This is a genomic window from Pseudomonas sp. W5-01, assembly GCF_046540435.1.
GTDB lineage: Bacteria > Pseudomonadota > Gammaproteobacteria > Pseudomonadales > Pseudomonadaceae > Aquipseudomonas > Aquipseudomonas graminis_B.
The window spans coordinates 230,686-346,028 of record NZ_JAXCIP010000001.1 but is presented as its reverse complement, the minus strand read 5'-3'; the positions used below and the strand labels follow the sequence as shown (position 1 = coordinate 346,028).

The window sequence follows — 115,343 nt, the reverse complement described above, 5'->3', positions numbered from 1 at the left end:
AGCATTCCACCATGATCAAGATCTTATCCGTCATTGCTGTACTGGCCTTGACCGGTTGCGCGACTGCGCAGAACACCTACCTCAAAGACGGCAAACAGGCGTTGAGCATCGACTGCTCCGGCGAAGCCATGTCCTGGGCCGCTTGCTACGAAAAGGCTGACGCTTCCTGCGCGGGCACCGGCTACAACATCGTCAGCACTAATGGCACGCCGCAACCCAAGGAAGATGACAAGACCCTGGGTGTCGATGTCGGCAACTATAAAAACCGCACGGTGCTGGTGGTCTGCAAATAACGTCGCTGGCCGTTTACCGCTGTACCCACGTCACTTCCTGATGCTGTCTCAACCGCGTCATTCGCCCGAGATACAGGCCGTCACGGCATGCTGCACGTCTTTGGGTCGCAGCGGGTTGTTCGACATGCGCTCGAACAGCTTGATCGAGCTGCCGCCGGAGCGGGTCTCGATGTCGACGATGGCAGCAGGATCACTGCTCAGCAGTTTCTGTGGAACGATGATGCGCAGGCCCTCTTTATGCGGCTCGATCTGCGGCGGCTTGCGGCTGTCGGAGATGCGTCCGACAAAGCACGCGGCATAATCCTTCGGCGACTTGCCGGACATCACACTCATGGTCGCCGGGGTGTGTTCAATGTCTGTAACTGTGGCGCAGCCGGTCATCGCCAGGGCCAGAATAACAACCGCCAATTTCATACAATCCCTCCAGTAAAGGTCCTTACGACAAGCCTGACCCGGATTAAATCCCGCACGCCTGCTTTTTTAACTGCCAGCCTTGCTGTGAGCGCTGCGCTGATTCGGGCTGAGGGCAGCGCAATAAAACCCGCCGGGATGATCAATGCCCAGGCTCGCCGTGCTATCGTTTCGGGTTTTCGAGAACGCTGTCTCCGGAGACACCCATGAAATTCGTTCACCAGCGCGAGCACCTCAACGAAGACGACATGGTCGTCATCGAGTGCTCCCAGCTTTGCAACATACGCCTGATGAGTGATGCCAACTTCCGCAGCTTCAAGAACGGCGGCCGTCACACCTACCACGGTGGCGCATTCGACCGTTTCCCTGCCAAGATCGCGGTGCCCAGCACCGGCTTCTGGAACATCACCATCGACACCGCTGGCCGCAAACTGGACAGCCATGGCGGGCGCAAAACCGCTTTTACCCATTCGATCAAGATCGTCCGCCGCTCGTCCTCGCGTCTGAGCTAAGGCGCCATTGAACACCGGACGACGTGAAATCTTTGTGGTTTTTTTGCGAACATCCGGTCAGCGTTTCCAAGGAGTCAAATGTGAGCACCCCTGCCCCCGTCTTCAAATACGCGATCAGCTACAAGCTCAACGGTGAGCGTCGTTTCGAATTTGCCCTGTTGCAGTCGCCTTCCACCGAGGAAGCCCTGGCAGCCCTGCAGAAAATGCACGCCGACGGTGATGATGTCATCAGCGATGTGAAGGTCAGCAAAGCGCTGTAGGCGAAATCTGGATCGGGGACGCCCATGGTGATGCAGCGCAAAGGCACGACGCCGGCGACGTTTGATCTGTTCGCGGAGGACACGCCGCAGTTGCCTTCCCGGGAGCAGATCGGGCCGGAGTCGTTTGTGTTCCGTGGCTTCGCCCTGCCCTTTATCGAGTCATTGCTGCCTGCGCTGGAGTCGGTTCTTGCGCAGGCGCCGTTCCGCAACATGGTCACGCCCGGTGGTAACACGATGTCGGTGGCGCTGAGCAGTTGCGGGGAGTTCGGCTGGACGACAGACCGAAGTGGCTATGCCTATTCTCCGGTCGATCCCATGACGGGTCAGCCGTGGCCGGCGATGCCCGAGGTTTTGATGGAGCTGGCGGTGGCGGCGGCCTCGGCGGCGGGGTTTGAGGGGTTTGTGCCGGATGCGTGCCTGATCAATCGTTATATTCCCGGGGCGAAGATGTCGCTTCATCAGGATAAGGATGAGCGCGGTTTGGAGTGGCCGGTGGTGTCGGTGTCGCTGGGGTTGCCGGCGATGTTTTTGTTCGGTGGTCATGGGCGCGGCGATCCGACTCAGCGGGTGCCGTTGTTTCATGGGGATGTGGTGGTGTGGGGCGGGGTTGATCGGTTGCGCTTTCATGGGGTGCTGCCGATTCGGCAGGCGGAGCATCCGGAGCTGGGGGAGCAGCGGATCAATTTTACGTTCCGTAAGGCGCGGTGAGGGGACTGGTGAGGGGACTGATTTATTTACAGCGCTTCATCGTAAATTAATCTGTCCCCGAGTGCGCTGTCCCCGAGTGCGCGGTGCGGCTGAGAGGGGTCTGCCTAACGGCAGACATTTCGCCTCCGGCGAGTTACTTGATAAAGCCCCAAGTAACCAAGGGCTTGCGCTCCTGGTTGGGCTCCTCCTTCGTCGGAGTACCCTCACTCCGGTCTCGCTCCGTGGGCCCGCGCCGAACGGACATCCATGTCCTGACGGCGCTCTCGCCGCATCCATGCGGCTCGGCCCACTCCGCGAAACCTGCGTTCAGCCTGCACCCAAGTCGCGTTCTGCGGTGTCTGGGCTTTTTGCGTATGAAGATCAAAATCAACAGCAAAAGCTTCCCGGCTTTAGCCGGTCCCGCTGATCGGCACGATCGCCTGGACCTGTTCCACTAGGGCTGTGTGGCCGCGCGGGTTTTTACGGGGCAGATGACGCGGTGCAGGTTGAGGGCGGTGTTGATGATGCCGATGTGGCTGAAAGCCTGGGGGAAGTTGCCGAGCATGCGGTTTTGCTGGGGGTCGTATTGTTCGGCGAGGAGGCCGACGTCGTTGCACAGACCGCACAGGCGTTCGAAGAGGAGTTGGGCTTCTTCGTCGCGGCCTTGGAGCACGTATACATCCGCGAGCCAGAACGAGCACACCAGGAACGTCCCTTCGCTGCCCGACACGCCATCGGTGCTGCGTTCGCTGTCGTAGCGCAATAGCAGGCCGTCTTTCATCAGCGATTGTTCTATCCGCGTGACGGTGCCGGTGACGCGGGGGTCGTCGACGGGGAGGAAGCCGGTGAGCGCGATCTGCAGCAGACTGGCGTCCATTTCCTGGCCGCCGTAGGTCTGCACGAAGCTGCCCAGTGCGGTGTCGTAACCGTTGGCGCAGACGTCGGCGTGAATCTGATCGGCAACCTGCCGATAGTGCCGTCCCCGCTCGCGGTCTTCCGGGTCATCGCTCTTGGCCAACACCCCGGCATTGCGGTCGAACGACACCCAGGCCATGACTTTGGAATGGGTGAAGTGCCGCGGCGCCGAACGGATTTCCCAAATGCCGGCGTCCGGTTGATGCCAGACTTTTTCCAGAAACGGCATGATCACTTTCTGGATTTCCGTGCCGCGCGGCAGCGCCGGCAATCCGTTTTTAAGGGCTTGGGTCATGGCGTCGGCGACTTCGCCGTAGACGTCCAACTGCACCTGACTGGCCGCGCCGTTGCCCACCCGCACCGGACGCGATTGCGCGTAACCGGCCAGCCAAGGCAATTCATACTCCAGCAAACGTCGCTCGCCTGCCAGGCCGTACATGATCTGGACTTGATCCGGGTTGCCGGCGATGGAGCGCAGCAGCCAGTTGCGCCACGCAGTCGCTTCTTCGAAGTAGCCCAGGTTCATGAACGCCAGCAGGGTCATGGTCGCATCGCGCAGCCAGCAGAAGCGGTAATCCCAGTTGCGCTCGCCGCCCAACTGTTCGGGCAGCGACGTGGTCACCGCTGCGACGATCCCGCCGGTGGGCGCGTAGGTCATGGCTTTGAGGGTGATCAGCGAACGTTTGACCTGGTCCGTCCAGGGACCGACATCCGGGCAGCGGTCAGAAAAACCCCGCCAGAACGTTTCGGTCTGCTGCAGCGCCGACTCCATATCGAAGCCCCCACGCACCGGCTCGTGGGAGACCTGCCAGGACAACGCGAAACCCAGCCGCTGGCCTGCTTCAACGCTAAACAGGCTCTCGGTGTGGTGGTCCATCGGGTGCAGTTCGGCAGGCGTGCGCAGCACCAGCATGTCCGGGCCGGCAACGGCGGTCATCGTGTGCGGCTCGCGCTTCTCGACCCACGGCACCGTGCTGCCGTAGTCAAAGCGAATCGCCAGGTCCATGGAGAAATCCACGCGCCCCTCCACGCCGACGACGATGCGCACCACGCTGCTGTCGATCTCCATGGGCATGAAATCGATGAGCAACGCCTGTCCGGTGTCGGTGGTGAAGAGGGTTTCGAGAATCAGTGTGCCGTCGCGATAGCTGCGGCGCGTCCGGGCGCGGCCGTCAACCGGGGCCAGCTTCCAGCGCCCGTTGTTGCTGTCACCCAGCAGCGCGGCGAAACAGGCTGGCGCATCAAAGCGCGGGAAACACAGCCAGTCCAGTGACCCGTCGCGGGCCACGAGCGCGGCGGTCCGGCAGTTGCCGAGCAGCGCGTAGTCTTCAATCAACACAGCCATCGGGCGGTTATCCCTCTCGGTGAGCACGTTATTGTTGTTGTGCGCCGTGCCCTTGAGTAGCTGAACCCATGAGTAGCAGCGCAATCGCCGCCCCGAATCAACGGGGGAGGATGTATCGCTCAATGGCCCTGGCCAGCCCGTCATCGGCATTGCTGTCGGTAACGTAGTTGGCTTGGGTCTTCACGCCCACTTCGGCCTGCCCCATGGCAATCGACAACCCGGCGCGTAGGAACATCGCCACGTCGTTGCCCGCATCGCCGATCGCGGCGGTGTGGGCCAGCGGGACGCCCAACGCATCGGCCAGCGTCTCAAGGGCAGTGCCCTTGTTGGCGTCCAGTGCGGTGACGTCGAGGTAATAGGATTGTGAACGGGCTGCCAACGCCGACTCGGCGATCAGCGGGTTGAGCTTGACCTCGAGGCGCTTGAGCAGCTCGAAGTCCTTGCTCGCCGCGACGATCTTGTCGATGCGGTCCAGGTAGTCGTCGAAGCTGGCGACGTGGACGAAGTCGTAGCCCAGCGTGTTGCGCTCGTGGTCGACGTAATCCCCCTCGGGATTGAGCAGCAGCCACTGGTCGTCGGCGAACACCCAGACCGCCACCGCCTCGCTGGCGAACAGCTCGAGGCTGGTGCGCGCCGCGGCGGCATTGATGCGGTGGGCCTTCAGCAGGCTGCCGTCAGGATTGATGATGTTGGCACCGTTGAACGCCACGGTCGGCAGCGTGATGCCCAAGGCTTCGATCTGCTGCCGCATGGCCCGAGGGGGCCGGCTGCTGGCGACCGAGAAATGAATCCCGGCCTCCTGCAGCTTGCGCACCGCATCGATGTTGGCCTGGCTCAGGCTGTGATCGGGGTGCAGCAGCGTGCCATCGATGTCGGACAACATGAACTGGATGAGGGACTGCGAAGCGTCACTCATCCCAGGCGCTGCCATGTGCGGCCGTCACGGGCCAGCAACTCATCGGCCTCCGAGGGCCCGTCCTCGCCCGCGTGGTAGAGGTCCACCTGCGGATCCTTGGCCCAGGCATCGATGAACGGCTGCACGGCACGCCAACCGTTTTCAATGTTGTCGGCACGCTGGAACAGGGTCTGGTCACCGGTCAGGCAGTCGTAGATCAGGGTTTCGTACCCGGTCGACGGCTGCATCTCGAAGAAGTCCTTGTAGGCGAAACCCAATTCAATGGTCTGCATGTCGAGGGTCGGGCCGGGCTTCTTCGCCTGCAGATCGAACCACATGCCTTCGTCAGGCTGGATCTGGATCTTGAGGAAATTCGGCGCGACGCTGTCGACATCGGTGTCGCGAAACTGGGCATACGGCGCAGGCTTGAAGCAGATGGCGATCTCGGTGTCGCGCACGCTCATACGCTTGCCAGTGCGCAGGTAGAACGGCACGCCCATCCAGCGCCAGTTATCGATCATGACCTTGAGTGCGACGTAGGTTTCGGTGTTGCTCTCGGGATCGACACGGTCTTCCTGGCGGTAACCGGTGACGGGCTTGCCGTCGATGTTGCTCTCGGCGTACTGACCGCGCACCGAATTGGCCAGCGCTTCCATTTCCGACCAGGGCCGGATCGCGCCGACGACCTTGGCCTTTTCGCCGCGCACGGCATCGGCACCGAATGCAGCCGGCGGCTCCATCGCTACCATCGCCAGCAGCTGGAACAGGTGATTGGGCACCATGTCCCGCAGGGCGCCGGTGGTTTCGTAGAAACTGCCGCGGGTTTCAACGCCCACGGTTTCGGCTGCGGTGATCTGCACGTGATCGATGTAGTGGTTGTTCCAGAACGACTCGAACAGGCCGTTGGAGAAACGGCTGACCAGAATGTTCTGCACCGTTTCCTTGCCCAGATAGTGGTCGATCCGGTAGATCTGCTTCTCGCTCATGACCTTCAGCAAGCAGTTGTTCAGAGCCACCGCACTGGGCAGATCGTGGCCGAACGGCTTCTCGATCACCACGCGACGGAAGCTTTCGTCGTCCTCGACCATCAGCCCGGAAGAGCCCAGACGCTGCGTCACCTCACTGAAGAAACGCGGCGCAGTCGCCAGGTAGAACACGGCGTTGCGGGTGCCCGTGCTCTTGATCTTCGCGTCGATGTCCGCGTACGTGGAATCGTCGAGAAAATCGCCGGTGATGTAAGTGATGCGCTTCGACAGGCTGCCCCACAACGCCGGGTCAAGCGGCTCTTCGCCGCCCTGGGCGATCTTGCTGGCCGCCTCCTGACGTATGAAGTCTTCGAGCTTTTTGGCGAAATCGGCATCGCTGACGGTGTTGTGGTCAACGCCGACGATGTGCAGGTCCTCCCCCACCAACCCGTCGCGAAACAGGTTGTAGAGGGCCGGCATCAACAGCCGTTTGACCAGGTCACCATGGGCGCCGAAGAGGAACAGCGTGGTCGCCGGAGCGACCGGCGCATTCTGCTTGCTGCGGGATAAACCCATTATTTTGGTTCCTTATGACCACCGAATCCAAAACGCATGGCGGACAGCATCTTGTCGCCGTACGTGCTTTGTTGACGGGAGCGGAAGCGGGCGAACAGCGAAGTGGACAGCACGGGAACCGGTACCGCCTGCTCCATGGCCGCTTCGATGGTCCAGCGGCCTTCACCGCTGTCGGCCACGGAGCCTGAATAGGCGTTGAGCTGCGGGTCGGTGGCCAGTGCGTCGGCGGTCAGGTCGAGCAGCCAGGAAGACACGACGCTGCCACGACGCCAGACTTCGGCGATGTCGCCCAGGTTCAGGTCGAAGCGCTGTTCAACCGGGAGGTTGTCCGAATTCTTGGTCTTGAGGATGTCGAAGCCTTCGGCGAAGGCCTGCATCATGCCGTACTCGATGCCGTTGTGGATCATCTTGACGAAGTGCCCGGCGCCCGGCGGACCGGCGTGGATGTAACCGTGTTCGGCACGCGGGTCGGCGTCCCTGGCACGGTCCCTGGTGCGCGGGATGTCGCCAATGCCCGGGGCCAGGGTCTTGAAGATCGGGTCAAGGCGCGTGACGACGTCGGTTTCGCCGCCGATCATCATGCAGTAGCCGCGTTCCAGACCCCAGACGCCGCCCGAGGTGCCGACATCGACGTAGTGCAGGTTCTTGTCTTTCAGGGCGAGGGAGCGACGCACGTCGTCCTTGTAGAAGGTGTTGCCGCCGTCGATGATCACGTCGTCGGCATCGAGCAAAGTGGCCAGCTCGTTGATGGTGTCTTCGGTTGGAGCGCCAGCAGGCAACATCACCCAGACGGCCCGCGGTTTTTCCAGCGCCGCAACCAGTGACGCGAGGTCATGGGCTGGCGTTGAACCTTCGTTGGCGAGCACGGTGCGAGACTTCTCATCGCGATCATAGACCACAGTCGTGTGGCCATTGAGCATCAGTCGACGTGCGATGTTGCCGCCCATGCGGCCTAGTCCAACAATCCCGAGTTGCATGTAGAGGTGCTCCTTAATCAAATTCAGAGGTGCCTCAGTTTATAGCCCAGTGCCGCATAGTGGGTTAGTCCGGGGAGGCAAACTATGGTTTCCCGGTGAAAAAAGTTTCATGTGCAGGGGCACAGAGGTCTGCAAGACTGCCCTATGACGCACGTTTTCGCGATCAAGAAACGTTCGCGACAATCAAAAATAAAAAAGTTCCTTTTTTACGCAAAAGAAATCAGAATCCCGGCCGATAGAGGTAGTGAGCAGGACATGCCAAGTAGCAGGCGTCCTTGCTTGAACCTTATGAAGTTGAATCCGCCATTTGCGAGGTGTGCAATGGGCACAGTAATGACAGCCAACGCTCCACAGACTCTTTACGTCACAATCCGTCGTGACGAGCTGCGCCAGCTCAGGGAAGAACGCGCCGTATTGCAGAAGAAAGTTGCCCAGCTGACTTCGATGCTGCAGCACGCCCAGCTCATCGGCAGCAGCAACGCCCTGCACGCCTGATCCGCGACACCCCTCCTCCCAAGGCAAGCCTGATCTGCAGGCTTGCCGGCGCATCCCTCGCCTCCCCTTGCCTGTACTCGCAATGCCGCGCGCTTGACGCCCCTTTCGACCCTCCGTCGGACCCGACACACGTTGTTACGTTCCCCGCCTGGACTGCGATTGAGGTCCATAGCCGGTTTCACCGTTTTCGCAACGCTCCGCGTGACAAAATTTTCACCCGTCTGAAAACATAATCCCGACCCTTAACAGGTTGGTTGCTGGCCAATTGCTGGCACTGGAATGAGTTCAGGCGGTGTTCTGCCGCCTGAAAAGGTCTATAGCGGAGCGCTTGATGACAACGATGAAACGGAGCACTGCGACTCCGAAAGGGTTCGACTGGGCGGGCATCATCTGGCTGTTCGTGTTTTTCTGGTACTTCTCGGGCATCACTCAGCTGCTTATTCAGCTGACCGGTATCACCGGTTTCGCCGGCTTCCGTCAGGCGTTCGTGATCAGTGGCATCTGGCTCGCGCCCATGCTGATGTTCCCGCAAAAGACCCGGGTCATGGCGGCCGTCATCGGGGTGGTTCTGTGGGCCTGCTCCATGGCGAGCCTGGGTTACTTCTTCATTTACCAGCAGGAGTTTTCCCAGAGCGTCATCTTCATCATGTTCGAATCGAACATCTCTGAAGCCGGCGAATACATGACCCAGTACTTCGCGTGGTGGATCGTGCTGGCGTTCATCGCCCACACCGCGTTCGCGATATTCCTGTGGACCCGCCTGCGCCCGGTGTACATGCCGCGTCCTCGCGCGTACGCCGTGGCCGCCGCACTGTTGATCGGCATCATCGGTTACCCGCTGGCCAAGCAGTTCGCCCGCCACGACGACACCGCCTCGGCCCTCGAAGCCTTCGAGTCGCGCATCGAGCCGGCGGTGCCATGGCAGATGATCGTTGCCTATCACCGTTACACCCAGCAGCTGGATGGCATGCAGGACATGCTGACCAGCAGCAGCAACATCGCTCCGCTGAAAAACCTCAAGGACGCCCAAGCCGACCTGCCCACCACCCTGGTGCTGGTGATTGGCGAGTCGACCAACCGCGGGCGCATGCATCTGTACGGCTACCCGCGCCAGACGACGCCGAACCTGGACGCCATGAAGGACCAGTTGCAGGTGTTCAACAACGTCATCACCCCACGGCCTTACACCATCGAGGCCCTGCAGCAGGTATTGACCTTCGCCGACGAGGAAAACCCGGACCTTTACCTGAAGACGCCGTCCATCGTCAGCGTGATGAAACAGGCAGGCTACAAGACCTTCTGGATCACCAACCAGCAGACGATGACCAAGCGCAACACGATGCTGACCACCTTCTCCGAGCAGGCTGACGAGCAGGTCTATCTGAACAACAACCGCAACCAGAACGCCCGCCAGTACGACGGCGACGTGCTCTCGCCGTTCGCCAAGGCACTGACCGATGCCGCGCCGCGCAAACTGATTGTGGTTCACCTGCTCGGCACGCACATGGCTTATCAGTACCGCTTCCCGGAAGAATTCGCGAAATTCAGCGGACGTGACGGCGTGCCGGCGGACATCGATGACAGCAAGCTGGAGTTCTACAACAGCTACGACAACGCCGTGCTGTACAACGATTTCGTGGTCTCCAGCCTGATCAAGGAATACGGCAAGGCCGACCCGAACGGCTTCCTGCTGTACCTCTCGGACCACGGCGAAGACGTTTATGACTCGCCAGGCCGCAATACCCTGGGCCGCAACGAGAACAAGCCGACGATCCCGATGTACACCGTGCCGTTCATTGCCTACGCCTCGCCGAAGTGGAAGCAGACCCATGACTGGAATTTCGAGAGCATCCACGACCGTCCTTACACCAGCTCCAACCTGATCCACACCTGGGCGCAACTGGCAGGGCTGAGCTTTGATGAACTCGATACCACCAAGAGCCTGGTCAGCCTGGACTTCAAGGCGCGCCCTCGACTGATCGGCGACCCCTATGCGCCGAAGGGCTTGAGTGACTTTGCCCACATGGAGAAGGCCGCCAGCCAGCCCGGCGCCATGCCTCAGGTGGTGAACAAGTAATAGAGGCGAAGTAAGGTTCGCTCCAAACGAAAAGGCCTGCGCAATGCAGGCCTTTTTTGTTTCCGCCGGGATGAGTAGGCGTCAGCGGAGGTTATGTTGACGGCGTCTGGCGCAACAGTACGCGGGTCACCCGCCGCTCCTGCACTTGCACGACCTTGATGTGCCAGCCTTCCCATTGCAGCTCATCACCTGTCACCGGCAAGCGATCCAGCAGGCTCACCACCAGCCCGGCAAGGGTCTGATAGTCCCCGGTCGCCCGCGCCTTGAAGCCGATGCGTTCGCGCAGGTGGCTCAGGTTCATGGCGGCGTTGACCAGCACGCCCTCGCCCTCTTCGATCAAGTCCGGGCCCTCGATTTCGCTGGCGTCCGGCAACTCGCCGGCGATGGATTCGAGGATGTCGGTCATGGTCAGGATGCCGGCGAAGTCGCCGAATTCGTTGATCACGAACGCAATGTGCGTGGACTGGGCGCGCATCTGTTCCAGGGCGTTGAGGATCGAGAAACTCTCCAGCAGATTGAGCGTCGGTCGAGCCAGGTGTTCGATGTTCGGCTCTGCACCGGACAGCCAGGCATTGAGCATTTCCTTCTTGTGCACAAAGCCCAGCGGCTCGTCGATACGGCCCCCGCGGATCAACGGCAGCCGTGAGTACGGTGAGTTGACCAGTCGCTGGCGAATGCCTTCCGGCGTGTCATCCAGATCGATTACATCGACGTCGTTGCGCACCGTCATCACACCGCGAATGGGGCGCTGGGCCAACTGCAGCACGCCGCTGATCATCACCCGCTCGCGGCGGTCGAACACCACCTCGTCGCTGTCGCCATCGAGCATGTCGGCGATCTCCTCACCGACCTCCTCGGCACTCGGCCTGCGGCCACCCAGCAGGCGCAACACGGCGTGGGCCGTGCGTTCGCGGCGCGGCAGGTCGCCTTTGACGCTGCGCTTGCGACGGGCACGGGCAATCTGGTTGAACACCTCGATCAGGATCGAGAAACCGATGGCCGCGTACAGATAGCCCTTGGGAATATGGAACCCCAGGCCGTCGGCGGTCAGGCTGAAGCCGATCATCATCAAAAAGCCCAGGCACAGCATGATCACCGTCGGGTGCGCGTTGACGAAGGCGGTCAGCGGCTTGCTGGCGATGATCATGATGGCGATCGAGAACACCACGGCGATCATCATGATCGACAGCTCATCGACCATGCCCACGGCGGTGATCACAGCGTCCAGGGAGAACACCGCATCGAGCACGACGATCTGCGCGACGATGGGCCAGAATAGCGCGTAGGTCGTACTGCCGGCCCGCTGGGTGACGTGACCTTCCAGCCGCTCGTGCAATTCCATGGTCGCCTTGAACAGCAGGAACACGCCGCCAAACAGCATGATCAGGTCGCGACCGGAAAAGCTCTTTTCGAAAATCTCGAACAGCGGCTCGGTCAGCGTGACCATCCACGAAATGCTCGCGAGCAGGCCCAGGCGCATGATCAACGCCAGAGACAGGCCCAGCACCCGCGCGCGGTCGCGCTGCTCAGGCGGCAACTTGTCGGCGAGGATGGCGATGAACACCAAGTTGTCGATGCCGAGCACCAGCTCAAGCACGATAAGGGTCAACAGGCCAAGCCACGCCGTGGGATCAGCAATCCATTCCATGGGTCAGCGCCCCTTCTCGATCAATGGGACAGACACGAAAAGGCCCGACACACGGCAAAGTGGGTCTAGCCAGATAGAAATCTTGTTTAAGGGTGATGACGCGGAATGAACGCCTGGAATCCTGTTCGAAAGGGACCAGCGACTGGGAGGTTCCAGAGAGAGCGACATGTGAGTCCTGAAAGCAATACGGGAGGCGATCCTATCGCGCTCTCGGAATCGCCTTACAGGACAGAACTGTTACAAAGGATTTGCGCATTATTGCGTGCGTTTAGCGGGAGCGTGAGTGAATGCATTATTGCGTGCGTTTGCAGGAGCGTAAGTGAACGCCTTGGTAGGACTGGCTTTAGCCGGGAAGACTTATGGCGTCACACCGCAAAATTGAGGGTGTTCACACCGGCCTCTTCCCGGCTGAAGCCGGTCCCACTAACAGCGCTCAGCTACAGCGCTTTTTGCCAAAACAACGCTCGCCCCATCTGCGGGTCCAGCTGGTAGTCGGCGAAACCGAGCTTGCGGTAGGCGCCTTTGGCGGCTTCGTTGCCTTCCAGCACTTCGAGGGTGATTTTGCAGCAGCCGCGCTGGCGGGCGATTTCCTCGACCTTCGCCAGCATCTTCTGACTGATGCCCTGCCCTCTGGCCGAGGCGATCACTACCACATCATGGACGTTAACCAAGGGCCGGCAGGCGAAGGTCGAGAACCCTTCGAAACAGTTGACCAGGCCAACCGGCTCGCCGGCGATGAACGCCAGCACGCTGAACGCATGGGGGCGCTTGGCCAGTTCGATCGCCAACTGCTGACGGGTGTCCGTGGACAGCGACTTCCCGCCGCCCATCGCGTCCTCGGCGTATTGATTGAGCAGAAACCCGATGGCTTCAGCGTGAACCGAATTGCTATAGCTGGCTTGCAGTACCAGAACCTCAGGGGCTTGCATTGACTTCCTCTACCGCTGGAGAAACCTCAACAGGCGCTCGACTCAGTGTGCCGACGTGCCGCGTGGCGCCGATTCTAACGCCCTGGCCGCAAAAATATCCTTATACAGAAGTAGGAAATGTCTCTGATCGTTCAGGATTTGTTCCGGCACGCACCGAGAAAAGGCAGCGCTATCGAAATGTGCGTCCCGCGTCCCACAAAGGCGCAGGCCCTGCGCGGGAGTAGACCATCGGCACGATGATTGTCCAACAATCCGACCGGCGGCACCCCGTTATACCGGCCGACACCCCATGCTCCACAACGGCGCATTCAGGGGCTTGCAGATCGGCAGAACTCCCCGAATGACAGGATGCGCCGGATCGCAATCCCGCATGCCAGACACGGCCCGGAAAAATTGTCGAAACTTCTACACAGGCGCCGGGGTCATGTGAATAGAGCAACTATGCTGTTGAAAAATCGAAGCAGAGTACGCTTTCACCTTGTTCCTTTATCTGCAGTCGGTAAATGGGTATCGATCTTGCGTAGGTCTTGTGTGCCTGGCCATAGGAAATGGCCGCTTACAACTAAGTGCTGTACCAACACTGCATATCGAACTGGAGAAAACGATGATTAGTGCCGCTGTCAAAACCCAGAAGGGAGAGAGTTTTAATCAGCCGGCCAGCGAGCTGACCCATCTGCCGGTCTTCGCAACGACGAGCGCACCTGTGCTGCAACTGCCTCCTGTTCAACCAGTGGTTTCTTCGGTTACCCGCAAGAAAGTCCTGTTCGTGACTTCAGAGATGGCCGACCTGGTGAAAACCGGCGGCCTGGGCGATGTGTCTGCCGCACTGCCGCGCGCCATGCGCCACCTGCACGATGTACGCGTGCTGATTCCCGGCTATCCACAGGTCATCAATAGCGGCAATCCGATCCACATCATCAGCGAGCTGCCCGGCCACGCCGCGCTGCCTCCCTGCAAGATCGGCCGGATGGACATGAAAGACGGTCTGGTCATCTACGTCCTGATCTGTCCCGAGTTGTACGAGCGTGAAGGCACGCCCTACGGTGACAATGACGGCCGCGACTGGTCCGACAATCACATCCGTTTTGCCCGCCTGGGCCTGGCGGCCGCCGACTTCGCAGCCGGCGCGGTCAAGACCCAATGGTGCCCCGAGCTGGTTCACGCCCACGACTGGCCAGCAGGCCTGGCCCCGGCGTACATGAAATGGCGCGGCCAGACCACGCCGTCGATTTTCACCATTCACAACCTGGCGTATCAGGGCTTTGTGAGCATTGCCTCCAGCCGCGAGCTGGGCATTCCGGACTCGGCATTGAACCCGGAGGGCATGGAATTTTACGGCCAGCTGTCGTTCATCAAAGCGGGCATGGCCTACTCCAGCCACATCACCACCGTGAGCGCGACCTACGCCAAGGAAATCACCACGGCGGATTTCGGCTGCGGGCTGGAAGGTTTCCTGCAGAGCAAGGCCGACCGCGGTCAGCTCAGCGGCATCCCCAACGGCATCGACGAGAGCTGGGACGCTGCCACCGACGAACACCTGATTTGCCGCTTCGCCCCGAATGAGTGGACCCGCAAGGAAATCAACGCTGACTACGTGCGCGAGCTGTTCGAACTGGAGCCGTCCACTGGCCCACTGTTCGCCGTGGTCTCCCGTCTGGTTTACCAAAAGGGTCTGGACCTGACCATTGGCGTGGCCGAGTACATCGTCAACAACGGCGGCCAGATCGCGATCATCGGCCGTGGCGAGCCTGAAGAAGAAGACGCCATGCGCGACCTCGCCGCCCGTTTCCCGGGTCAGGTCAGCGTCCGGGTGGGCTTCAACGAAACCGACGCACGTCGCATGTTCGCCGGCAGTGACTTTCTGCTGATGCCTTCCCGTTATGAGCCTTGCGGCCTTAGCCAGATGTACGCACAGCGCTTTGGCTCGCTGCCGGTCGCACGTCGTACGGGCGGCCTGGCGGACACCATTGAAGACGGCTGCACCGGCTTTCTGTTCGACGAATCTACCGTCGAAAGCTACACCGACGCCCTGACCCGCGCCTTCAAGGTCTTCGAAAGTCCTCTGTTGCTCAACGCCATGCGCTGCCGCGCCATGGCCGCTCCGTTCGATTGGCACAAAGCGGTAGAACCCTACGCTGATCTGTACCAGGAGCTGCTGAAAAAGAATGCGGTCGCGGTACTGCACTACTGATAACTCAATGATCAAGGAATTACGGATGCCTTCGCGCACGGATCAAAACTGGCGCCACGGCGCCGTCATGCTGGATCAACAACACACCCGGTTTGCCCTCTGGGCACCGGATGCCAAAAACGTCAGCGTCGAATTCGAAAACGGGCCTGCCCAGGCCCTTCAGCCAGAGCAGGACGGCTGGTTCGTTCTCGACACCGAGTGTGTTGCCGGCACACGCTATCGCTACAACGTCACCCTCGATGCACAAAACAACCTCACTGTTCCTGACCCGGCTTCCCGGGCGCAGGACGGCGACGTGCATGGTTACAGCATCGTTGTCGACCAGGCCGCCTATCAGTGGGAAAACACTGAGTGGCAAGGCCGGCCCTGGCACGAGGCCGTCATCTACGAGCTGCACGTCGGTGCACTGGGTGGCTATGAGGGCATTGAAAAGCACCTCCAGCACTTGGTCGATACCGGCATCACCGCTATCGAGCTGATGCCTATCGCGCAGTTCCCGGGGAACCGTAACTGGGGCTACGACGGGGTGCTGCCTTATGCTGCCCAGTCCTCCTACGGCACGCCCGACCAGCTCAAGCACTTGATCGACACCGCCCACGGTCTGGGCCTGGCGGTCATTCTCGACGTGGTCTACAACCACTTCGGCCCGGACGGCAATTACCTCGGCGCCTACGCCAAGCACTTCTTCCGCAGCGACAAGAAGACCCCGTGGGGCGACGCGATCGATTTCCGCCGCCGTGAGGTGCACGACTTCTTCATCCACAACACCATGATGTGGCTGCAGGACTATCGGTTCGACGGCCTGCGCTTCGACGCTGTGCACGCCATCGAAGACCCGACCTTCCTGCAAGACCTGGCCAAACACGTACGCGATGCAATCCCGTCCGAACGTCACGTCTGGCTGACCCTGGAAAACGAGTTCAACGAAGCCGGGCGCATGGATCAGGGCTACGACGCCCAGTGGAACGATGACGGCCACAACACGCTGCACGTCCTGCTGACCGGCGAGACGGACGCGTACTACACCGACTTCGCCGAGAAGCCTACGCAGAAGCTCGCCCGTCTGCTGGGTGAAGGCTTCGTTTATCAAGGCGAATCCACCCGCCATGGTCACGCCCGGGGCGAACCCAGCGGCCACCTGCCGCCGACCTCCTTCGTGCTGTTCTTGCAGAACCACGACCAGATCGGCAACCGTGCCTTCGGCGAGCGGCTGGTCCAGCTGAGCCCGCCGCAAGCATTGCAGGCGGCGACCGCACTGTTGCTGCTTTCACCAATGGTGCCGCTGATGTTCATGGGCGATGAATGGGGCGCGAGCGAACCGTTCCTGTTCTTCACCGACTTCCATGACGAGCTGGCAGACGCCGTGCGCGAAGGCCGTCGTGGCGAGTTCAAGGATTTTGCCGCGTTCAAGGACCCGGCCAAGCGCGAACAGATCCCCGATCCCAACGCGCTGAAGACCTTCGAAGCCTCGCGCCCGGCGTTCGATGCGCTGCTGCTGGAAACCGACAAGGGTCAGGACCATCGCAACTGGCTTGAGCTCTACAAAACGTTGCTGCACATTCGCAAGACCGAGCTGTTCCCTCGCCTGCACGGCGCCAGCTCCCTTGGCGTGAAAGAGCTGGGCGACAAAGCCGTCAGCGCACGCTGGACACTGGGCGACGGCAGCGAGCTGCGCATCGACCTGAACCTCGGCACCGAGGCGGTCGACACCGATGATTACAGCGGCTACAGAGTGCTTCATCAGTCCCACGCCAAGTCCGCAGAACTTTCCCCATCCGCCACCCTCAATCCATACACGGCCATTGTCAGCCTGAAATCGAGTGATGTTGTGGAGGAACAGGATGAGCAATGAGCAACTGGAAAGACTGGCGGCCCAGGCGGGCCTGTCGGTTGACTGGAAGGACGCCAACGCCAAACCGCAACACGTGAGCCCCGAGGTCCTGCGCAAGGTCCTGGGCGGTCTGGGTTATCCCGCCGAGACAGAAGAAGACGTCGAAGCCAGCCTCAAACGCCTGAACGAAGAAAGCCAGCCGGCCACCCCGCCACCGTTGATGACCGTCGACCATGGCAAGGATCTGGACCTGTCGAGCTGGTTCGCGCCAGCCACCGCGTTCAAGCTGACGCTGGAGGACGGCTCGCTGCTCGAAGCGAAGCTGACCGACAAGGCCGCCCTGCCAGGGTTGGCCGCCGTCGGCTATCACGAGCTGGAAGTGGATGGTCAGCAGTTGACCATCGCCGTTGCGCCGAAGACCTGCTACAGCCTGACCATGGCCAGCAACGACTCCATCGCCCGCGACTGGGGCCTGACCACGCAGCTGTACTACCTGCGTCGCGACGGTGATGGCGGTATCGGCGACACGCAGGGGCTGGAAGCTTTCGTTCGCGATGCCGGCGCACGTGGCGCCTCGGCCGTGGCCATCAGCCCGGTTCACGCGATGTTTTCCAACGACAGCGAGCGCTACAGCCCCTATTCGCCGTCCAGCCGGTTGTTCCTCAACGCGCTGTACGCAGCGCCCGGGACCATTCTGGGTGACCGTGCGGTTGAAGTCGCGATCGAGAAGGCTGGCCTGGCCGAGGAATTCAAGCGCCTCGAAGGGCTTAAGCTGATCGACTGGCCGGCCGCGGCAAAGGCCAAATGGACACTGTTCCGCGAGCTGTATGCCGGCTTCACGGGCAGCGATCACCCTTTCCACGAGGATTTCAAGAGCTTCCGCCGCGCAGGCGGTGAAGCGCTGGAAAACCACTGCCGCTTTGAGGCCTTGCGTGATGCCGGCGATGAACTGGGCATCGGCGGCAACTGGCATGAATGGCCGGAGCAGTACAAAGATCCGAAGAACCCCGCCCTCGACGCCTTCGCCGCCAGGCATGAGAAAGAGATCGGCTTCCACGCGTTCGCCCAGTGGCTGATCGCTCGCGGCCTTGAGCGCGCGCAGACCGCGGCGCGTTCGAGCGGCATGAGCGTCGGCTTGATCGGCGACTTGGCGGTGGGTGCCGACGGTGCCGGCAGTCAGGCCTGGAGCCGTCAGGACGAGCTGCTTTCCGCGCTGACCGTCGGCGCGCCGCCGGACATTCTCAATCGCTCGGGCCAGAGCTGGGGCATCTCGGCGTTCTCCCCGACGGGCCTTAAGCGCAACGGCTTCCAGGCGTTTATTGAAATGCTCAGGGCCAATTTCGCCCACGTCGGCGGCCTGCGCATTGACCACGTGATGGGTCTGCAGCGCCTGTGGGTCGTGCCGATGGGGTCGCCTGCCAGTGAAGGTGCTTACCTGAACTACCCGCTGGACGACATGCTGCGTTTGTTGAGCCTGGAATCCTGGCGGCACGAAGCGATCGTTCTCGGCGAAGACCTCGGCACCGTGCCTGAAGGCCTGCACGAAAAACTGTCCGAGCGTGAAATCCTCGGCATGCGCGTGCTGTTGTTCGAACAGGATGATGCGACGTTCAAGCCGATCACCAAATGGTCCAGAGACGCACTGGCGACCACCAGCACCCATGACCTCCCTACCCTCACCGGTTGGCTGAGCGAGCTGGACATCCAGTGGAACAAGACCCTCGGGTTTGTCGACGACGAAGCCGAGCAGAAGATGCGTGACAGCCGCGAGCGTGAACGCCAGGGGCTGGTCAAGGCACTCAAGCAGAACTACACGCTGCCAAGCGGCGGTGACGACATCAGCGCCGCCGACATCATCGACCACAGCATCGCTTACCTCGGCCACACCCCGGCACCGTTGGTGTTGCTCCCGATCGAGGACGCCCTCGGTATCGAGGAGCAGGCGAATTTCCCCGGCACTATCGACAGTCATCCCAATTGGCGACGTCGGCTCAACGGCGACAGCGGTTCACTGCTGGACAACGCCGATGCAGCGCGACGCCTTGAAATTCTGGCAGCGGCACGTAAACAAGCCGCGGAGCGTGATCAAAAATGAGTACCCCTCTTAAATCCCTGCGCGCCACCCAGCGTTTGCAGTTCCACAAAGACTTCACGCTGGACGACGCCACTAAGCTGGTGCCGTACTTCGCCAGCCTGGGCATCAGCCACATTTATGCCTCGCCGTTGCTGAAAGCCCGCGCCGGTTCCATGCACGGCTACGACGTGGTCGATCCACGGGTGATCAACCCCGAGCTGGGCGGTGAGCCGGCCTTGCTGCGCTTCGTCGCGGCGCTGCGCGAGAACGGCATGGGCCTGATTCTCGACATCGTGTCCAACCACATGGCGGTCGGTGGCAATGACAACCCGTGGTGGCTGGACCTGCTGGAATGGGGTCAACGCAGCCCGTATGCCAAGTTCTTCGACATCCAGTGGAATTCCCCTGACCCGCTGCTCAAGGGCCAACTGCTGCTGCCGTTCCTCAGCACCGACTACGGCACCGTGTTGCAGAACGGCGAAGTGCCGCTGCGGTTTGATGCAGAAAACGGCAGCTTCCACGCCGAGCACTACCAGCATCTCTTCCCGATCAACCCGGCTACGTATGCGCCGCTGTTGAAGGCTGCGAAACGTCCCGAACTGGACGAACTGGCCCAGCGCTTTGCCGACCTCGACCACTATCCGCAGGCCTATGAGCGTGCGCGCCAGGCCAAGGCGGAACTGGCCGAGGCGGTCAAGGCCAAGCCCGAGTTGGTCAAGGCCGTTGAAGAAGGCCTGGCGCAGTTCGACTCCAGCACGCCGGAGGGCTTTGATCGCCTGCACCGTTTGCTTGAGCAGCAGGACTATCGTCTGGCCAGCTGGCGCACCGCAGGCGACGACATCAACTGGCGGCGTTTCTTCGACATCAACGAGCTGGGCGGCCTGAAGGTCGAGCGCTCGCAGGTATTCGAGGCGACCCACGGCAAGATCTTCGAACTGATCGTTGAAGGCCTTGTAGACGGTCTGCGCATCGACCACATCGATGGCCTGGCCGACCCGCGCGGCTACTGCCGCAAGCTGCGCCGTCGCGTCGACAGCCTGATGAAACGGCGCCCGGCAGGCACCGAGCTGGACCGTCTGCCGATTTTCGTCGAGAAGATCCTCGGTTCCGACGAGCAACTGCGCACCGACTGGAATACCGATGGCACCACCGGTTATGAATTCATGAACCAGGTGTCGCTGCTGCAGCATGATCCCAAGGGTGAAGCGGTATTGGGCGAGCTGTGGAGCCGCCTCAGCGGACGCACGGCCGACTTCAACAAGGAAGTCCTGGAAGCTCGCGACCTGGTCCTTCACGGCACACTGGCCGGTGATTTCGAGAACCTGGCCCAGGCGTTGCTGCAGGTGTCGCGCAGTGACGTGATGACCCGCGACATGACCCTTGGCGCCATCCGCCGCGCGCTGCTGGCGCTGGTCAGTAACTTCCCGGTCTACCGCACTTACCTCACCGCTTGCGGCCGTTCTGCCGAAGACGAGCGTTTCTTCCAGCAGGCCATGGATGGCGCGCGCGAGATGCTCAGCGAGGGCGACTGGCCAGTGCTGGACTCGCTCAAGTTGTGGCTGGGTGGCGAGAAGCTGCGTGACTACCCGACGGGCCCGTTGCGCGAAATGCGCCGCAAGGCCGGCAACCGTTTCCAGCAGCTGACCTCGCCAGTGGCCGCCAAGTCGGTGGAAGACACCTCTTTCTACCGCTCCGCCGTGCTGCTGTCGCGCAACGACGTGGGCTTCCACCCGCAACATTTCAGTGCGCCGGTGGAGGCGTTTCATCAGGTCTCGATCGAGCGTCACAAGAGCTTTCCGAACAACCTGCTGACCACCGCGACCCACGACCACAAGCGCGGCGAAGACACTCGCACCCGCCTGGCCGTGCTCAGTGAACTGGCGCCCTGGTACGCCGAGCAGGTCGAACGCTGGCAGCAGCTGTCGGCACCGCTCAAGACCGGCGACACCCACATCAGCCCCGGTGACGAGCTGATGCTGTATCAAGCGATCATCGGCAGCTGGCCGCTGGATCTCGAAGGTGAGCCGGCCTTCGAAGCCTACGCAAAGCGCCTGACTCAGTGGCAGGAAAAGGCCCTGCGTGAAGCCAAACTGCACAGCAGCTGGAGCGCTCCCAACGAAGCCTACGAGACCGCTTGCCGCGAGTTTCTGGAGCACGTGCTGCTCAGCGCCGACGGTCTGGCACTGCGCCAATCCATCGGTGCCACGGCCAATCGCATCGCGACCGCCGGCGCGCTCAACAGTCTGGCGCAAACTTTGCTGCGAATGACAGCGCCCGGTGTGCCTGATCTGTATCAGGGCACCGAGTTCTGGGACTTCAGCCTGGTGGATCCGGACAACCGCCGTCCGGTGGATTACCCCGCTCGCGAACAAGCGTTGCAGGCGTCCGTGCCGGTCACCGAGCTGTTGAACCAGTGGCACGACGGCCGGATCAAGCAGGCGTTGATTGCTCAGGTGCTTAGCCTGCGCAACCAGTACCCCGCTCTGTTCAGTGAAGGCGAATATCAACCGCTGGAAGTGGTAGGGGAAAAAGCCGATCACGTCGTGGCTTTTGCCCGGGTAACGAAGGAGATGCGGGCTATTGTTGTGGTTCCGCGCTTGCCGGCTGAACTATTGGGCACTGCGCAAACTCCATTCATCAGTGCAGCAAATTGGGGCGATACACGAATCAACCTGCCGTTCGCTGATTCACATCCAAATTGGAAGGGACTTTTTTCACAGGCTACAGTCACATCCAGCAAGGAACTGTTGCTCAGCGCAGCGCTCAAGGAAATTTCTGTAAACCTGCTTATACAAACCTTGTGATACCGGGAGTGTCGAGATGAGTGCCGACGATAAAAGAATCAGCGAGCTTGCCCACCAGATCTGGGAAACGGAAGGCAAGCCACATGGGCAAGACGCCCGCCACTGGGAAATGGCCAGCAAGTTGGCCGCCGCCGAGGCGAAGTCGCCTAGAAAACCGGCTGCTGCGAAGACGGCGAAGTCCAAGCTTGACGGCAAAGCGGAGCCCAAGGCTGCCGCCGCCAAACCCGCTGCTAAAGCTGCGGCCAAACCTGCTGCGAAGTCTGCATCCAAACCTGCAGACAAGCCGGCCAGTGCTGATGCAAAGGCAGACGCCAAGCCTGCACCGAAGCCAGCGGCAAAAGCGCCGGCCAAGCCTGCTGCCAAGCCAAAAGCTCCAGCAAGCGCTGCTGACGCTTCCGCCAAACCGGCCAAACCTGCCGCCAAGTCTTCTGCGAAGAAGCCCGCCGCAGCGAAGCCACCTACGCCCTGATTCCCAGGCGTAACGCGTCATCGTCGCAAAGCCAGTACCCCTGCCGCAGGGATCGTCGCAAAACGGTCGTGTCCCTGCGGTAGTTTTGATTCAGTCGCACCACCCTGTTGCACCCACCCTGTTGCATCGATGGCGCAGTCATGGACTGAGGCCACGGCTTTGTTCGCCTTCAGGAACTCATTCGAACGTCAGGAATACACATGAGCACGCAAGATAAGAACGCCGCTACACAGAATGAATCCGGCAACGCTGGCAGCCCCGAAGTCACGGCTTCGCGCATCCGTGAAGGCCTGCCCTTCCCGCTCGGCGCCAGCTGGGACGGCCTTGGCGTCAACTTCGCCATCTTTTCCGCCAACGCCACCAAGGTCGAGCTGTGCCTGTTCGACTCCGCCGGCGAAGTGGAGCTTGAGCGTATCGAGCTGCCGGAATACACCGACGAGATTTATCACGGTTACCTGCCCGACGCCCACCCGGGTCAGGTCTACGGTTACCGCGTCTACGGTCCGTACGATCCGAAGAACGGCCACCGTTTCAATCACAACAAACTGCTGATCGACCCGTACGCCAAGCAATTGGTCGGCGAGCTGAAGTGGTCCGAGGCACTGTTCGGTTACACCATCGGTCACCCGGACGACGACCTGAGCTTCGACGAGCGTGACAGCGCGCCCTTCGTGCCCAAGTGCAAGGTCATCGACCCTGCCTACACCTGGGGCCGCGAGCAGCGTGTCGACGTGCCGTGGGACAAGACGATTTTCTACGAGACCCACACCCGCGGTTTCACCATGCGTCACCCATCCGTGCCCGATGAAGTCAAAGGCACCTTCGCCGGCCTGATGGTCGATGACGTGATCAAGCACATCAAAGGTCTGGGCGTCACCTCGATCGAATTGCTGCCGATCCACGCCTTCGTCAACGACCAGCACTTGCTGGAAAAGGGCATGACCAACTACTGGGGTTACAACACCCTGGCGTTCTTCGCACCGGACCCGCGCTACCTGGCCCACGGCAAGATTTCCGAGTTCAAGGAAATGGTTGCGCACATGCACCATGCCAACCTGGAAGTGATTCTGGATGTGGTCTACAACCACACCGCTGAAGGCAACGAGCGCGGCCCGACCCTGTCCATGCGCGGCATCGACAACGCTTCCTACTACCGCCTGATGCCGGATGACAAGCGTTACTACATCAACGATTCCGGCACCGGCAACACCCTCGACCTGAGCCACCCGTGCGTTCTGCAGATGGTCACCGACTCGCTGCGTTACTGGGCGACCGAAATGCACGTCGACGGTTTCCGTTTCGACCTGGCTACCATCCTCGGCCGCTACCACGACGGTTTCAGCGAACGCCACAGCTTCCTCGTGGCCTGCCGCCAGGATCCGGTGCTGCGGTCGGTGAAACTGATCGCCGAGCCATGGGACTGCGGTCCAGGCGGCTACCAGGTCGGCAACTTCGCGCCGGGCTGGGCGGAGTGGAACGACAAATTCCGCGACAACATCCGTGCGTTCTGGAAAGGCGACGAAGGCCAGCTGGCAGACTTCGCCAACCGCATGACCGCGTCGGGCAACCTGTTCAACCAGCGTGGCCGCCGGCCGTACGCGTCGGTGAACTTCATCACCGCCCACGACGGCTTCACGCTGCACGACCTGGTGTCGTACAACGACAAGCACAACGAGGACAACGACGAGAACAACCAGGACGGCAGCAACGACAACCGTTCGTGGAACTGTGGCGTCGAAGGCCCGACCGACGATCCGGAAATCAACGCGCTGCGCCTGCGTCAGATGCGTAACTTCTTCTCGACGCTGCTGCTGGCTCAGGGCACACCGATGGTGGTCGCCGGTGACGAGTTCGCCCGCACCCAGCACGGCAACAACAACGCCTATTGCCAGGACAGCGAGATCGGCTGGGTCAACTGGGATCTGGACGAAGACGGCAAGGCCCTGCTGGCGTTCGTCAAGCGCCTGATCAAGCTGCGTCAGTCGTACCCGATCCTGCGTCGTAGCCGCTTCCTGGTAGGCGATTACAACGATGCACTGGGCGTCAAGGACGTGACCTGGCTGTCGCCAAGCGGCGAAGAGATGAGCATCGAGCAGTGGGAAGACCCAAATGGTCGCTGCCTGGGCATGCTGATGGATGGCCGCGCGCAGGAAACCGGTATCCGTCGTCGCGGCTCTGAAGCCACGCTGCTGTTGCTGGTCAACTCGCACCACGACGGCGTCAACTTCACGCTGCCGGAAGTGCCGGAAGGTCTCAACTGGACCAGCCTGATTGACACCAATCAGCCGGAGATCGATGGCAAGGATCAGTTCGAGTTCGGCAGCGAGTACACGGTCACACCGCGTTCGCTGTTGCTGTTTGAACTGCAAAAGGCTCCACAGGCGTAAGTACTCGCGTTTGGATTCATAGCGACACGCTTGCCCGCGACAGGGTCGGCCAGCTGGAAACAACGGCTGACTGACCCGGTCGCGGGCAAGTGTCGTTTCAGGCACCCAGTTTTGCGTTTTGCCTTCTGCGTTTTGCCTTCTGCGTTTTGCCCCTGCGCTGTGCCCCCCGGATTCATTGACTTTGTAGTCACGAATCGACCTTCGTGTTCTGAAACTACACATTTTGTAGTGCTCCAAAATAATCACTACAAAACCATTGACGAGGCCTTTTGCCGACTGCATAGTGCAGGCGTCTCCCCGATCGGGAGAGCTGGCAAAAGTATTCCGGGCCCGTTCGATACAGCCGTCGAACAACCTCTGGATGTGTGCTGCCCACAAGGCAGATTGATGAAGCCGAACCGGCAAGATCGACCCACCAGGCCGAGCGCCGGCGACACGTCCTCATGACACTTGTGGTCGACCACTCAGTCGCCAGTGTCCCCAAGGCGTGCGCCGTTTCTCCCCCGGGTCCGACCTTCCTCCTCTGCTCTCATCAATGCCCACACACGTGTGGCCCGGCACCGGCTCTGTGTACCGACGGACCCTGCTTGTCAGCGACCGGAAGGACTGCGAATCGACGGACGATTCGCCATTGCGTTTGAACTCACTCGATAGATTAACCAGTGGTCAAAAAGGGGTAACAACCATGAACCTGAACAACCAACCTACCATTGATCAATTGGCTCGACTGTTCGCCGCACGCAAGGATTCCCTTGATAGCCACATCCTCTGGGTGTGCGAGGAAGGCAACGTGCACATGGACGGCCTGGGTGCCTGCACCGAGGAAGAGCAATTCGAGAATCAGCACCCGCATATGCGTGCCCGGCTGAAGATGTACCGCAAAGGCCACGGCTATGTCGGCAAGAAGGCCGCCGCAGACAAGCAGTTCCTTGGCCAGGTGCTGGAAACCCTGAGCAGTGAATGGGGCGCCGTGCAGAAAGCGCCTGGCCTGCGCGTCATCGACAAGCTCTGCTGATTGCTGATGTCATGACTTCCGGCCGCTGCCTGCTGATGGTGTTGGCAGGTGGCGGCAGGTTTCCCGGTGCCGGCGCCCTCTCTTCTGTGCCGGCACTCTTCTGGAAAATCCCCGGCAACGCCTCCTCGTCCCCCTCCCCGTTTTTGCGTTGAACTTGGCACCGCCATCCCCTTCCAATACAGGCAGGCCGCTTCGACGGTTTCGCATCAATCCATGGAACAGACAACGCCCGCGGGCGACATTAAGGTGCCGTAATGGATCTGGACAAGCTCAGCAAACACGTCAAGGCCGGAGAAGTCACCGAGGTCAATCTGGTCTCGGTCGAAGGTGGCTCCTATGTCATTCATGCGCTCATGGACGGCAAGTCCAATGCGGTCACCAGCCCCGATGGCAAGGTGCTGCACGTGGCGTCGATCGACGAAGCGCGCAAATGCCTGTCGTCCACCCAGGAAGTGAAACTGTTTATCGTCCACCCGGTGGTCTACGACGAAATGGTCGGCCAGCCCCACACCACACCCGAAGCGCCACGCCAGCCGATTCCCTTTCACTCGGGTAATTGATCTAGCTGCGGGTGATGCTTGCGGGTTCTTGCTGGATGCATACGGTGCATGAGTAGGACCGGCTTCAGCCGGGAACAGTCCAGTGTGAGCATCCTCGATTTTGCGGCGTGCCCACTGACGCCTTCCCGGCTAAAGGCGGTCCTACGAGTCAGCGTCAACGCCAATCCCACTGACTGCATGCGATGCACCGTAGGACCGGCTTCAGCCGGGAAGAGGCCGGGTCGGTCACCCGCGAAAGTCGATCACGATCCTGGATTTCACTTCGCCGTCTTCAAGCTCCCTGAACACCTGATTGATCTCGGCCAACGGCCGCAGGTCGCTGTCGGCCTTGACCTTGCCTTCGGCGGCGAACGCCAGTGCTTCAGCCATGTCCTGCCGAGTGCCGACGAACGAGCCGCGCACGGTGATGCAGTTGGCGACCACCTCAAACAGCGACAGTGGAAACTCGCCCGGTGGCAGTCCTACCAGCACACACGTGCCACATTTGCGCGTCATGCCTACCCCTTGCTTGAAGGCCGCCAGCGAAGGCGCGGTGATCAGCACGCCATGGGCCCCGCCATCGGTGACGTCCCTGACGGCTTGCACCGGATCGCCGTGGCGGACATTCACCGCCGCGTCCGCGCCCAACTGAGTGGCATGGGCCAGTTTGCCGTCGTCGACGTCCACCGCACACACGCGCAGGCCCATGGCTTTGGCGTACTGCACGGCCAAGTGCCCTAGACCGCCAATCCCTGAAATCACGATCCACTGACCCGGTCTGACATCGGCCTCCTTGATGCCCTTGTAAGTCGTCACCCCGGCGCAGATGATCGGCGCGGCTTCGTGGGGCGCAAGCCCGGCGGGAATGCGTGCGACGTATTCAGGGTCAGCGAGGATGTATTCGGCGAACCCGCCATTGCGGGTGTAACCACCGAACTCGGCGCTGGCGCACACGGTTTCCCATGCGCTCAGGCAATACTCGCAGTGGCCGCAGGCTGAATACAGCCACGGCACACCCACGCGATCCCCCTCGCCCACGCGGGTCACGCCCGCGCCCAAGGCGACGACGATGCCGATGCCTTCATGGCCGGGAATGAATGGCAACGACGGCTTGATCGGCCAGTCGCCCATTGCCGCGTGCAAGTCGGTGTGACAAACCCCGCACGCTTCGGTCTTGATCAGAATCTGCCCGGGGCCTGGCGTGGGGATGTCCCACTCGCGGAGTACCAGCGGGCTGCCGAATGCTTCAACCACTGCCGCTTTCATTTTGCCTTTCATGGCGTCTTCCTCTGGTTGGGACCGGTTAAGTTCGGGGGACGGGAATCGCGGCGCTCACTGCTGGAGCACATGCCCGTAGGCACGGATGCGGCCGTCGTCTTCGGTGCGCAGGTACACACCCTGAAGCTCTGGATTGAAGCCCGGGAACTGGTTGATCGCGTCTTGCAGGGCGAGAAAATACGCCAGCACCGCGCCTTCCCAGACCTCGCCGGGCACCACGCACAAGACCCCCGGTGGATACGGCAATGCGCCTTCCGCTGCCACCCGGCCGCGGGCATCCTCCAGCGCAATCAGTTCGACCTTGCCCCGTACGAACGCCAGGTTGGCTTCACGGGGATCCATCGCCACCACGGGCATGCTCGCTTTGCGGAACATTGCCTTCTGCAGCTGCTTCACGTCGTGCCGGGCGTAGAGGGAATGCAGTTCCTGACACAGCTGGCGGATGCTGTAGTCGCGGTAGCGGACCTGATGGGCGTTGTAGAGCGCCGGCAGCACGTCGGCCAGGGGTGCGTCGTCTTTGATGAACCGCTCGAAGCGGCCGATTTGCGCCACCAGATGCTCCATCTTTGCCTTGCCTTCGGCCGGGGTCAGCAGAAACAGAATGGTGTTGAGGTCGTTCTTTTCAGGGACGATCTCGAACTGGCGCAGGAACGTCGCCAGCACGCCGGCATGGATGCCGAAGTCAGTGTATTGCCCGCTCACGGCATCAATTCCCGGGGTGGTGAACAACAGTTTGCACGGGTCGATGAAGTACTGGTTTTCCGTATACCCCTCGAACGCGTGCCAGCGTTCGTCCGGGTGAAAACGGAAAAACCGCAGGTCACGGGCAATCTCGTCCGTCGGATAGTCCTGCCAATAGCGACCGTCGATGGTCGGCGGCACAAAGGGTTTGATCAGCGTGCAATTGTCCATCATCAGCTTGCGCGCCTTGATGCCGGCCCGCACGCACTCGTCCCACAACCGATGGCCGCTGCGTCCGCTGTGCATGCGCGCGTTGACATCCAGACAGGCAAACAGCGGGTAGAAAGGGCTGGTCGAGGCCTGGGACATAAACGAATTGTTCAGGCGCAGGTGATTGCAGTAGCGCGCCTGCCCTTTGATGTGACGGTCCTTCTTGTGGATCTGCGAGGCCTGGGAAAACCCGGCCTGCTGCTTGTGGATGGACTGCGTGACGAAGATCCCCGGATCGTCAGGGCCCAGCTCCAGCAACAAGGGCGAGCAGTCCTTCATCATCGGGATGAATTGCTCGTACCCCAGCCACGCCGAATCGAACAGGATGTAATCGCACAAGTGGCCGATGCGATCGACGATCTGCCGCGCATTGCACACCGTGCCGTCGTAGGTGCCCAGCTGAATGATTGCGAGGCGGAACGGCCTCGCCTCATCGGCCTTGGCAGGTGCGACGAGGCTCAGTTGCTCACGCAAATAGCCTTCTTCAAAACAGTGCGAATCAATGCCGCCGATCAAGCCATAGGGGTTGCGTGCCGTTTCAAGGTACAGCGGCGTCGCACCGGCCTGAAACAGCGCGCTCTGATGAATGGATTTGTGGTTATTGCGGTCGAACAGCACCACATCGCCAGGGGTCAGCAACGCCTGGGTCACCACCTTGTTGGACGTCGAGGTGCCATTGAGAACGAAGTAGGTTTTGTCAGCGTTGTAGACCTTCGCCGCGCGTTTCTGCGCTTCAAGGGGCGCGCCCTCGTGAATCAGCAGGTCGCCCATTTCGATGTCGGCGTTGCAGCGATCCGCGCGAAACAACGTCTCCCCGAAGAAATCGAAGAACTGCCGGCCCGACGGATGTTTGCGAAAGAACTGCCCGCCCTGATGACCCGGACAGGCGAAGGTGGTGTTGCCCCGCTCGACATAGTGTTTGAGCGCGCCGAAAAACGGCGGCAGCAATGCCTCCTCGTACTGCGTGGCCGCCCGCTCGAGCTTGTGGCCGTAGAACCCGGCGTTGTCGACGCCGAGGTCGAACACGCCGCTGATTTGCAGCAGCACCTTTTCTACGTCGAGAATGGCTTCCCGGGTCAGCTCGTCGTCTTTGGCCACGGCAAAAAACACCGGTATGTCGAACCCGGACCGGCAGACATCGTCGACCCGACCCTCGCGCCAGTCCAGGGCGGTGAGAACGACCGCCGCGACATCGGTCAGGTCGGTCGCGCCAAACTCCACCACCTCGCGGGAGGTGTTGAAGCAACGGCGTGCCTCGGGGCTGGCGACGATTTTGAGTCTGTTCATGTGCTCGGCCTTCCGTTGCAGTTAAAAGGTTGATGGATCACGCGTCCGTGAAGGTCTGCCCGCGGACATGCCCCTTGGCCAATGGCGGCGGTGCGTCGGAGTCACTGAAATCATCCGTCCAGCGCCAGTTCCTGATCTCCGGCATGTCCTCGAAGTGCTCCCGAATCCAGGCATCGTGTTTGCGCAACTGGCTCTCGAAGAAGTGCACGGCGTCGAGGCTGTGGGCGCGCAGATGCGGGACGTGGCTCAAGGCGTCGATCGCCAGGTGATAACGGCTCATGCGGTTGAGCACCACCATGTCAAAAGGCGTGGTGGTGGTGCCTCGGTCGCTGAAGCCGCGCACATGAAAACGGGCTTCGTTGGCGCGGCCGTGGACCATCGAGTGAATGACCCAGGTCGAGCCATGAAAGGCGAACATCACCGGTGCGTCCCGGGTGAACAGCGCTTCGAACGAGGCGTGATCCATGCCATGGGGCCGATCCTCGGGGGCGCTCAAAATCCCGAGGTCGACCACGTTCACCAGCCTCACGCGGATGCCGGGCACATGCTTTTGCAGCAACCAGGCGGCCGCCACTGCCTCGGTGGTAGGCACATCCCCCGCACAACCGAGCACCACGTCCGGCGCCCCGTCATCGCTGCTGGCAAAGGACCAGATCGACGCGCCTTGGGAGCAGTGCCTGAGCGCCGCATCGAAGTCCAGCCACTGGAAATCCGGCTGCTTGCCACAGGTCACGACGTTCACGTAGTTGCGACTGCGCAGGCAGTGGTCAAAGACGTTGACCAGGCAGTTGGAGTCCGGCGGGTAGTACACGCGAACCACATCCGAACGACGCTGCAGCACGTTGTCGACGAACCCCGTGGACTGATGGCTGAAGCCATTGTGGTCGTTGCGCCAGGCGTGACTGCTGATCAGGATGTTGAGCGAGGCCAGCGGCCGGCGCCAGGCAAACTCACGGCTCTGCTGCAACCACTTGGCGTGTTGCGTGACCATGGAATCGACCACCTGCGCGAACGCTTCGTAGGTTGACCACATGCCGTGGCGTCCGGTGAGCAGGTACCCTTCGAGCCAGCCCTCGCACAGGTGCTCGCTCAGCACTTCCATCACACGCCCGTCGGAGGCCAGATGGTCGTCAATGTCCAGACACGGCCCGGCGGCCGTCCGGTTGCTCGCTTCGAACACCGCATTGAGCCGGTTGGAGCTGGTCTCGTCCGGCCCGAATACGCGGAAGTTGCGCGGGTTGTTGCGCATCACGTCGCGCAGGTACTCGCCCAGCTTGCGCGGCGCTTCGGCGATGACCTGCCCCGGGCCAGGCACCTCAAGCCCGTACTCGGCAAAGTTCGGCAGGTCCAGCGCCACCAGCATGCGGCCACCGTTCACGTAAGGGATCGCACCCATGCGCAGCGCCGGTGGCGGTGTCAGGGCTTGAAGTCCTGGCGCCAGGCGCCCCTGTTCATCGAACAGCATCTGGGGTTCGTAGCTGCGCATCCAGTCTTCCAGTTGCTGGAGGTGCTCGGGGTTGCCGATGACGTTGGCGAGGGGAACCTGATGGGCGCGGAACGTGCCCTCGACCGGCAGCCCGTCGACGACCTTGGGGCCGGTCCAGCCTTTGGGGCTGCGCAGAATAATCATGGGCCATCGCGCGCGTACGGTTCCGCCGCCCTCTCTGGCCGCGGCCTGGATCTCACAGATGATGTCGTCACAGCGATTGAGCGCGGCGGCGAAGCGCTGGTGCATGCCCGGCAGGTCATTGCCCGCGACGATAATCGGCTGATACCCCCGGCCTCGGTAAAGCTCGAGCAGATCGTCGTCGGCAAGCCGTGCCTCGACCGTCGGCCCGGAAATCTTGTAGCCGTTGAGATGCAGAATCGGCAGCACCGCACCATCACGGCGGGGGTCGAGGAAGTGCACGCTTTTCCAGCTGCCTTCCAGCGGACAGGTTTCAGCCTCACCGTCGCCAATCACACAGGCCACCAGCAATGAAGGGTTGTCGAACACCGCGCCAAAGGCATGCATCAGCGAATAGCCCAGCTCGCCACCTTCATGGAGCGAGTTGGGGGTGTGCGGCCCGCAGTGGCTGGGCACGCCGCCGGGGGTGGAGAAACTGCTAAAGAAGCGCAGCATGCCGGCTTCGTCTGCGGTGATGTCCGGGTGCACTTCGCTGTAGCTGCCTTCGAGCCAGGCACAGGCGTTCATGGTCGGACCGCCATGGCCGGGCCCGGAAATAAAGAGGGTTTCTGTGCGACGCTCGCTGATCAGCCGGTTCAGGTGCACGTAGATAAAGTTTTGCCCGACCGAGGTCCCCCAGTGCCCCAGCAGCCTGGGCTTGATGTGCTCGGCCAGCAGCGGTTCACGCAGCAGTGGGTTGGCCTTGAGATAGATCTGGCCGACGCACAGGTAATTCGCGGCGTTCCAGTAGTGGTGCAAGCGCGTGAGCAACTCGGGGGCCAGAGGGCCTGACGAGGTGTCGGGCTCCATCCAGGACCCGCGGCTGACGTGGGTTTCATCGACGCTGGAGAGTGACGGGTTGAAGCTGTACATGGCGACTCCACTGGGTGCGATACGCAAAAGGTGTGGCGCGCAAATGCGCACTGGTCGATTCAGGCGCCGCTGTGCAACAGCTTGAGGGCGTGGCGGGCGATAACAGCGTTTTCGTCGGTCGGGAGGGTCCAGGCGCAAACCTTGCTGTCGGGCAGCGACAGGCAGGCGCCTTGTGGCGTGTTGGGTGAGGACGAGTGCTGCAGGCCAAGCCATGCGCAGCCGTCAAGAATCGCGTTGCGAACCGGCGCCGAGTTTTCGCCGATGCCGCCGGTCAGGATCAGCGCATCGAGGCCGCCAAGGACCGCCGTCATGGCGCCGATCTCTCGCACGACGCTGCGCACGAATAACGCGATTGCTTGTGTTGCCGCTGGTGCGGTGCTGTCACCCAGTTCGCGCATATCGCTGGCGATACCACCGGAAACGCCCAATAAACCGCACTGGTGATAAAGCAGGTCTTCGAGGGCTTCGGCGTCCATGCCGCGCTCGCGCATCAGGTACAGCAACACGCCGGGGTCGAGCCGACCGGGACGCGTGCCCATCAACAAACCGTCCAGCGTGCTGAAGCCCATCGTCGTGGCCCGACTGACCCGGTTATGCAGGGCGCACAGGCTGGCCCCGTTGCCCAGGTGCGCCACAATCGTGCGGCCCTTCGCTGCGCGCTCATCGTATTCGGGAAGGACACCGGCAATGTATTCGTAGGACAGGCCGTGAAAACCGTAGCGACGCAGGCCCTGTTCGGTCATCGCGCGGGGTAGCCCGAATGAGGTCTCCAGCGGATCGAGGGTGTGGTGGAAGGCCGTGTCGAAGCAGGCATATTGGGCCAGGCCGCCGTGCTCGCGCGCCAGATAGTGAATCGGCGCCAGGCACCGCGGCTGATGCAGGGGCGCCATGGGAATGAGCGCCTGCAGCTCGCCCATGAGGGCCGGATCCACCCGGGCGCCCGTGAGCGTGCGATCGCCGCCGTGAACCACCCGATGGGCCGCCGCACAGAGGTGCCCTTCCGTGTGTTGCTCTATCCAGCCCATCATGTTCCGCAACGTGCCGCTATCCGCCGGGCCGTCGGTGCGTGGCCATTGCGCGTTTTGTCGGGTTCCGTCGGCGTGGCGGAAGATCAGGCGCTCGGTGTCCCGGTGTACCTCAAAAGTGCCGTGACCCAGGCAGGGGTCTTGCGCAGGGGCATCGGTGGCGTCGTAAAGGGAAAACTTGACGCTGGAAGAACCTACGTTCAGCACCAGCAGTGACGGGCGCGAATGATCAGTCATGGGGCAGCCTCATGAGCCTCCCATGATCGCGATGGGTTGGGCGGTGGCTGAAGTGAATCAACCGACCACCAGTGTGCGCGCCTGAAGTGGCCCGGTATTGATCTGGATCAAGAAGGTCGGAGTCAGCCCTCCCCGCTCATCCACCTCAACAATGGCCGCTGTCACTGTGCAGCGCAGGCGCCTATGCTGGGTCACTCAAGGAGATGCACATGAGCGCCCATCTGGCTGCCGTTCCCGGCTCGTTCCTCAACGCAGAGTGCGCGTTCTTCAACGTCGGCGAGCTCTGCCTGTCCCTTGGGATGAGCGTGCATGACACCGATCGCTTGTCCACCATCATCCCGCAACGGCTGAAGATCAAAAAAGGCGCGGTGCTGTACCGCGCCGGCGATCCCCTGTGCTCACTCTATGCGGTGCGCTCGGGCTATTTCAAAACGACCATTACGTCCCGGGATGGGCGTGAGCGGCTGATCGGGTTCCCCATGTCCGGAGAGCTGCTGGGCTGCGATGCGATCAGCAATGATCGTCATGAATGCGACGCCATGGCCCTGGAGGACAGCGAAGTCTGTCCCATCCACTTCAGTCAGCTGGAGCGGCTGGCGCGCGAGTTGCCTTCGCTGCAGCGCAACCTCAACCGGGCGCTCAGCCTGGAGATCGTGCGGGACCACGAGATGCTGCTGATGATGGGTCAGCTCAATGCCGAGGAGCGCATGGCCGCCTTTTTGCTCGATCTTTCCTGCCGCATGGCGAACCGGGGCTACTCCGGCACTGCCTTTGTGTTGCGCATGAGCCGGGAGGACATCGGCGGTTATCTGGGCATGCGCCTGGAGACGATCTGCCGCGCCATCGGCTCGCTGCGCAGTCAGGGAATCGTCAGTGTCTCGGGGCGCGCGGTGGAAATCCTCGACCTCGAACGGCTGCGCACCCTCATCACCGGCGGCGAAGGCCCCATGACGCTTTGATTGGGGAGAGCGCCATGTTTGCGGTCACGCTCATCAACATCGTGATCATCACCACAGCGGTGATGGTGCATTACGAATGCCTGATTCGCCTCAACCAGCTCATGCCGAGGCTAGGACTGCAGCACCGTTTCCGGGTGGTCATCGGCGTGCTGGGCGCGCTGGTCGCTCACGCGGTGGAGGTGTGGATCTTTGCCTTGGGCTACTACCTGATGAACCGGTCTGATTCATTGGGAAGTCTGACCGGAAACTTCGACGGCAGCTTCATGGATTCGGTCTACTTCTCGTTCACCACCTACACCACCATCGGCTTTGGCGACATCACGCCCAACGGACACCTGAAATACCTGACGGGGCTGGAGGCGTTGACGGGGCTGGTGCTGATTACATGGACCGCGTCGTTTCTGTTCATCGAGATGCAGCGTTATTGGGGCGCAGAGAAGGAGTGAGCTCAGGCGTGGGGGCGCCGGCCTGGCGTGCAGCGAGCACATACCCTGTGGCAGTGAGCGTGCTCACGAAGACGGCATCCCGGCCGCTGAAGGGCTGGCGGATGTTCCCAATCCTTCGCGAGCAAGGTCGAGCGCCAACCCGGTCGCGTCCACACGTGGCAGCGCAGCAGGTACGTCTACCCCGCGTTCAGAACGCCAACTTGTAGCCGATCGCCAACAGCATCAGCGCCAGACACGGACGCAGGACGGCGTCGGGGATGCGACCGGTCAGGTGGCTGCCGATGTAGATGCCCGGCAGCGAGCCCATCAGCAGGTAACCCAACATTGACCAATTCATGTTGCCCATGCTGGCGTGACCGATGCCGGCGATGAGGGTCAGGGGGACGGCGTGGGCGATTTCGGTGCCGACCAGGCGACGGGTCTCGAGGAAGGGATAAAGCAGAAACAGCGCCACAGTGCCGAGCGCGCCAGCGCCAATGGACGTGAGCGCGACCATGGTGCCAAGGATGACGCCGGTCAGCACCGTCAGCCCGTTCAGGTTTCGGGTGCTGAGGCGGTAGCGATCACCCGCGTGGCGCTGGGCGAATGCCAGCAGACGCTTCTTGAAAAAGATCGCCAGGGCGGTCAATAGCAGCACCACGCCCAGCGCCTGTTTGATCACCGAATTCATCGCGTCCGGCGCCGTGTGCAGGCTGCTCAAAAACCACAGCGTCAGGCCGGCAGCCGGCACGCTGCCCAGGGTCAGCCAGCCGGTAATGCCCCAGTCGATGTTGTCGTTCTTTTTATGAACCAGCACGCCACCGCTTTTGGTGATGGCGGCGTACAGCAGGTCGGTGCCCACCGCCGTGGCGGGGTTGATGCCGAACCACAGCAGGATCGGGGTCATCAGCGATCCACCGCCCACCCCCGTCATGCCGACGATAAAACCGACCACCAGCCCTGCGACGACGAAACCTGCGTTGCCAAAATCCATTGCTCTGCCTGACTGCACATTTGAAAGCCGGCGGGCAGAATAGCGATTTTTGCTCTAAGCACCGCTGCTTTTCTTATATCCAGCCTAGATCGAGACGTTCTATGGTTATAACCGAATGAATCATGGGCGAATTTCCGAACCGTGAATCAAGGCTCGCCTTCCCAGTAATCCAGCGTGGCATCAGGTCGCTGCACGGCGGCGAACGCGCGTGCCCCATTGAGGGTGACCATCGCCTGATACTTGCCGGAGTCCGGGTATTCGCACACTTCGGGCGTCTCCCGCGTGCTGATGGACAAATACTTCAGCGGCGCATCGGAGGTGTTGATGATCTGATGGGGGTACTCCGGACCGGGCGGGATGAAGATCACATCGCCGCTGCGGATCGGCAGCATTTCACCCGCAACGCGCAAGGTGCCCTCCCCGTCCAGAATGACGAACATCTCTTCCTGAGCGTAGTGAAAGTGATAAGGGCACGAGCGCTTGCCCGGCGCGACAATGTCCACCGACGCACCCAGCTTTTGCGCGGCGGTGTCGGTGCCCAGGCGGGCGGCGTGGCTTTCGTACAGCGGGTCGCGGCGCTCGTGCTGCAGCGGCACGTCGTTGAAATTGCGAATCAGGCGCGCGGCCAGTTCGGCGGGGTCGTTGCTCATGCTCACTCCATCAGAAAACGGGGGTATCGATCACGGCTTGCAACACAGGGGCTTAACGCGAGCCGCACGCTTTAACGTGTCGCCACGATGAACAGGCGCGGGAACGGCAACAGCACCGTGCCGTCGTCCTGCGCCGGGTAGGCCTGACTGATCGCCTGCAGGTACGCATCGAGAAACGCCTGCTGACCCGCTTCGTCCAGCTTTTGCAGATAGGGCCGCAGCGCCGAGCCTTTGAACCACTCGACCACCGCCCCATGCCCACCGGCAAGGGGATGGTGATACGTGGTGCGCCAGACATCGACCTCGGCGCAATGCGCCCTCAGCAGCTCGAAGTAATAGGCGGCGGGGTGTCGATCGGGGTGCTTGACGTCGCCGATCCTGTCGGCCCACTGCGCACTCGCGGCGATCTCCCGGGCCAGACGATGGGCCGGCTCCTCAAGGTTGTCCGGCGTCTGCACCGCCAGCACACCGCCTGGATTGAGCAGGCTGACCAGCCGTGGATACAGCGACGCGTGGTCAGGCACCCATTGCAGCGAGGCGTTGGCGAGGATTACGTCGTAGGTGTGCGCCGGATTCCAGTTGCCGATGTCCGCCCGCTCGAATGCGATGTCCGGCAGCCGCTGACGGGCGTCGCGGAGCATGTCGTCGGAACTGTCGAGCCCGGTCACCGTGGCCTCCGGAAAGCGCTCGGCCAGCACTTCGGTTGAGTTGCCGGGACCGCAGCCGAGGTCGACGGCGGTGCGCGCCGAGGTCAGGGGAATGGCGGCGACGAGGTCGCGTACCGGTCGGGTGCGTTGCTGCTCGAACAGGGAGTACTGCGTGGCGGACCAGCTCATCGGGCTTTCCTTCTGAGTGTACGGAGTGGCCGAGAGTAGAACGCCCGCGCCGGGAGCACAAACGGGGTGAGGGGCAAGCGATAAGCTGCAAGTGGTTGGCAGCGAGCAGCGGCTGTTCAGATCATGACGCGTCGGGTGAGATGACCGCCTGAGACCGGGTAGGAGACGTACAGGCCTGAATCCACCTGGGCTCGGGAGGCGTGGGCTTGGGCGCGAACTGTGTGCGCGGCTGCAAGCAGGGTTTGCGCATCCAGCCCCCCGTTGATTACTGCATCGACGATGGCGCGCGAGATGTCATCAAGCCCCGCTTCCGCCGAGACGAGCAACAGGTGCGCGCCGGCGTTCAGCGCCGCTACGGCGGTGTCGGCGATGCTGTTGCCGCGCAGGATAGAAACGGCGTCGAGATCGTCGGACACGATCAGTCCTTCGAACCCCAGTGCATCGCGCAGCAGGCCGATCACCGACGCCGAGGTGCTGGCCGACCGGTGCGGGTCCAGCGCCGGGAACACGGCCGGCCCGGGCATGATCGCGCCGACGTCTGCCGCAATCACCTGCCGGAACACGTCCAGCCCGTCGCTGAGGGCAGCGGCGTCATCAGGGACGAAAGCCCGCTCCACCGCCGGGTCCTGCTCGACCTGGTAGTGACCGGGAAAATGCTTGGCCGTGGCAATCACGCCCGCGCGTTGCACACCGCGGATGAAGGCGCAGGCAATGCGCGCCACCTCAGCAGGGTCGGCGCCGAGGTGGCGCTGGTGCAGCCAGGGATTCGCCCCGGTGACCACGTCAACAATCGGCGCCAGGAACAGATTGACGCCCATGACCCGGGCCGAGCTGGCCATTTCATAGCAGCGCGACTCGATGTCTCTTGTACTCATGTGGGTCAGTTCGGCGGAAGCCGGCATACCGGGCACCAGACCGTGCAGGCGCTGGATGCCGCCCAGTTCCTGATCGACGGCGATCAGCACCGGCGCCGCCGCACACACCGCCGCCTCCCTGGCGATCGCGGAAAATTGCCCGTCGGTTTCTTCCCGGCGACGCTCGAAGCTCATGCTGCGCGCCAGGTATTCGTCGCGGGTCTCCCCCAGCAGCACCGACACGCCGCCGGCGTGCAGATGCCGGCGCACGGGTTCATCCAGCGCGAGTCCGGCGATCGCCGGCATCAAGACTGACCGTGCAGCCCGTTGCAGTTCATCGTGTGACATGTGCTCTCCGTCGATCAGGCACTAACGAACGAGCTCACGTTTTCTTAATGCTCGTTCCCGCTCACTCTATTCATAGAACGAGCAACATGCAAACATAACGAGCACAAAGCAGCGCACGGCTGAGTGAAGCCACTCATCAGAATGAATGACCCGCTGGCTCGACGGCGTCTGGGCAACGGAGGCTTGAGCAGGGGGTAAAAAATTTCAGGGCGTGCGCTTTTCATTTGCACGGTTGCTGGTCAACATAGGCGCCCATCGACCCTGCCGAATGGGTTCCGTTTTCTTATTCAGGATGAATTGATGCGCCGTTTATTTCCGTACTCGTTACTGGGTTGCACCCTGGCCGCGGTGCTGGCGGGTTGCAGTTCAACGCCGAACAACCCGTCGTTCAATTTCGACACCGCCAAGACGCCGTCTGACTACGCCAAGTGCATCTACCCCAAGTGGCAGCAGATCAAGCCCGGCACGACCATGACCGAGAGCAAGGGTCACTACAAACTGCTGATCTCCGGCAAGATCGCCTCCGATGAAATCCTCGAGGTCTACAAAGGCAATCCCAACACCCGGGTCTTCCTGTATCAGCGCGCGCCGTTGTCGTCGGCTTTCGGCCGCAATGCCCTGGAAACCGCAGTCCGCGATTGCCTGTGATGATGGAGGGGATCGTGGTGCGCCGTTTCGTCGCACGGCACTGCTCGCCGCACCCGAGATCCGGGTGCGCGGCCTGAAATACTGATAACCGCCCCGGTACCCTTCAGTGCAATCGGGCTGAACTTTTGCTTTTGCGCCTTCCTCTGAACGTGACACCGCTTGCAAATGGCAAGCGCCGTTTTCAACTTCAGCACTTATATTTCAGAGGAAAGCGAAAGCATGAGCAATCAACTGAACGGCAAGAAGGTTTTGATCATCACGTCCAACACCGGCATCGAGCGCGACGAGCTGCTAAAGCCGCTGGAAGCGTTGAAGGGTCAAGGTGCTGCGGTCACCCACGCCTCGATTGAAGGCGGCACTGCGCAACTGTTCTTGAACGACACTGACAAAGACGCCGTCGTCACCTCCGACGCCAAGCTGGCCGGCTTGTCTGCTGCTGACTTCGATGCGCTGGTCATTCCTGGCGGCACGGTCAACGCCGACACCCTGCGCCAGGACAGCGATGCACAGAAGCTGGTCAAAGCGTTCGCCGACGCCGGCAAGACCGTCGCGTCGATTTGCCACGGCCCTTGGCTGCTGATCGATGCCGGCGTGATCGAAGGCAAAACCCTGACCTCCTACCCAAGCGTGCGCACTGACTTGGTCAATGCTGGCGCGGCCAACTGGGTCGATGCCGAGGTCAAGGAATGCCCGGCCAATGGCTGGACCCTGATCACTTCCCGCACACCTGACGATCTGCCGGCGTTCAACGAGGCCATCGCCAATGCGCTGCTGGCGGGCTGAAGCCAGATGGGCAGGCTGTAAAGTCTCGCCGCACGTAGAGCCATCGACGCCGCTGATCAGCGGCGTCGCTGCGTCTGGGACATGCCCTAACCCCGTGATAAGCGAGGCGATGGTCCTGCTAAACGAAAATACTTGAAACCAAATTTCCATCACTTCGGTCGACATCGAAGGACGCCGCGATCAGCGCAGGTGCCGCGACGAGACACTTCGATGATTGGAATCATTGTCCCCGCACACAACGAAGAAGACTTCCTGGACGACTGCATCAAGTCCCTGATCGCTGCTTCTGTCCACGAAGACCTCCACGGCGAGTCCGTGGAAATCCTCATCATGCTGGATGACTGCTCCGATGCCTCGGCCCGCGTCGCGGCCGCACACGGCATCACCACCCACGTGTGCACCTACCGCAATGTCGGCATGACCCGCGCAGAAGGCGCACGGCTGATGCTCGAACGCGGCGCCCGCTGGCTGGCGTTCACCGATGCCGACAGCGTCGTGCCCTACGCCTGGCTGGCGCATCAGGTCAGCCTGGAGGTGGACGCGGTGTGCGGCATCGTCGAGGTCGACGACTGGTCCGGGCATCCCGAGCATGTGCGCCAGCGCTATGATTCGCTGTACCGGCCAGTGGATGACCATCGGCACATCCACGGCGCGAACCTGGGCGTCAGCGCGAGTGCCTATCAGCGGGCCGGCGGCTTCAAGGCGCTGGCCGCCCACGAAGACGTGCACCTGGTCGCCGATCTGCAACGCATCGGCGCGTCGATCGCGTGGATTTCCGCGAACAGCGTCACCACCAGCGCACGAAAAGACTACCGGTGCAAAGAAGGCTTTGGGGATTATCTAAACTCACTGGCAGCGACGTCGCTGTCCAGCTGAGTCCCTCCGTCGGGCAGCACCACGGCGGGCCTGCGGGCAGACGGTAACCACGCGCTGACACCGGGCGGCAGGGCCAGCGTTCCGCGCCTTTCCGACCCCTCTGATCATTCAATATTCAACGCCGGGACTTTCCATGCCGCCCATCGATCACCCTGCCCGCTCCGGCGACGACATGCTCGGCGGGGGCATGCCCAGCGCCAGTGTCGCGGTGCCCAAGACCGGCAACTGGTTCAAGCGGCTCCTCGCGTTCACCGGCCCCGGCTATATGGTCGCCGTGGGCTACATGGACCCGGGCAACTGGGCCACCGACATCGCCGGCGGGTCGAAATTTGGCTACCTGCTGCTGTCGGTCATTCTCCTGTCGAACCTGATGGCCATCGTCCTGCAAGCGCTGTCGGCACGGCTGGGCATCGTCACCGGATGGGACCTGGCGCGGGCCTGCCGCGAACGGTGCAGCCGACCGGTGTGCATCGGGCTGTGGATTGCCTGCGAGATCGCGATCATCGCCTGCGATCTGGCCGAGGTGATCGGCACTGCCATCGCGCTGAACCTGTTGTTCGGCATTCCGCTGATCTGGGGCGCGGTGATCTCGGCCGTCGACGTGTTTCTGATTTTTCTGCTGATGGGCCGCGGGTTCCGCGCGCTTGAGGCGTTCGTGATCGCGCTGCTGCTGGTCATCTTCGGCTGCTTCGCGATCCAGATGGTGCTGGCCCAGCCTGATCTGGCGGAGCTGTTTGCCGGCTTCATCCCCAAGGCCGAGGTGGTGACCAATCCCGAGGCGCTGTACCTGGCGATCGGCATCATTGGCGCCACGGTGATGCCGCACAACCTGTACCTGCACTCCTCCATCGTGCAGACCCGCGCCTACCCGCGCACGGATGAGGGCCGACGCATCGGCCTGCGATGGGCGGTGACCGACAGCACCATCGCGCTGACGCTGGCGCTGTTCGTCAATGCGGCGATTCTGATCACCGCGGCGACGGTGTTTCACAAGGCCGGCAAAACGGACGTGGTGGAAATCGAGCAGGCCTACCATTTGCTTTCGCCGATGCTGGGGGTGGGCATGGCGTCGATGCTGTTCGGTGTGGCGTTGCTGGCGTCGGGGATCAATTCCACCGTCACGGCGACCTTGGCCGGGCAAATCGTCATGGAGGGTTTTCTACGCCTGCGCCTGCCCGGCTGGATCCGTCGCCTGCTGACGCGGGGGCTGGCGATCATTCCGGTGATTGTGGTGACGAGTATTTACGGCGCCCAGGGCACCGCCAAATTGCTGGTGCTGAGTCAGGTCATCCTGTCGATGCAACTGCCCTTCGCCATCGTGCCACTGGTGCGCTTCGTGTCCGACCGCAAGCTGATGGGCGATTTCGTGACCGGGCCGATCCTGACCGCCCTGGCCTGGGCCATCGTGCTGTTGATCATCGTGCTGAACGGGGTGTTGCTGGTGGGGGCGTTCGGGGATTGATTCCTGTCCGCCAAGACAGCGCATTTAATTTGTGTGATCGGCTTTACCTTGGGATACGTCGGGTTGAACGACATCACTTCTGCGGTGTGGCTGCCGGCGCTTTCCCGGCTGAAGCCGGTCCTACGAAGGTACGTGGTGCCTTTGTGGGACTGGTTTTAGCAGGTCCCACAGTGAATACGCGGTGCCTTTGTGGGACTGGCTTTAGCCGGGAAGACGTCGGTTTGAACGACACCACTTCTCCGGTGTGCTCCCGACCTGAACACCATCAATTCTGCGGTATGGCCGCCGGCGCTTTCCCGGGTGAAGCCGGTCCTACCGGATACGCGATCCCACTTAATGGGTCATGCCGTGATCATGGCTCATGTCCATCGCGGAGCGGGCCGGGGCGCTTACGTTCAGCACTTCTGTCTCGCCTTTGGCGTTTTTCACGGTCAGGGTCAGCGGGACCTGATCGCCCTCTTTGATCTGGCCGTTCAGGCCCATGAGCATTACGTGGTAGCCATCCGGGTCCAGCGCCACGGTCTTGCCTGCCGGCAGCGGCACGGCGTCGACCGGGCCCATGCGCATGACATCGTTGGTCATGCTCATCTCGTGGATCTGCACGTCTTTGGCCACTGGCGAGGTGACGCTGAGCAGCGTGCTGTCGGTGTCCGCGGTGATGCGCATGAAGGCACCGGATGAAGGCTGCCCGGCCACCGTCGCACGCACCCACGGATCCTCAACCCGCGTCTGGGCAACCGCACTCAGACTGACCCCGGCCAACAGGGCGACCCCCAACGTGCGCGAAACCAACGAGCGCGAGACAGCAGCAAACACAGTATTCATCAGCAGACTTCCATGACAGTGAGCAGGTCTTCCGCGCATTGCTTGGCGGAAAGCGAGGGTGACAGCCCCAGGCGCAGGTTGCCCCGGGAGTCGAAAACGAAGCTGGTGGCGGTGTGGGACATGGTGTAGGTGTTGCCCGCCGGGACCTTTTCGTAGAACACGCCGAATTCTTTGGCGACGTGGGCGGTTTCTTCCAGCGTGCCGCGCAGGGCGACGAACGTCGGATCAAACTGTTTGACGTAGGCGTCGAGGACCTGCGGCGTGTCGCGCTCGGGGTCGACGGTGATGAAGATCACCTGCAGCGTCTTGCCGTCCTCGCCCATCATCTTTCTGATCTGCGCAGCACGGGCCAGCGCGGTCGGGCACACCGCCGGGCATTGGGTGAAACCAAAAAACACCATCGGCATCAACCCACGATAACTCGACAGGGTTTTGACCTCACCGTCGGTGTCGGTCAGCTTGAACGTGCGGCCCATGATCTTGTTGCTCAGATCTTTGCCGTACTTGAAATCCAGCGCAGTGGTCGAACCGTCACAGCCGGCCAGCAGGCCCAGCCCCAACAGGCCCATGCCGGTGACCACCTGACGGCGGGTCAGAAACTCATTCATCTGGCGAACTCTCGAAAGCAGCGGCTGGCGCCAACGCCAACCCTTTTTTCGTCCACCTCGCGGCACCGCAGGCGTTATTGGCAGCCGCACTGCAGCGGCGAGGGACGAAGCGAAAAAAAACAGGTGCCCGACAGTGTCGCGCAAAACCGGGCCGAATGCGTTACAAGCGGATTTTACCGACACCCCTCGACGGCGCTGCATGCCTTGACGCCCATGGGTTGAGAAACGCTCGCTGCGACAAAACCGCGCACCCGTTCACAAAACAGGGATCAGCGCGCTGGCGAAGCCGCCCGGCCGAACGCACGTGGCCCGGCTGGCCGAAGAAATGTTTGAACCCCTCCCCGCCTGCGCTGCCGAATTTCATCAGCAGGCCGCGCAACGGGCCAGGCAAACAGCCCGCGCAACTCGCGTCGGCGTCAACGGGACGGAGACAGTCATGCGGGACGATGCACAAGGACTTGAATCACTGCTGGCGGATTTCGCCCACCGTCACAACCCCCACGTGCCGGACGCACCCCTGCGTCACGCCATGCAACGCTGCCTCGACAGCGGGCTCGATCAATTGCCGTTGCCCGGCAGCGGTCGCACCCTCGAACGCTGGCGCCAATTGGCGACGGTGGCGGGCGTCGATCTGGCGCTGCTCAAACTCTACGAAGGCCACACCGACGCCCTCGCCATTCTTCATGAATTGAGCGCTGATGAACTTAATTCAGCGCCTTTCGATGCACCCGGCATCTGGGGCGTATGGGCCGCTGAACCGCCCGACGCCAGGGTAGGCGTCAGCCAACGCCATGGCGACAAGGTGCGCCTCCACGGCCGCAAGGCCTGGTGCTCTGGCGCACAACAGCTGGATTACGCCCTGCTCACCGCATGGGCCAGCGATGAAACGCCGCAGCTGGTAGCCGTTGATTTGAAGCAGTCCGGCGTGCGCTTCAACAGCGACACCTGGCAGGCCGTAGGCATGGCGGGCACCGCCAGCGGCGACGTGCACTTCGACGGCGCTGTCGGCATTTGCGTGGGCAACAGTGGCGACTACCTTTCCCGGCCAGGATTCTGGCAAGGCGGCGCCGGTATCGCCGCGGCCTGGTATGGCGCGGCGGTAGCGCTGGCGAAGACCTTGCGCGCGCACCGACACAACGGACGGCCGGAACCCCATGCTGACGCTCACCTGGGCAGCGTTGATGCGGCGCTGTGCGGCGCGGCGGCCGCCCTGCGCGAATGCGCCTCATGGATCGACGCACATCCGCAGCACGACGCGAGCCTGCCGGTGCAGCGCCTGCGGGCCCAGGTCGAGCTGGCGGTCGAACAGGTTTGCCGGCACGTCGGGCGGGCGCTGGGCGCAACGCCATTCTGCCGCGATCCGCACTTTGCCCGGCTGGCCGCCGACCTGCAGGTGTTTATCCGACAAAGCCACGCCGAACGCGACCTGGCGCATCTGGGCCAGCGAGTCGCCACGGGCGAAAACGAGGATTGGTCACTATGAATGAAGCGCAGCCTTTCGGCGTCACCGGCACCCCGTTGAGCGCCTGGCAGAACAGCGTGGCGTTGCGCAGTGTGCGCCCGATCACCCTGGAAGAACTGATTCCACCTGGCGCGCGCCTGATCGTGCTCGCGCCGCATCCCGACGACGAAGTACTGACCTGCGGCGGCGTGCTCGCGGCGATGGCCCAACGGCAGCACGATGTGCAACTGGTGGCTGTCACCGACGGCGAAGGCAGTCATCCGCACTCTCCGCTGTGGCCGGTACAGCGCCTGCGAACCGAGCGGCGCCGGGAAAGCGAACAGGCCGTCGCGCACCTGGGCCTCGACGTGTCGAGGCTGTCCTGGCAACGGCTCGGCATGGGCGATGGTCAAGTTGCCGGGCATGCCGAGTCGTTGATTGCCCTGCTCAGCGAAGACCTGCGTCCCTCGGATGTGTTGTTGACCACCTGGCGCCACGACGGCCACTGCGACCACGAAGCCGTCGGCCATTGCGCGGCCCAGGCGGTGGCCAACAGTGGCGCGACGCTGGTGGAGATGCCGGTGTGGGCCTGGCATTGGGCTGAACCGAACGACCCGCGCATCCCTTGGGAACAGGCCCGTAAATTCTGGCTCAGCGAGGAGCAACTGCGGCGCAAGCGCGAGGCCATCGGGGCGCATTTGAGCCAGCTGGAAAACGACCCGAGCACCGGCGCTCCTCCGGTGTTGACCCCTCAGACGCTTGAGCGTCTGCTGCAACCCTTCGAACTGGTGTTTCTGTGAGCATGACAGGTGAGTATTTTGAGACATTGTTCGCCAACAGCGACGACCCCTGGGCCTTCCGTACGCGCTGGTACGAACACCGCAAACGCGACCTGACCCTCGCCGCTCTGCCGCGCCAGCGCTATGGGCGCATCTTCGAGCCGGGATGCGCCAATGGCGAACTGAGCCTGCGCCTGGCCGAACGCTGCGACGCGCTGCTGTGCATGGACCTCAGCCCCCGGGCCGTCACTCTGGCCCGAGACCGCTTGAGCGAACATGCCCATGTTCAGGTGCTGGAAGGCTGTTTGCCCCAGGACTGGCCGGCGGGAGAATTCGATCTGGTGGTGATCAGCGAATGGGCCTATTACCTGACGCCGGATGCCTTCGGCGAGATCATCGAGCGCATTCGCGAAAGCCTGACGCCGGAGGGTGCGGTGCTGGCATGCCACTGGCTGCACCCCATCGAAGGCTGCCCGATGGAGGGCCGCGAGGTGCACCAGGTCCTGGCGCGGCACCTGGCCATGGAACGCACGCTGCATCACGCCGAGCGGGATTTCCTGCTGGAAATGTGGAGCAAGGACTCAGGCGGGATCGACCTCAACGAGGCCGTTCGCTGATCGCTGGATTAGACGAGCCGCGGGCCGATGAAGGCTTGCGCGCCTGACTCGCCCAACAGTCCGTTGACGAATAGCCGGGCCTGGCGGGTCAACTGATCGATGTGGCGATCGCGCTGTTTCTCCGCATCGGTCATGGCGCGCTTGCCGTGCTGCTTCAACAGATAGCTGTGGATCTGCCGCACTTCCAGCGAGTTGTAGATCGGCGCAATGTCCAGCACGGCCAACAAGCCCTCGGTCTGCCGCTCACGGGTGTTCATCACCACCTGCGGCCCGCGCGCACCCAACACCTGAAAACCCAGCGCCTCGAACACCGCAACTTTGGAGACGAAGCACGCCAGCTCCGCATCGGGATAGCGTTCGGTCATCTTTGTCAGCATGGCCCGCGCCACGCCCTGACGACGGCGTGCCGTTTGCACCGCCATGTACGCCACGGCGCACGCCTGCGGGTCCTGTTGAACCGGCAAATAGAGCAAAAAGCCGATGACGATCGACGGATCCTCGGCGTCCAGCGCCACGATCAATTCCACCGCAATCCCCCGCGAGCCATCCATCGCCTGCACGTACTGATGCACTTCATGGCCGACGCCGTATTGGTACAGCGGGTACAACGGATTGCTCGGGGCGATGGCGACCATGCTGAGGTCGGTGACGTAGTCGATCACCATTTGCATGATCTGGCTTTTGATCGATTCCGGGGGCGTGGCTTCGAGGCGCATGACGGTAAACGTGGGGCTGGGCATTGTGATCCTGAATACGGTCTGGGACGGTAGCGTGCTGAGTGGTGACGTGCAGAGCGCTGCATCATACCCGGCCCACCTCGCAAATCCCTCCTTTTCTGCCCTCCGGCGCTTCGTTATAAAGGCCCGCAACCAGAGCGCGACCACGACCCAAAAGCGGTTAAAGCACACGCTTACAACTGCATCTCCGCCAAGGCCCGGCGAAGCGGCTCATCAGAGATCTGGATGGGGCCGTGAAAGGGAATGTCCATGTCCAGGACCAGGTAGACCGACGCGGCAATCAGCAGTGCTGATACGGTGAACATGCCAATGACCATCGGATTGCGCGGCGCCCGGTAGCCGAAGGTGGCGAAAATCAGCGTCATCCACGCGATTAGCATGCCGATCAGCGGGCCGGGTATCGCCCCTTCGGACTGCTCGACGATTCGCCAGCGCTGTTCGATCAGGCCGTGGTACTGCTGGCGAATGTCCAGCATCAAGGTTTCATGGAAGCGATCCGCCGGGCGCACCCCGGCGAGGGATTTGCCAATGTCGTCCAGGTACTGCGCGGCCTGGCTTTTGCGATGCTGCAGCGCTTCATCACCGCGATACGGATTGGCAATGGCCCGCTCAAGGTACGTCACCAGCAGCCCGCGTGTCTGTTGCGCGGACTCGCCGTAAGTGCGCAGCGTTCGGTCGAAGATGATCAGATCAGTGGCGTAGGCATGGAAGCTCGCGTCGATGGATTCATAGGTGTTCTTGGCTGAATTGATCATCAGCCCGAACACGAGCGAGGTCATCACCACGAAGATGTTGGCCACCAGGCGGATGACCGTGTTGGTGTCCTCGTCTCGATGACGGCTCGAAAGCCTGGGATACCAGTGCATCATCAGCAACGATGCCGCCAGCAGGCAGGCGAAGGTAGCGGCTGCGATCCACACCGACTGCATTAACGCACCCCGCCGCTACTGCGCAGCCCAGTGGGAAAGTTTGCGCTGGACGTCATCGGCGCCTCCCTGGCACTCGCTGGCGGAGAGACTTGGCGCACCGCGTTCCAGCGTGGTCACCGGCCTTCCTGGGGGCGAATAAATAGTGATGCGCTGCGCACCCGCCGGCTGAAATTCAATACGGGTGCCGTCTTCCAGATACAACGCCTCGTCGGCATATTTTCCGTCCATCGCCCGGTAATAAGGCGGAGCGCTCAGGCAGGTGCGCAGGTCGCCGTCCTCGAAGATTTCCACGTAAAAAGTGCCGCCGGCGTGGGGACCGGCCCAAAGGCCGGTGAGTTTGTGTGGCGGTGAAGATGCGCTGACTGAGGTGTAATCGACCAATGACACACCGGTCGTGGCCTGGGTCGTGCACCCGGATACACACACAAAAACCGCCGCTGTGATCAGCAGCGTCGTGGCTCGCGTCCTGCTTAACCGATTGTGCATAGAAAACTTACACTTCCAGCGCGTTATGAGAGCGCAGACCAGAGGGAATCGATGGACTCCGTCTCATGCGCCTGCCGTAAGTTGAATGGCCTGTTGACGACTCTAGTCTGCGCCCACACCCCCCCGCAACTTTGAGCGATGGGATGCACCACAGCGGGCATTACCTTGCCGCCCCTGTAGCGCCATCTCGCCGGTCCTTTCAGCCCCTCTTCAGGCCCCGAACTCGCGTAAGGCCGGGCCGATTGCCCTCTGAATGCTTTTCCCCCGGGATCAGTTCGTGAACACGGCCTATGCTTGGAAAGAGCGTGTGGTCAGTGATGCCGAAAAAATTCATCCAACCGGCTGATCGGGGAGTTGAACCCCCTATGAGGCGCACAGTCCATGCACTACATCCCAAGGGGGAACATCGATGAATGACTTATCAAAAGCTTCAGGGCTGAGGCGTTTCACTTCCATCATTGCAGGCATCTTTGCCTTGTTTCTGCTGGTAGGCGGTATCTGGCTGCTCACATTGGGCGGCTCTTTTTATTATCTGTTCCTGGGCGTCGCGCTGCTGGTGTTCGCCGTCCTGTTGTGGCGACGTTCCGCGGCATCGCTCTGGCTGTATGGCGCGCTGATGCTGATCACCGTGGTCTGGGGTCTGTGGGAAGCAGGCACGGACTTCTGGGCGCTGGTGCCGCGATTCGACATCCTCGGGGTGTTGGGTCTGTGGCTGCTCATTCCGGCGGTGACCCGGGATATTCCGGAGCGCATCAAGCCCGGTAAAACCTTTTTATCCGCGACATTGGCGCTGGCCATCGTGGTGATGGTGTATGCCATCTTCAACGACCCGCAGGAAATCAACGGCAGCATGGCCACCGCGCAACCTGCGCAGCATGAGCCTGTCGAGGGCATCGCCAATGGCGACTGGCCTGCTTATGGGCGCACCCAGTCGGGCACGCGCTATTCCCCGCTGACCCAGATCAACGAAGGCAACGTCAAAGACCTGCAGGTGGCGTGGACCTTCAACAGCGGCGAATCGAAAACCGCGAATGACTCCGGCGAGACCACCAACGAGCTGACGCCGATCAAGGTTGGCGACAACATGTACATCTGCACCACCCACCAGATCCTGGTGGCGCTGGACCCGGCCACCGGCAAAGAGAAGTGGAGATTCGATCCCAAGCTCAAATCCGATCCGTCCTTCCAGCACTTGACCTGCCGTGGCGTCGCCTACTTCGATCAGGCCGACACCACGCAGTTTGCGAAAAGCCTGGAAGGCACTCAGCCGGTCGCCACCAGTTGCCCGCGCAAGGTATTCCTGCCGGTCAACGACGGTCGTCTGTTCGCCATCAACGCTGACACCGGCGCACCGTGTGCCGACTTCGCCAAAAACGGCGAGCTCGATCTGCTGCACTTGCAGCCCTACCCGTATCCGGGCGGCCTCGAACCCACCTCCCCGCCTGTGGTGACCGGCACCACTGTGATCATCGGCGGTTCGGTGACCGATAACCTGTCGGTGCACGAGCCATCCGGTGCGATCCGTGGCTACGACGTCAACACGGGTGCGCTGAAGTGGATCTTCGACACTGGCGCGGAAGACCCGAACGCGATTCCGGGCGACGGCAAGACCCTGGTCAATAACTCGCCGAACGCCTGGGCACCGCTGGCTTACGACGCGAAAACCGACGTGGTCTACGTGCCAACCGGCAATCCGACGCCCGACATCTGGGGCGGCAACCGCACCCCGGTGATGGAGCGTTATGCCAGCTCGATCGTCGCCATGAACGGCTCCACCGGCAAACTGGTGTGGAGCTTTCAAACCACTCACCACGACTTGTGGGACATGGACGTACCGGCTCAGCCAACCCTGGCTGACGTGAAAACCGGTAGCGGCGAAGCTGTCCCTGCGGTGTACGTGCCGACCAAGGCAGGCAACCTGTTCGTGCTCGACCGTCGCGACGGCAAGCCAATCGTGCCGGTCCATGAAATGCCGGTGCCTGCGGGTGAAGCGGCGCCAGGCGATCGGGTCAGCCCGACCCAGCCGCGCTCGAACCTGAACCTGACGTCGATTCAAACCCTGTCCGACAAGGAGATGTGGGGCGCGACCATGTTCGACCAACTGGTCTGCCGCGTGATCTTCAAGCAGCTGTCGTACAACGGCCAGTACACGCCGCCGTCCGAACAAGGCACGCTGGTGTTCCCGGGCAACCTGGGCGTTTTCGAATGGGGTGGCATCTCGGTCAACGCCGACCGTCAGGTTGCGCTGATGAACCCGATGGCGCTGCCGTTCGTGTCCAAACTGATCCCCCGAGGCCCGAACAACCCGTTGTGGCCTAAAGAAGGTGCCACCGGCAGCGGTACCGAAATGGGCATTCAGCCTCAGTACGGCGTGCCTTATGGCGTCGAAATCAACGCCTTCCTGTCGCCCTCGGGCCTGCCGTGCAAAGAGCCGGCCTGGGGTTATGTAGCGGGTGTCGACATGAAGACCCACGACGTGGTGTGGCGCAAGCGTATCGGCACCATCCGCGACAGCCTGAAAGGCATTCAACTGCCACCGCTGAAAATCGGTGTGCCGATGCTCGGTGGTCCCATCTCCACGGCTGGCAACCTGATGTTCATCGCCGGCACCCAGGACAACTACCTGCGTGCCTTCAACGTCACCAACGGCGATCTGCTCTGGGAAGCGCGGTTGCCGGCTGGCGGTCAAGCCACACCGATGACCTACGAGAGCAATGGCAAGCAGTACATCGTGATCATGGCCGGCGGGCATGGCTCGTTCGGTACCAAAATGGGCGATTCCCTGATTGCCTACGCCCTGCCGTCGAAGTAATCAGCGGCTGAGCGACAACAAAAAGCCCGAGTGATCGGGCTTTTTGTTGTGTGCGGTTTCACTACAGCAACCGCCAGTGAAGGTCGGACGCCGACCGCTCACTCAGTCTCGATAACACCCGTCATCGCCGTAAAGCGGCTCTGCGGGTTCTTGAGCTTGTCGAGCACCTCATCGGGTGTGGACTCACGGAACACAACCATGTGTCCCACCTCCTCGCCGCCTTCGGTGACCCGCTCGATGTCGTTGATCATCCAGGTTTTCAGCTCTTCCACGCTGATGCCCAGCTGCTCGGCGACCTGACCGTGGAAGCGCTCTGCGTCATATTGATTGAATTCGTCGTTGTTCATGGCCTTGGCCTCCTTTAGCGGGTGTAAGTCTGAGGCCGCAGGAGGCCGGCACAGTTCAGTCGGTTACGACCCACGGCGACTGGCCATCCCACTGATAGTGTCCAAACCGGCCCCTTCCCGGCTAAAGCCGGTCCCACGAACAGCGGTGCAGTCCCACTGGCACACCGCGTACTCATAGTGGGACCGGCTTCAGCCGGGAAGGCGTCATGGGTCACGCCACACCAATCCGAACCTTCACACCGCAAATCGGCAAACCGATCTCCGCCTTCAGCCGCCGGCATGCGACAATCACGCACCGAACAGCGTCGGCCTTTTCACGGTCTGACGTCGAGACACTTGCGTGGATGAGCCCGATGATCAATGCCCTCGTATTTTTCGCAACCGTGATCGGCATGGAGGGCTTTGCCGTGTTTGCGCACAAATACATCATGCACGGTTGGGGCTGGGGCTGGCATAAGTCGCACCACGAGCCGAGAACCGGCTGGTTCGAGAAGAACGATCTGTATGCCGTGGTGTTCGCCGGGTTCGCCATCGTGCTGATCGCGCTGGGCACTGCAGGGGCGCATCCGCTGGAGTGGATCGGCGCAGGGATGACCGCTTACGGCTTTCTGTATTTCGTCGCCCACGACGGCCTGGTGCACAAGCGCTGGCCGTTCAAGTACGTGCCGCGCAATGGCTACCTCAAGCGCCTGTATCAGGCGCATCTGATGCACCACGCGGTGTCGGGCAAGGAGCGCTGCGTGTCGTTCGGCTTTCTCTACGCGCCGAGCGTCACTCGGTTGCGCGCTCAGCTTCGACGCTTGCATGACGGCCCGTTGCACAAATCCGATCCGGACGTTGCCACAGGCTCGCAGGTCGCGCCGGCCACTGCCGACCACGAGTCACGCTAGCCTTCCACGCCCCCACCAACACCAGTCGCAGCTTGTCCAGCTTGCTGGTCGAGACCCGCGCATCCCAGGCCCGCACGCCGCGCTCCCTGACCTTCACCCCGATCTCGCGGTAGACGCACCCCGCCGTCGCCACTGCCCAGGCCGATCGCCATGGCAGTGCGGTCAAGCCGGCATTGGCACTCTCGTAGTACGGCTCGGCCATGTCCACCAGCCGCTTTGCCAATACGGCTACCGCTGGACGGTATTCCGGGGCTGCAAGGCGATCGTGGGGAATGCCCAACTCATCCAGCCATTCCCCCGGCAGGTAGCAACGTCCTACCGAGGCGTCTTCGACGATGTCCCGGGCGATGTTGGTCAGCTGAAACGCCAGCCCCAAATCACAGGCGCGGTCGAGGGTCGCCTCGTCACTCACGCCCATGATCTGCGCCATCATCAGGCCGACCACGCCGGCCACGTGATAGCAGTACTCCAGCGTGTCGTCGACGCGCCGGTATTCGCGCTGGCTGACGTCCATCGCGAAGCCATCGAGATGTTGCAGGGCGTAGCGCTGCTCGATGCCATGGCGCAGGACAACTTCCCGGAACGCTTCGAACGCCGGACTGTGGGTCGGCGTGCCGGCATACACGGCGTGGGTCTGGGCGATCAGCCGCTGCAGGCGCTCGGTGACTTCCTGCTGACTGACCACCGAAGCCGAGTGCCCCGCTTCCTGGCCGTCAATGACGTCGTCGCAATGCCGACACCACGCATAGAGCATCACCGCGCTGCGACGGGTCACGGGATCGAAGAGTCGCGACGCGGCGGCGAAGCTTTTCGAGCCGACTTCAATGCTCTGGGTGGCGTGGTCGAGCAGCGCCTGATCGGCGACGCTCATGAGTGCAGGTCCTCCAGCATCAGCCCGGCCGTGGCCTTGGCGGAACCGATGACACCCGGCACACCGGCGCCCGGGTGCGTGCCGGCGCCGACCAGGTACAGATTGCTCAGGCTTGCGTCGCGGTTGTGGGGGCGGAACCAGGCGCTTTGTCGCAGGATCGGCTCAAGGGAAAAGGCCGAACCGAGGTGCGCGTTGAGTTCGCCCTTGAAATCCTGGGGCGTGAAGATGCGGCTGGTGACCAGATCCTCCCGCAGGCCCGGCATGTAGTACTTCTCCAGGTACGCGAAGATGCGGTCGCGGTAGCGCGGCCCTTCCACTTCCCAGTCGATATCGGCGTTGCCCAGGTGCGGCACCGGTGACAGCACGTAATGGCTCGAACACCCCGGCGGCGCCAGGCTCGGGTCGGTGATGCACGGCGCGTGCAGGTACAGCGAGAAATCCTCGGCCAGCGCCGCGCCCTTGAAAATCTCCTGAATCAGTGCCTTGTAGCGCGGGCCGAAACACACGGTGTGGTGCTGCAACTGTGGCTGCGGACGCTTGAGCCCGAAGTGGATGACGAACAGTGAGTTGCTGAAGCGCTTGCCCTTCAGCCGTGCGCCTTCCTTGACCCCGCGCGGGTGGCCGCCGAGCAGTTCGGCGTAGGTGTGCATCACGTCGGCGTTGGAGGCCACGCAATCGGCGCTGATCTGCCGGCCGTCCTGGAGGCGCACGCCGGTCACTCTCTGGCCACTGGTGTCAATGCTGGCGACATCGGCGTTGAGCTCGAAACGCCCGCCGATGTCTTCGAACAGCTTGACCATGCCCTGCACCAGCGCGCCGGTCCCGCCCTTGGGAAACCACACGCCCCACTGGCGTTCGAGGGCGTGAATCAGCGTGTAAATGGAGGACGTTGCAAACGGATTGCCCCCCACCAGCAGCGAGTGAAACGAAAACGCCTGACGCAGTTTGTCGTCCTCGATGAACTCCGACACCATGGAATACACGCTGCGCCATGCCTGCAACTTCGCCAGCTGCGGCCCGGCCTGAACCATGTCGCGGAAGGACAGGAACGGCACGGCGCCGAGCTTCAGATAGCCTTCCTGAAACACCGCTTTGGAATACGCCAGAAAGCGCTGATAACCGGCGACGTCCTTGGGGTTCAGTGCCGCGATCTGGGTGTCGAGGGACTGCTGATCGTTGGCGTAATCGAACTTCGTGCCGTCTTCCCAGCACAGGCGATAGAACGGCGACACCGGCAGCAACTCGACGTAATCCTTGATGGATTTGCCGGCGGCGGTGAACAGCTCTTCGATGGCCGTCGGGTCGGTGATCACCGTCGGCCCCGCGTCGAAGGTAAAACCCCGATCTTCGTAGACGTAGGCGCGGCCACCGGGCTTGTCGCGTTTTTCCAGCAGCGTCGTCTGCACGCCCGCCGCCTGAAGCCGGATGGCCAACGCCAGGCCGCCGAAACCGGCACCAATCACAATTGCGGTTTTTGCTTGGGTCATTTCAATTCTCGTTGTGCTTAGGAGGGTGATGCCTGGCCTGGTAGTGCTTGGGCAGGTAACGAACAGCGGCCTTGACCGCCTCGTCGATCGGTACGGGCGGTTTGCCGGTGAGCACGCGCAGCTTGTCGGCCAGGCTACTGCGCCCTGCGTAGAAACGGCTGATCAGGCCTTCGGACAGCCCGTAAAACCGCTGCATCACCTGCCAGCGATTGGACGGACGTCCGGCCAGGAACAGCATGCGATTAAGCAGCCGATAGAAACCCTGGGAGTGCCACGCGTGCCGCGCGATAGCGCGAATGCCGGCGTCCAGCGACTCGGCATCCAGCCTGGACTGAACGGCGATCCACTCCGCCAGCCGCACGGCATGGGGCAGCGAATAGCCGGTGGTGCAATGAAACAGCCCGGCCCGCAAACCGGATCGTGGCTGGCCCGCCGCTTCGCGCCAGAACCCGGCGAAATCCCCGGCCAGGGTGATCGGCAACACGCCCTGCTCTTCGCGCAGGCACTCGGCAATCTCCCAGCCTTGGGCGGCGGCGTAGTCGGCGATGTGCTGACGAAGCTGGTCAGATGAAAACGAATGCTGGTCGACGTAATGGGTGTCCTCGATCAGCAGGGTGTCAGCTGAAAAAGGCAGCACGTAGACGAAGCGGTAGCCCTCCCCCTGCGCGACGCGGGCATCCATGATGATCGGCGCGGTCAGGCCATGGGGCGCCTGCAAACGCAGCAACTGACCCAGAAACGCCTGCTGCCCCAGCACCATGTGCGCCGTGGCCTGCACGCCACGGCCATCGATCACCGCGCGGGCGTGAAGCCGCTCGCCGCCTTCCAGCACCACGGCGTTGGGAGTGAGGTCGGTGATGCGTCGGCCGGTCAGGAGCGCATCGCCCAAAGCGGGCTCGATGACCTCGGCAAAGCGTTCCGACGTGATGCTGGCATAGCCACTGTTCAACCGTCGCGAGCGTTGCGGGAAGTGCACGTCATAGGTGGTCCAGCGCTGCACCACCAAGGGCTGCAGCCATTGATGCTGCTCGGCCGTGAGGTCGCCTTCGTGGTAGGACCAGGTGTGATTGCCGCCCAGGTGCGTCTGCTCTTCGATGCACAGCACCCGCAGCTCCGGCCGCAGCTGTTTGAGGCGCCAGGCGATCAGCCCGTTGGCGAGGCCGCCGCCGGCAAGAATCAAATCGTAGGTCATGGCATCAACCCCGCCAGCACTGGCTCACCCGTGCGCACCACGGCTTCGACAATGTCGGCAGCGCGGGACGTGCCGCCGGCGCGGGCCAGTTCCGTTGCGAGGCGATCAAAAGGCTCGGTGGGCAACCCGCGCAGCTGCGTCAGCCTCTCGCGAATCTGCCCGGCCCCGGCGCCGCGCCGCAATTGCAGGCCAATCCCGGCATGGGTAACGCGCGACGCAACGCCCGGCTGATCAAACGCGATGGGCATGACCAGCATCGGCGTGCGCGCCACGATAGCGTCCATCACGGTGTTCAAGCCGCCGTGGGTCACCACCGCATCGGCGTGTTGCAGCGCCCATTGTTGCGGCGCGAAATCGGTCACCCAGGTCGCGCCGGCCTTTATCAACCGCTGCTCTTGCCGGGCATCGAGCCCGCCACAATGGGCGACCAGCAACTGCGCGCCCAATTGCCGGCTGGCCGTGGCGATGCGCTTGAACATGTCATAGCGACTGCCCTGCAGCGTGCCGAGGCTGGCGAAGATAAATGGCCGGGCGGGGTCAATCGGCCATTCGCCCGGCTGTTCGGTCTGAGGCGCCCGCAGTGGCCCGACCGCGTGAAAATTGGCCGGTGGATGCTGACGGGGGAAATCGAATCCGGGAAGCGTCTGGCTGATCTGCGCGTACGGCGAGAGGCATTCATGCAGCCCGTCGCGGGGCTCGATGGCCAGACGCCGTGACGCATCACGCAGCACCTTGCTCAACGGACTCATCAGCCAGTCGTACACCTTGCGGCTGCCTTCGAACACATGCTGACTGCGTTCATCGGTGGCGTAGGCAAAGGGCATCACCGGCAGCGGCAACTGCGGCTCGCGGTTGACCGGCAAGGCGCAGGCCACCGAGACATACGGCAAGCCCAGCCCTTCGGCGACCATGCCGCCCGCCGCTTCCATCTGATCGCACAGCAGGGCCTCGATCTGCCGCACCGCCAGTGCAGAGGGCAGCTCGGCACACAGCATGCGCGTGGTGTCGCACAGGTCGCGGATCACCCGGCGCAGGCGCAACGGATTGTTCGAGCAGGCCGCACGGCGCAGCGCTGCTTCAAGACTGCCCGGCGGATGACTGAGGGCACCGAGGGCGTGAAAGCCGATGCGCGGATCGGTCAGCCAGCGGCGGGCATCGGCCTGCTGGAAAAAGGTCACCTGATGACCCCGGTCGATCAGCGTCCCGGCCAAGGCCTGAAACGCCTGAAAGTGGCTGTAGAATGCCGGTGCCACCACCGCAAAATGGGTCATGACAGCAACGACTGCAGGGTGTTGGGCGCCACCAGGCGAGCACTGCGCAACGCGCGCAGGTCCTCTGAACCGGTGCAGAAACAGGCGATACGCAGCTGGCGGATAACGATGTCGAAGTGTTCGATGACGGCGGCGGTGGACAGGGTCGCGTTACGCAGCACGCCTGCGGCCTGGCCGACGACATCCGCGCCCAGACGAATCGCCTTGGCCACGTCGATGCCATTGTGGATGCCGCCGGAGGCAATCAGTGGCGTGTCCGGCAAGGCCTGGCGAACCATGGCCAGGCTGACGGCGGTCGGGATGCCCCACTGCGCGAATGCCATGGCGACCTCGCGATCGGCGGGGCTCTGGGCGCGCTCGGCTTCCACCGCAGCCCAACTGGTGCCACCGAGCCCGGCAATGTCCAGCACCTGCACGCCGGCATTCACCAGCGCCAGTGCAACATCGGCAGACAGGCCAGCGCCCACTTCCTTGACCACCACCGGCACGCCGACATCGAGCACCACGCGGTGGATGGCGTCGAGAATGCCCTGCCAGCGCCGGTCGCCACCGACCTGCACCGCTTCCTGCAAGGGGTTCAGATGAATAATCAACGCGTTGGCCTGAAGCATGTCGACCGCACGGCGGGCCATGTCCAGGCCGTCAGGCTCGATCAGCTGCGCGGCGCCGATGTTGCCCAGCAGCGCGATGTCCGGCGCCAGACGCCGCAGTTCGCGGGTCAGCCCCTGATCTCCGCCGTTCTGCAAGGCCACCCGCTGCGAGCCGACGCCCATGGCGATGCCCAGTTCCTGAGCGGCTTCGGCCAGATGACGGTTGATCGCGGTGGCCCGCTCGGCCCCGCCGGTCATGGAGCTGATAAGCAACGGCGCGCGCAATGCGATGCCCAGCAGGGAGCCGCTCACGTCAATGTCGTCCAGATTCAATTCCGGCAGCGCACAGTGTTCGAAGCGGATGTCGTCCAGTCCGGAAAAGGAGGTACGCACGCTGGCGCGCCTGTCCAGCACGATATCGAGGTGATCGTCTTTGCGACGACCCATATCGCTGTGAGTCATACTCGCTCCATGCAGCTGAATTATTGAACGGGCCCTACGGTCTTCTGCAGATGCAATCTTGTACAAAACCGATTTTCCTGTACAACTTTGCCGTATCTTGAGGCATTTAGAAACAGCAGTCGTTCCGTGATGACCGGTCTCGCACGCCGAACCGCTCCGCGACGAACAGTTTTACCGCTAAAGCATAGGGAAAGACCGATGGCAGGTAACGTCGACACAACAATCAAATCGGGCTTTGCCGGGCGACTGGGAGACGTCCGGGCGGCAATCGAAACGCGCCTCTCCGAGCTGCTGCCCGAATCCGGCAACGAGCGCGATCTGGTGGCCCTGGCCATGCGTGAATCGACGTTGGCGCCGGGCAAGCGGATGCGCCCGGTGCTGTTGGTGCTGGCGGCCGAAGGGCTGGTCGAGGCCAGCCATGAGAACAGTCGCACGATCAGGCGACAGGCCGTGGACCTGGGCTGCGCCGTCGAGATGATTCACGCCGCATCCCTGGTGCTCGACGACATGCCGTGCATGGACAACGCGTCGCTGCGACGCGGCCAGCCCACGGTTCACCTGAAGTTCGGTGAAGACGTGGCCATTCTGACCGCCATTGCCCTGCTCAGCCGCGCCTTCGGCGTCGTCGCCAGCATCAGCGATCTGGCCGCCACCACCCGCACTGAACTGGTCGAGGTGCTGGCCAATACGGTAGGCATGCAAGGGCTGGTGCGCGGGCAGTTTCAGGATTTGCGCGACGGCCAGCGCAGCCGTGACGCGGACGAGATCGCCCTGACCAACAACCTGAAAACCGGCGTGTTGTTCGGCGCGATCATGGACATGGTCTGGCTCATCAGCGGCGCGCGGGACGATCAGCGGCCGCTGTTGCAGAACTTCGCCATGGAGCTGGGCCAGGCGTTCCAGATGTACGACGATTTGCGCGACCGCTGCGCCGACAGCGACAAGGATCAAGGCAAGGACGACGGCAAATCGACCTTCGTTTCGCTGTACGGCGAGGACAAGGTCAAGCGGCAACTGGCGCTGCACTTGTCCAGCGCCGAGCAGGCGCTGCGCGAGGTCTACGGCGATGCGTCGACCATCGCCGGCTACCTGCGGCTGATCTTCGAGAAGGCCGGGCTCAACGGCTAGCCGACTGCGAACCCAGCTTGGCAATGGCTTGCTTGAGCTGTTCGCCGTCCGAGAACCGTTCCTGACGGACGACCGCGCCGTTTTTCAGGGTCAGCCACTGCACGGTGTCGCGGTCGCCGTCGTAGGCCGAGGCGACCCGGGCTTCGCGGTCCAGCAGGATGCGGTACTTGGCCGAACGCATGGCAGGCACAGCCACCATCTTTACCAGGGACGGCATCTTCTCGATGTCCGCTACGTACACAACGTGACGCTGCTCCAGGTAACCCTCGGGATTGTCTTCCAGTGCGGCGTTGACCATCTTCGCCGCCGCCATGCTGCGGGCGATCAACAGCACCTGGGCCTGATCGTCCAGGGTATAGGCCTTGTCGAACTGGTCGAGCAGCGTCCATTTGGCGATCGGCTGGGGCGCGTCCTGGGCGAATGCATTGAGACTGAGAAACAGAGCGAGGGCCGCAAATTGCCGCATGGTTTAAATCCCTTCAGCAGGAAAGATTGAATAAAGATAAGCGTCGAGAACAGGGCTGGTCGACCCGCGCCTGTCCGCCATTCTGGAGCCAATGATGGCTCAACAAATGACGCGTGCGCCAATTTACCAGCAAGCGGTCCGCCCGGTTCGCCTGTTATGGGTTTTGCAGGTGATTTCCCGGCTGAAGCCGGTCCCACTAATCGACCGCGTACTCCCTGGGGTACAGGCAAACCTCGACTGTAGGACCGGCTTCAGCCGGGAAGGCGTTGGCGGTCACGCTGCAAAATTGATGGTGTTCACACTGGCCTCTTCCCGGCTGAAGCCGGTCCTACGAGACCGCGTGCACCCGTTGGGACTGGCAAACCTCGACTGTAGGACCGGCTTTAGCCGGGAAGGCATCGGCGGTCACGCTGCAGAATTGATGGTGTTCACACTGGCCTCTTCCCGGCTGAAGCCGGTCCTACGAGACCGCGTACACCCGCTGGGACTGGCAAACCTCGAATGTGGGACCGGCTTTAGCCGGGAAGGCGTTGGTGGTCACGCTGCAGAATTGATGGTGCTCACACTGGCCTCTTCCCGGCTGAAGCCGGTCCTACGAGACCGCGTACAGCCAGTGGCATTGGCAAACCTCGACTGTAGGACCGGCTTTAGCCGGGAAGGCGTCGGCGGTCACGCTGCAGAATTGATGGTGCTCACACTGGCCTCTTCCCGGCTGAAGCCGGTCCTACGAGACCGCGTGCACCCGTTGGGATTGGCAAACCTCGACTGTAGGACCGGCTTCAGCCGGGAAGGCGTCGGCAGTCACACTGCAGAATTTATGGTGTTCACACTGGCCCCTTCCCGGCTGAAGACGGTCCCACTAAAAACCAGTCAGTCTCTGGGCCTAAGCGCCGCCACTGCTTCGATCTCGATCAGCATTCCGTCCAGCGCCAGGCGTGGGACGGGGATGAGTGTGCACACCGGCTTCATGTTGTCCGCCCATGCGAGATCCGCCTGCTCGACCCACAAGCGCAACCGGTCTTCGGAGTGATCAACCATCAGCAGCGTCAGTTTGAAGATATGCCGAAGGTCGGCCCCACGCGATTGCAGGGCGATGCGGACGTTAGCTATGGCGTGGGCCGCCTGATCGGCAAAATCCGGGGACAGCTGGCCTTGAGCGTCCTCCCCGCCCTGGCCGGCGACGAACAGCCACTCGGCGCCAGGGCCAACTACGGCAAGGTGGGAATAGGCGTTGGGGGCGGGATCGTACAAGCCTTCCGGGTTGTACAAGGTGAACGGAGCAGCAGCGGAGGTTGGCGTCATGGCAGTGATCCTGAACATAAGGGCCCCCAGTCTCGAACCTCCACCTAAGTAGAGGTCAAGTGGGCCTCACCGTCCGAATCGAATCCTGAGCCGGTATCAATTCTCCAGCGCATACCGCCGGCAATGCTCGAGATAGCCCTGCTCATGGCTCCCCACCAGATGCACGACGTTGCTCCATAGCCACGACGGCGCATCCAGGGTGTGCGAACGGTTGAGTTGCAGTTCTCGCATCCACGACGAGCGCGTGGAGAGGTCCATCTGCCGGGCGTGGGCCAGTCCGACGACGCGGGCCAGATAACCGGCGGCTTTCATGGCTTCGCGTTCGCTCAGCTGATCGAGTTCAAGCTTCATGTCCTGGGGCAGCAGCTCGCGGACGAAGAAGCCATGATCCAGCATGCGCGTCGCGATCATCCGGTTGCCGAGCCCCGGCGAAAGATGCCGGGCCCCTTCCACCACGCGCTTGCCGTTGTCCCGGGGCATGCCCGCGCGCGGGGTGCGCGGCGCGGCGGCAGCGACCGCTTCCTTGACGTCGAGCAGGCAATATTCCTGATCCTCATCGTCGCCCACGCTCAGCAGGACCGCATAACGCAGCAGGCCCAGGGAGCTGCAACCCTTGACCCAGTAGGCACAATCGAGCATCTCGACGCGGTCATCCTTGGATCGGCCTTTCAACGAGGTGACCAGAGCATGAATCTCCGGCGTCGAGCACAGGTCTTTCAGGCCATGACGCTCATCCCGGGACAACGACCAGAAATGCTTGCCCAGCGGAATGGTCGGCCGGGTGTCTTCGATGCGCTCTTGAGCCAGGTGCTTCCAGGTCCTCTGAACCGCGCTGCGCATCCCCGCCTTGACCTGTGCCGGACGTGCGGGCTCCTCGTCGGCGCCGTCTTCGAACGCCAGCTCATAACCCTGCATCATCTCTTCGAGCATTCTGGCGGTGGCGACGCCGGGCAGATCGGAACCCCGGGCAGCGGTGGCCAGTGAAAGCGCCAGCCGCACCAGATCGTGGGCCGGGTTGCCGATCACGGTCTGATCCAGGTCGCGGATGTGGATGTCGATGCGCCCTTTCGAATCGCCGGTCGGGCCGAGGTTACCCGCGTGGCAGTCGCCGCAGATCCACACCGGCGGGCCACTGGGCAAACGTCGGCCAGACTGGCTGTGCAGCCATTCGTAAAACTGCACCGTGCTGCCGCGCACATAGGCGTGGGCAGAACGGGCCATCTTCAGATTACGTAATTCGTTGAGCGGCTTGAGACGTGCGGAGGGTCGAGGCGTTTTCATGAACAATTCTTTGCAGGGAGATGTAGCGTTGACTCGCCCCGGAGAGAAATGTTGCGGAATGTTTCACGATATCGCGACGGCCGACCTGAGTCATCTCTCCAGACCGGCCGCCCTGTGTTACAGCAACGCGCTCAAATCCAGCTTGTCCTGGGGCACCGGCATCGAGAAGTAGTAACCCTGCGCCTGACCCGCGCCCATTTCCCGCAGCAGATCGAGGGTCGCGGCGTCTTCCACGCCCTCCGCCACCACCGTCAGCCCGAGGGATTCGGCCATCCGCACAATGGCGCGAACGATGGCCCGGCTGCGGGAGCTGGTGGTCAGTTCCAGGGTGAACGACTTGTCGATCTTGAGCCCGCTGAAGTGGTACTGATGCACGTAACTGAGGGAGGAGAACCCGGCGCCGAAGTCATCAAGGACCACCGACACGCCGTTGTCCGCCAGGTGCTTCATGGCCTGGCGTGCCAGCTCGGGCTCGGCCACCAGCGCGCCTTCGGTGAGTTCCAGGCAGATGCGCGATGCCGCCACGCCATGCTGGTTGAGCAAACCCAGCACCTCGCTGGAAAATTCCGGACGGGTGATGCTGTAGCTGGAGCAGTTGACGTGCACCGTCGGCCAGTGCGTATGGTCGGGATGGGCAAGGATCGCCACCACTTGCTGCAGCATGTACAGGTCCAGCCGGCCGATCAGGCGCAGGCCTTCCAGCGCCGGCAGAAACTGACCCGGTGCGACGATCCGGCCATCGGCCTGACGCCAGCGAATAAGGGCTTCGAGGGCCAGAATCCGGCCGCTGGCGACATCGATGATTGGCTGGAAGTACGGCACCAGTTCGTCGGTGCGTTTGAGGGCATTGCGCAGCGCGGTCTCCTGCTCCATCTGGTCGGACACCTCGCGGCGCACTTCCTGGTTGAACACGGCGTAGCTGTCGCGCCCGGCATTCTTGACCCGGTACATGGCGGTGTCGGCGTCACGGAGCAAATCCGCCGGCTCGCTGTGAAACTGCAGGTCAGCGCCGACCACGCCGATGCTGCACGACGAAAACACCGCATGGCCGTCGATGTAGAACGGCACGTCGAAGGCCAGCAGAATGCGCTCGGCAATCGCCACGGTGATGTCCGGCGGCGCGGCGTAGGCCAGTACGGCGAATTCATCACCGCCCAGCCGGGCGAGCAAATCACTGTCGCGCATGCACTGGCGCAGCCGGTCAGCTGCCTGGATCAGCAGCAAGTCACCTGAATGATGGCCGAGGCTGTCGTTGACCATTTTGAAGCGGTCGAGGTCGATGAACATCACCGCCAGTTCCTCGCCCTTCTCACAGAATTTCTCCCACGCGTCCCTCAGGCGCTGCTGCAAATGGCTGCGGTTGGGCAGGCCGGTCAGCGCGTCGTGGGCGTTTTCGTGTTGCAGCTTGGCGTTGGCGTAGTCCAGCTCCCGGGTGCGGTCCTGAACCCGCGCTTCCAGACGCAGATTGGCGGTATGAATGGCCTCGGCAGCGCTGCGTCGGGACAAGGCCGTGTCGATGTGGCGTGACACGAAGGTCAGCAGCTCCTGATCGCGCAACGAGTAGCTGACATGGGAGGTGTAGCTCTGCACTGCCAGCACGCCACGCACCACGTCGCCGTCGAACAACGGAATGCCCAGCCACGAGCTCGACCGGTTGACCTCGTTCTGCAGGGTGATCTCGCCGATGCTTTCCAGCCAGCGCGCCTCGGCACCGTCGATCAGGCACGGCCGGCGCTGGCGGATGACGTACTCGGTAAAGCCCCGCTCGCCACGGCGCGGATCGGGGCGGCGGGTCAGGCGTTCGTCCACGTAGTAGGGAAACGTCACCTCGCCGGTGGCGTCGTCGAACAGCGCGATATAGAAGTTAAGGGCAAACAGCAGTTCGCCAACGATGCCGTGCAGGCTTTTGAACAGGTCGGTCATGTCGCCGGGTTGGCTGGACAGCTCTGTGATCTGGAACAGCGCGCTCTGCAAGTGCTCGGCGCGTTCGCGGTCGGCCACTTCGTTGCGCAGGGCGTCGTTTAGGCGCGACAGCTCGAGGGTGCGGCGGGCCACGGTTTCTTCCAGCTGCGCGCGGTGCAGGATGCGGTCCAGGGCCATCGCGACGTGGCGCGCCACCACCAGAAACAGCTCCTGATCCTCGACGCTGTAGACCCGGGCCACATCGTAGACCTGCATCGCCAGCATGCCGAACACGTCGTCGGAGGCGTTTTTCAGCGGCGCGCCCATCCAGAATTCGGGGCGATGGCCCACGCAGTGAAACCGATCCAGCACGCGTGCCCGCTCGATGGCGGCGGCGTCAACGAACAGCGCCTGCTCGGTGGTCAGCACATAACCGGTCATGGACAGCCGCTCGGGATCGAGAAACTCGTAGGTTTCCGCTTCGAGGGCGTCGAGGTCAGTGATGTCAATGTAATAAGGGTAGGTGATCTTCCCGCTGTGGCTTTCGTAGAGCGCGAGGTAAAAGTTTTCTGCGTCGATCAGGGTCGAGAGCTGCTGGTGCACGCCCTGCAAAAACGCCGAGCGGTCACGGGTGGAGCTGGCCAGGTAAGTGATTTCATAGAGCACCCGCTGGGTGGCCTGGGCCCGGGCCAGCGCATCGGTTTGCAGGCGCAGGCCGAGGCGGCCGGCCAGCTCGGCGAAGTACGGATCGTCGGAGTGCGCCTCCGGCATCAACAGCCAGCCCAGGGCGGACTCGCCATGGCCGGTCACCCAACGCTGCAGATGGTGCTGGCGGCAGTAGCCGTCGAATTCCTCCCGGGGGATCAACGTTGGCCAGTCCGTGGCGGAACAGCCCTGCCCCAGCAGGTGCATTTGCTGGCCGGCACGATAAGCGGCCCAGGTCAAGGTGGGTGCAGTCTGCCGGGCGGCGCGCAGCAAGGCGTCCAACGAACTTTCCCCGGACAACCCGACCGCGGTCAGGGCGTCGTTATCGACGGGCGCAGGCATACAATCGTCGGCAATGGACGTGTACCCGCAGGGGGTCGAAAGTGGGAAATTCATAGGCGCTCCATTGCCAGCGTCGGACTGCGCTATCTTCATGGGGTGTGACAGAAGGTTGCAAGCGGCATATTCGGATTTGCAGTCTATTCGCGACGAAAAAACCGGTTTCCACGACATTTATTGCAATTACCCGCCGCACGGCACGGTAGCGCCCTGCAAATTGAAAGATTTGACCCGGCACCCTGTTGACTCAGTGCGCTTCACACAGCTCGCCAAACAGCCCGGCGGCGACGGTTTCATGTTTCGGCATTGACCTTTGAGCGCCCTCGCCTGTCACTGATTGCTGTTACCCGTCTTTTTGCCTCACTGGAGATGATCACCCAATGATAAAGACTTACAGCTACGCCGCGCAAAAACCCACTGACAAACTGGCCCCGCTGCACATCGAGCGCCGCGAGCCGGGGGCCGACGATGTGCAGATCGACATCCTGTTCTGTGGCGTCTGCCACTCGGACCTGCACACCGCACGCAACGAATGGAACAACACCCTGTATCCGTCGGTGCCGGGCCACGAGATTGTCGGCAAGGTCACGGCCGTCGGCGCCAACGTCACCCACTTCAAGGTCGGCGACCTCGCCGGCGTCGGCTGCATGGTCGACAGCTGCCAGCACTGCGCGTCCTGCGCGGAAGGCGAAGAGCAATACTGCGAGAACGGCTTCACCGGCACATACAACGGCCCGGTGTTCGGCGGCGAGAACACCTTTGGCGGTTACTCCGACAAGATCGTGGTGAAAGAGAAGTTCGTCCTGAAGATTTCCCACAGCGACAATCTGGCCGCCGTCGCCCCGCTGCTCTGCGCCGGGATCACCACTTACTCGCCGCTGCACCACTGGAAAGTCGGCCCGGGCAAGAAGGTCGGCGTCGTCGGGCTGGGCGGTCTCGGTCACATGGCGGTGAAGATCGCCCATGCCATGGGCGCTCACGTGGTGCTGTTCACCACGTCGCCGAACAAGCGCGAAGACGGCCTGCGCCTGGGCGCCGATGAAGTCATCGTGTCGAAAAACGCCGATGAAATGGCGACCCAGACCAATCAGCTCGACTTCATCCTCAACACCGTGGCGGCGCCGCACAACCTTGATCCGTTCCTGAACCTGCTCAAGCGCGACGGCACCATGACCCTGGTGGGCGCGCCGGATCAGCCGCACCCGTCGCCAGGGGTGTTCAACCTGATCTTCAAACGCCGCAGCATCGCCGGCTCGCTCATCGGCGGGATTCAGGAAACCCAGGACATGCTGGACTTCTGTGCGAAGCACGGCATCGTCTCCGACATCGAGATGATCCACATGAAGGACATCAACGAAGCCTACGAACGCATGATCAAGGGTGACGTGAAGTACCGCTTTGTCATCGACATGGCGACATTGAAAGAAGAAGCGTCGGCCGCCTGACGCTGAACGTCCCCGGGCCGGATTCCGCGGCCCGGGCACTTGTAACATCCTGTGATTTTTCCGCTCGAGAAATATCCGCAACCATCCCCCGGTGCCTCGGTCACAACCCTTGAGCCATGGCCAGCACTGCCTGCTTTAACTGAGTCCGACAAGGCGCCAGCCCTCGTTGCTGACACAAACGCCACGGATTAGAAAGCACAGCTCACAAGTGCATGCACGGATTCAACGAAATGCCATGCCTGCGCATTGGTTATCGTTAACGCCTGCCGTCACTTTGAAAACTGCCGTTGCCCCAGCCCTACTGCATGCCGCTCCACCTGCCGTCCCTGCCCGCGCGTCCGCCCACCGTCGGCCGCCAGGTCTGACCCAACGCTGACGAGGAACCCTTTCATGACCGATCAGCCTGATCGCCCCAATAAAGAAGAACTGGCTTGTGACCTCAAGGCCTTCACTGTCCCTTCTCGCCGCAATTTCCTGAAATCCATCGGCGTGTCCAGCCTTGCTGCCGCGACGGCGCCGATCTGGACCCAGGCGCTGGAAGCCCAGGCCGCCGTCGCCGATGACCTCGACCCGCCCGCGGCCGACGAGCGGCGCATGACCCTGAAGGTCAACGGCCAGGCCCACACCCTGAACCTGCCGGCCAACGCTGCGTTGCTGGATGTACTGCGCGATCGCCTGCAACTCACCGGCACCAAGAAAGGCTGCGACCACGGCCAGTGCGGCGCCTGCACGGTTCACGTGAATGGCGTAGCGATCAATTCGTGCCTGTCCCTCGCAGCCATGCACGAAGGCGACGACATCACCACCATCGAAGGCCTGGCGCAAAACGGCAAGCTGCACCCGGTGCAGGAAGCTTTCTGGGAACACGATGCCTACCAGTGCGGCTATTGCACTTCCGGGCAGATCATGAGCGCCGCGGCCTTGCTCAAAGACAAGAACATCGGCACCGACGACCACAGCGTGCGCGAAGCCATGAGCGGCAACATTTGCCGCTGCGGCGCGTACAAGAACATCCTCGCGGCGATCCAGTCGGCGCGCATCAAAGTCCAGGAGGTGAGCTGATGAGAGCCTTTGATTACGTACGCGCCAGCAGCGTCGAACAGGCCGTGACGACCCACGCAAAAAGCCCGACGACCTTCTTCCTCGCCGGTGGCACGACGCTCCTTGACCTGGTCAAGCTCGACATCATGCCGGCCGATCAGGTGATCGACGTCAACCACCTGTCCCTCAAGCAGATCGAGGTGCAGAAGGACGGCAGCGTGCGCATCGGTGCGCTGGTCAGCAATACCGAACTGGCCCATCACTCGCACATCGTCGAGCACTACGCCGTGCTGTCCCAGGCGCTGCTCTCCGGCGCCACGACTCAGTTGCGCAACAAGGCAACCACGGCTGGCAACGTGATGCAGCGGGTGCGCTGCAACTATTTCCGCGACGGCTATTCGCCCTGCAACAAGCGCGAACCGGGTTCGGGCTGCGCCGCCATCGACGGCCATAATCGCAGCGTCCACGCGGTGCTCGGCACCAGCGACCAGTGCATCGCCAGCCACCCTTCAGACATGTGCGTGGCGATGGTCGCCATTGGTGCGACGGTCGAGGTGCAGGGTCCGAAAGGCAAGCGCAGCGTTGACTTCGCTGACTTCCACCTGCTGCCCGGCTCGACGCCGTGGAAAGAACACGCGCTGCTGGACGATGAGTTGATCACCCACGTGGTCCTGGCCGCGCCGCTGGCCGGTAATAAGTCCGCGTACCTGAAGCTGCGGGATCGCGCCTCCTACCAATTCGCCCTGGCGTCCAGCGCGGTGATTGTCGTCATGGACGGCCAGACCGTGCGCGAAGCGCGGGTGGCACTGGGCGGCGTCGGCACCAAACCCTGGCGTTCGATCGAAGCCGAGCAGGCGTTGAAGGGCCAGACCCTGACGCCGCAGACCCTCGAGAAAGTCGCCGCCATCGCCCTCAAGGGCGCCAAAGCCTATCGCCATAACGCCTACAAGATCGCGTTGGGGCAACAGGCCATCGTGCGCAATCTCGGCACCTTGAACGCCTGACCGGAGGATTCACCATGACTGATGCAATGATTGGCTCGGCACCCCGCCGCATCGATGGCCAGCGTAAGGTCACCGGCAGCGCGATGTACGCGTCCGACCATCACCTGAACAATATGGCTTACGGCTACGGTGTATTCAGCACTGTCGCCAGCGGCAAGATCACCGGCCTGGAACTGGACGCGGCGCGTAAATCGCCGGGCGTGCTGGAGATTCTGCATCACGGCAACTTCCCGCCGCTCTATCACAACTCGACGCTGCCAATGTCGTTTGCGCAGATCCTCAAGGCAGCCAAGTCCGACGAAAGCCGCCTGCCGTTCGAGGACGACACCGTGCACTACGCCGGGCAGTTCGTCGCCCTGGTGGTGGCCGACACCTTCGAGCATGCGCGGGCCGCGGCCTACAAGATCAAAGTCAGCTACAGCAAGACCGACGCGGTCGCCAACCTCGAACAAGGCTTGAAAGCCGGCGCCTTGCAGGACGGCAGCCCGAACCACACCCGGGGTGACGCCGCCGCTGCGTTCGACAGTGCCGCTCACAGCATCGACGCCACCTACTCGACCCCCGTCGAAACCCACAACCCGATGGAAATGCACGCCACGGTCGCCAGTTGGGAAGACGGGCGCCTGATCGTCTACGAAGCCACCCAGGGCGTGGTCGCCCACCGCAATTCCCTGGCGAAGATCTTCGGCCTGATCCCGGAGAAGGTCGAGGTGCGTGCGCCGTTCATTGGCTCGGGTTTCGGCAGCAAGCTGTGGATCTGGCCGCACTCGGTCGCCGCCTGCGCCGCCGCCAAGGTGCTCAAGCGTCCCGTGCAGCTGGTCGTGCCGCGCCAGCAAATGTTCACCACCACCGGCCATCGCCCGGAGACCCGTCAGCGCATGCGCCTGGCAACCGACGACAAGGGCAAGCTGCTGTCGGTGCGCCACGAATCCATCAACACCACGTCCTTTACCGACCCGTACAAGGAAAACTGCGGCACCTCGACCAAGAGCCTCTACAGCTGCGCGAACGTGCTGGTCACCCACAAGATCATCGAGGTCAATCGCGGCACGCCGACCTCCATGCGTGCGCCAGGTGCTGCGCCGGGGCTGTTCGCCCTGGAGTCGGCCATAGACGAGATGGCGGAAAAGATCGGCATGGACCCGCTGGCATTCCGCAAGCTCAACGTCTCCGAGCGCGATGAAAGCCAGAACCTGCCGTGGTCGAGCAATCATTTGCAGGAGTGCATCGACAAGGCCGCCGAGCGCTTCGGCTGGAACAAACGCAACCCGGCGCCGGGTTCGATGAAGGACGGCACCGAGATCATCGGGTGTGGCATGGCCGCCTGTAACTGGGACGCCTATCGCACGCCGGCAGAGGCGCAGGTTGCGCTGCGCGCCGACGGCACGGCCTGGGCCATTTGCGGGGTGCAGGACATCGGCACCGGCACCTACACCATCGTTGCTCAAGTGGTCAGCAGCATCACCGGCATCCCGCTGGACAAGATCGAGGTCGAGCTGGGCAATTCGTCGTTCCCGCCGGCGCCGGTGTCGGGGGGATCATGGGCGACCGCCAGTGTGCTGCCGGCCATTGCCGAGGCCACCCGCCAGGCCGTTGACCAGTTGAAGGCGTTCGCGACTGCGCCCAAGGGCGTGTTTGCCGGGGTCAAGGCTGATCAGGTGAGTTTCGAGCAGGGTCAGTTGAAAAGCGGCGACAAGACCTTTGCCATCGCCGACGTGCTCAAGGCGCAGAAGCAGTCCAGCGCTTTCGGTGAAGCCAAAACCGGCATGAACGACACCAGCAAGCATTCGTTTCGCTCGTTCGGCGTGCATTTCGTTGAAGTACGCTGGGACCCGGGCATCTCGCGGCTGCGCGTGTCGCGGGTGGTGAGTGCGATTGACGTGGGCAAGGTGATCAACCAGAAAACCGCGCTCAATCAGGTCGAAGGCGCCATCGTCATGGGCGTCGGCATGGCGCTGTTTGAGGCGACGGACTTCGACGAGCGCAACGGCATGCCGGTGAACAATAACTACGCCGAATACGTGGTGCCGGTGCACGCCGACCAGCCGGAGATCGATGTGATCCTGCTGGACTACCCGGACTTCGAGCTCAACGAGTTCGGCGCTCGCGGTATTGGTGAAATCGGCATCACCGGCCTGGCTGCGGCGGTGGCGAATGCGGTTTCACACGCCACCGACAAACGCATTAGGGATTTGCCGATTACGCTGGACAAGCTGATGGAGTTGCCGCCGACGATGAAGGTCTGAGCCGGAAACTCCAGCGCCCTGACCGTCCTCTTCCCAGCTGTAGGACCGGCTTTAGCCGGGAAGCCTTTTGATCGTTCCCACGCTCCGCGTGGGAATGCAGGACTGGACGCTCCGCGTCCCAAAGCTGACGCGGAGCGTCATGGTATGAATTCCCACGCGGAGCGTGGGAAAGATCATTACTCACTGCATGCAGTCAGTGGGACCGGCTTTAGCCGGGAAGCTTTTGATTTGATGATCATCGATCATCATGTTGTCAGGCACGTAATCCCTGCGCAGCACCGAGCAAGCCTTTGAATTTCCCGTAGCGGGCCGTCAACGCCCCCTGCACCGCCGGCATCGGCTGATACCGCGCCTTCACCGCCATCCCCCGCTTCAGCCACTCGGCCCCCTCCCCGATCGACAGAAACCCTAGCTTCGCCGCGCCAATGCAGGCGCTGAGTTCGCTGCCGTGGAAGGTGTACACCTCGCGATCAAGGATGTTGGCGAGTAACTGCGCCCAGTATTCGCTGCGTGCACCGCCGCCCACCAGGGCGCAGGCGTTGACCGTCGCGCCGGCGGACAGCGTGGCGTTCATCGCGTCCAGCAGCCCGAAACCGACGCCCTCCAGTACCGCATAACCCAGCATCGCTGGCGTGCAGTCATGGGCCAGGTTCATGAATCCACCGCGCAACAGCGGGTCGTTGTGGGGCGTGCGCTCGCCCGCGAGGTAGGGCAGAAACAGTGGACTGGAAACCGCCACCGGCTGATCGACCGGCAACTCAACGTGAACCTGATTGAGCAACGCCTGCTCACTGGGCTGACCCAGCAACCGAGTGACCCAGCGCAGGCAACTCGCCCCGGCCAGCATCGCGCCCATGGTGTACCACCGCTGCGGCAGCGCGTGGCAGAAACTGTGCACGGCGCTGCCCGGATTGCCCGCCGGATGGTCGGTGATCGCGACGATGGCCGCACTGGTGCCGAGGGTAACGAACGCATCACCGGCGTTGATCGCGCCGATGCCCACCGCCGAAACCGGGTTGTCACCCCCGCCTGCGGCCACGGGCAGACCCAGCGGCAGCCCCAGGGCATCCGCCGCCTCGGCACTCAGCCCGGCCGACGGTTGATCGGCCTCCAGCAACCGGGGCATCTGCTCGATCGTCAGCCCGGTGGCGTGAAGCATCGGCGCGTACCACTCGCGCTTGGCCACATCCAGCCACAACGTGCCAGCGGCGTCAGACATGTCACTCACCTGCTCGCCGGTCAGCAGCAAGCGCAGGTAATCCTTCGGCGACAGCACGCTGGCGATGCGCGCGAACACCTGGGGTTCGTGTTGCTGCATCCACAACAGCTTCGGCGCGGTGAGCCCGGCCATGGCCAGGCTGCCGGTGACGTCGGCGTACTCCGGAAAATCGTTGTTCAACTGCGACGCCTGAAGCACAGCGCGGGAGTCGTCCCAGAGAATCGCCGGGTACAGCACCTGCTCCGCCGCACCCAACAGAACCGCACCGTGCATCTGCCCCGACAAGCCGATGCAGCCGACCCGCGCCCATGCCTGGGGATCGCTTGCCCGCAACTGCCCGAGCGCTGACAGGCAGGCCTGCCACCAATCGGCGGGGTTCTGCTCCGACCAGCCCGACTGCCGGCGGCTGACTTCCACCCGCGCACCGGCCTGGGCCAGCACCACGCCTTCGCCGTCCAGCAGCACGGCCTTGAGCTCGGACGTGCCAAGGTCGATGCCCAGGGAAACAAGGTGATTCATGAAAATTCGGTTCCTGAAAGTTCGGTGCTTAAGAGTTCAGTGCTTGAGAGTTCAGTGCCTGAAAACCCGGTGACTGGCAGCGGACGCTCAAGGGCAACCGCACGAGTTACGAATCCGTAAGGTCGGCGCCAGTCGCTCCGACACTCGTTTGCCCTCGGGCTTATCAATGCGCTGCAACAGCAACTGCACCGCCCGCGCGCCCAGGGCCTGCACCGGCTGAGCAATCACGCTCAAGCGCGGCAGGAAAAAATCCGCCCAGTCGAAATCATCAAAACCCACCAGCGCCATTTGCTCGGGCACGTCGATGTGGGCGTCACGCAAGGCGTGCATTGCGCCAATGGTCATCAGGTTATTCGCCGCCAGAATCGCCGTGGGCGGCGGGTTCAAGCGCAACAACTGAGCAGTGGCGACCCGTGCGGATTCGCTGTTCGACTCGCCGTCGATCAGCAACTGCGGATCCCACGGTACGTCAGCGTCCAACAGCGCCTGCCGGTAGCCCTCGATCCGCTCCTCCGTCGTGCTCAGGCCGCGATGCCCGGCAATCATGCCGATGCGCCGGTGACCGTGGCCGATCAGATGAGCGACCAACTCGCGGGTGGCCTGGCGATTCTCGACGCCGACCTGATCGAAGCCCTCCACCGCCATCCGGTCCACCAGCACGCTGGGAATGGCGTTGCTGCGCAGGTACGCCAACGCTGCCTGCTGCGGGTCGCTGGACGGCGCGAGCAGAATCCCGTCGACGCGACGATGGTGCAGCGCCTGAACCACGCGCAGTTCCTGGGCGGGATCGTCGTGGGTGTCGACGAACAGCATCATGATGCCGTGGCGCGCGCATTCGGTTTCAATGGCGTGCACGGTCTCGCTGAAATAGTGATTGGACAGCGCCGAGATCGCCACGCCAATGGTGTTGGTGCGCGAACGGGCCAGCGAGCGCGCCAGGGTGTTGGGGACGTAGCCCAACTCCTGAACCGCCCGCTGCACCGCTTCCACCGTCTTGGCGCTGACCTTGCGCGTGCCGTTGAGCACGTGTGAAACGGTCGACGTCGACACCCGCGCCCGCTTCGCCACGTCTTCCATTTTGATCACGGCAACGACTCCTTCAGGCCTGCGTCTCAGTGCTTGCTGGACCAGCCGCTGTAGGAACCGACGTTGTCGCGAGTGATCAGTTTCGGCGTGAGTTGGGTGACCGCTTCAGCCGGCTTTTTGTCGTTGAGCAGATCGTTACCGATGACCACCGCTTGCTGCGCCATGGCCCAAGGGTCCTGACTGGCCGAGGCCTGAATCGAGGTGTCGGCCTTGAGGGCCTGCTCGATGTCTGGCGCGCCGTCCACCGAGGTGATGACGATGCCGCTGCGTTTCAGTTGCTTGGCGGCCAGGTCACTGCCGATCGCCTGGGGGTCGTTGATCGCGAACAGGCCGTCGATTTTCGGGAAGCGCGTCAGGTAACCCTGCATCGCGTTCAGGCCACCTTCGCGGGAGCCTTTGGCGTCCTGATCGTCGGAGAGAATCTTGATGTCCGGCGCGGCGGCGAAGGCCGATTTGCAACCGGTGACGCGATCGGTGACGGCGGTCACCTGCGGGCCGTTCTGGATGATCACGTTACCCTTGCCCGACAGCTTGTCGACGATGAACTGGCAGGCCAGCTTGCCCGCTTCGACGTTGTCGGTCTGCACGGTGGCATCGACGCCGGCAGCGCTGACGTCGACGGCCACGACCTTGATGCCGGCGGCCTGGGCCTTTTTGACGGCCGAGGCAATGGCCTTCGGGTCCACCGCGTTGATCAGGATCAGGTCGACGCCCGAGGCAATAAAGTTGTCGATCTGCGAGAACTGCTTGCTCAGGTCGTAATCGGCGGAGACAGAGGTCACTTTGACAGCGGGGTTGAGCTCCATGGCCTTGGCCTTGGCGCCGTCGGCCAGGGTGACGAAATACGGGTTGCCCAGGGAACCGAGGGTGATGCCGACGGATTTCAGCTCGCGGGCTTCAACGCCCTGGGACAGCAGCGCGGCCAGGCACAGGGACACGACAGCGGGGAATTTGCGTTTGACGTTCATGGGTTCTCTCTTGTGATTATTGTCGGAGTCTTCGTTGAAGCGCGTGCAGCCATACAAGGTTGGATCAGGTCCGCGCACCGGATTGGCGATAGCGGTCCAGGGCCACCGCCCCGATGATGACGATGCCTTTGATGATGTATTGCCAGATATCGGAAACGCCCAGCAGCACCAGACCGTTGGTCAACACGGCGATGATCAGCGCGCCAATCAGGGTGCCGCCGATGGTACCGACGCCGCCGGTGAAACTGGTGCCGCCGAGGATCACCGCCGCGATGGCGTCGAGCTCGTAGGACTGGCCCAACTGCAGGCCGTTGGCAGCGAACAGGCGGGAAGCGCTCATCACCGCGCCGAGCCCGGCCAGCGCGCCGGAAACCGCGTAGACGAACAGCAACACCTTCCACACCTTGATCCCGGACAGGCGCGCCGCTTCGGGATTGCCGCCCACCGAGTAGATCTGCACGCCCATCACCGTGCGGCGCAGGATGAACCACGACGCCGCGATGACTGCGACGGCGATGATCACCAGCCACGGCACGCCGAGCACCGAGTCGTTGCCGATGAAGGCGAACGGCAGGTCGGGGTTGAACACGGTTTTGTCGTCGGCCAGCAGACGCGCCAGGCCGCGCATGGCGGTGAGTGCGCCGAGGGTGACGATGAACGGCGGCAGGCGCATGAACGCGATCAGTCCACCGTTGACCAGCCCCAGCAGCAGGCCGAAGCCGACACCGGCGGCGATGCCGAGCATGCCGAACTGCGGTGACATCGACGCTTGCAGGGCGACCACTGCAGAGGCCGCGAGAATCGCCCCCACGGACAGGTCGATGCCGGCGGTCAGAATGACGAAGGTCATGCCCGCCGCCAACACCACGTTGACCGAAGCCTGCTGGGTGATAATCGACAGGTTCTGCAAGCTCATGAAGGTGTCGGTCATCAGCGAAAAGCCGATCAGCAACAGGATCAGCACCGGCAGCATGCCGACGGTGCGCATCAGTTCGCGGACCCGTTCACGCTTGCTGATGGCGGCAACGGTGGGCGAGTTTTCCAGGGGCAGACTCATGGCCTGGGTTCCTTTTTTATTGTTGTTGAATGGGGTGGTCGAAAGTATCGCGGGCGCCGTGGGCCGCAGCGGCTGCGGCGTTCTCGCTCCCCGTTGCCAGATCGATGATCCGTTCCTGGGAGATCTCCTGCCCCGACGCTCCGCCGACTTCGGCCACCAGCTCGCCTTCGCGCATGATCAGCACGCGGTCGCAGGTGCCGATGATTTCCGGCAGCTCGCTGGAGATCACCACAATGCCGACGCCGGCCTTGGCCAGCTCGTTGATGATCCGGTAGATCTCGGACTTCGAGCCGATGTCCACGCCGCGGGTGGGCTCATCGAGAATCAGCACGTGGGGCTTGACCTCCAGCAGCCGCGCCAGCAGCACTTTCTGCTGATTGCCGCCGGACAGCGCGCCGACATTGACCTTGCCCGACGCCACGCGGATCGACAGCGAACGGATCGCCTCGATTGCCCGCTGTGCGCCACGGCCGCGATCCAGCACGCCGCCGGCATGGGCGTCGGGCACGCAGGCGCAGACGTTGATGTTGTCGCGCACGCTCATGTCCAGAAACAGGCCCTGGGCCTTGCGATCTTCGGTCAGGTAAACCACCCCCGCACGGATGGCGTCGGTGGGGTTGCGCAGATCGGTGATCGCTTTGCCGGCCACTTCAAGGCTGCCGGAGGTGCGCGGATCGGCAGCGAAAATCAGTCGCGCCAGTTCCGTGCGCCCTGCCCCGACCAGCCCGGCGATGCCCAGCACTTCGCCCGCATGGAGATCGAAGCTGCACGGCTTGACGCGCTTGCCGTCGGCCATGTCGCGCACGCGCATCACCACCGCGCCGGGGTCGTAGGCGGCATGTTCTTTCTTGTAGAAACCGGAGAGGTCGCGGCCGACCATCATCTTCACCAATGCCTCGGCCGACAGCGCGTCGCGCTCCAGCATGCCGACGTACTCGCCGTCGCGCAGCACTGAGACCCGGTCGGACAGCTCGTAGATTTCGGCCATGCGATGGCTGATGTAAATGATCGCCAGGCCCTGGTCACGCAGCTGCTTGATCAGCGCAAACAGGCGGTCGGTCTCCCGGGACGACAGCGGCGTGGTCGGCTCGTCCATCACCAGGATTTTCGCGTTGGCGTGCAGCGCCCGGGCAATCTCCACCAGTTGCCGCTCGGCAATGGACAGCACGCTGACCTTGGTGGAGGGTTTGAAGTCGGCGCCCAATCGCACCAGGACGTCGACGCAACCGGCCTCCATCGCTTTGCGATCGATGCTCCAGCCACGGCGCAATTCGCGGCCCAGGTAAATGTTCTCGGCGACGCTGAGGTTGGGGCAGAGACTCAGCTCCTGATAGATCACCGCGATGCCACGCGCTTTGGCAGACAACGGGTCGAATGCGCTCAGGGCCTGGCCGTCGATGCGGATCTCGCCACCGGCGTCGGCCTGGTAAGCGCCGGACAGGATCTTCATCAGCGTCGACTTGCCCGCGCCGTTCTCGCCCATCAGGGCATGAACTTCACCGGCGTAGACCTTGAGGGCGACATTTTTCAGCACACGCAGGCCGTTGAAGGTCTTGGAAATGGCGGTCATTTCCAGCACGGGCTGGGGAGACATAGCGGGGACGGCGCTCATGGCCGGGCGGCCGATGAAGCAGCAATGACGAGCGCGGACAGCACACGCGGCAATCGAGCAGACGAGCTGATCATGTGAATCTCCGAGGTTTCTTGTTTTTATGCCTGGGCCACCTCTTTGCGGGTGACACTCGGGAATTGCTTTGAAATATTTCGGAACAGCTGAATCCTAGAACAGCTGAATCGATTCACGCAAGCGCTTGCTTTGTTATTTGGAGTTGAGGTCGTGTGGTGTGGTGTGAGGTCCGGCGCCTTCCCGGCTGAAGCCAGTCCTACTGAGTGCGGTGGAGGTCAGTCCCGTCGAGGTGCAATGGCAATTCAATGCACGTCGCTCATCGAGGTGAGACGTTTCAGCCTGAATTTGCGGTAGCATTGCTGGCATTTCGATGACGGCCTGAATCAGGAAGCCTTATGTCCAGAATTTCCCACTCCGCTTTGCGTCGCAAATTCCGTGAGCAGCTGGCTTCGCAGCACTGCGTCGAGACGGCTTCAGTGTTCGATCCCATGTCGGCGCGCATTGCGGCGGACCTGGGGTTTGAGGTCGGCATTCTGGGCGGTTCGGTGGCGTCGCTGCAGGTGTTGGCAGCGCCGGATTTTGCACTGATTACCCTGAGCGAGTTCGTCGAGCAGGCCACCCGGATCGGTCGTGTGGCGCAGCTGCCGTTCATTGCCGACGCCGACCACGGCTACGGCAACGCCCTGAACGTCATGCGCACCGTGGAAGAACTGGAGCGCGCCGGTGTGGCGGCGCTGACCATCGAAGACACCTTGCTGCCCGCGCAATTCGGCCGTAAATCCACCGACCTGGTCTCGATCGAAGAAGGCATCGGCAAGGTCAAGGCCGCCCTTGAAGCCCGGGTCGACCCGGAACTGACGATCGTCGCCCGGACCAACGCCGGGGTCTTGCCGGTCCAGGACATCATCGAACGCACCCTGGCCTACGAAAAGGCCGGTGCCGACGGCATCTGCATTGTTGGCATCAAGGACTTCGAGCACCTGGAGCAGATTTCGGAAAAGCTCACCGTCCCGCTGATGCTGGTGACCTACGGCAATCCCGAGCTGAATGACCGGCAGCGCCTGGCTGATCTGGGGGTGCGGGTGGTGGTCGCCGGTCACGCGGCGTACTTTGCCGCGATCAAGGCCACCTACGACAGCCTCCGTGCCCAGCGTCAGGTCACCCACAGCACCTCGAACCACAGCGCCACCGAACTGACCCACACCTACACCTTCCCGGAAAATTACGTGGCCTGGGCCAAGGATTTCATGGATGTGAAGGAATGAGGCTGTGGCGTGACGCCAATGTGCGTCACGCCACGTAAACCCCTGATCTACCCCTTCGATCCGTCGACACCGCGCCGGATCAAGCGGCTTGAAACAGCCTGGGGGTTACTTCAGGTGGGTCTGAAAGAACGCCGTCAGCCTGTCGAAAGGGATCAGATTCACCCGGTCATACAGGTCCACGTGCCCGGCACCCGGAATGTTCACCAGCTCTTTGGGCTGACCGGCCAGGCGATACGCCTCCTCGCTGAACTCACGGGAATGGGCATTCTCGCCAGCGATGAACAGCATCGGCCGCGGTGAAATCGTCTCGATGTCAGCGAAAGGATAGAAGTTCATGAACTTCACGTTGCTGCTCAGCGTGGGGTGCGTGGTCAATTCAGGCGACTGGCCCTTGGGGGTGAACTCGCCCCGTGGGGTCCGGTAGAAGTCGTAAAACTCACGTTCGATCGGGTTGGACTGCTCGGTGAGTGTGTCCACGGTGCCGCTGGTGTACCGGGTTTTGCCGCCGGCGAATTCGACGTCGCGTTGTGCAGCGGCGGCCGCGATGGCTTCTTTGCGTTGCTCGACACTCACCGAATGATGCAGGCCGTTGCGATTAACGCCGCCCATGTCATACATGCTCACCGTGGCGACGGCCTTCATGCGCGGGTCGATTTTCGCGGCGCTGATGGCGAAACTGCCGCTGCCGCAGATGCCCAGCACGCCGATGCGGTCGCGGTCGACGAAACCCTGGCTGCCGAGGTAATCAACGGCGGCACTGAAGTCTTCGGCGTAGATCTCAGGGGACACCAGATTACGCGGCCGGCCTTCACTTTCGCCCCAGAAGGACAGATCGATCGCCAGCGTAATGAACCCCTGCTCAGCGAGTTTCTGCGCGTACAGGTTCGAGCTCTGTTCTTTCACGGCGCCCATGGGGTGACCGACAATGATCGCCGGGTACTTGCGGCCGCTGATCATGTCCTTGGGCACGAACAGGTTGCCCACTGTTTTCATCTGGTATTGATTGTTGAACGTCACCTTCTGCCGGGTGACCTGTTCACTGGTAATGAAGTGTGCGATGCACATATTCATGGGGCAGCCCGGGCAGGCAGTAGAGCGATCCGGTGGCTTTCTTGCCCAATCCGATCAATCCGCAGGGGTGAGGCTGGACGGCTGTTTTACCGGGCCCGTACAGTTCCGGCTCGGCACGACAGCAAAACCACGGCAACGCCGCGGCAAAACCAGGGGGGGAACATGGGCGACACCGCGATTTCAATGCAGGCAACAGGCAGCGACACCCGAGCCCAGTTGCAATCGCTGACGCGCATCATCGGCAGCCTGACGCCGGCCTCCGGTGATTTCCCCACCGTCATCACCGGCCTCGGCCTTTTTCGCCGAGAAGCGCCCTCGCCGCCGGTCACCTGCATCCTGGCCCCGAGCATCGTGCTGGTGGTTCAGGGCGCCAAGGAAATGGTCATCGGCAGCGACGTCTATCCCTACGACACGACGCGCTTTCTGATCACCTCGCTGGACGTACCGGCCAACTCCGCCGTGACCCTCGCCAGCGCGGACGTGCCCTGTCTGGGACTGGTCTTCAAGCTGGACCTGCGCACCTTGACCGAGCTGATCGCCCAAGGGGACATCCCGGCACCGAAGGAGCGCACCGTGCGCAAAAGCGCGGGCATTGCCAGCCTGACCGCAGCGCTGCTCGATCCCCTCGCCCGACTGGTCAATCTGTTGCAGGAGCCCGACGCCATTCCGGTGCTCTGGCCCCTGTTGCAGCGCGAGATTCACTTCCGGCTGCTCCAGGGCGATCAGGCGCCGCTGCTGCGACATATCGCTTCCGTCGATAGCCAGGGCCACCGCATTGCCAGGGCCATCGACTGGCTGAAGCTTAATTACACGACGTCCTTGCGCGTCGAAGAGCTGGCCGCGCGGGTGCAGATGAGCGCGCCGAACTTCCACCTGCACTTTCGCAACCTCACGTCCATGAGCCCGCTGCAGTACCAGAAATGGCTGCGCCTGAACGAGGCGCGACGGCTGATGCTCAACGAACACCAGGACGCCGCCAGCGCCGCGTTCAAGGTCGGTTACGAAAGCCCGTCGCAGTTCAGTCGCGAGTACGGTCGGCTGTTTGGCGCACCGCCGAAAAAGGACATCGCGCGGATGCGCAGCCAGGCTGCGGCGGGGTGAAGACCAACCCTCGCCAGCCCCTTAGTCTTTTTTCACCGGCCCGGCCAGGTAGGTCTGCTCGGTCACCGGCTCCAGCCAGTCAACCGGCTTGCCGTCCAGCGCTTCGTTGACCGCGACGTGTTGCATGGCGGTGGTGTCGGTCGCGCCGTGCCAGTGACGACGGCCGCAATTGCACCAGATCAGGTCGCCCGGACGGATTTCGGTTTTCGGCCCGCCTTCGCACTGGGTCCAGCCGACGCCGTCGGTGACCAGCAGGATCTGCCCCAGCGGGTGGGTGTGCCAGTTAGTGCGCGCGCCGGGCTGGAAATTGACGATAGCCAGGCCGACCCGCGCCGGTGCCGGGGCGTTGAAAATCCGGTCGATTCTGACGTCGCCGGTGAACCAGTCTGCCGGCCCCTTGATGGCCTTGGCCGAGCCGGCGCGGTGGATCTGCATGTCTTCATTAGCGGTATCAGTGGCGCTCACGGTGGCATTCATAACGATCTCCAGAAAATGTGCAGGCAGCGTAACAAGGGCTTATTCCCGACAGTATCCGTAGAATGCTTTGATCAAAATGAAGGAATGCTTCGCAATGGCGGATTACAAACTCGATGACCTGGCGGTGTTCCTTGCGGTCGGCCGCGAAGGGAATTTCACCCGGGCCGCCGCCGCGCTGGGCATCTCACCCTCCGCCGTCGGCCAGACCATACGCCTGCTTGAGGAGCGTCTCGGCGTTCGCCTGCTCACCCGCACCACACGGAGTGTGACCCGCACCGAGGCCGGCGAGCAGTTGTTCAAGGGCCTGGCGCCACTGCTTGACGGCATCGAGGAACAGGTCAACGCCGCCATCGAGCATAGCGCCCGGCCTTCCGGCACTGTGCGCATCACGGCGGACGAGTTCGCCGCGCGTTACGTGCTCTGGCCGCGACTCAGACCGTTGCTCGATCAATACCCTGACATGACCATCGAGCTGGTCACCGACTACGGCCTGACCGACATCGTCGCCCAGCGCATCGACGCCGGCGTGCGCCTGGGTGACACCCTCGCAGCGGACATGATCGCCGCGCCGATTGCCCCGCCGTTGCGGCTGATGACCGTGGCGTCCCCCGATTACCTGGCGCGGCATTCCACGCCCCGGGTGCCGGAAGACCTGCCCGGCCATCGCTGCATCAACCTGCGATTGCCGACCCATGGCGCGCTGTATCAATGGGAGTACGCCAAAAACGGCCGCGAGACCCGCGTGCGCGTCGACGGCCCGCTGATCATGAACAGTGTGTTTCAGATTCTGCAGGGGTGCCTGGATGGCGTCGGTCTGGCGCAGCTCCCCGAGGGGCTGGTGGCTGGGCATATCGAGCAGGGCGAACTGGTGGAAGTGCTGGCCGATTGGTGCGAGCCGTTCGAGGGCTATCACCTGTACTACCCCAGCCGGCGCCAGCACACGGCAGCGTTTCGCGTGGTGCTGGAGGCGCTGCGGATCAATCCGCTGGTTTGAGAAGACGGGTCAGAAAAAAAGGGTTCAGAAGTCGAAGCTGAACTGATCCTGGGAGCTGAGATCGATGGTCCGTGAGATCACGAACGGCAGGATCGCGTCGGCGATCGGCTGCAGCTGTTTGCTGATGTAGTGGTCGTAATCGATGGCCGCCGTCCGCGCTTCCAGCGGCTCGGGGCCGGCGACCGTGATCACGTAGCTGATCCAGCCGCCATTCTGGTACTGCAACGGCCGACCCTGCTGGCGGTTGTACTCATCGGCCAGCCGCGCGGCGCGCACATGGGGCGGCACGTTGCGTTCGTAATCGTCGAGGGCCCGGCGCAGGCGCTTGCGGTAGATCAACTGGCCGTCGAGTTCCCCGGCCAGGGTTCGGCCCACGTACTCCCGAATGTATTCCTGAAATGGCTGACGCTGGAAAATCCGCAGATACAGTTCCTGCTGAAAGGTCCGGGCCAGCGGCGACCAGTCGGTGCGCACCACCTCCAGGCCCTTGTAGACCATTTCGTCTTCGCCATTGGCGCGGGTCACCAAACCCGCATAACGCTTCTTGCTGCCCTCCTCCGCACCGCGAATCGTCGGCATGAGGAAGCGCTTGAAGTGGGTTTCGAATTGCAGCTCGAGCGCACTCTCCAGCCCGTATCCCTCTTTCACATGAGCACGCCACCAGTCGTTGACCAGCTGGACCAGCGCGGTGCCGATCTGCGCGGCATCGGCCTGCGCGTGGGCTTTTTTCAGCCAGACAAACGTCGAGTCGGTGTCGCCGTAAATCACTTCATAACCCTGGGCTTCGATCAGCAGCCGGGTCTGGTGCATGATCTCGTGCCCGCGCAGGGTGATCGACGAGGCCAGCCGCGTGTCGAAAAAACGGCAGCCGCTGGAACCCAGCACGCCATAGAAGGCGTTCATGATGATTTTCAGCGCCTGGGACAGCGGCGCATTACGCTCGCGTTTGGCGACTTCGCGCCCTTCGGCCACCCGCGAGACGATGGCCGGCAGACAGTGGCGGGTTCGGGAAAAACGCGCACCTCGAAAGCCTTCCACCGACGCACTGTCGTCGGGGTGCTTGAGGCCCTCGATCAAGCCCACGGGATCAATCAGAAAGGTGCGGATGATCGACGGATACAGGCTTTTGTAATCAAGGACCAACACCGATTCGTACAGCCCGGGGCGGGAGTCCATGACAAAACCGCCGGGGCTGGCTTCCGGCATGCGCTCGCCGAGGTTCGGCGCGACGAAGCCCTGGCGGTGCATCAGCGGGATGTACAAATGCTCGAACGCGGCCACCGAACCGCCGCTTCGATCCACCGGCAGGCCGGTCACCGTGGCGCGCTCGAGAAGGAACGTCAGCAGTTCGGTCTTGGCGAAAATCTGCGTGACCAGCTCGCAGTCCTTGAGGTTGTAACGCGCCAGCGCCGGCTTGTCCTCGGCGAACATGCGGTTGATCTCGTCCATGCGCTGATACGGATTGTCGATGGCCTTGCCTTCGCCGAGCAGCGTTTGCGACACGTTTTCCAGACTGAACGACGGAAAGCTCCAGGTCGCCGAGCGCAGCGCCTCGATGCCATCGATGATCAAACGCCCGGCCGCCGCCGCGAAAAAGTGATTGTTGCGCGCGCCGTGTTCGCGCCAGGTCATCACCTCCCCGCCGCGACCCAGGCGCAGCGGCACGTTCAAGCGTCGCGAGTGCTCGTGCAGCACGCGCAAGTCGAACTGCACCACATTCCAGCCGATGATCCCGTCCGGGTCATGGCGGGCCATCCATTCGTTGAGTTTCTCCAGCAACGCGACGCGGGTATCGCAGTACTCCAGCTTGAAATTCACCTGGGCGTCATCGCCGTTGGCCGGGCCGAGCATGTACACCTGACGCTCGCCGCAGCCATGCAGGCCGATGCAATACAGCTCGCCGCGCTCGGTGGTCTCGATGTCCAGGGACACCAGTTTCAGGGTCGGTCGGTAACCGAGATCAGGCCTGAGTTGCGCGTCCAGCAACAGGCCATTGACGTCGGCCCGACCGCTGAATTGCACCGGCGCGGTGATGAAACGCTCCATCAGGTAACGCTCGGGCGGGCGGATATCGGCTTCGTAGACGTCGACGCTGGCTTTGCGCAGGTCACCTTCCAGGTTCATCAACTGGCGATGCTGCCGCGTGTACAGCCCGAGCACCGGGCGGTGGCGGAAATCACACAGCGCCAGCGGCTTGAGCTCGACATGGCGCTCGTTGCGCAACACAGTCTCGGCGCGCTCGCGGTGCTGCTCCGGAATGAACGCGACGGAGGTCTGGTACGGCAGGCGCACCTGGCGCGGGCCCTCATCGGTGGCCAGCCAGAATTCCACCTCGGTGCCGGCGTCCGTGTCGCGCCAATGCCGGGTCAGGACGAAGCCCTGCTGTAAATCCACCGCTGTAACCTCGTCACTGTTTATTTCAGAGGAGGATTCTACGGTGAATGATGCAGGAAAGCGCGGCGGCTGCCGGAACGATGTGGTTCCATGGACATCACAACAACTCGACCATCATCTGAGGGATCCAGCATGCACGTTCGACGTACCGCCCTGAGCGCTTCCATCCTCGCCGCCCTTTTTGCCTGCAGCGCCTACGCCGCCGATGTCTCCCCCGAGCAGTTATTGAAGAAGGCCGAAGCCGAGCAAAAACCCTATCTGGCCACGGTCAAGCAACTGGTCAACATCGACACCGGGACGGGTCAGGCGGCGGGCCTGAAAATGGTCAGCGCGGTGCTGGTCGAAAGGCTTAAGGCCTTGGGTGCATCAGTCGAGACCACACCGGCGACGCCCTCGGCAGGCGATAACATCGTCGGCACCCTCAAGGGCACGGGCAGCAAATCCTTTCTGCTGATGATCCATTACGACACCGTGTTCGGCCCGGGCACTGCGGCCAAGCGACCTTTCCGCGTCGACGGTGAGCATGCGTACGGCCCCGGCGTCGCCGACGCCAAAGGTGGCGTGGCCATGGTGCTGCATACCTTGAAGCTGCTCGAGGACGAGAAATTCAAGGACTTCGGCACGATCACCGTGCTGTTCAACCCTGACGAAGAAACGGGCTCGGCCGGCTCGAAAACCCTCATCGCCGAACTCGCCCGCAAGCACGACTACGTGTTCTCGTTCGAGCCACCGGACAAGGACGCCGTGACGGTCGCGACCAACGGCATCAACGGCGTGTTCGTGGACGTCAAAGGCAAGTCTTCCCACGCCGGCTCGGCCCCGGAAGCCGGGCGCAACGCCGCCATGGAACTGGCCCACCAACTGGTGCAGCTCAAAGACCTGGGCGACCCGGCCAAGGGCACCACAGTCAACTGGACGCTGATCAAAGGCGGCGAGAAGCGCAACATCATCCCCTCCAGCGCCGCGGCCGAAGGCGACATGCGCTACTCCGACCTGAGCGAATCCGACCGCGTGCTGGCTGACGGACAACGCATCGTGCAGGACAAAATGATCGACGGCACCGACATCACCTTCCGCCTCGACAAAGGCCGCCCGCCGCTGGCGAAAAACCCCGCCACCGACGACCTCGCCAAAACCGCGCAAGCGATCTACGCCAAAACCGGCCGCACCCTCGAACCCATCGCCATGCGCTTCGGCACCGACGCCGGCTACGCCTACGTCCCAAACAGCCTGAAACCTGCCGTCCTCGAAACCATGGGCGTCGTCGGCGCCGGCCTCCACGCCGACGACGAATACATCGACCTCACCAGCATCGCCCCGAGGCTCTACCTCACCGCAGCGATGATCATGGAATTGGCCGGGAAATAGAGCGGGGCTGACGCTCCTCAGGGCTTACTGAAAGGCCAGTTCCGGTGGGACGCGGAGCGTCAGAGGCGGCATTACCACGCGGAGCGTGGGAACGATCAGGCATAGAACCGCAAGATTGACGGTGCCCAAACCGGCCCCTTCCCGGCTAAAGCCGGTCCCACTAACAGCAGCGCGTGCAGCCTGTGGGATTGGCTCGGACTGTAGGACCGGCTTCAGCCGGGAAGCTTTTGATCTTGATCTGCTTTTGATCTTCATGCGCAAAAAGCCCAGACACCGCCAATCGCGACTTGGGTGCAGGCTGAACGCAGGTCTCGCTCCGTGGGCCGAGCGGCATGGATGCCGCGAGAGCCGCCCCCCGCCATGGATGGCGGATGGCGGCGGGCCCACGGAGCGAGACCAGAGTGAGGGGACTCCGACGCAGGAGGAGCCAAACCAGGAGCAAGCACCCTTGGTTACTTGGGGTGCTTTTCCAAGTAACTCGCCGAAGGCGAAACAGTCTGCCCCCAGGCAGACGCCCTTGGTCTTCATGAGCCCCGCCGCAGTTCTAAAACCGGGGACAGATTAATTTACGATGAAGCGCTGTAAATAAATCAGTCCCCTTTCATGAATTTACGATGAAGCGCTGTAAATAAATCAGTCCCCTTTCAGAGTCAGTCCCCTGTCAGGGCGCCCACGACGCCTGCCACAATCCGGTCCACCTCATCCCCATCGACCACCAACGGCGGCAACAACCGAATCGTCTGCCCCCGCGTCACGTTGATCAACACCCCATACTCCCGCGCCGCCACCAGACACACATCCCGAATCGGCCGCGTCAACTCAACCCCGATCATCAACCCCATCCCCCGCACCTGCGCCACATCAGGGTGCCCCGCCAGCGCAACGCGCAAGCCCGCCAACAACCGCTCACCCTGCACCGCCGCATTACGCAAAAGCCCCTCCCCCTCAACAATATCCAACACCGTACAACCCACCCGGCACGCCAACGGATTACCGCCAAACGTACTGCCATGACTGCCCGGCGTGAACAACCGCGCCACCGCCGCCGTCGCCAGACACGCACCAATGGGAATTCCATTGCCCAACGCCTTCGCCAGCGTCATCACATCCGGCACGATCCCCTCATGCTCAAAGGCAAACCAGCGCCCCGTCCGACCCATGCCAGTCTGAATCTCATCCAGCATCATCAGCCAGCCATTCTGCGTGCAATGATCGCGCAGCGCCTTCAGATACCCCGGCGGCGGTAACGCCACGCCACCCTCCCCCTGAATCGGCTCGACCAGCACGGCGACAATGCGCTCGCCATACGCCGCCGTCGCCTGTTTAACCGCGACGATGTCACCGAAACCCACCTTCACGAACGCCCCCGACATCGGCTGATAACCCAGCCGCGCGGCGCCGTTGTCACTGGCCGACAACGTGCCGAGGGTGCGGCCGTGAAAGGCGTTGTCCATCACCAGCACCAGCGGGTGCTCGATACCTTTGGCCCAGCCATACAAACGCGCCAGCTTGAGCGCGGTCTCGTTGGCCTCGGCGCCGGAATTGTTGAAAAACACCTGTTCCAGTCCCGACAGCCCGGTCAGACGCTGCGCCAGTTTCTGCTGCCAGTCGATGCGGTAATGGTTGGACGTGTGCAAGAGCAGCCCGGCCTGCTCGCTGATCGCCGCGACAATCTGCGGATGGCTGTGACCGACGTTGGTCACGGCGACACCCGCGACAGCGTCCAGGTACTGACGGCCGCTGTCATCCCACAGCCGCGCGCCTTCGCCACGAATGAAGCTCAAGGGCATCGGTTTGTAGGTGTTCATCAGGCAGGCGTCGGTCATGTCGGTGGCTCCATCACGGGTAAGTGAGGCCAGTATCGTTAGCCCGTTCTGATGTATAAAGATCGCCATCCTTCAGTGACTTTAAAGCAGGGCTTGATAATGGACGTGTTTCTGGCGATGACGGTGTTCGTCAAAGTGGTGGAAGGCGGCAGCATGACCGCGGCCGCGCGCCAGTGCGAAATGTCGACGACCATGGTCGGCAACCACCTCAAAGCCCTGGAGCAACGCTTGGGTGTGAGCCTCTTGCAGCGCACCACGCGCCGGCAAAACCTCACTGAATTTGGCCTGGAATACTACCGGCGTTGCGTCGAAGTGCTGGGGCTGGTCAACGACTCCGAGCGCATGGCCGAACAGGCGCAGACAGAGCCCAGCGGCACCTTGCGCGTCACCGCCCCGCCGGCCTTCGGCGCCGAACGCCTGGCGCCGCTGCTCAGCGATTTCGTTCAACGCTACCCCGAGATCAAGGTCGAGGTGGTGCTCAGCAATCAGACCATGGACCTGATCGAGCACGGCTTCGACGCCGCCATCCGCCTCGGCACCCCGGAATCATCGGCGTTGATCGCCCGGCCACTGCAGGACTACACCCTGACCATCTGCGCGGCCCCCGCCTACTTGAAACGTCGGGGTACCCCGAAAACCGCCGACGACCTGCGTGACCACGACTGTCTCGCGTTCGCCTACCCGGCCGGTGACGACTGGCGTGCCGCCGAAAAACTGTGGCGCCTGACCGGCCCCGACGGCGTGATGGAAGTGCCGGTGTCGGGCTCGATGATCGTCAACAGCACGCCGGCGCTGCGCCAGGCCGTGCTCGCCGGGATGGGCGTGTCGATGCTGCCTGACGTGCTCATCAGCGAGGACCTGGCCAGCGGAAAGCTCGTGCCGTTGCTGCAGGATTACCAGCCGCCCAGCCGCACGCTGTGGCTGATGTACCCCCAGGACCGCTACCGCCTGCCCAAGGTGCGGCAGTTCGTCGAGCACGCGTTGCGCGCCTGGGGCAAATAAGCGCTCACGCCAGAGACGTCCTCAACGCGAATTGATAGCAGGCATGTCGGCTATCGACCGACAGAAATAGTGCCCCGTTGCCCCCATCGATACAGTCGTCGCAACACTCAACGACAGGCATCGAGGTTGACAATGTCACGGGCCATCAAATTTCATCGCTTCGGCAAAGCCGATGTGCTCTGTTGCGAGGAGCAGCCTGACCGGCCCCCCGGCCCACAGGAAGTGCTGGTGCGTGCCGAAGCCATCGGCATCAGCTGGGACGACGTGTTGTGGCGGCAGAACCTGTCACTGGCACCGGTGCAACTGCCAGCGGGGCTGGGCAGCGAAATGGCCGGCGTCGTCGAAGCCGTGGGCGCTGGGGTGACCGACCTGAAGGTGGGCGACAAAGTGGCAAGCTTCAAAGCCATGAGCGCCAACCAGTACCCGGTGTGTGGCGACCACGTGATGGTGCCGCGCAACGCGCTGACCCGATACCCGGACGCACTGACACCGGTGGAAGCCAGCGTTCACTACACGCCGATGCTGCTGGCCTGGTTTGCCTTCGTCGAGCTGACCAACGTGCAACCCGGCCAGACCGTTCTGGTCACCGACGCGACCTACAGCCCCGGAATTGCCTTCGTGCAGTTGGGCAAAGCGTTGGGGCTACGGGTCATTGCCGCGACGCCCCACGCGGAGGACCGTGAATACCTGCTGGCGAACGGCGCCCATCGGGTGATCGTCACCGACGAGGACGACATCTGCCTGCGCATCGAGTCGCTGACCCACGGCCACGGCATCGAAGCAGTGTTCGACGGACTGGGCGGCATGCAGATGTCGATGCTGGGCGACGTGTTGGCGCCCCGCGGCGACCTGGTGCTGTACGGCCTGCGCGGCGGCAACAAGACACCCTTCCCGGCGCAGCAGGCGTTTCGCAAGAACATGCGCTTCCACGTGCACTGCCTGGAAAATTTCACCGGCAAGCCGGAGCTGGGCATCGAGCAGAACGGCCCTGCACTGCAACGGGCACTGGACGCCATCAACGAACTGACCGCCAAAGGCCTGCTCAAGCCGGACATTCACCGCACCTGGCCGTTCGAGCAGTTCGGCAAGGCCCACAACCACCTCGACGAGCACCCGGTGCGCGGCCGCGTGGTCCTGAAAGTCAGATAAGCACACGCCGCCGTTCACATCGGGTAACAGACCTGAAGAACTGCCTTGGTTGACGTCGGAGACGCGACGGCCACACTCCAGAAAAGGACTTTCCGAGCGAATGACCGCTCACCCCGCTCCGCCCGCGGAGCTCCATCACACGTCAAGGAATGACTGTATGCCCCTCAACTCATCCGCTGCATCCCGCCCGCCCCATGTCGACTGGATGGCGCAAACGGCTGAACTCGGCCGCTTGCGCATCGACCAACTCATCCTGCCCGGCGCCCACAATTCCGGCAGTGACAAGCTGTCCCCCAACTTCGCCGTACCCCAGGAGATGGCCCAGGACGTCGCGCCCCTGGAACAACTGCGCCAGGGGGTGCGCGCGCTGGATTTGCGCGTGGCGTTTTATTCAAAGTACGAAAAGGGTGACCCGCGGCGTTTTCAGCTGTTTCACCTGACCTCGTCGGGGCGCACGGTCGCCGGGGATATTCTGGCGTGCGTCCAGGGCTTTTTTGAAGAACTGGAGCAGAACGGCTCCCCGGCGCGTGAAATCGTTGTGCTGGATTTCCACCAGTTCAAGGATTTCACCGAACTGACCCATCGGGAATTTCAGGGCCTGCTCAGCTCAACCCTGGGCACAAGGACAGTGCCGCGCACCCTGCGCCAACTCACCCTGGAAGACATCTGGAACGATCACCCGGGCAAGAACGTGGTGCTGGCCTACAACCGGAATTCGGGTGACGAGCTGCTGTGGCCCGGGGTCAAGCAACGCTGGCCCGGGGCGAACCTGTTCAACACCAACACCCTGAAGGCGTTCATCAACGAAGTCGCGGTGGAGTACAAACCCGAGTTCAGCCTGACCGCCATCCAGTGCGCCAAGTATTCGCTGCCGCTGCACGCACCCAGTGACCTGAGCCGGAAGATCGATCAGTGGTTCGAATCGACGGACGAGAACAGCTTCATTCAGAATTTCTACATCATCAACACCGACTGGACAATGCGCAGCGCCCTGATCGCTCAGTGCCGTCACGCCAATGGTGTGCGTGCCCGCTTCACTGTGCGCCATCCCGATCTACCGCTGCAGCCCAAGCGGCGAGCCGTCAGCGTCGGGTGATCAGCAGCGGGTGATCAGACCCTGGCGGGCGACGCGGATCAGTTGGTGAATCACCGCCTCCGCGCGCTCGGCCGTGGGCGCCTGGATGACCGCCAGATCAAACTGATCGTTGCTGAAGCGCTCGAGGGCGTCGTCGGTTTCGATGAATTGAATGAGAAAAGCGTGGGGGCCGCCCTGGCGACGCGGCCAGCCGTCGAGGTAACGCAGCAGCGTCGGCTGATGGGCACCGCCCAGAAGGATTTGCGGATTGCGACGATTGAACTGGCTGGCGATGGGCGCCAGACGAACGAGGGGACGCGGGTGGGAATGACTGCTCATAGTGTCGTTTTCTCTGCCTCATTGATCCGCTGGGCAGCGGTGAGAGGCAACACCGAACCAGCGCTTTAGCGGAATTTCGATGACGATTGACCGTCACCCGGCGCCCCGCAAGTAGCTGTTTAAATCGGCGCATGGACGGCATCCTAGAGAAGCGGCGTGGGCATTGTCAATCAGCGGCTCCTGTCGTTTGTTGGCTGAACCGAACGCAAAAAAAATCCCGGCGTCGCCAGAGGCCGGGATTGGGTTGCCAGGAAGCTGGCCGGGGAATCAGCGACGTGCGATCAATCGGTCAAGCGAAAGGCGGCCGGCGCCTTCGAAGAGCACCGCCACAGCGCCGGCGATCAACGCCAGGCCGAACTCATAACCGTTGTTGGCCATGAACAAGCCGTTGTGGATGTGCACCGTGAGGATCGCCACCACCAGCATCACGATCACCACCAACGCCGCAGGCCGTGCCAGCAGGCCAAGGAACAGCGCCAGACCCCCGAAGAATTCTGCGCTGCCGGACATCAACGCCATCAGGTAGCCAGGGTTCAGGCCCAGGCTCGCCATGTACTGGCCGGTGCCTTCAAGGCCATAGCCGCCGAACAGGCCGAACAGCTTCTGGCTACCGTGGGCCATGAGAATGATACCGATTAGGACCCGCAGGGCGGTGATGCCGAAACCGGCGTGGGTGTTGAAGATCGATTTGAGTTGAGCATTCATGGCGGGCATTCCGAAGATAGTGAGAATGGCGCCATCTTAATCGGTTCTACAAATATGAGAATCGCAAAATACGCGCCATACCTATCGAACTATTAGATCTTTCAGCGCGTCGCCGGACGCTCCAGTGAACTGCGGGCCTGATCAAATGCGAGGTAGTACTTGTTGACGCTGTTGACGTAACTCACGACGTTCTTGCCGCCCTGCTCCATCGCCACGCGCTCGACCTGAAAAAACCACTGGTTCGGGTTAAGCCCCTGGCGCTTCGCTTCCGCGCGCATGGCCTGCACCCGCTCCGGGCCGAGGTTGTAGGCGGCCAGGGTGAAGGCCATGCGCTCGCGCTCGTTGATTTTCGGGCTGGCGAAAAACTTGCGCCGCAGCAGCGCCATGTATTTGCTCGCCGCCTGCACGTTGCCGTCGAGGTCATGAATATTGTCGACGCCGACGCGCTGGGCGGCCGACGGCGTAATCTGCAGCAGGCCCGTGGCGCCGCTGCCGCCCTTGGCAACCGGGTTGAGGGAAGATTCCTTGAACGCCACGGCGGCGAGGTCCAGCCAGTCCATCTTCTGTTTGTCGGCATGCAGTTGCAGCGTGGGGCGGAGTTTTTCCAGGCGCTGACGGTCTTCGCGGGCCAGCGGATTGTGGATCTGGTAGCGGTCCTTGTAGGCGGTCTGGAAGGCGGCGTCCTGATTGCGCGGCGGTTCGTAGGTTTGCAGGAAACGGTCAACGGCGCCGCGCAACACCACCGCGTCCTTGCGCACAAACCAGTTCATGTCGCCCGGATCGCTCAAGGCCGCAGCGCGGTCGATGCGCAGTTTCGGCATCACTTTGGCCCAGCGCTCGGCGATCGGTTGCTCGACCACGGTCAGGTGATAAACCCCGGCCTGGACCATTTCCAGCACGTCTTCCACCGCCAGGCTCGGGTCGACCCACTCGATCTTCACCGGCGGCAATTTGCGCAGGGCCAGTTTCTGGTTGAGCTGAAGAATGGCTTCATCGGCGGCGCTGCCGCTGGTCAGCATCAGTGTGCGGCCGGAGAGTTGTTCCGGGTGCCGGAGCCCGCGCTCACCCTTGACGCCGACCACCACCAGCGGCACCTGGGCCACCACCGGTTCAGACGCGTCAACGTAATGCGCGGCGCTGGCGTCGAGCAGTTCGCCCGGCGCAACCATGTCACCTTCGCCCCGCTGCAGCGCGGCAAGCAATTGGTCCTTGGCTTTGGGAATGAGTTTGAGGGAGATTTTCTGACCGTCGCGGGCATGGCTGTTGAGGTAGGTTTCGAACGCCTGCAAGCGACGGCACTCGACGCCCACGGGCTCACCCTGAACTTCAGCGGAGCTGTTACGGCTCTGATTGACCAGCACCCGCAGGACTTTGCCGCTGCGGATTGCCGGCAGGTCGCGCACCTGATTCTTCTTGATCACCACGGGCGGGCCGGCGGGTCGCGGCGACGCATGGCCGGGCACGGCCATGACGCACATCAGGGAAAACAGGGACGCTCGGATCATTGACGCTCCGACGAAAGGCCGAGAAAGACGGGCTTGAAGTCTGCGTCGCGCAGCTGACCGGCTCGCGGCGTGCATCGCGGCGTGCGTCAACAAAACGGGATCACAGGGTTCGGGTATTCCAAGCAGCTGAGCCTGCTTGTTTTTTATCGCTTCAATCGCTCTGTTATTCTTCTCGGCCTCTGGCCTGAGGTAGCACCATGCAACTAATAGACATTGGCGTCAACTTGACCAACCCCAGCTTCGCCGCCCGCGAACGCGAGGTGGTGGAGCGCGCGTACGCCGCCGGCGTCGGTCAGTTGATCCTCACCGGCACCGACGTCGAGGGCAGCGAAAACGCCCTTGTGTTGTCGCGCCAGCTTGATGAAAGCGCCGAGCGATTGTTCAGCACTGCCGGCATTCATCCGCACTCGGCAGGCGCCTGGACGGGCGAAACCGAAAACCAGCTCAGGGCCCTGTTGCGTGAAAAGACGGTCTGCGCCGTGGGTGAATGCGGGCTGGATTTCAATCGCGACTTCTCCCCTCGCCCGCAGCAGGAAAAGGTCCTGGAAGCGCATCTGGCTTTGGCTGTCGAGTTGCAGCTTCCGGTGTTTCTCCATGAGCGCGATGCCGACGAGCGCCTGCTCGCCATTTTGCGGGACTACCGCGACCAGCTCCCAGCGGCGGTTGTGCATTGCTTCACCGGGGAAAAACGCGCGCTGTTCAACTATCTGGACCTGGACCTGCACATCGGCATCACCGGCTGGATCTGCGACGAACGCAGGGGCACGCACTTGCACCCGCTGGTCCGCGAAATTCCGCGCGGCCGCCTGATGCTGGAAAGCGACGCGCCCTACCTGCTGCCCCGCACCTTGCGCCCCAAGCCGAAGAACGGCCGCAACGAACCAGCCTATCTGCCCGAGGTTCTTCGCGAAGTGGCGCTGCATCGAGGCGAGAGCCCGGAGGATGTCGCGGCCCACACCACTGATTGCGCACGGGCGTTTTTTGCGTTGCCGGTGGTGGAAGCTGCCACTCAAGCGTCGTAACAGTCGAAACAGGCGCCGGCATGTTTCGCAGGCCGAAGTTGCAGGCGCGCCGTCTGACGAGTCATCCCATAAACACCCATTGACCCAGATCAACGCTTCGCGTCTTCAAAGAGCACAAAATGATGGCACCTTGCCTTATCTCGTGCACCCACAGAAGACTTCCACCATGGCCCGCTGGCTGAGCAATGTTTCGCTGAAATACAAGTTCTGGGCGGTCAACGCCGTTGCGTTTTTCACCACGCTGTTGCTGGTGCTTTACGCTCTGCAGCTGGAACAACAAACCCGCGCCAACGACGCCAGGGCCGCCGTGCAGGCCGAAGCGCAGTTGTTGAGCGCCTGGCCCGCCGGGCAACCACTGCCAGCGGCGGCCCACCGTTTGACGTATCCAGCGGGACAGGTGCCGGTGTTCAACGGTCAGCCCCTGCCCTCCCTGAGCACGGTCACCGGCTGGGCCGACCTGAAGGCCGAAACAGACGGTACGCCTCTGATCGGCGCCTATGTCATCCAGCGCGGTGATCAACGCATCGCTGTGCTCGCCGCTGCGCCACACCTGCTGCAACTGGTGGGCGAGCGCTTTGTCCAGTACGCGGTCGCGGTGTTCATTCTGATGCTCGCCATGCTCGGCGCGTCGCAACTGCTGATCCGCTTTCTGCTGACCCACCTCAACACCCTCAAAGACGTAATGCTGCATGTTGAACGCAGCGGCGACCTCTCGGCGCGCGTGCCACTCGCCGGTGAAGATGAAGTCGGGCAGATGGCCAAGGCCTTCAACGCCATGCAGGCCGGTTATCAACGCATCGTCACCACCGTGGCCCACTCCGTCGCCCGCCTGGATGCAGGCGCGGGCCAACTGGCGTCGGGCATGAGCGAGGTGCGCCAGGGCATGCTCGGCCAGCAGAGCGAGACCGACCAAGTGGCAACGGCCATCAATGAAATGACCGCCACCGTCCACCACATCGCTCAACACGCCGGCGCCACCCGTGATCAATCCCGGAACGCTGATAAGCTCGCGGGCACCGGCAAAGCCGTGGTTGATCGCGTAGAGACGTCCATCGCCGGACTGTCCAGCGGGGTGCAACAGACGGCCGGGATGATCCAGCGGCTGGCCGAGGACAGTCAGAAAATCAATGGTGTGGTGAACGTGATTCACAGCATCGCCGAACAGACCAATCTGCTCGCCCTCAACGCCGCCATCGAAGCGGCCCGCGCTGGCGAGATGGGACGCGGCTTCGCGGTGGTGGCCGACGAGGTGCGGCATCTGGCGCGTCGGGTGCAGACGTCCACCGACGAGATAACCACCATGGTCTGCACCCTGCAGGCGGGCACCCGCGATGCGGTGGATTTCATGCAGGAGAGCTCGCACAAGGCCGACGACTGCGTGCAGCGCGCGCGGGAAGCGGGTCAGGCGCTGACGGCGATCACTGAAGCGGTGGCGCAGATGCGCGAGAGCAACACTCAGATTGCGGTGGCCGCGCAACAACAGAGCCAGGTGGCCGAAGAAATGAACCGCGCCGTGGTGAGCATCCGCGACGTGACCGAGCGCACCGTCCGGCAGACCGTGGACTCGGCCGGCACCAGCGATGAGCTGGCGACACTGGCGGGCGCCTTGAACACCGCCATCGGACAGCTGAAATTACAGGGCTGATTGCCTCGCGCGGCTGCGATTACTCAGAGGCATGCTGCCTATCAGGCTGATAGCAATCCTCGATTCGCCGAAGTAAAACGCCGGGCCTATTCTCACCTCAATCGAAAACACTTCTTGTTAATGTTTCACCGAGGTAAGCGTCATGCCCAAGTTCATTACGGATCTCCACATCGGCGAATTTTTCCACCCATCGCGCAAGGAAGGCCTGCCGTCCCATGTCGTGCTGTCGTCCCTGGCGTTTCCGCTGGCCATCGTCTCCGGGCTGTTGCTGCTCGACGGCGCGTTCAACGGCAGCCTGACCTCCGCCGCCATCGGCGTGCTGGGTCTGGTCGCTGCCCAAGCCATCAAAGCCCGAGGCCAATAAGGCCTCAGGCGTTTGACAGGTTCATAAATGCATCAGGTGAGCACGTGTCACTAAACTTGCGGCATGCACGACTGATCAGCCGAAAACCGTCACCGTTTGGCGACTGATCGCCACCAACTCCCCTTTCGGCGTCCACAACGCCGCCGCGGTATGACCGTAGCCATCGCGGGCATGCTCGATCACCGCTCGGTACTGCGTCCAGTCATGGGTGGTCATGGCGGGCAACGGCTGCACAAACTCGATTGTCCACGTCAACGAGCTCCCCGGTGCCGGCTTGTTCAGGTGCGGCAGCACCGCAGGCGGCCAGGTGTCGACCAGTGCCAGCAGGTGCGCTTCGGTCAAGATTTCCTCTTCCACATCACGCAATCGCGCGTAACCGCCAATCGCACCGGACGGCGTATTGGAAAACGGCAGGCCACCCAGCGCCCAGCGCAGGTCAATAAAGCGCAGGTATTCCGGCATCACCCCTGACACAAACGGAAACGGCTGGATCTCGTCCACCGGTGTGAACACCGGCGCTGGCTCGGCCTGCACCGAAATCATCGACTCGCGTGGGGCGCCGAAGCTGCCCTGAATCAGGGTCATGACCTCGCCGTTCTGCATCGCCCGCCCCAACACCTGGCTAACGGCCTTGCCCTCGCGGAGGATCTCCACGTCAAACGAGATCGGCGTGTCGATGGCCGGCGGGGCCACAAAACAGATCGCCAGCGACCGCACCGGCCGCTCGGCAGAGACCTTCGCGCGCATCGCTTCATACATCAACGCGGCCATCAGCCCGCCGAAGCAGGCACGCCCTTGGGCCCATGAGGCGGGGATGCTGACGGATTCGGGACGGGTGCGGACGGCGTCGAGCAGCTCGGAGAATTTCATGGACGTTCCAGGGTGGCAGGCGGGATGTGCAAATGGTAGCGAGGCAGCTGCCGCAGGACAGGGTTTATAAACGCCAATACTGCGGACGAGACGGTTAAAAGGCTGCGCTGGACAATCCTGCGCGAGGGCCCTTAACGCGAGGAATGCTTACCAAAGCAAGCCTTGTACAAGCGTTCCAGCACCTGGTCAGACTTTTGCTCGGCACGATGAATGCCCAATTCCCACCCGGCCACGCAAGGTGAAAGATCGGCCTGATGCCGCGCCTGCTCCAGCCATTGCAGGTGATCGTGCCAGTCGCCCAGAGCGCCCTGGGCCGCTTTCAACCGGCGCTCCATGTTCTTCGGCTGATGACTGAGTTCAGGGTAAGCCTCACCGGCGTAACGCACACGCTTGATCAACAGGCGCAGGCGATGGCGGTCGTGGGCAGGGTCGCCCATGGCTTCGCGCAGTTGCTTCCACTGTTTGTCCAGGCGCTTTTCGATGCGCTGGCGCAACTTGTCGAGCAGGCCGTGGCGTTCCTGGGTGCGCAGCAGGGCTGGCAATTGGTCCAGCACGCCGAACAGCCGATTGAGCTCCGCAGAACTGGCCACTTTCGGGCACGCGGTTTTCAGGTATTGATCGCGCTTGGCCGCGGCCTGGGGCAGACCCTGTTCCTCGAGGAACGCCGCCAGTACCTGCATGTCCCGCAAGGGCGTGGTCAGCGCACCGACCTCCTTCGCCGCCCCTTCCACTTGATCCAGCCCTGGCAGACCGCGCAGCGGCCGCAAGACACTGCGCAGGCGGCGGACGTTGGTGCGCAGGTCGTGCAGCGCTTCGCTGTCGGTGGAGACTTCCAACCGCGCGTGGCAGGCAAGCAGTTTGATGTTAAGGCCGATAATCTCGGCGACCAGGTGATCGACCATCGCTGACATGAAACACTCCTTGGTTGAAGATGAATGTCTGATGACTTACGGCCGCTTGTCCCTCACAGCGGACAAACGCCACGGCAGGCTGCGGCGCAGGGATTTCAGGTGCTGGCGCAGGGTACCGACCGAGCCGTCCGCCCCGGCATAGCGCTGGGCTTCAAATTCGTCGACGAAATCCCTGATCGCCCCGGCGTGCGCCGGCAGTTGCGCGGCAGCACGTTGGGAGAAGGCCTGAGCACCCTCACCCGGCTGACGTTTAAGACCCTGCCGGGCGAGCAGACGTTCGAAATGGTTGAACAGGCGCAGCTGCGAATCGCTTTCGCGCCGCCACGGCTTGAACAGCCACAGCGCCAGCAGCCCGAGAATAACCGCCGCACCGCCGGCGAACACCGGTGCCTGAAACCCCGAAAACCAGCGGCCGAGCACTTGCAGTTGCTGCTGCCCCTGATAGCCCAGCACCCAGCGTTGCCAGCCGTAATTGAGGTTGTCCCAGCCCATGCGAATCGAATTGACCCAGGCCAGGTGCCGATAGCGCAGCGGGGACATTGGCGAATCGCCGAGAACGTCTTCGTCCGCCGCCAGCGCCTGTTCAAGCCCCTGCTCGACCCGGGCAGGCGCCACCGCTGCGGTGGGATCAACGCTGCGCCAACCCACGTTCGGTTGCCAGTACTCGACCCAGGCGTGGGCATCGAACTGGCGCACCGTCAGGTAATTGCCATCCGGATTCAGCTCGCCGCCCTGATAACCGGCAACCACCCGCGCCGGCACGCCCGCCGCCCGGAGTGCGAAGGTCATGGCGCCGGCGTAGTGGGCACAGAAACCGGCACGGCTGCCAAACAGAAAGTCATCGATGCTGTTGGCGCCCAGCGCGGGGGGCTTGAGGGTGTAGCGGAACGGCTGCGAGGTGAAGTACGACAGCAGCGCGTCCACCACGGCGTCGGTGCCGGGATGGCGCCGATGCAGGTCCGCTGCCCACTCGCGCACTTGGGGATTGCCTTTGGCCGGCAGTTGCAGGGCCTGCAAGCGGGCGCCGTCGCTGAGCACGGTCTCGCGCACTGCGTCAGGCCAGGATTCGGCGTTGTAGAGCATCGATTGCTCGACTGGTCGCCGCCGCTGCCAGCGGAAATCGCTCATCTGGCGCACGCCGGCCAGATCGGTCTGGCCCACGTCGAGGGTCATCAGCCACGGTTTGCCGGTCGGCTCCAGTACCACGCTGTAGCCGACCCGCTCGCCTTCCCGGCGCCACAGCGGGGCGTCCGGCACCTGCGCCCGGGAAGACTGCGACCAGCGTCTGCCATCGAACTGCTCCAGGGTCAGCGCGCGCCAGTACAGCTGATTGCGCGGCGGCAGCGGGCCGTCAAAACTTGCGCGAAACACCAGCTCGGCGGACTTGCTCAGCTCGGCGATGTCCCCCGGCGCCATGCTGTCGGACAGCCCGGTCAGCGCCTTGTTGCTCGGTTGCGGCAGCGACCACAGCGGATCGAGACGGGGAAAGAACAGAAACAGCAGGATCATCAGCGGCACGGCCTGCAGCAGCAATTTGGCCGACAGCCTGAGCGTGGCGGCAGGCTTGCCGGAAATGCCGGACTGTTGCAGGCCGATCAACGCCGCCAGCAGCGTGGTGATCGGCAGCAGGGTAAACAGGCCCCAGAGCAGCGAGTCTTCGAACAGGTAACCGACCGCGATGCAGAAGAAGCCGAGGAAGATTAGCACCAGCGCATCACGCCGATTCTGCATTTCCAGCATCTTCAGAATGAACGCGGCGATCAGCAGCGCCGCCCCCGCATCGAGGCCGATCAAGCTGCCCCGCGCCAGGTAAATGCCTCCGGCGGTGCCGACCAACAGTCCCGACTTGATCCAGGTGCCGGGCATACGCACGCGCATGCGATAGATCTGGATGCGCCAGAACGAACAGACCAGCCACAGCACGATCAACGCCACCGGCACATGCAAGGCGAATGGCACGATCACCAGCGCCTGAGCGATCAGCAACCAGTTGAGGCTGACCCGCGGAATCGGTTTCGCCAGGCTTGAGGACGTCATCGCGCAGCACTCTTTATCGGCCCCGTCATGCCCGCACCCCGTACAGCGCCAACTGGCGCAAACAGGCTTCGCGGTGGGCGTCGCCGCTGTCCACGGCCGAGATGAAACCGGGCAGCCGCAGCGCGAAGGGTTGCTGACGCTGGGACAACTCCAGCACCCAGTAGCACAGGCGCGACAGCCGCTCCTCGATGTCACCGCCCAAGGCCATGAAGTCCAGACACAGGTCGTGACCGCTGAGGTCGCTGAACTCTTTGACCATCAGCCCCTGCCCTCGCGACCAGGCTTTCCAGTGCATGCGCCGCATCGAGTCGCCCGGCTGCCACAGGCGCAGGCCCTGATAGTCATCGACGCCGGGGCCCGTCGTCGCGTGGCCGTCGTCCTCGGCATGGGGTTGCACGCCTTGCAGCAGCGGCATGGTTCCGACCACTGGTTGCGGGTAGATCAGCACGGTCTGTTCCAGGTCCAGCCAGCTCCAGGCGCGAAAAATCCCCAGCGGAAACACACTCTCCACACGCAAACGCGGGGCCCGCATCCAGCCGCGCTTGAGCGCCGGCAGGGTCAGGCCGACTTCGACCAGGCGCTCGGCCTCGACGTCGGTCTGCTCCAGTTGTTCGCTGTCCCAACCCAGGGCAATCGCCTGATGGCCATGGCCGGTGCTTTCCAGACGAAGGCGCAGTTGCACCGGTTCGCCGACGAACACCGAACGCGCATGGCCGCCGCTCAGCACCAGCCCGCTGATGTTGCGGTAGGTGTGCAGAATGGCGAGCACGCCCACTGACAGCATCAGGAATGTCAGGCCGTAGGCGAGGCTGTTCTGGTAGTTGATCGACACCAGCAACAGCAGAAATAGAATGAGCGCGTAAGTGCCGCCGACCCGGGTCGGCAGGATGAAGATTCGGCGGTGATCCAGTTCGACCCGCGACGCCGGGGGGATTCGACGCCCCACCCAGCGCTGCCAGACCGGTTTGTAGCGTTCGATCACAGCACCGGCACCTCGCGCAGTAGCCACTGGACCAGCGCGCCGCCGCCATGCCCGGTCGGGTCAGTGCGCTCACGCAAGCGGTGGCTGATGACGGCGGGCAGGATCGCCTGCACGTCTTCGGGAATCACGTAATCGCGCCCGGCGAGCAACGCCCAGGCCCGCGCCGCCGAGAGAATCGCCAGGCTCGCGCGGGGTGACAGGCCGTAGGCAAATTGCGGCTGGCTGCGCGTGGCATCGACCAGCCGCAGCACATAATCGACCAAGGCGTCGCTGGCCCGCACCTGCCGCGCCTGCTGCTGGAGGGACGCGAGCTCGGCGTGGTCCAGCAATGGCTCGATGCGCGGCAGCAGATCGCGACGGGACTCGCCCAGCAGCAGGGCCTTCTCCGCCGACGGCGCGGGATAGCCCAGGGACAGGCGCATAAGGAAGCGGTCCAGTTGCGATTCCGGCAGGGCGAAGGTGCCGCCCTGGCTGAACGGGTTCTGGGTGGCGATGACAAAAAACGGATCGGGCAGCAAACGGGTCGCGCCCTCGATGGTGACCTGGCCCTCTTCCATCGCCTCCAGCAGTGCGCTCTGGCTTTTGGGCGTCGCGCGGTTGATTTCGTCGGCCAGCACCAGCTCGGCGAAGATTGGTCCGGGGTGAAAGGTGAATTGCCCGGTGTCGCGATCAAAAACCGAGGTGCCGAGGATGTCGCCCGGCAGCAGATCGGAGGTGAATTGGATGCGCTGATAGCTCAGGCCGAGCACCCGCGCGAGGGTGTGGCTGAGGGTGGTTTTGCCCATGCCGGGCAAGTCTTCGATCAACAAGTGCCCGCCGCCCAGCAGGCAGGTCAGCGCCAGGCGGACCTGCGGTTCCTTGCCCAGCACCACTTCATTGATCGCGTTGAGACACGCATCCAGTTTTCTGCCCATCGGAAGGCCTCCCCAGGCGACTGCTCATGGCTAATAGGACTGCAAACGATGCCAGACGTGCAGCCACTGTAAGGTCAGCGTAGGCGTTTTCGCTAGAGCGGGAGGGAGGGATTCATCAGGGTGGAGCGAAACAGGACTGTAGGAGTGAGCTTGCTCGCGATCCGCGTTATCTCAATCAGCTAGATGGCGACTGACAGCAGGCTTCGCGAGCAAGCTCACTCCTACAGGGAGACCGCTTAATGGCTGCGGACTTTGGAACGATCTCAGCGACCCGCGCGGGACTCACGGATGTAGAAACGGGCTTTCTCGGCTTTCTCGGAGCAACCTTCGAAGGCTTCGAACTGCTGCTGGGTCTTGGCGCCGGTCAGCAGCGACAGGGCCTTGGAGTAGCTGACCGTGCCAGCGAACCCTTCCGCCTTGGCCAGATCCAGCTCGTGCCAGGCCGCGTCAAGGTTGGTGGCGCAGCTGTCGCGGTAGGCCGTTTTGCCGGCGCAACCGGTGAGAACCAACGCCAACAGGGGCAGGCAGATCCAGGCTTTCATGGGTGTTACCTCAACTAAGGAAATCATTGATGCGGCTTTGACGGTGCGGCGATGCAAAAGTGCCACGCCGGGGCGATGCACAATACCCGTTTCGCGCGGTTGGCGTTACGCTGGTGTGTGATGAATCGGCCGCCTTGCGCGCCGCCTGAACGCTGACAGTGGGAAACCGCACATGAATAAACGCATCGCGCTGGTTCTGGGCTCCGGGGGCGCACGGGGTTATGCGCACATCGGTGTCATCGAAGAGCTCGAACACCGCGGCTACGACATCGCCTGCATCGCCGGCTGTTCCATGGGCGCGGTGATCGGCGGGATCTACGCGGCAGGCAAGCTCCCCGAGTACAAGGCGTGGATCGAAAGCCTGGATTACCTGGACGTGTTACGGCTGGTGGACGTGAGTTTCCGGCTGGGGGCGATTCGCGGCGAGAAGGTGTTCGGCAAGATTCGCGACATCGTCGGCGAGATCAACATCGAGGACCTGCCCATCCCTTACACGGCCGTGGCCACCGACCTGACCAACCAGCAGGAGATCTGGTTTCAGGAAGGCAACCTGCATTCGGCAATGCGCGCCTCGGCGGCGATCCCCAGTCTGTTCACCCCGGTGGTCCAGGGCAATCGCACGCTGGTCGATGGCGGCCTGCTGAATCCGTTGCCGATTGTGCCGGTGGTGTCGAGCCATTGCGATTTGATCGTCGCGGTCAACCTCAACTCCACGACCCAGAAGCATTACACGTTGCCGGTGATCGAGCGCCCGCCCGCGGTGAAGAAGCGTTTCGACGGCCTGATGACGTCCATCGGCTCGCACCTGCCGTTCCGCCGCAGGCTGGACCTGACCGGCGAGGATAGTTTGCGTCTGGCGCAGCAACGGCTGAAACCCAGCGCCGCCGTGCTGACGGGCAATCCGTGGCTGATGGCCGACATCGAATCCGCCGACCCCCAAGGCCAGCAACCCTCCGCCGCCCCCACCCAGGCCGGGGCGCCGAGATCGGCCAGCGGCTCGATCATCATCGACAACGTCGGCCCCGCCTCGCTGCTGGATTTGATCAACCAGAGCTTCGAGGTGATGCAGACGTCCCTGGCGCAATACAAAATCGCCGGCTACCCGCCCGACATCCTGATCAACGTGCCGAAGCGCGTGTGCCGATTCTTCGAATTCTACAAAGCCCCGGAGCTGATCGCGCTCGGGCGGCAGATCGCCAGAGAAACGCTGGATCGGTATGAGCAGGAGCATTAAAGGCGTGGCTTCCGACGCTTTCCCGGCTAAAGCCGGTCCCACAGTCGAGGTCACTGTCAATCCCGCAAGTGTACGCGATGCTTTAGTAGGACCGGCTTCAGCCGGGAAGAGGCCCACATGACCACCATCAATCACGCGGTGTGACCTCTAACGGATTCCCGGCTAAAGCCGGTCCCACAGTCGAGGTCACCGCCAGCCCCGCAGGTGTACGCGGCCGATGGAGGGAAAACGATGCTTCACCCATTCACCAACCGATACCCAACCCCCGCCTCGGTGACGATGTACTGTGGCGCGGCGGGGTCGTCGCCGAGTTTCTGGCGCAGGTGCCCCACCACGATGCGCAGGTAATGGGTGTCTTCGACATGGGTCGGGCCCCAGATGTCCTTAAGCAGTTGCTGTTGGGTAATGACCCGACCGGGATGCCGCGCCAGTTGCGCCAGCACCGCGTATTCCTTGCGGGTCAGGGCGACTTCCACATCGCCCAGGGACACCCGCCGATAGGCCAGGTCAATGTTCAGCGGGCCAATGAGCACCGCCGACTCCACTTGGCCGCCGTCCGGCGCCTGGCGCAGGAGTGAGCGAATCCGCGCCAGGAACTCCTGAATGCCGAATGGCTTGGTCACGTAATCGTTGGCACCGGCGTCCAGCGCGCGAACTTTCTCGCCCTCGCTGGCACGCACCGACAGCACCAGCACCGGCACCGCCGACCATTCGCGAAACTGGCTGAGCACATCCTGCCCGTCCATGTCCGGCAGGCCCAGGTCGAGCACCAGCAAGTCGGGTTTATTCAGTGCGGCCTGGGTCAGGCCGTCGTTGCCGGTCCCGGCTTCCAGCACTTTGTAGCCTTGTGACGCGAGGCTGATGCGCAGGAATTTGCGGATCTGCGGCTCGTCATCGATCACCAGAATGGTCGCCGTCTGGCTCATGGGTGTCCTGTCATTAGAAAAAAGGGCCGTCACAAACGTCTGTCAGCGTAGCGCAAAACGGTTTCAGACCGCCTGGTCCATTTCCGCTTCAGGCTGCGCCTGCAGCGGCAAATGCAGACTGATGCAGGTGCCGCGACCGTCGATGCCATCGCCCACGCTGATCCGTCCGCCATGGGCGCCGACCATGCCCTGACAGATCGCCAGCCCCAGCCCCGTGCCCTGCCCGCCTCGGTCACCCCGCGCGGCGGTGTAGAACATGTCGAAAATCTTCGCCCGTTCGCTCTCCGGGATTCCCGGCCCCTCATCGCTGACGGCAAAGACGATCTCTTCGTTCTGCGCACTGACCGCCATCTGCAGACGGCCATTGACCGGCGAAAAGCGCGCGGCGTTTTCGATTACGTTGATCAACGCCTGCTCGATCAGCGCGGCGTGGACATACAGCAGCGGCAGCTCTGCCGGCAATTGGGTCATGACCTGCAGCGGCGCGAGGACGGCGCGAAGGCGATTGAGTGCGCTGCCGACGATGTCACCCGGTGAGACCCAGTCCCGCGCCAGCTTCAGCGCGCCGTGGCCGAGGCGCGTCATGTCCAGCAGGTTCTGAATGTAACGGTCCAGGCGCTCGGCCTCGTCGCGGGTGCCTTCGAGCAACTCGCGGCGGTCTTCCAGCGGAATCGCCTCGCCCAGCGCCAGCAGGCTGTCGATGCTGCCGCGCATGGCGGTCAGCGGCGTGCGCAGGTCGTGGGACACCGAGGCCAGCAAGGCGCTGCGCAGTTGTTCGGTCTCGCCATGCAAACGCGCGGCTTCCAGGTCTTCGGCCAGACGCGCCCGGGCCAGGGCCTGACCCAGTGGCTGACTCAGCGCCGTGAGCAACCGTCGACGCTGAGGTGTAAAAGTCTGGCCCTGTTTCGCACGAATCCCCAGCAAGGCCAGCGGCGCATCGTCCACCCACAACGGCAGCCACCACCAACTCCCCGACGGCAGCGTGCCGGTGCCCTTGCCCGCCGGTTGCCCGTGCTGCCAGGCCCAGTCCGCCGCCGCGCGCTCGAACTCGGAAAACTCCAGGGGCCCGCCGACTTCCACCTGCCAGCCCTGCTCGCGGTCGTTGTCCAGGACGCACCGCTGCAACTCGCTCCAGCCGGCCAGATGATGATCGGCCGCACTGAGCACCGCCTGGCGATCGGTGGCGGCGGTCAGGCGGCGTGACAGGTCGAGCAGTTCGCTGGTTTCCTCCTGGGTGTCGCGCAGCGCTTGCAACTGGCGACGCTGACGAGCGGCGAGATTGCCGGTCAGCGCGGCCATCAACAGGAAGAACAGCAGCGTCAGCACGTCTTCTTCGCGCTGGATGCTCAGGGAAAAATTCGGCGGAATGAACAGAAAGTCATACGCCAGAAACGACAGCACCGAACAGACCATCGCCGGGCCGACGCTGCTGCGCACGGCCACCAGCAGCACGGCGGCGAGAAACACCAGAGAGATGTTTGGCAGCGCCAGCCAACTGGACACCGCCCAGGCCAGGGCGCTGGCGCCGACCGTGGCGAACAGCGCCAGGGCGTAATCGAACCAGACCAGATTGCGCGGCGAGGTGGACAGCGCCTGATCGGGACGCGATTCGCTGTCGAGCACGTTGATTTCCAGGCCGTGGGCATTGCGCAGCAGACGCGACGCCAACCCGCCGCCCAACACCCGACGGCGCAGCGAAGGCCGCGACTGGCCCACCAGCACCAGACTGGCGCGGCGTTCGGTGGCGTGCTGAATCAGCGTCTTCGCCACTTCCGGCGCGCGCAGCACCACCACTTCCCCGCCGAGGCGTTCGGCGAGCTGCTGGGCGTTCTGCAAACGGCCGCGGGCCAGTTCGTCGAAAAAGCGCCCGTTGTCGACGTGCACCAGACTCCACGGCAGATGCCGACGTTGCGCGACACGACTGGCATGGCGCACCAGCCGTTCGGCCTGGGCGTCGCCGTCGATCCCCACCAGCAGACGACCGCGCACCGCTGGCGCCGCCTGACCCAGCTGCCGGTAGCCCAGCGCCAGGTCGTTGTCGACCTGGGCGGCGGCGGTTTGCATGGCCATTTCCCGCAGCGCGGTGAGGTTGGTCTGGGTGAAAAAGGCATCGATGGCGGCGCGGGCCTGCTCGGGCACGTAGACCTTGCCGTCGCGCAGCCGCTCCAGCAGCTCCCGGGGCGGCAGGTCGATCAGCACCAATTCGTACGCTTCCTGCAACACCCAGTCCGGCAGCGTTTCGCGCACTTGCACGCCGGTGATGCCGCGCACCTGATCATTGAGGCTTTCCAGGTGCTGAACGTTGACCGTGGTGTAGACGTCGATCCCCGCCGAGAGCAGTTCCTGAATGTCCTGCCAGCGCTTGGCGTGGCGACTGCCCGGCGCGTTGCTGTGAGCAAGTTCGTCGACCAGCACCAGCTTGGGTTTCGCCGCGAGCAGACCGTCCAGGTCCATCTCTTCGAGCATGACGCCGCGGTATTCGGAACGCAGCATGGGTTGCTGCGGCAAACCGCCCAGCAGCGCTTCGGTCTCGGCACGGCCGTGGGTCTCGACGACCCCGGCCAGCAGCGAAACGCCCTGACGCATCTGCGTGTGCGCGGCCTGGAGCATGGCGTAGGTCTTGCCCACGCCAGGCGCCGCGCCAAGAAACACCTTCAGCCGCCCGCGATCGTCCCGAGGAAGATTGACCAGCAAAGCGTCGGCGCGGGTGGTTGAATTCACGAAAAGTTGTCCTGGTGCAGGGTGATGTGTGCTCGTGTGGCGTCGACCGTTGGGGTCAGTTCACGGCTTTGCCAGACGGTAACCGATTCAGACTCAGATTCAAGTCCAGCACGTTCACCACCGGCGGGCCGATCAGCGAAGTCTGGGTGCTGTCCGCCACCAGCTTCTGCACCGACTCGCGCGACAGGTTACGCGCCGCGGCGATGCGGGCCACCTGGTATTGCGCCGCGGCCGGCGACAGATGCGGATCGAGGCCGCTGCCGGAGGTGGTCAGCAGGTTCAGCGGCACCGGGCCCTGGCTGTCGACTTTTTCCTTGGCGGCGTCCTCGGTCACTCGCGTCGCCAGCGCCGGGTTGCTCGGCGCCAGATTGCTCGCGCCGCTGGCGACGGTGGCATAGGCGCCGGCAGACGGACGCGGATGAAACCATTCTTCGCCGGTGAAATTCTGTGCGATCAACTCGGAGCCGCGCACCTTTTCATGGTCGTCGTAGATCAGGCTGCCATTGGCCTGATCCGGAAACGCCACCTGGGCGACACCGGTCACCACCAACGGGTAAGCCACGCCGGTGATCAGGGTCATCAGAACGATCAGGCTCACGGCCGGACGCAATACGCTGGACATCATTCAATCCTCATTTCGAAGTGAGCGCCGCGCGGGATCATCACCACGCGGCGCGATCAACGGGTTAAACCAGGTGCAGAGCGGTCAGCAGCAGGTCGATCACCTTGATGCCCACGAACGGCACGACCAACCCGCCGAGGCCATAGACCAACAGGTTGCGGCGCAGCAGATGCGCCGCGCTGGCGGCCTGCACCCGGACACCGCGCAGCGCCAGCGGGATCAGCACGACAATGATCAGCGCGTTGAAGACGATGGCCGACAGAATCGCGCTCTGCGGGCTGGCCAGGTGCATGATGTTGAGCACGCCCAGTTGCGGGTAAATGGCCGCGAACAGCGCCGGCAGGATGGCGAAGTACTTGGCCACGTCGTTGGCGATGGAAAAGGTCGTCAGGGCACCGCGGGTCACCAGCAATTCCTTGCCGATCTGCACCACGTCCAGCAGCTTGGTCGGGTCGCTGTCGAGATCGACCATGTTGGCCGCTTCACGCGCTGCCTGGGTGCCGTCGTTCATGGCCATACCGACGTCGGCCTGGGCCAGCGCCGGCGCGTCGTTGGCGCCGTCGCCGCACATCGCCACCAGACGCCCGTCGTTCTGTTCCTGACGGATGCGCTCCAGTTTCTTCTCGGGAGTGGCTTCGGCCAGCACGTCATCGACGCCCGCTTCTGCCGCGATCGCTGCCGCCGTCAGCGGGTTGTCGCCGGTGACCATGACCGTGCGAATGCCCAGTTTGCGCAGCTCCTCAAAACGCTCGCGAATGCCCGGCTTGACCACGTCCTTGAGGTGAATCGCGCCGAGCAGTTTGCCGTCGCCGCAGACCAGCAACGGCGTGCCGCCGGTCTTGGCGATCTTGTCGATTTCCCGCGCCAGCACCGGCGGCAGGTCGCTGCGGTCACGGCCGAGGAATTTCAGCAGCGAGTCCACGGCGCCCTTGCGGTACACACGGCCCTCGAAATCGACGCCAGACAGACGGGTTTCCGCCGTGAACGGCACCGCCGTCAACTGGCGCGGCGCAGGCTCGGTCATCGGGTGCTGCCCGCGCAGGTATTCGACGATGGACTTGCCTTCAGCCGTGTCATCGGCCAGCGAGGCCAGCAGTGTGCCTTCGCTCAGCTCTTTCGGCGTCACGCCCGGCGCGGCATACACCGCCGCGCAACGACGGTTGCCGAACGTGATGGTGCCGGTCTTGTCCAGCAGCAGCACGTGCACGTCACCCGCCGCTTCCACCGCGCGGCCGGATTTTGCGATCACGTTAAGGCGCACCAGGCGGTCCATGCCGGCAATGCCGATGGCCGAGAGCAGGCCGCCGATGGTGGTCGGAATCAGGGTCACCAGCAGCGCCACGAGGAACACCAGCGGCAGGTTACCGCCGGCAAAATGCGCGAACGGCTGCAGGGTGACGACCACCAGTAGGAAGATCAGGGTCAGGCCGATCAACAGAATGTCGAGGGCCACTTCGTTGGGGGTCTTCTGCCGTTTGGCACCTTCGACCAGCGCGATCATGCGGTCCAGGGTCGACTCGCCGGGGTTGGCGCTGATCCGCACCAGCAGCCAGTCGGACACCAGACGGGTGTTGCCGGTGACGGCCGAACGGTCGCCGCCGGACTCGCGAATCACCGGCGCAGACTCACCGGTGATCGCCGCTTCGTTGACCGCCGCGATGCCTTCGATGACCTCGCCGTCGCCCGGGATCAGCTCCCCGGCTTCAACGCGGACCACATCGCCCTTGCGCAGGGTGGCAGCGTTGACCATCTCGTAACTGCCGTTTGCGCCCTGGATCCGCGCCTTCAGGCCTTCGCTGCCGGCTTTCAGGCTGTCGGCGCGGGCCTTGCCGCGACCTTCGGCCAAGGCTTCGGCGAAGTTGGCGAACAACACGGTGAACCACAGCCAGATCGCGATCTGCACGGCGACGGACGTTGGCACTGCCGGGTCAGGGATCAGGCACAGCACGGTGGTCAAAACCGCGGTCAGTTCGACCACCAGCATCACCGGCGCACGGTGCAACTGGCGCGGGTCGAGCTTGACGAACGCCTGCACCAGCGCCGGGCGCCACAGGGCGGCAAGACCGGTCTTGGCCGCGACGGGCTGCGCGTCGTGGTTTGTGGCCTTGCTGGCCGGAATTTTACTGTCCGGGCTCTTTGTTACGGGGGCTTGCATGTTCATGGTGTGGTCCTCAGAAGCCCAGGCTCAAGTGTTCGGCAATCGGTCCCAGTGCCAGCGTCGGCAGGAACGTCAGGCCACCCACGAGCAAGATGGTCACGGTCAGCAGGGTGACGAACAGCGGGCCGTGGGTCGGGAAGCTGTTCTGGCCCAGCGGCGAGCTCTTCTTCGCCGCCAGACTGCCGGCCAGCGCCAGCACCGGCAGGATGTAGCCGAAGCGGCCAATGAACATCGACAGGCCCAACATCAGGTTATGGAAGGTGGTGTTGGCGCTGAAGCCGCCGAAGGCCGAACCGTTGTTGGCGGTCGCCGAGGTGTAGGCGTAGAGCAACTGACTGAAACCGTGGGCGCCGGGATTGCTCACCGCCCCTGCCGGGCCGGGCAAGGTCGCCGCCAGCGCGCCGAACACCAGCACGCCGACCGGCATCACGATCAATGTCGCCACCAGCAACTTGACCTCACGGGCCTGCAGCTTCTTGCCGAGGTATTCCGGGGTGCGGCCGATCATCAGGCCGGCGAGGAACACCGCGATCAGCACGTTCAGCAACATGCCGTAGAGGCCTGCGCCGACGCCGCCGAAGATCACTTCGCCGACCATCATGTTGGCCAGAGCGATCATCCCGGTGAGCGGGTTGAGGCTGTCATGCATGCCGTTGACCGAACCGTTGGACGCCGCCGTGGTGGTCGCCGCCCAGAGCACGGTGGCCGTGGTGCCAAAGCGGGTTTCCTTACCTTCCATGGGCGCGGCCTGCTCGACCGACGCAATGTTCAGCGCAGGGTTGGGCTGGTATTCGGACCACATTGCCGTCGCGCCGCCGATCAGGAACAGCGCCAGCATGCAGGCGATGATCGCGCGGCTCTGGCGCATGTCCTTGACGTAATGGCCGAAGGTGAACACCAGCGCCACCGGAATCAGGATGATCGACACCAGCTCGAACAGGTTGCTCCAGATGGTCGGGTTCTCGAACGGATGCGCCGAGTTGACGCCGAAGAAGCCACCGCCGTTGGTGCCCAGTTGCTTGATCGCAATCTGGCTGGCGGCCGGGCCCAGGGGAATGGTCTGGTCGGTGCCTTGCAGGGTCACGGCGTCCACGTAATGGGCGAACGTTTGCGGCACGCCTTGCCACACCAGCAGCAGCGCCAGTACCAGGCACAGCGGCAGCAGGCCGTAGAGGGTGGCGCGGGTCATGTCTGCCCAGAAGTTGCCCAGGTGCTGCGTCGAACGACGGCTGATGCCGCGGCAAAACGCGACCAGCACGGCGATGCCGGTGGCGGCGCTGACGAAGTTTTGCACGGTCAGGCCGGCCATCTGGCTCAGGTAGCTGAGGGACGCTTCGCCGCTGTAGCTCTGCCAGTTGGTGTTGGTGACGAAGCTCATGGTGGTGTTGAACGCCAGCGACCACTCCATGCCTGGCAGGCCCTGTGGGTTGAGGGGCAGCGAGCCTTGCAGGAGCAGGATGGCGAACAGGACGACGAACCCGGCCAGGTTGAAGGCCAGCAGGGCGATTGTGTAGGTTTTCCAGTTGTGTTCGACGGTGGGGTCGACGCCGGACAGGCGATAGCAGATGCGCTCGACCGGGCCCATGACCGGGGTCAGGAAGGTGCGTTGGCCTTCCATGACGTTGTAGTAGAACCGTCCCAGCAGCGGCGCGGGCAGTAGCACCAAGGCGAAAAACGCCAGTATCAGCAGGTAGTCGTAACCGTGCATGGCCGTTACTCCTCGACCCGGCCGGCGCGCAGGAGCGCGACCAGCAAGTAAACGAATAACCCTGCTGCGAGCAGCAGTGACACCCCATCCAGAACGCTCATGAAAAACTCTCCGTCATACGGCGACTGCCGTGTGGGGCAATTGTGTTCAGTGGGGGTGTAAAGGAACGAGAGCGACGGGGGGTGGGGGGCATAAAGAAAGCGTAAAGAGTGTTTGTTTTCGTGGCTCTGGAGGCTTTACAAGGCGTTTATATCCATTATCTGTGTGTGCAGTTATTAGGGTTCCGCCCTTACGGCGGGTCACTTTTGGCAAAAGCGCCCCAAAAGTAACCAAAAACGCTTTGCTCCTGGTTTGGCCCGACTTCGTCGGGTTCCCTCACTCCGACGACGCTCCGTGGGCCCGCGCCGAACGGACATCCATGTCCTGACGGCGCTCTCGCCGCATCCATGCGGCTCGACCCACTGCGCGTCGTCTACGTTCGGCCTGCACCCAAGTCGCGTTTGGCGGTGTTTGAACCTTCTGTGTATGGAGATCAAAAGCCAAAAGCCAAAAGCGAAAGCAGATCAAAAGCTTCCCGGCTAAAGCCAGTCCTACAAAGGCATCGCATGCGTACAGTGGGATTGGCGGTGACCTCGACTGTAGGACCGGCTTCAGCCGGGAAGCTGTTGATTCGCTTTAGATCTTGATCTTGATCTTGATCTTGATCTTCATACGCAAGACGTCCAGACGACACCCATCGCGACTTGGGTGCAGGCTGAACGCAGGTTTTGCGGAGTGGGCCGAGCGGCATGGATGCCGCGAGAGCGCCGTCAGGGCATGGATGCCCGTTCGGCGCGGGCCCACGGAGCAAGACCGGAGTGAAGGAACCCCGAGGAACGAGGGGCCCAACCAGGAGCAAGCACCCTTGGTTACTTGGGGTGCTTTTCCAAGTAACTCGCCGAAGGCGAAACCCGAGGCCGTTAGGCCGACGCTTCTGATCGTTCTGAGCCACACCGCCGATGTACCGGTCTTGATACATTCAAGACAATCCACCGACACCTGCCCCCCTCACCCTTCCGCCCCGCTCGCCAGCGAAGTAGCATGGCAGCGTCGACTCCTACCCGCGGCCCAATCGGCGGCACCACACGGCGGCAGCACCATGCAGACAACACCCGACAGCCCCACCGCCACCGCGCCAAGCGAAGAGCGCCGCTGGAACACCCGCGCCCTCATCGTCGACGACGACATCCCCATCCGCGAACTGCTCTGCGACTACCTCGCCCGCTTCAACATCCACAGCACCGGCGTCACCGACGGCAACGCCATGCGCCTGGCCCTCACCGAAGACACCTACGACGTCGTCGTCCTCGACCTCATGCTCCCCGGCGAAGACGGCCTCTCCCTCTGCCGCTGGCTGCGCAGCACCTCCGACATCCCCATCCTCATGCTCACCGCCCGCTGCGAACCCACCGACCGCATCATCGGCCTGGAACTGGGCGCTGACGACTACATGGCCAAACCCTTCGAGCCACGCGAACTCGTCGCCCGCATCCAGACCATCCTGCGCCGCGTGCGCGACGACCGCACCGAAGAACGCACCACCCTGCGCTTCGACAACTGGCGCCTGAACAGCGTCCTGCGCCAACTGACCGCGCCGGACGGCCTCGTCGTGCCCTTGTCCAACGCCGAATTCCGCCTGCTGAGAGTCTTCCTCGAACGGCCGCGCCGCGTGCTCAACCGCGAACAACTGCTCGATGCAGCCCGCGGCCGCTCCATCGAAGCGTTTGATCGCAGCATCGACCTGCTCGTCTCGCGCCTGCGCCAGAAGCTCGGCGATGACCCGAAATCGCCGCAACTGATCAAAACCGTGCGCGGCGAAGGCTACATGTTCGACGCCCGGGAGATTGGTTGATCCGCTCGGCCGACACCCTGTTTGCCCGGCTGTTTGGCGGGGCGCTGCTGGCGATCGTCCTCGCCCACCTGCTGGCGTTCGTCTGGTTTCACTACTACGGGCCGCGCATGCCGCCTCCGCCCAACTGCGACCGGCCCATGGCCAGCCAGATGCAGCCGCCACCTGAACGCAACGCTGCAACCGACGAGGACGACCGGCGCCCTTACCCACCGCGTTGTCGCCCGCCACTACTGGGCATTCCGCTGGTGCCCTTATTGTTCCAGCTGATCAGCCTGGTGCTCGCCGCCTGGTTCGGCGCCAAGGCTTTGAGCCGGCCGATCCGCCGATTGAGCGAAGCCGCCGAGCGCCTCAGCGAAAACCTCGACAGCCCGCCGCTGGCCGCCAATGGCCCGCGCGAGG

Annotated in this window: 97 protein-coding genes (1 of these 97 running past the window's edge); 43 read left to right on the top strand and 54 right to left on the bottom strand. The window is 62.9% G+C overall.

What is annotated here, in order from left to right:
- The first annotated feature begins 11 nt into the window (after positions 1-11).
- Entirely contained in the window at positions 12-293 is a 282-nt protein-coding gene (locus tag SLW75_RS01390) for a hypothetical protein (protein WP_065987192.1), read from the top strand.
- A gap of 57 nt (positions 294-350) precedes the next feature.
- Here SLW75_RS01390 and SLW75_RS01385 read toward each other — a convergent pair whose 3' ends face one another.
- Positions 351-707: a hypothetical protein gene (locus tag SLW75_RS01385; protein ID WP_065987190.1), complete on the bottom strand. Its 357-nt coding sequence runs from the start codon at positions 705-707 to the stop codon at positions 351-353.
- A 203-nt stretch (positions 708-910) separates the two neighbouring features.
- Here SLW75_RS01385 and SLW75_RS01380 point away from each other — a divergent pair, with 203 nt between their 5' ends.
- The 3 genes from SLW75_RS01380 to alkB all read left to right on the top strand — a co-directional run bounded on the left by SLW75_RS01380 (position 911) and on the right by alkB (position 2,184).
- On the top strand, positions 911-1,216 hold the full coding sequence (locus tag SLW75_RS01380) for a DUF1883 domain-containing protein (RefSeq protein ID WP_037010615.1): 306 nt from the start codon (positions 911-913) through the stop codon (positions 1,214-1,216).
- A gap of 80 nt (positions 1,217-1,296) precedes the next feature.
- Positions 1,297-1,476, top strand: a complete 180-nt coding sequence (locus SLW75_RS01375) for a hypothetical protein (protein WP_410933312.1) — start codon at positions 1,297-1,299, stop codon at positions 1,474-1,476.
- 30 nt (positions 1,477-1,506) lie between these two features.
- On the top strand, positions 1,507-2,184 hold the full coding sequence (gene alkB, locus SLW75_RS01370) for a DNA oxidative demethylase AlkB (protein ID WP_410933781.1): 678 nt from the start codon (positions 1,507-1,509) through the stop codon (positions 2,182-2,184).
- Between the two features lie 433 nt (positions 2,185-2,617).
- Here the strand turns inward: alkB and SLW75_RS01365 are convergent, their stop codons facing one another.
- From SLW75_RS01365 to gnd, 4 genes are all read right to left on the bottom strand, one after another.
- Positions 2,618-4,423, bottom strand: coding sequence for a glycoside hydrolase family 15 protein (locus SLW75_RS01365; protein ID WP_410933311.1), 1,806 nt, complete (start codon positions 4,421-4,423; stop codon positions 2,618-2,620).
- Between the two features lie 97 nt (positions 4,424-4,520).
- Positions 4,521-5,339: an HAD family hydrolase gene (locus tag SLW75_RS01360; RefSeq protein ID WP_192135946.1), complete on the bottom strand. Its 819-nt coding sequence runs from the start codon at positions 5,337-5,339 to the stop codon at positions 4,521-4,523.
- On the bottom strand, positions 5,336-6,859 hold the full coding sequence (gene zwf, locus SLW75_RS01355; protein WP_410933310.1) for a glucose-6-phosphate dehydrogenase: 1,524 nt from the start codon (positions 6,857-6,859) through the stop codon (positions 5,336-5,338). The genes SLW75_RS01360 and zwf overlap by 4 nt, the downstream gene beginning before the upstream one ends.
- The gene (gene gnd, locus SLW75_RS01350) at positions 6,859-7,836 is read right to left on the bottom strand and encodes a phosphogluconate dehydrogenase (NAD(+)-dependent, decarboxylating) (protein ID WP_410933309.1); all 978 of its coding nucleotides are present in this window, start codon (positions 7,834-7,836) and stop codon (positions 6,859-6,861) included. Before gnd ends, zwf begins: the two co-directional genes overlap by 1 nt.
- Before the next feature lie 321 nt (positions 7,837-8,157).
- On the opposite strand from gnd, the gene SLW75_RS01345 reads away from it, so the two are divergent.
- Together SLW75_RS01345 and SLW75_RS01340 are read left to right on the top strand one after the other, a co-directional pair.
- Positions 8,158-8,331, top strand: a complete 174-nt coding sequence (locus SLW75_RS01345; protein ID WP_141695114.1) for a DUF6026 family protein — start codon at positions 8,158-8,160, stop codon at positions 8,329-8,331.
- A gap of 331 nt (positions 8,332-8,662) precedes the next feature.
- Entirely contained in the window at positions 8,663-10,408 is a 1,746-nt protein-coding gene (locus tag SLW75_RS01340; RefSeq protein ID WP_410933308.1) for a phosphoethanolamine transferase CptA, read from the top strand.
- 91 nt (positions 10,409-10,499) lie between these two features.
- Here the strand turns inward: SLW75_RS01340 and SLW75_RS01335 are convergent, their stop codons facing one another.
- Together SLW75_RS01335 and SLW75_RS01330 are read right to left on the bottom strand one after the other, a co-directional pair.
- The gene (locus SLW75_RS01335) at positions 10,500-12,056 is read right to left on the bottom strand and encodes a TerC family protein (RefSeq protein ID WP_410933307.1); all 1,557 of its coding nucleotides are present in this window, start codon (positions 12,054-12,056) and stop codon (positions 10,500-10,502) included.
- Between the two features lie 437 nt (positions 12,057-12,493).
- Positions 12,494-12,985 (bottom strand): GNAT family N-acetyltransferase, encoded by a 492-nt coding sequence (locus SLW75_RS01330; protein ID WP_192135939.1) that lies wholly within the window; start codon positions 12,983-12,985, stop codon positions 12,494-12,496.
- Between the two features lie 604 nt (positions 12,986-13,589).
- On the opposite strand from SLW75_RS01330, the gene glgA reads away from it, so the two are divergent.
- The 8 genes from glgA (at position 13,590) to SLW75_RS01290 (ending at position 26,316) form a co-directional block, all read left to right on the top strand.
- Positions 13,590-15,176: a glycogen synthase GlgA gene (gene glgA / locus SLW75_RS01325; RefSeq protein WP_410933306.1), complete on the top strand. Its 1,587-nt coding sequence runs from the start codon at positions 13,590-13,592 to the stop codon at positions 15,174-15,176.
- A gap of 25 nt (positions 15,177-15,201) precedes the next feature.
- Positions 15,202-17,028 (top strand): malto-oligosyltrehalose trehalohydrolase, encoded by a 1,827-nt coding sequence (treZ, locus tag SLW75_RS01320; RefSeq protein WP_410933305.1) that lies wholly within the window; start codon positions 15,202-15,204, stop codon positions 17,026-17,028.
- Positions 17,018-19,102 carry a 4-alpha-glucanotransferase gene (malQ, locus tag SLW75_RS01315; RefSeq protein WP_410933304.1) on the top strand — a complete coding sequence of 695 codons (2,085 nt, stop codon included), beginning with the start codon at positions 17,018-17,020 and terminating at the stop codon, positions 19,100-19,102. Before treZ ends, malQ begins: the two co-directional genes overlap by 11 nt.
- Positions 19,099-21,885, top strand: coding sequence for a malto-oligosyltrehalose synthase (locus SLW75_RS01310; RefSeq protein ID WP_410933303.1), 2,787 nt, complete (start codon positions 19,099-19,101; stop codon positions 21,883-21,885). The genes malQ and SLW75_RS01310 overlap by 4 nt, the downstream gene beginning before the upstream one ends.
- A 16-nt stretch (positions 21,886-21,901) precedes the next feature.
- Positions 21,902-22,354: a DUF2934 domain-containing protein gene (locus tag SLW75_RS01305; RefSeq protein ID WP_410933302.1), complete on the top strand. Its 453-nt coding sequence runs from the start codon at positions 21,902-21,904 to the stop codon at positions 22,352-22,354.
- Positions 22,355-22,554: 200 nt separating this feature from the next.
- Positions 22,555-24,741 carry a glycogen debranching protein GlgX gene (gene glgX, locus SLW75_RS01300; RefSeq protein WP_192135929.1) on the top strand — a complete coding sequence of 729 codons (2,187 nt, stop codon included), beginning with the start codon at positions 22,555-22,557 and terminating at the stop codon, positions 24,739-24,741.
- Between the two features lie 685 nt (positions 24,742-25,426).
- Positions 25,427-25,756 carry a hypothetical protein gene (locus SLW75_RS01295; RefSeq protein ID WP_065987159.1) on the top strand — a complete coding sequence of 110 codons (330 nt, stop codon included), beginning with the start codon at positions 25,427-25,429 and terminating at the stop codon, positions 25,754-25,756.
- 254 nt (positions 25,757-26,010) lie between these two features.
- Positions 26,011-26,316 carry a DUF6482 family protein gene (locus tag SLW75_RS01290; RefSeq protein WP_065987158.1) on the top strand — a complete coding sequence of 102 codons (306 nt, stop codon included), beginning with the start codon at positions 26,011-26,013 and terminating at the stop codon, positions 26,314-26,316.
- Between the two features lie 225 nt (positions 26,317-26,541).
- On the opposite strand, the gene adhP is transcribed toward SLW75_RS01290, so the two are convergent.
- The 4 genes from adhP to SLW75_RS01270 are packed head-to-tail and all read right to left on the bottom strand — an operon-like array spanning position 26,542 to position 33,612.
- Positions 26,542-27,573 (bottom strand): alcohol dehydrogenase AdhP, encoded by a 1,032-nt coding sequence (adhP, locus tag SLW75_RS01285; protein WP_410933301.1) that lies wholly within the window; start codon positions 27,571-27,573, stop codon positions 26,542-26,544.
- 54 nt (positions 27,574-27,627) lie between these two features.
- Entirely contained in the window at positions 27,628-29,811 is a 2,184-nt protein-coding gene (locus tag SLW75_RS01280; RefSeq protein ID WP_410933300.1) for an ornithine decarboxylase, read from the bottom strand.
- Between the two features lie 37 nt (positions 29,812-29,848).
- Entirely contained in the window at positions 29,849-32,350 is a 2,502-nt protein-coding gene (locus tag SLW75_RS01275; protein ID WP_410933299.1) for a phosphoketolase, read from the bottom strand.
- Between the two features lie 59 nt (positions 32,351-32,409).
- A complete protein-coding gene (locus SLW75_RS01270) occupies positions 32,410-33,612 on the bottom strand; it encodes an acetate/propionate family kinase (protein WP_410933298.1) in 1,203 nt (400 codons plus the stop codon).
- Between the two features lie 209 nt (positions 33,613-33,821).
- Between SLW75_RS01270 and SLW75_RS01265 the strand changes: the two genes are divergently transcribed.
- Together SLW75_RS01265 and SLW75_RS01260 are read left to right on the top strand one after the other, a co-directional pair.
- Positions 33,822-34,571: a helix-turn-helix domain-containing protein gene (locus SLW75_RS01265; RefSeq protein ID WP_410933297.1), complete on the top strand. Its 750-nt coding sequence runs from the start codon at positions 33,822-33,824 to the stop codon at positions 34,569-34,571.
- Between the two features lie 14 nt (positions 34,572-34,585).
- Positions 34,586-35,017, top strand: a complete 432-nt coding sequence (locus tag SLW75_RS01260; protein WP_065987152.1) for a potassium channel family protein — start codon at positions 34,586-34,588, stop codon at positions 35,015-35,017.
- 187 nt (positions 35,018-35,204) lie between these two features.
- Here SLW75_RS01260 and SLW75_RS01255 read toward each other — a convergent pair whose 3' ends face one another.
- The 4 genes from SLW75_RS01255 to SLW75_RS01240 all read right to left on the bottom strand — a co-directional run bounded on the left by SLW75_RS01255 (position 35,205) and on the right by SLW75_RS01240 (position 38,678).
- A complete protein-coding gene (locus SLW75_RS01255; RefSeq protein WP_065987149.1) occupies positions 35,205-35,990 on the bottom strand; it encodes a sulfite exporter TauE/SafE family protein in 786 nt (261 codons plus the stop codon).
- Positions 35,991-36,136: 146 nt separating this feature from the next.
- Complete coding sequence (locus SLW75_RS01250) at positions 36,137-36,640, bottom strand: cupin domain-containing protein (protein ID WP_410933296.1); 504 nt, start codon at positions 36,638-36,640, stop codon at positions 36,137-36,139.
- A 71-nt stretch (positions 36,641-36,711) separates the two neighbouring features.
- Positions 36,712-37,476 carry a trans-aconitate 2-methyltransferase gene (gene tam, locus SLW75_RS01245; RefSeq protein WP_410933295.1) on the bottom strand — a complete coding sequence of 255 codons (765 nt, stop codon included), beginning with the start codon at positions 37,474-37,476 and terminating at the stop codon, positions 36,712-36,714.
- Between the two features lie 116 nt (positions 37,477-37,592).
- On the bottom strand, positions 37,593-38,678 hold the full coding sequence (locus tag SLW75_RS01240) for a glycoside hydrolase family 3 N-terminal domain-containing protein (protein ID WP_410933294.1): 1,086 nt from the start codon (positions 38,676-38,678) through the stop codon (positions 37,593-37,595).
- A gap of 300 nt (positions 38,679-38,978) precedes the next feature.
- Here SLW75_RS01240 and SLW75_RS01235 point away from each other — a divergent pair, with 300 nt between their 5' ends.
- The 4 genes from SLW75_RS01235 (at position 38,979) to SLW75_RS01220 (ending at position 42,447) form a co-directional block, all read left to right on the top strand.
- On the top strand, positions 38,979-39,326 hold the full coding sequence (locus tag SLW75_RS01235; RefSeq protein WP_065987139.1) for a hypothetical protein: 348 nt from the start codon (positions 38,979-38,981) through the stop codon (positions 39,324-39,326).
- Positions 39,327-39,545: 219 nt separating this feature from the next.
- Positions 39,546-40,109, top strand: a complete 564-nt coding sequence (locus SLW75_RS01230) for a type 1 glutamine amidotransferase domain-containing protein (protein WP_410933293.1) — start codon at positions 39,546-39,548, stop codon at positions 40,107-40,109.
- A 210-nt stretch (positions 40,110-40,319) separates the two neighbouring features.
- Positions 40,320-40,985: a glycosyltransferase gene (locus tag SLW75_RS01225; protein WP_410933292.1), complete on the top strand. Its 666-nt coding sequence runs from the start codon at positions 40,320-40,322 to the stop codon at positions 40,983-40,985.
- A gap of 106 nt (positions 40,986-41,091) precedes the next feature.
- Positions 41,092-42,447, top strand: coding sequence for an Nramp family divalent metal transporter (locus SLW75_RS01220; RefSeq protein WP_410933780.1), 1,356 nt, complete (start codon positions 41,092-41,094; stop codon positions 42,445-42,447).
- Between the two features lie 333 nt (positions 42,448-42,780).
- Here SLW75_RS01220 and SLW75_RS01215 read toward each other — a convergent pair whose 3' ends face one another.
- A complete protein-coding gene (locus tag SLW75_RS01215) occupies positions 42,781-43,272 on the bottom strand; it encodes a copper chaperone PCu(A)C (RefSeq protein ID WP_410933291.1) in 492 nt (163 codons plus the stop codon).
- On the bottom strand, positions 43,272-43,880 hold the full coding sequence (locus tag SLW75_RS01210; protein WP_065987131.1) for an SCO family protein: 609 nt from the start codon (positions 43,878-43,880) through the stop codon (positions 43,272-43,274). Before SLW75_RS01210 ends, SLW75_RS01215 begins: the two co-directional genes overlap by 1 nt.
- Before the next feature lie 436 nt (positions 43,881-44,316).
- Here SLW75_RS01210 and SLW75_RS01205 point away from each other — a divergent pair, with 436 nt between their 5' ends.
- From SLW75_RS01205 to SLW75_RS01195, 3 genes are read left to right on the top strand one after another with little or no spacing between them, the layout of a single operon-like run.
- Entirely contained in the window at positions 44,317-45,363 is a 1,047-nt protein-coding gene (locus tag SLW75_RS01205) for an acyl-CoA dehydrogenase family protein (protein WP_410933290.1), read from the top strand.
- Positions 45,360-46,121, top strand: coding sequence for a PIG-L deacetylase family protein (locus SLW75_RS01200; RefSeq protein WP_065987128.1), 762 nt, complete (start codon positions 45,360-45,362; stop codon positions 46,119-46,121). The genes SLW75_RS01205 and SLW75_RS01200 overlap by 4 nt, the downstream gene beginning before the upstream one ends.
- Entirely contained in the window at positions 46,118-46,717 is a 600-nt protein-coding gene (locus tag SLW75_RS01195) for a class I SAM-dependent methyltransferase (protein WP_192135900.1), read from the top strand. The genes SLW75_RS01200 and SLW75_RS01195 overlap by 4 nt, the downstream gene beginning before the upstream one ends.
- A gap of 8 nt (positions 46,718-46,725) precedes the next feature.
- Here the strand turns inward: SLW75_RS01195 and SLW75_RS01190 are convergent, their stop codons facing one another.
- The 3 genes from SLW75_RS01190 to SLW75_RS01180 all read right to left on the bottom strand — a co-directional run bounded on the left by SLW75_RS01190 (position 46,726) and on the right by SLW75_RS01180 (position 48,764).
- Complete coding sequence (locus tag SLW75_RS01190; RefSeq protein ID WP_410933289.1) at positions 46,726-47,457, bottom strand: GNAT family N-acetyltransferase; 732 nt, start codon at positions 47,455-47,457, stop codon at positions 46,726-46,728.
- Between the two features lie 170 nt (positions 47,458-47,627).
- On the bottom strand, positions 47,628-48,383 hold the full coding sequence (locus tag SLW75_RS01185) for a DUF4239 domain-containing protein (RefSeq protein WP_065987123.1): 756 nt from the start codon (positions 48,381-48,383) through the stop codon (positions 47,628-47,630).
- Between the two features lie 15 nt (positions 48,384-48,398).
- Entirely contained in the window at positions 48,399-48,764 is a 366-nt protein-coding gene (locus SLW75_RS01180) for a hypothetical protein (protein ID WP_065987122.1), read from the bottom strand.
- Positions 48,765-49,278: 514 nt separating this feature from the next.
- On the opposite strand from SLW75_RS01180, the gene SLW75_RS01175 reads away from it, so the two are divergent.
- Positions 49,279-51,681 (top strand): glucose/quinate/shikimate family membrane-bound PQQ-dependent dehydrogenase, encoded by a 2,403-nt coding sequence (locus SLW75_RS01175; protein ID WP_410933288.1) that lies wholly within the window; start codon positions 49,279-49,281, stop codon positions 51,679-51,681.
- A 98-nt stretch (positions 51,682-51,779) separates the two neighbouring features.
- Here the strand turns inward: SLW75_RS01175 and SLW75_RS01170 are convergent, their stop codons facing one another.
- Positions 51,780-52,028, bottom strand: coding sequence for a hypothetical protein (locus tag SLW75_RS01170; RefSeq protein ID WP_296313978.1), 249 nt, complete (start codon positions 52,026-52,028; stop codon positions 51,780-51,782).
- Between the two features lie 344 nt (positions 52,029-52,372).
- Here SLW75_RS01170 and SLW75_RS01165 point away from each other — a divergent pair, with 344 nt between their 5' ends.
- Entirely contained in the window at positions 52,373-52,918 is a 546-nt protein-coding gene (locus tag SLW75_RS01165) for a sterol desaturase family protein (protein ID WP_141695115.1), read from the top strand.
- On the opposite strand, the gene crtB is transcribed toward SLW75_RS01165, so the two are convergent.
- Genes crtB through fni form a run of 5 tightly spaced genes read right to left on the bottom strand, consistent with a single transcriptional unit; the run spans position 52,800 to position 58,791 of the window.
- Positions 52,800-53,789, bottom strand: a complete 990-nt coding sequence (crtB, locus tag SLW75_RS01160) for a 15-cis-phytoene synthase CrtB (RefSeq protein WP_410933287.1) — start codon at positions 53,787-53,789, stop codon at positions 52,800-52,802. The two genes, SLW75_RS01165 and crtB, sit on opposite strands and share 119 nt — an antisense overlap.
- Positions 53,786-55,276, bottom strand: coding sequence for a phytoene desaturase (locus SLW75_RS01155; protein WP_410933286.1), 1,491 nt, complete (start codon positions 55,274-55,276; stop codon positions 53,786-53,788). The genes crtB and SLW75_RS01155 overlap by 4 nt, the downstream gene beginning before the upstream one ends.
- Before the next feature lies 1 nt (position 55,277).
- On the bottom strand, positions 55,278-56,468 hold the full coding sequence (crtY, locus tag SLW75_RS01150) for a lycopene beta-cyclase CrtY (RefSeq protein ID WP_410933285.1): 1,191 nt from the start codon (positions 56,466-56,468) through the stop codon (positions 55,278-55,280).
- On the bottom strand, positions 56,465-57,739 hold the full coding sequence (locus tag SLW75_RS01145) for a glycosyltransferase (protein ID WP_410933284.1): 1,275 nt from the start codon (positions 57,737-57,739) through the stop codon (positions 56,465-56,467). Before SLW75_RS01145 ends, crtY begins: the two co-directional genes overlap by 4 nt.
- Positions 57,736-58,791: a type 2 isopentenyl-diphosphate Delta-isomerase gene (gene fni / locus SLW75_RS01140; protein WP_065987099.1), complete on the bottom strand. Its 1,056-nt coding sequence runs from the start codon at positions 58,789-58,791 to the stop codon at positions 57,736-57,738. Before fni ends, SLW75_RS01145 begins: the two co-directional genes overlap by 4 nt.
- A 198-nt stretch (positions 58,792-58,989) precedes the next feature.
- On the opposite strand from fni, the gene SLW75_RS01135 reads away from it, so the two are divergent.
- On the top strand, positions 58,990-59,919 hold the full coding sequence (locus SLW75_RS01135; RefSeq protein ID WP_065987097.1) for a polyprenyl synthetase family protein: 930 nt from the start codon (positions 58,990-58,992) through the stop codon (positions 59,917-59,919).
- Here the strand turns inward: SLW75_RS01135 and SLW75_RS01130 are convergent.
- The 4 genes from SLW75_RS01130 to SLW75_RS01115 form a co-directional block, all read right to left on the bottom strand.
- Positions 59,909-60,385: a hypothetical protein gene (locus SLW75_RS01130; protein WP_065987095.1), complete on the bottom strand. Its 477-nt coding sequence runs from the start codon at positions 60,383-60,385 to the stop codon at positions 59,909-59,911. The genes SLW75_RS01135 and SLW75_RS01130 overlap by 11 nt on opposite strands.
- Positions 60,386-61,255: 870 nt before the next feature.
- Positions 61,256-61,687: a RidA family protein gene (locus SLW75_RS01125; RefSeq protein ID WP_065987093.1), complete on the bottom strand. Its 432-nt coding sequence runs from the start codon at positions 61,685-61,687 to the stop codon at positions 61,256-61,258.
- A gap of 96 nt (positions 61,688-61,783) precedes the next feature.
- Positions 61,784-62,968, bottom strand: a complete 1,185-nt coding sequence (locus tag SLW75_RS01120; protein WP_065987092.1) for a DUF2252 domain-containing protein — start codon at positions 62,966-62,968, stop codon at positions 61,784-61,786.
- Positions 62,969-63,085: 117 nt separating this feature from the next.
- Positions 63,086-65,917 carry an EAL domain-containing protein gene (locus SLW75_RS01115; RefSeq protein ID WP_296310481.1) on the bottom strand — a complete coding sequence of 944 codons (2,832 nt, stop codon included), beginning with the start codon at positions 65,915-65,917 and terminating at the stop codon, positions 63,086-63,088.
- A gap of 377 nt (positions 65,918-66,294) precedes the next feature.
- On the opposite strand from SLW75_RS01115, the gene SLW75_RS01110 reads away from it, so the two are divergent.
- The 4 genes from SLW75_RS01110 (at position 66,295) to SLW75_RS01095 (ending at position 71,650) form a co-directional block, all read left to right on the top strand.
- Positions 66,295-67,359 (top strand): NAD(P)-dependent alcohol dehydrogenase, encoded by a 1,065-nt coding sequence (locus SLW75_RS01110; RefSeq protein WP_296310474.1) that lies wholly within the window; start codon positions 66,295-66,297, stop codon positions 67,357-67,359.
- A gap of 390 nt (positions 67,360-67,749) precedes the next feature.
- The gene (locus SLW75_RS01105; protein ID WP_410933283.1) at positions 67,750-68,421 is read left to right on the top strand and encodes a 2Fe-2S iron-sulfur cluster-binding protein; all 672 of its coding nucleotides are present in this window, start codon (positions 67,750-67,752) and stop codon (positions 68,419-68,421) included.
- Complete coding sequence (locus SLW75_RS01100) at positions 68,421-69,404, top strand: FAD binding domain-containing protein (protein ID WP_192131935.1); 984 nt, start codon at positions 68,421-68,423, stop codon at positions 69,402-69,404. Before SLW75_RS01105 ends, SLW75_RS01100 begins: the two co-directional genes overlap by 1 nt.
- A 14-nt stretch (positions 69,405-69,418) precedes the next feature.
- Positions 69,419-71,650, top strand: coding sequence for a xanthine dehydrogenase family protein molybdopterin-binding subunit (locus SLW75_RS01095; RefSeq protein WP_410933282.1), 2,232 nt, complete (start codon positions 69,419-69,421; stop codon positions 71,648-71,650).
- Positions 71,651-71,903: 253 nt separating this feature from the next.
- Here the strand turns inward: SLW75_RS01095 and xylB are convergent, their stop codons facing one another.
- From xylB to SLW75_RS01070, 5 genes are all read right to left on the bottom strand, one after another.
- Positions 71,904-73,388: a xylulokinase gene (gene xylB / locus SLW75_RS01090; RefSeq protein ID WP_410933281.1), complete on the bottom strand. Its 1,485-nt coding sequence runs from the start codon at positions 73,386-73,388 to the stop codon at positions 71,904-71,906.
- An 87-nt stretch (positions 73,389-73,475) separates the two neighbouring features.
- Positions 73,476-74,474 carry a LacI family DNA-binding transcriptional regulator gene (locus tag SLW75_RS01085; RefSeq protein WP_065987080.1) on the bottom strand — a complete coding sequence of 333 codons (999 nt, stop codon included), beginning with the start codon at positions 74,472-74,474 and terminating at the stop codon, positions 73,476-73,478.
- A 26-nt stretch (positions 74,475-74,500) separates the two neighbouring features.
- Complete coding sequence (locus tag SLW75_RS01080; RefSeq protein ID WP_065987079.1) at positions 74,501-75,442, bottom strand: ABC transporter substrate-binding protein; 942 nt, start codon at positions 75,440-75,442, stop codon at positions 74,501-74,503.
- Between the two features lie 64 nt (positions 75,443-75,506).
- Complete coding sequence (locus SLW75_RS01075; protein WP_410933280.1) at positions 75,507-76,499, bottom strand: ABC transporter permease subunit; 993 nt, start codon at positions 76,497-76,499, stop codon at positions 75,507-75,509.
- Positions 76,500-76,515: 16 nt separating this feature from the next.
- Positions 76,516-78,093 carry a sugar ABC transporter ATP-binding protein gene (locus SLW75_RS01070; protein WP_192131925.1) on the bottom strand — a complete coding sequence of 526 codons (1,578 nt, stop codon included), beginning with the start codon at positions 78,091-78,093 and terminating at the stop codon, positions 76,516-76,518.
- 428 nt (positions 78,094-78,521) lie between these two features.
- Between SLW75_RS01070 and SLW75_RS01065 the strand changes: the two genes are divergently transcribed.
- Positions 78,522-79,391 carry an oxaloacetate decarboxylase gene (locus SLW75_RS01065; RefSeq protein ID WP_065986037.1) on the top strand — a complete coding sequence of 290 codons (870 nt, stop codon included), beginning with the start codon at positions 78,522-78,524 and terminating at the stop codon, positions 79,389-79,391.
- A gap of 105 nt (positions 79,392-79,496) precedes the next feature.
- Here the strand turns inward: SLW75_RS01065 and SLW75_RS01060 are convergent, their stop codons facing one another.
- Positions 79,497-80,462 carry an alpha/beta hydrolase gene (locus tag SLW75_RS01060; protein WP_410933279.1) on the bottom strand — a complete coding sequence of 322 codons (966 nt, stop codon included), beginning with the start codon at positions 80,460-80,462 and terminating at the stop codon, positions 79,497-79,499.
- Positions 80,463-80,624: 162 nt separating this feature from the next.
- On the opposite strand from SLW75_RS01060, the gene SLW75_RS01055 reads away from it, so the two are divergent.
- Positions 80,625-81,563, top strand: coding sequence for an AraC family transcriptional regulator N-terminal domain-containing protein (locus SLW75_RS01055; protein WP_410933278.1), 939 nt, complete (start codon positions 80,625-80,627; stop codon positions 81,561-81,563).
- 21 nt (positions 81,564-81,584) lie between these two features.
- On the opposite strand, the gene SLW75_RS01050 is transcribed toward SLW75_RS01055, so the two are convergent.
- On the bottom strand, positions 81,585-82,040 hold the full coding sequence (locus tag SLW75_RS01050) for a cupin domain-containing protein (RefSeq protein WP_141695069.1): 456 nt from the start codon (positions 82,038-82,040) through the stop codon (positions 81,585-81,587).
- Positions 82,041-82,134: 94 nt separating this feature from the next.
- On the opposite strand from SLW75_RS01050, the gene SLW75_RS01045 reads away from it, so the two are divergent.
- Positions 82,135-83,034, top strand: coding sequence for a LysR family transcriptional regulator (locus tag SLW75_RS01045; protein ID WP_296310975.1), 900 nt, complete (start codon positions 82,135-82,137; stop codon positions 83,032-83,034).
- Between the two features lie 24 nt (positions 83,035-83,058).
- Here the strand turns inward: SLW75_RS01045 and SLW75_RS01040 are convergent, their stop codons facing one another.
- Complete coding sequence (locus SLW75_RS01040) at positions 83,059-85,428, bottom strand: DNA polymerase II (RefSeq protein ID WP_410933277.1); 2,370 nt, start codon at positions 85,426-85,428, stop codon at positions 83,059-83,061.
- Between the two features lie 132 nt (positions 85,429-85,560).
- Here SLW75_RS01040 and SLW75_RS01035 point away from each other — a divergent pair, with 132 nt between their 5' ends.
- Complete coding sequence (locus SLW75_RS01035) at positions 85,561-86,796, top strand: M20/M25/M40 family metallo-hydrolase (protein WP_410933276.1); 1,236 nt, start codon at positions 85,561-85,563, stop codon at positions 86,794-86,796.
- A gap of 650 nt (positions 86,797-87,446) precedes the next feature.
- Here the strand turns inward: SLW75_RS01035 and SLW75_RS01030 are convergent.
- Positions 87,447-88,622 carry an aspartate aminotransferase family protein gene (locus SLW75_RS01030; RefSeq protein ID WP_410933275.1) on the bottom strand — a complete coding sequence of 392 codons (1,176 nt, stop codon included), beginning with the start codon at positions 88,620-88,622 and terminating at the stop codon, positions 87,447-87,449.
- A 99-nt stretch (positions 88,623-88,721) separates the two neighbouring features.
- On the opposite strand from SLW75_RS01030, the gene SLW75_RS01025 reads away from it, so the two are divergent.
- The 3 genes from SLW75_RS01025 (at position 88,722) to SLW75_RS01015 (ending at position 91,869) form a co-directional block, all read left to right on the top strand.
- Positions 88,722-89,624: a LysR family transcriptional regulator gene (locus SLW75_RS01025; RefSeq protein ID WP_296314612.1), complete on the top strand. Its 903-nt coding sequence runs from the start codon at positions 88,722-88,724 to the stop codon at positions 89,622-89,624.
- Between the two features lie 132 nt (positions 89,625-89,756).
- Positions 89,757-90,773: a zinc-dependent alcohol dehydrogenase family protein gene (locus SLW75_RS01020; protein WP_410933274.1), complete on the top strand. Its 1,017-nt coding sequence runs from the start codon at positions 89,757-89,759 to the stop codon at positions 90,771-90,773.
- A gap of 157 nt (positions 90,774-90,930) precedes the next feature.
- Entirely contained in the window at positions 90,931-91,869 is a 939-nt protein-coding gene (locus SLW75_RS01015) for a hypothetical protein (RefSeq protein WP_410933273.1), read from the top strand.
- Here the strand turns inward: SLW75_RS01015 and SLW75_RS01010 are convergent, their stop codons facing one another.
- From SLW75_RS01010 to SLW75_RS01000, 3 genes are all read right to left on the bottom strand, one after another.
- On the bottom strand, positions 91,870-92,187 hold the full coding sequence (locus SLW75_RS01010; protein ID WP_410933272.1) for a class I SAM-dependent methyltransferase: 318 nt from the start codon (positions 92,185-92,187) through the stop codon (positions 91,870-91,872).
- 267 nt (positions 92,188-92,454) lie between these two features.
- Entirely contained in the window at positions 92,455-92,892 is a 438-nt protein-coding gene (locus SLW75_RS01005; protein ID WP_410930633.1) for a DoxX family protein, read from the bottom strand.
- A gap of 101 nt (positions 92,893-92,993) precedes the next feature.
- Positions 92,994-94,397: a transglycosylase SLT domain-containing protein gene (locus tag SLW75_RS01000; RefSeq protein ID WP_410933271.1), complete on the bottom strand. Its 1,404-nt coding sequence runs from the start codon at positions 94,395-94,397 to the stop codon at positions 92,994-92,996.
- A 197-nt stretch (positions 94,398-94,594) separates the two neighbouring features.
- Here SLW75_RS01000 and SLW75_RS00995 point away from each other — a divergent pair, with 197 nt between their 5' ends.
- The 3 genes from SLW75_RS00995 to SLW75_RS00985 all read left to right on the top strand — a co-directional run bounded on the left by SLW75_RS00995 (position 94,595) and on the right by SLW75_RS00985 (position 97,428).
- On the top strand, positions 94,595-95,419 hold the full coding sequence (locus SLW75_RS00995) for a TatD family hydrolase (protein WP_410933270.1): 825 nt from the start codon (positions 94,595-94,597) through the stop codon (positions 95,417-95,419).
- Between the two features lie 166 nt (positions 95,420-95,585).
- Positions 95,586-97,064 (top strand): methyl-accepting chemotaxis protein, encoded by a 1,479-nt coding sequence (locus SLW75_RS00990; RefSeq protein ID WP_410933269.1) that lies wholly within the window; start codon positions 95,586-95,588, stop codon positions 97,062-97,064.
- Between the two features lie 142 nt (positions 97,065-97,206).
- Positions 97,207-97,428 carry a hypothetical protein gene (locus SLW75_RS00985; protein ID WP_065986324.1) on the top strand — a complete coding sequence of 74 codons (222 nt, stop codon included), beginning with the start codon at positions 97,207-97,209 and terminating at the stop codon, positions 97,426-97,428.
- 75 nt (positions 97,429-97,503) lie between these two features.
- Here SLW75_RS00985 and SLW75_RS00980 read toward each other — a convergent pair whose 3' ends face one another.
- The 6 genes from SLW75_RS00980 to SLW75_RS00955 form a co-directional block, all read right to left on the bottom strand.
- On the bottom strand, positions 97,504-98,298 hold the full coding sequence (locus SLW75_RS00980; protein ID WP_410933268.1) for an acyl-CoA thioesterase: 795 nt from the start codon (positions 98,296-98,298) through the stop codon (positions 97,504-97,506).
- A gap of 131 nt (positions 98,299-98,429) precedes the next feature.
- Positions 98,430-99,200, bottom strand: a complete 771-nt coding sequence (locus SLW75_RS00975; RefSeq protein WP_369320156.1) for a CHAD domain-containing protein — start codon at positions 99,198-99,200, stop codon at positions 98,430-98,432.
- A gap of 45 nt (positions 99,201-99,245) precedes the next feature.
- Positions 99,246-101,246 carry a DUF3488 and DUF4129 domain-containing transglutaminase family protein gene (locus SLW75_RS00970; protein WP_410933267.1) on the bottom strand — a complete coding sequence of 667 codons (2,001 nt, stop codon included), beginning with the start codon at positions 101,244-101,246 and terminating at the stop codon, positions 99,246-99,248.
- A 25-nt stretch (positions 101,247-101,271) separates the two neighbouring features.
- The gene (locus SLW75_RS00965) at positions 101,272-102,255 is read right to left on the bottom strand and encodes a DUF58 domain-containing protein (protein WP_410933266.1); all 984 of its coding nucleotides are present in this window, start codon (positions 102,253-102,255) and stop codon (positions 101,272-101,274) included.
- Entirely contained in the window at positions 102,225-103,142 is a 918-nt protein-coding gene (locus SLW75_RS00960) for an AAA family ATPase (RefSeq protein ID WP_410933265.1), read from the bottom strand. Before SLW75_RS00960 ends, SLW75_RS00965 begins: the two co-directional genes overlap by 31 nt.
- 263 nt (positions 103,143-103,405) lie before the next feature.
- Positions 103,406-103,684, bottom strand: a complete 279-nt coding sequence (locus SLW75_RS00955) for a hypothetical protein (protein ID WP_062381160.1) — start codon at positions 103,682-103,684, stop codon at positions 103,406-103,408.
- Positions 103,685-103,856: 172 nt separating this feature from the next.
- On the opposite strand from SLW75_RS00955, the gene SLW75_RS00950 reads away from it, so the two are divergent.
- Entirely contained in the window at positions 103,857-104,918 is a 1,062-nt protein-coding gene (locus SLW75_RS00950; RefSeq protein ID WP_410933264.1) for a patatin-like phospholipase family protein, read from the top strand.
- 236 nt (positions 104,919-105,154) lie between these two features.
- Here SLW75_RS00950 and SLW75_RS00945 read toward each other — a convergent pair whose 3' ends face one another.
- The 6 genes from SLW75_RS00945 to kdpF form a co-directional block, all read right to left on the bottom strand.
- On the bottom strand, positions 105,155-105,844 hold the full coding sequence (locus tag SLW75_RS00945; RefSeq protein WP_192136007.1) for a response regulator: 690 nt from the start codon (positions 105,842-105,844) through the stop codon (positions 105,155-105,157).
- Positions 105,845-105,907: 63 nt separating this feature from the next.
- Positions 105,908-108,565: a DUF4118 domain-containing protein gene (locus SLW75_RS00940; RefSeq protein WP_410933263.1), complete on the bottom strand. Its 2,658-nt coding sequence runs from the start codon at positions 108,563-108,565 to the stop codon at positions 105,908-105,910.
- A gap of 55 nt (positions 108,566-108,620) precedes the next feature.
- Positions 108,621-109,187, bottom strand: coding sequence for a potassium-transporting ATPase subunit KdpC (gene kdpC / locus SLW75_RS00935; RefSeq protein ID WP_410933262.1), 567 nt, complete (start codon positions 109,185-109,187; stop codon positions 108,621-108,623).
- Positions 109,188-109,251: 64 nt separating this feature from the next.
- Positions 109,252-111,348 (bottom strand): potassium-transporting ATPase subunit KdpB, encoded by a 2,097-nt coding sequence (gene kdpB / locus SLW75_RS00930; protein ID WP_410933261.1) that lies wholly within the window; start codon positions 111,346-111,348, stop codon positions 109,252-109,254.
- A gap of 10 nt (positions 111,349-111,358) precedes the next feature.
- Positions 111,359-113,053, bottom strand: coding sequence for a potassium-transporting ATPase subunit KdpA (gene kdpA / locus SLW75_RS00925; protein WP_192136013.1), 1,695 nt, complete (start codon positions 113,051-113,053; stop codon positions 111,359-111,361).
- Positions 113,054-113,058: 5 nt separating this feature from the next.
- The gene (gene kdpF / locus SLW75_RS00920) at positions 113,059-113,154 is read right to left on the bottom strand and encodes a K(+)-transporting ATPase subunit F (RefSeq protein WP_037009437.1); all 96 of its coding nucleotides are present in this window, start codon (positions 113,152-113,154) and stop codon (positions 113,059-113,061) included.
- 1,037 nt (positions 113,155-114,191) lie between these two features.
- On the opposite strand from kdpF, the gene SLW75_RS00915 reads away from it, so the two are divergent.
- Both SLW75_RS00915 and SLW75_RS00910 read left to right on the top strand, forming a co-directional pair.
- Positions 114,192-114,944: a response regulator gene (locus tag SLW75_RS00915; RefSeq protein ID WP_192136169.1), complete on the top strand. Its 753-nt coding sequence runs from the start codon at positions 114,192-114,194 to the stop codon at positions 114,942-114,944.
- Positions 114,941-115,343: the 5' portion of a sensor histidine kinase gene (locus SLW75_RS00910; protein ID WP_192136171.1), read on the top strand. It continues 677 nt past the right edge of the window; the window shows 403 of its 1,080 coding nt (coding positions 1-403); its start codon is at positions 114,941-114,943; the stop codon falls past the right edge of the window. The genes SLW75_RS00915 and SLW75_RS00910 overlap by 4 nt, the downstream gene beginning before the upstream one ends.

Coding starts and splice junctions, on each gene's coding strand:
- SLW75_RS01390 (WP_065987192.1), top strand. CDS start 12: ATGATCAAGATCTTATCCGTCATTGCTGTACTGGCCTTGACCGGTTGC.
- SLW75_RS01385 (WP_065987190.1), bottom strand. CDS start 707: ATGAAATTGGCGGTTGTTATTCTGGCCCTGGCGATGACCGGCTGCGCC.
- SLW75_RS01380 (WP_037010615.1), top strand. CDS start 911: ATGAAATTCGTTCACCAGCGCGAGCACCTCAACGAAGACGACATGGTC.
- alkB (WP_410933781.1), top strand. CDS start 1,507: ATGCAGCGCAAAGGCACGACGCCGGCGACGTTTGATCTGTTCGCGGAG.
- SLW75_RS01365 (WP_410933311.1), bottom strand. CDS start 4,423: ATGGCTGTGTTGATTGAAGACTACGCGCTGCTCGGCAACTGCCGGACC.
- SLW75_RS01360 (WP_192135946.1), bottom strand. CDS start 5,339: ATGAGTGACGCTTCGCAGTCCCTCATCCAGTTCATGTTGTCCGACATC.
- zwf (WP_410933310.1), bottom strand. CDS start 6,859: ATGGGTTTATCCCGCAGCAAGCAGAATGCGCCGGTCGCTCCGGCGACC.
- gnd (WP_410933309.1), bottom strand. CDS start 7,836: ATGCAACTCGGGATTGTTGGACTAGGCCGCATGGGCGGCAACATCGCA.
- SLW75_RS01345 (WP_141695114.1), top strand. CDS start 8,158: ATGGGCACAGTAATGACAGCCAACGCTCCACAGACTCTTTACGTCACA.
- SLW75_RS01340 (WP_410933308.1), top strand. CDS start 8,663: ATGACAACGATGAAACGGAGCACTGCGACTCCGAAAGGGTTCGACTGG.
- SLW75_RS01335 (WP_410933307.1), bottom strand. CDS start 12,056: ATGGAATGGATTGCTGATCCCACGGCGTGGCTTGGCCTGTTGACCCTT.
- SLW75_RS01330 (WP_192135939.1), bottom strand. CDS start 12,985: ATGCAAGCCCCTGAGGTTCTGGTACTGCAAGCCAGCTATAGCAATTCG.
- glgA (WP_410933306.1), top strand. CDS start 13,590: ATGATTAGTGCCGCTGTCAAAACCCAGAAGGGAGAGAGTTTTAATCAG.
- treZ (WP_410933305.1), top strand. CDS start 15,202: ATGCCTTCGCGCACGGATCAAAACTGGCGCCACGGCGCCGTCATGCTG.
- malQ (WP_410933304.1), top strand. CDS start 17,018: ATGAGCAATGAGCAACTGGAAAGACTGGCGGCCCAGGCGGGCCTGTCG.
- SLW75_RS01310 (WP_410933303.1), top strand. CDS start 19,099: ATGAGTACCCCTCTTAAATCCCTGCGCGCCACCCAGCGTTTGCAGTTC.
- SLW75_RS01305 (WP_410933302.1), top strand. CDS start 21,902: ATGAGTGCCGACGATAAAAGAATCAGCGAGCTTGCCCACCAGATCTGG.
- glgX (WP_192135929.1), top strand. CDS start 22,555: ATGAGCACGCAAGATAAGAACGCCGCTACACAGAATGAATCCGGCAAC.
- SLW75_RS01295 (WP_065987159.1), top strand. CDS start 25,427: ATGAACCTGAACAACCAACCTACCATTGATCAATTGGCTCGACTGTTC.
- SLW75_RS01290 (WP_065987158.1), top strand. CDS start 26,011: ATGGATCTGGACAAGCTCAGCAAACACGTCAAGGCCGGAGAAGTCACC.
- adhP (WP_410933301.1), bottom strand. CDS start 27,573: ATGAAAGGCAAAATGAAAGCGGCAGTGGTTGAAGCATTCGGCAGCCCG.
- SLW75_RS01280 (WP_410933300.1), bottom strand. CDS start 29,811: ATGAACAGACTCAAAATCGTCGCCAGCCCCGAGGCACGCCGTTGCTTC.
- SLW75_RS01275 (WP_410933299.1), bottom strand. CDS start 32,350: ATGTACAGCTTCAACCCGTCACTCTCCAGCGTCGATGAAACCCACGTC.
- SLW75_RS01270 (WP_410933298.1), bottom strand. CDS start 33,612: ATGACTGATCATTCGCGCCCGTCACTGCTGGTGCTGAACGTAGGTTCT.
- SLW75_RS01265 (WP_410933297.1), top strand. CDS start 33,822: ATGAGCGCCCATCTGGCTGCCGTTCCCGGCTCGTTCCTCAACGCAGAG.
- SLW75_RS01260 (WP_065987152.1), top strand. CDS start 34,586: ATGTTTGCGGTCACGCTCATCAACATCGTGATCATCACCACAGCGGTG.
- SLW75_RS01255 (WP_065987149.1), bottom strand. CDS start 35,990: ATGGATTTTGGCAACGCAGGTTTCGTCGTCGCAGGGCTGGTGGTCGGT.
- SLW75_RS01250 (WP_410933296.1), bottom strand. CDS start 36,640: ATGAGCAACGACCCCGCCGAACTGGCCGCGCGCCTGATTCGCAATTTC.
- tam (WP_410933295.1), bottom strand. CDS start 37,476: ATGAGCTGGTCCGCCACGCAGTACTCCCTGTTCGAGCAGCAACGCACC.
- SLW75_RS01240 (WP_410933294.1), bottom strand. CDS start 38,678: ATGTCACACGATGAACTGCAACGGGCTGCACGGTCAGTCTTGATGCCG.
- SLW75_RS01235 (WP_065987139.1), top strand. CDS start 38,979: ATGCGCCGTTTATTTCCGTACTCGTTACTGGGTTGCACCCTGGCCGCG.
- SLW75_RS01230 (WP_410933293.1), top strand. CDS start 39,546: ATGAGCAATCAACTGAACGGCAAGAAGGTTTTGATCATCACGTCCAAC.
- SLW75_RS01225 (WP_410933292.1), top strand. CDS start 40,320: ATGATTGGAATCATTGTCCCCGCACACAACGAAGAAGACTTCCTGGAC.
- SLW75_RS01215 (WP_410933291.1), bottom strand. CDS start 43,272: ATGAATACTGTGTTTGCTGCTGTCTCGCGCTCGTTGGTTTCGCGCACG.
- SLW75_RS01210 (WP_065987131.1), bottom strand. CDS start 43,880: ATGAATGAGTTTCTGACCCGCCGTCAGGTGGTCACCGGCATGGGCCTG.
- SLW75_RS01205 (WP_410933290.1), top strand. CDS start 44,317: ATGCGGGACGATGCACAAGGACTTGAATCACTGCTGGCGGATTTCGCC.
- SLW75_RS01200 (WP_065987128.1), top strand. CDS start 45,360: ATGAATGAAGCGCAGCCTTTCGGCGTCACCGGCACCCCGTTGAGCGCC.
- SLW75_RS01190 (WP_410933289.1), bottom strand. CDS start 47,457: ATGCCCAGCCCCACGTTTACCGTCATGCGCCTCGAAGCCACGCCCCCG.
- SLW75_RS01185 (WP_065987123.1), bottom strand. CDS start 48,383: ATGCAGTCGGTGTGGATCGCAGCCGCTACCTTCGCCTGCCTGCTGGCG.
- SLW75_RS01175 (WP_410933288.1), top strand. CDS start 49,279: ATGAATGACTTATCAAAAGCTTCAGGGCTGAGGCGTTTCACTTCCATC.
- SLW75_RS01170 (WP_296313978.1), bottom strand. CDS start 52,028: ATGAACAACGACGAATTCAATCAATATGACGCAGAGCGCTTCCACGGT.
- SLW75_RS01165 (WP_141695115.1), top strand. CDS start 52,373: ATGAGCCCGATGATCAATGCCCTCGTATTTTTCGCAACCGTGATCGGC.
- crtB (WP_410933287.1), bottom strand. CDS start 53,789: ATGAGCGTCGCCGATCAGGCGCTGCTCGACCACGCCACCCAGAGCATT.
- SLW75_RS01155 (WP_410933286.1), bottom strand. CDS start 55,276: ATGACCCAAGCAAAAACCGCAATTGTGATTGGTGCCGGTTTCGGCGGC.
- crtY (WP_410933285.1), bottom strand. CDS start 56,468: ATGACCTACGATTTGATTCTTGCCGGCGGCGGCCTCGCCAACGGGCTG.
- SLW75_RS01145 (WP_410933284.1), bottom strand. CDS start 57,739: ATGACCCATTTTGCGGTGGTGGCACCGGCATTCTACAGCCACTTTCAG.
- fni (WP_065987099.1), bottom strand. CDS start 58,791: ATGACTCACAGCGATATGGGTCGTCGCAAAGACGATCACCTCGATATC.
- SLW75_RS01135 (WP_065987097.1), top strand. CDS start 58,990: ATGGCAGGTAACGTCGACACAACAATCAAATCGGGCTTTGCCGGGCGA.
- SLW75_RS01130 (WP_065987095.1), bottom strand. CDS start 60,385: ATGCGGCAATTTGCGGCCCTCGCTCTGTTTCTCAGTCTCAATGCATTC.
- SLW75_RS01125 (WP_065987093.1), bottom strand. CDS start 61,687: ATGACGCCAACCTCCGCTGCTGCTCCGTTCACCTTGTACAACCCGGAA.
- SLW75_RS01120 (WP_065987092.1), bottom strand. CDS start 62,968: ATGAAAACGCCTCGACCCTCCGCACGTCTCAAGCCGCTCAACGAATTA.
- SLW75_RS01115 (WP_296310481.1), bottom strand. CDS start 65,917: ATGCCTGCGCCCGTCGATAACGACGCCCTGACCGCGGTCGGGTTGTCC.
- SLW75_RS01110 (WP_296310474.1), top strand. CDS start 66,295: ATGATAAAGACTTACAGCTACGCCGCGCAAAAACCCACTGACAAACTG.
- SLW75_RS01105 (WP_410933283.1), top strand. CDS start 67,750: ATGACCGATCAGCCTGATCGCCCCAATAAAGAAGAACTGGCTTGTGAC.
- SLW75_RS01100 (WP_192131935.1), top strand. CDS start 68,421: ATGAGAGCCTTTGATTACGTACGCGCCAGCAGCGTCGAACAGGCCGTG.
- SLW75_RS01095 (WP_410933282.1), top strand. CDS start 69,419: ATGACTGATGCAATGATTGGCTCGGCACCCCGCCGCATCGATGGCCAG.
- xylB (WP_410933281.1), bottom strand. CDS start 73,388: ATGAATCACCTTGTTTCCCTGGGCATCGACCTTGGCACGTCCGAGCTC.
- SLW75_RS01080 (WP_065987079.1), bottom strand. CDS start 75,442: ATGAACGTCAAACGCAAATTCCCCGCTGTCGTGTCCCTGTGCCTGGCC.
- SLW75_RS01075 (WP_410933280.1), bottom strand. CDS start 76,499: ATGAGTCTGCCCCTGGAAAACTCGCCCACCGTTGCCGCCATCAGCAAG.
- SLW75_RS01070 (WP_192131925.1), bottom strand. CDS start 78,093: ATGTCTCCCCAGCCCGTGCTGGAAATGACCGCCATTTCCAAGACCTTC.
- SLW75_RS01065 (WP_065986037.1), top strand. CDS start 78,522: ATGTCCAGAATTTCCCACTCCGCTTTGCGTCGCAAATTCCGTGAGCAG.
- SLW75_RS01060 (WP_410933279.1), bottom strand. CDS start 80,462: ATGAATATGTGCATCGCACACTTCATTACCAGTGAACAGGTCACCCGG.
- SLW75_RS01055 (WP_410933278.1), top strand. CDS start 80,625: ATGGGCGACACCGCGATTTCAATGCAGGCAACAGGCAGCGACACCCGA.
- SLW75_RS01050 (WP_141695069.1), bottom strand. CDS start 82,040: ATGAATGCCACCGTGAGCGCCACTGATACCGCTAATGAAGACATGCAG.
- SLW75_RS01045 (WP_296310975.1), top strand. CDS start 82,135: ATGGCGGATTACAAACTCGATGACCTGGCGGTGTTCCTTGCGGTCGGC.
- SLW75_RS01035 (WP_410933276.1), top strand. CDS start 85,561: ATGCACGTTCGACGTACCGCCCTGAGCGCTTCCATCCTCGCCGCCCTT.
- SLW75_RS01030 (WP_410933275.1), bottom strand. CDS start 88,622: ATGACCGACGCCTGCCTGATGAACACCTACAAACCGATGCCCTTGAGC.
- SLW75_RS01025 (WP_296314612.1), top strand. CDS start 88,722: ATGGACGTGTTTCTGGCGATGACGGTGTTCGTCAAAGTGGTGGAAGGC.
- SLW75_RS01020 (WP_410933274.1), top strand. CDS start 89,757: ATGTCACGGGCCATCAAATTTCATCGCTTCGGCAAAGCCGATGTGCTC.
- SLW75_RS01015 (WP_410933273.1), top strand. CDS start 90,931: ATGCCCCTCAACTCATCCGCTGCATCCCGCCCGCCCCATGTCGACTGG.
- SLW75_RS01010 (WP_410933272.1), bottom strand. CDS start 92,187: ATGAGCAGTCATTCCCACCCGCGTCCCCTCGTTCGTCTGGCGCCCATC.
- SLW75_RS01005 (WP_410930633.1), bottom strand. CDS start 92,892: ATGAATGCTCAACTCAAATCGATCTTCAACACCCACGCCGGTTTCGGC.
- SLW75_RS01000 (WP_410933271.1), bottom strand. CDS start 94,397: ATGATCCGAGCGTCCCTGTTTTCCCTGATGTGCGTCATGGCCGTGCCC.
- SLW75_RS00995 (WP_410933270.1), top strand. CDS start 94,595: ATGCAACTAATAGACATTGGCGTCAACTTGACCAACCCCAGCTTCGCC.
- SLW75_RS00990 (WP_410933269.1), top strand. CDS start 95,586: ATGGCCCGCTGGCTGAGCAATGTTTCGCTGAAATACAAGTTCTGGGCG.
- SLW75_RS00985 (WP_065986324.1), top strand. CDS start 97,207: ATGCCCAAGTTCATTACGGATCTCCACATCGGCGAATTTTTCCACCCA.
- SLW75_RS00980 (WP_410933268.1), bottom strand. CDS start 98,298: ATGAAATTCTCCGAGCTGCTCGACGCCGTCCGCACCCGTCCCGAATCC.
- SLW75_RS00975 (WP_369320156.1), bottom strand. CDS start 99,200: ATGGTCGATCACCTGGTCGCCGAGATTATCGGCCTTAACATCAAACTG.
- SLW75_RS00970 (WP_410933267.1), bottom strand. CDS start 101,246: ATGACGTCCTCAAGCCTGGCGAAACCGATTCCGCGGGTCAGCCTCAAC.
- SLW75_RS00960 (WP_410933265.1), bottom strand. CDS start 103,142: ATGGGCAGAAAACTGGATGCGTGTCTCAACGCGATCAATGAAGTGGTG.
- SLW75_RS00955 (WP_062381160.1), bottom strand. CDS start 103,684: ATGAAAGCCTGGATCTGCCTGCCCCTGTTGGCGTTGGTTCTCACCGGT.
- SLW75_RS00950 (WP_410933264.1), top strand. CDS start 103,857: ATGAATAAACGCATCGCGCTGGTTCTGGGCTCCGGGGGCGCACGGGGT.
- SLW75_RS00945 (WP_192136007.1), bottom strand. CDS start 105,844: ATGAGCCAGACGGCGACCATTCTGGTGATCGATGACGAGCCGCAGATC.
- kdpC (WP_410933262.1), bottom strand. CDS start 109,187: ATGTCCAGCGTATTGCGTCCGGCCGTGAGCCTGATCGTTCTGATGACC.
- kdpB (WP_410933261.1), bottom strand. CDS start 111,348: ATGAACATGCAAGCCCCCGTAACAAAGAGCCCGGACAGTAAAATTCCG.
- kdpA (WP_192136013.1), bottom strand. CDS start 113,053: ATGCACGGTTACGACTACCTGCTGATACTGGCGTTTTTCGCCTTGGTG.
- kdpF (WP_037009437.1), bottom strand. CDS start 113,154: ATGAGCGTTCTGGATGGGGTGTCACTGCTGCTCGCAGCAGGGTTATTC.
- SLW75_RS00915 (WP_192136169.1), top strand. CDS start 114,192: ATGCAGACAACACCCGACAGCCCCACCGCCACCGCGCCAAGCGAAGAG.